The 115,343-nt window shown below is 49.7% G+C and carries 104 protein-coding genes, 2 pseudogenes and 1 CRISPR repeat array (2 of these 107 cut by a window edge); of the genes and pseudogenes, 60 read left to right on the top strand and 46 right to left on the bottom strand.

Annotation, left to right across the window (positions count from 1 at the left end; genetic code table 11):
* The 6 genes from R6H26_RS19655 to R6H26_RS19680 form a co-directional block, all read left to right on the top strand.
* On the top strand, positions 1-369 hold the 3' portion of the coding sequence (locus tag R6H26_RS19655) for a TIGR04283 family arsenosugar biosynthesis glycosyltransferase (RefSeq protein WP_404784842.1). Its footprint begins 366 nt before the window's first position; the window shows 369 of its 735 coding nt (coding positions 367-735); the start codon falls outside the window, past its left edge; it ends in the stop codon at positions 367-369.
* An 87-nt stretch (positions 370-456) separates the two neighbouring features.
* Complete coding sequence (locus tag R6H26_RS19660) at positions 457-1,101, top strand: type I restriction endonuclease (RefSeq protein WP_404784844.1); 645 nt, start codon at positions 457-459, stop codon at positions 1,099-1,101.
* Positions 1,102-1,354: 253 nt separating this feature from the next.
* The gene (locus R6H26_RS19665) at positions 1,355-2,779 is read left to right on the top strand and encodes a DICT sensory domain-containing protein (RefSeq protein WP_404784846.1); all 1,425 of its coding nucleotides are present in this window, start codon (positions 1,355-1,357) and stop codon (positions 2,777-2,779) included.
* Positions 2,769-3,404 (top strand): pentapeptide repeat-containing protein, encoded by a 636-nt coding sequence (locus R6H26_RS19670; RefSeq protein WP_404784847.1) that lies wholly within the window; start codon positions 2,769-2,771, stop codon positions 3,402-3,404. Before R6H26_RS19665 ends, R6H26_RS19670 begins: the two co-directional genes overlap by 11 nt.
* An 18-nt stretch (positions 3,405-3,422) precedes the next feature.
* A complete protein-coding gene (locus R6H26_RS19675) occupies positions 3,423-4,115 on the top strand; it encodes a TIGR02117 family protein (protein WP_404784849.1) in 693 nt (230 codons plus the stop codon).
* A 160-nt stretch (positions 4,116-4,275) separates the two neighbouring features.
* The gene (locus tag R6H26_RS19680; protein ID WP_404784850.1) at positions 4,276-4,836 is read left to right on the top strand and encodes a hypothetical protein; all 561 of its coding nucleotides are present in this window, start codon (positions 4,276-4,278) and stop codon (positions 4,834-4,836) included.
* A 142-nt stretch (positions 4,837-4,978) separates the two neighbouring features.
* Here the strand turns inward: R6H26_RS19680 and R6H26_RS19685 are convergent, their stop codons facing one another.
* From R6H26_RS19685 to R6H26_RS19700, 4 genes are all read right to left on the bottom strand, one after another.
* Positions 4,979-6,469 carry a glycoside hydrolase family 13 protein gene (locus R6H26_RS19685; RefSeq protein WP_404784852.1) on the bottom strand — a complete coding sequence of 497 codons (1,491 nt, stop codon included), beginning with the start codon at positions 6,467-6,469 and terminating at the stop codon, positions 4,979-4,981.
* A gap of 256 nt (positions 6,470-6,725) precedes the next feature.
* Positions 6,726-7,661, bottom strand: coding sequence for an NAD-dependent epimerase/dehydratase family protein (locus R6H26_RS19690; protein WP_404784854.1), 936 nt, complete (start codon positions 7,659-7,661; stop codon positions 6,726-6,728).
* Positions 7,662-7,744: 83 nt separating this feature from the next.
* Positions 7,745-8,794, bottom strand: coding sequence for a uroporphyrinogen decarboxylase (hemE, locus tag R6H26_RS19695; RefSeq protein ID WP_404784856.1), 1,050 nt, complete (start codon positions 8,792-8,794; stop codon positions 7,745-7,747).
* Between the two features lie 310 nt (positions 8,795-9,104).
* Positions 9,105-9,497, bottom strand: a complete 393-nt coding sequence (locus R6H26_RS19700) for a Fur family transcriptional regulator (protein ID WP_404791380.1) — start codon at positions 9,495-9,497, stop codon at positions 9,105-9,107.
* A 231-nt stretch (positions 9,498-9,728) separates the two neighbouring features.
* Here R6H26_RS19700 and R6H26_RS19705 point away from each other — a divergent pair, with 231 nt between their 5' ends.
* On the top strand, positions 9,729-10,217 hold the full coding sequence (locus R6H26_RS19705; protein ID WP_404784857.1) for a CRR6 family NdhI maturation factor: 489 nt from the start codon (positions 9,729-9,731) through the stop codon (positions 10,215-10,217).
* 2 nt (positions 10,218-10,219) lie between these two features.
* On the opposite strand, the gene R6H26_RS19710 is transcribed toward R6H26_RS19705, so the two are convergent.
* Complete coding sequence (locus tag R6H26_RS19710) at positions 10,220-10,468, bottom strand: MoaD/ThiS family protein (RefSeq protein WP_404784858.1); 249 nt, start codon at positions 10,466-10,468, stop codon at positions 10,220-10,222.
* Positions 10,469-10,482: 14 nt separating this feature from the next.
* Positions 10,483-10,995, bottom strand: coding sequence for an FxLYD domain-containing protein (locus R6H26_RS19715; protein ID WP_404784859.1), 513 nt, complete (start codon positions 10,993-10,995; stop codon positions 10,483-10,485).
* A gap of 274 nt (positions 10,996-11,269) precedes the next feature.
* Here R6H26_RS19715 and R6H26_RS19720 point away from each other — a divergent pair, with 274 nt between their 5' ends.
* The 8 genes from R6H26_RS19720 to R6H26_RS19755 all read left to right on the top strand — a co-directional run bounded on the left by R6H26_RS19720 (position 11,270) and on the right by R6H26_RS19755 (position 16,467).
* Complete coding sequence (locus R6H26_RS19720) at positions 11,270-11,542, top strand: glutaredoxin family protein (protein ID WP_404784861.1); 273 nt, start codon at positions 11,270-11,272, stop codon at positions 11,540-11,542.
* A 44-nt stretch (positions 11,543-11,586) separates the two neighbouring features.
* The gene (locus R6H26_RS19725; protein WP_404784863.1) at positions 11,587-11,832 is read left to right on the top strand and encodes a hypothetical protein; all 246 of its coding nucleotides are present in this window, start codon (positions 11,587-11,589) and stop codon (positions 11,830-11,832) included.
* 3 nt (positions 11,833-11,835) lie between these two features.
* Positions 11,836-12,396: a hypothetical protein gene (locus R6H26_RS19730; protein ID WP_404784864.1), complete on the top strand. Its 561-nt coding sequence runs from the start codon at positions 11,836-11,838 to the stop codon at positions 12,394-12,396.
* A 29-nt stretch (positions 12,397-12,425) separates the two neighbouring features.
* Positions 12,426-12,740, top strand: a complete 315-nt coding sequence (locus R6H26_RS19735; RefSeq protein ID WP_404784865.1) for a hypothetical protein — start codon at positions 12,426-12,428, stop codon at positions 12,738-12,740.
* A 248-nt stretch (positions 12,741-12,988) separates the two neighbouring features.
* Positions 12,989-13,186, top strand: coding sequence for a hypothetical protein (locus R6H26_RS19740; protein WP_404784867.1), 198 nt, complete (start codon positions 12,989-12,991; stop codon positions 13,184-13,186).
* Positions 13,187-13,475: 289 nt separating this feature from the next.
* Positions 13,476-15,542, top strand: a complete 2,067-nt coding sequence (locus R6H26_RS19745; protein ID WP_404784869.1) for an ATP-binding protein — start codon at positions 13,476-13,478, stop codon at positions 15,540-15,542.
* 91 nt (positions 15,543-15,633) lie between these two features.
* Complete coding sequence (locus R6H26_RS19750) at positions 15,634-16,035, top strand: hypothetical protein (protein WP_404784871.1); 402 nt, start codon at positions 15,634-15,636, stop codon at positions 16,033-16,035.
* A gap of 6 nt (positions 16,036-16,041) precedes the next feature.
* Positions 16,042-16,467, top strand: coding sequence for an HNH endonuclease (locus tag R6H26_RS19755; RefSeq protein ID WP_404784872.1), 426 nt, complete (start codon positions 16,042-16,044; stop codon positions 16,465-16,467).
* A gap of 50 nt (positions 16,468-16,517) precedes the next feature.
* On the opposite strand, the gene R6H26_RS19760 is transcribed toward R6H26_RS19755, so the two are convergent.
* The 4 genes from R6H26_RS19760 to R6H26_RS19775 all read right to left on the bottom strand — a co-directional run bounded on the left by R6H26_RS19760 (position 16,518) and on the right by R6H26_RS19775 (position 21,380).
* On the bottom strand, positions 16,518-16,703 hold the full coding sequence (locus tag R6H26_RS19760) for a hypothetical protein (protein WP_404784874.1): 186 nt from the start codon (positions 16,701-16,703) through the stop codon (positions 16,518-16,520).
* Positions 16,704-16,738: 35 nt separating this feature from the next.
* Complete coding sequence (gene metH, locus R6H26_RS19765; protein ID WP_404791382.1) at positions 16,739-20,365, bottom strand: methionine synthase; 3,627 nt, start codon at positions 20,363-20,365, stop codon at positions 16,739-16,741.
* A 287-nt stretch (positions 20,366-20,652) separates the two neighbouring features.
* On the bottom strand, positions 20,653-20,988 hold the full coding sequence (locus R6H26_RS19770; protein ID WP_404784875.1) for a hypothetical protein: 336 nt from the start codon (positions 20,986-20,988) through the stop codon (positions 20,653-20,655).
* A gap of 8 nt (positions 20,989-20,996) precedes the next feature.
* The gene (locus R6H26_RS19775; protein ID WP_404784877.1) at positions 20,997-21,380 is read right to left on the bottom strand and encodes a hypothetical protein; all 384 of its coding nucleotides are present in this window, start codon (positions 21,378-21,380) and stop codon (positions 20,997-20,999) included.
* A gap of 140 nt (positions 21,381-21,520) precedes the next feature.
* On the opposite strand from R6H26_RS19775, the gene R6H26_RS19780 reads away from it, so the two are divergent.
* From R6H26_RS19780 to R6H26_RS19795, 4 genes are all read left to right on the top strand, one after another.
* On the top strand, positions 21,521-23,656 hold the full coding sequence (locus R6H26_RS19780) for an NACHT domain-containing protein (protein WP_404784878.1): 2,136 nt from the start codon (positions 21,521-21,523) through the stop codon (positions 23,654-23,656).
* Positions 23,653-23,967: a nucleotidyltransferase family protein gene (locus tag R6H26_RS19785; RefSeq protein ID WP_404784880.1), complete on the top strand. Its 315-nt coding sequence runs from the start codon at positions 23,653-23,655 to the stop codon at positions 23,965-23,967. The genes R6H26_RS19780 and R6H26_RS19785 overlap by 4 nt, the downstream gene beginning before the upstream one ends.
* Positions 23,954-24,310: a DUF86 domain-containing protein gene (locus R6H26_RS19790; RefSeq protein ID WP_404784881.1), complete on the top strand. Its 357-nt coding sequence runs from the start codon at positions 23,954-23,956 to the stop codon at positions 24,308-24,310. The genes R6H26_RS19785 and R6H26_RS19790 overlap by 14 nt, the downstream gene beginning before the upstream one ends.
* A gap of 125 nt (positions 24,311-24,435) precedes the next feature.
* Positions 24,436-25,080, top strand: a complete 645-nt coding sequence (locus R6H26_RS19795) for a Uma2 family endonuclease (RefSeq protein WP_404784883.1) — start codon at positions 24,436-24,438, stop codon at positions 25,078-25,080.
* Positions 25,081-25,092: 12 nt separating this feature from the next.
* Here the strand turns inward: R6H26_RS19795 and R6H26_RS19800 are convergent, their stop codons facing one another.
* Positions 25,093-25,662, bottom strand: a complete 570-nt coding sequence (locus R6H26_RS19800; protein WP_404784885.1) for a Uma2 family endonuclease — start codon at positions 25,660-25,662, stop codon at positions 25,093-25,095.
* Between the two features lie 166 nt (positions 25,663-25,828).
* On the opposite strand from R6H26_RS19800, the gene pruA reads away from it, so the two are divergent.
* Positions 25,829-28,768: an L-glutamate gamma-semialdehyde dehydrogenase gene (gene pruA / locus R6H26_RS19805; protein WP_404784887.1), complete on the top strand. Its 2,940-nt coding sequence runs from the start codon at positions 25,829-25,831 to the stop codon at positions 28,766-28,768.
* 114 nt (positions 28,769-28,882) lie between these two features.
* Here pruA and R6H26_RS19810 read toward each other — a convergent pair whose 3' ends face one another.
* Positions 28,883-30,250: an IS4 family transposase gene (locus R6H26_RS19810; protein ID WP_404783463.1), complete on the bottom strand. Its 1,368-nt coding sequence runs from the start codon at positions 30,248-30,250 to the stop codon at positions 28,883-28,885.
* 123 nt (positions 30,251-30,373) lie between these two features.
* Positions 30,374-31,987: a phytoene desaturase family protein gene (locus tag R6H26_RS19815; protein ID WP_404784889.1), complete on the bottom strand. Its 1,614-nt coding sequence runs from the start codon at positions 31,985-31,987 to the stop codon at positions 30,374-30,376.
* A 119-nt stretch (positions 31,988-32,106) separates the two neighbouring features.
* On the opposite strand from R6H26_RS19815, the gene R6H26_RS19820 reads away from it, so the two are divergent.
* Positions 32,107-32,724, top strand: a complete 618-nt coding sequence (locus R6H26_RS19820; protein ID WP_404784890.1) for a TetR/AcrR family transcriptional regulator — start codon at positions 32,107-32,109, stop codon at positions 32,722-32,724.
* Here R6H26_RS19820 and menB read toward each other — a convergent pair.
* Positions 32,721-33,554, bottom strand: a complete 834-nt coding sequence (menB, locus tag R6H26_RS19825) for a 1,4-dihydroxy-2-naphthoyl-CoA synthase (RefSeq protein ID WP_404784892.1) — start codon at positions 33,552-33,554, stop codon at positions 32,721-32,723. The two genes, R6H26_RS19820 and menB, sit on opposite strands and share 4 nt — an antisense overlap.
* Before the next feature lie 66 nt (positions 33,555-33,620).
* Entirely contained in the window at positions 33,621-34,157 is a 537-nt protein-coding gene (locus R6H26_RS19830; protein ID WP_404791384.1) for a glyoxalase-like domain protein, read from the bottom strand.
* A 750-nt stretch (positions 34,158-34,907) separates the two neighbouring features.
* Between R6H26_RS19830 and R6H26_RS19835 the strand changes: the two genes are divergently transcribed.
* The 21 genes and pseudogenes from R6H26_RS19835 (at position 34,908) to ruvC (ending at position 59,127) form a co-directional block, all read left to right on the top strand.
* Complete coding sequence (locus R6H26_RS19835) at positions 34,908-36,821, top strand: response regulator (RefSeq protein WP_404784894.1); 1,914 nt, start codon at positions 34,908-34,910, stop codon at positions 36,819-36,821.
* A 264-nt stretch (positions 36,822-37,085) separates the two neighbouring features.
* Complete coding sequence (gene psbA, locus R6H26_RS19840) at positions 37,086-38,168, top strand: photosystem II q(b) protein (protein ID WP_404784896.1); 1,083 nt, start codon at positions 37,086-37,088, stop codon at positions 38,166-38,168.
* A 60-nt stretch (positions 38,169-38,228) separates the two neighbouring features.
* A complete protein-coding gene (gene apcD, locus R6H26_RS19845; protein ID WP_404784898.1) occupies positions 38,229-38,705 on the top strand; it encodes an allophycocyanin subunit alpha-B in 477 nt (158 codons plus the stop codon).
* A gap of 42 nt (positions 38,706-38,747) precedes the next feature.
* Positions 38,748-39,233 carry an allophycocyanin subunit beta gene (locus tag R6H26_RS19850; protein WP_404784900.1) on the top strand — a complete coding sequence of 162 codons (486 nt, stop codon included), beginning with the start codon at positions 38,748-38,750 and terminating at the stop codon, positions 39,231-39,233.
* Positions 39,234-39,331: 98 nt separating this feature from the next.
* Positions 39,332-39,814, top strand: a complete 483-nt coding sequence (gene apcD / locus R6H26_RS19855; protein ID WP_404784901.1) for an allophycocyanin subunit alpha-B — start codon at positions 39,332-39,334, stop codon at positions 39,812-39,814.
* Between the two features lie 68 nt (positions 39,815-39,882).
* Entirely contained in the window at positions 39,883-42,261 is a 2,379-nt protein-coding gene (locus tag R6H26_RS19860; protein WP_404784903.1) for a phycobilisome rod-core linker polypeptide, read from the top strand.
* Positions 42,262-42,478: 217 nt separating this feature from the next.
* A complete protein-coding gene (gene apcD / locus R6H26_RS19865) occupies positions 42,479-43,000 on the top strand; it encodes an allophycocyanin subunit alpha-B (protein ID WP_404784905.1) in 522 nt (173 codons plus the stop codon).
* Positions 43,001-43,051: 51 nt separating this feature from the next.
* Positions 43,052-44,113 carry a photosystem II D2 protein (photosystem q(a) protein) gene (gene psbD, locus R6H26_RS19870; RefSeq protein ID WP_404784907.1) on the top strand — a complete coding sequence of 354 codons (1,062 nt, stop codon included), beginning with the start codon at positions 43,052-43,054 and terminating at the stop codon, positions 44,111-44,113.
* A 37-nt stretch (positions 44,114-44,150) separates the two neighbouring features.
* The gene (gene psbC / locus R6H26_RS19875) at positions 44,151-45,515 is read left to right on the top strand and encodes a photosystem II reaction center protein CP43 (protein ID WP_404791386.1); all 1,365 of its coding nucleotides are present in this window, start codon (positions 44,151-44,153) and stop codon (positions 45,513-45,515) included.
* 125 nt (positions 45,516-45,640) lie between these two features.
* Entirely contained in the window at positions 45,641-47,215 is a 1,575-nt protein-coding gene (gene psbB / locus R6H26_RS19880; RefSeq protein WP_404784908.1) for a photosystem II chlorophyll-binding protein CP47, read from the top strand.
* Positions 47,216-47,494: 279 nt separating this feature from the next.
* Positions 47,495-47,710, top strand: a pseudogene (gene psbH / locus R6H26_RS19885) (photosystem II reaction center phosphoprotein PsbH); the annotation flags it as partial.
* A gap of 176 nt (positions 47,711-47,886) precedes the next feature.
* Positions 47,887-50,487, top strand: a complete 2,601-nt coding sequence (locus R6H26_RS19890) for an ATP-binding protein (protein ID WP_404784910.1) — start codon at positions 47,887-47,889, stop codon at positions 50,485-50,487.
* The gene (locus tag R6H26_RS19895) at positions 50,480-50,848 is read left to right on the top strand and encodes a response regulator (RefSeq protein ID WP_404784911.1); all 369 of its coding nucleotides are present in this window, start codon (positions 50,480-50,482) and stop codon (positions 50,846-50,848) included. Before R6H26_RS19890 ends, R6H26_RS19895 begins: the two co-directional genes overlap by 8 nt.
* Positions 50,849-51,093: 245 nt before the next feature.
* The gene (locus tag R6H26_RS19900) at positions 51,094-52,212 is read left to right on the top strand and encodes a photosystem II q(b) protein (RefSeq protein ID WP_404791388.1); all 1,119 of its coding nucleotides are present in this window, start codon (positions 51,094-51,096) and stop codon (positions 52,210-52,212) included.
* Between the two features lie 77 nt (positions 52,213-52,289).
* A complete protein-coding gene (gene psaA / locus R6H26_RS19905) occupies positions 52,290-54,635 on the top strand; it encodes a photosystem I core protein PsaA (RefSeq protein WP_404784912.1) in 2,346 nt (781 codons plus the stop codon).
* A gap of 71 nt (positions 54,636-54,706) precedes the next feature.
* Positions 54,707-56,941, top strand: coding sequence for a photosystem I core protein PsaB (gene psaB / locus R6H26_RS19910; RefSeq protein ID WP_404784914.1), 2,235 nt, complete (start codon positions 54,707-54,709; stop codon positions 56,939-56,941).
* 149 nt (positions 56,942-57,090) lie between these two features.
* On the top strand, positions 57,091-57,660 hold the full coding sequence (locus R6H26_RS19915; RefSeq protein ID WP_404784916.1) for a photosystem I reaction center subunit XI: 570 nt from the start codon (positions 57,091-57,093) through the stop codon (positions 57,658-57,660).
* A 50-nt stretch (positions 57,661-57,710) separates the two neighbouring features.
* Positions 57,711-57,863, top strand: a complete 153-nt coding sequence (gene psaI / locus R6H26_RS19920) for a photosystem I reaction center subunit VIII (protein WP_404784918.1) — start codon at positions 57,711-57,713, stop codon at positions 57,861-57,863.
* A gap of 34 nt (positions 57,864-57,897) precedes the next feature.
* The gene (locus tag R6H26_RS19925) at positions 57,898-58,392 is read left to right on the top strand and encodes a Photosystem I reaction center subunit III (RefSeq protein ID WP_404784920.1); all 495 of its coding nucleotides are present in this window, start codon (positions 57,898-57,900) and stop codon (positions 58,390-58,392) included.
* 39 nt (positions 58,393-58,431) lie between these two features.
* On the top strand, positions 58,432-58,572 hold the full coding sequence (locus tag R6H26_RS19930) for a photosystem I reaction center subunit IX (protein ID WP_404784922.1): 141 nt from the start codon (positions 58,432-58,434) through the stop codon (positions 58,570-58,572).
* A gap of 78 nt (positions 58,573-58,650) precedes the next feature.
* The gene (ruvC, locus tag R6H26_RS19935) at positions 58,651-59,127 is read left to right on the top strand and encodes a crossover junction endodeoxyribonuclease RuvC (RefSeq protein ID WP_404791390.1); all 477 of its coding nucleotides are present in this window, start codon (positions 58,651-58,653) and stop codon (positions 59,125-59,127) included.
* A gap of 162 nt (positions 59,128-59,289) precedes the next feature.
* On the opposite strand, the gene R6H26_RS19940 is transcribed toward ruvC, so the two are convergent.
* Complete coding sequence (locus tag R6H26_RS19940; RefSeq protein ID WP_404784924.1) at positions 59,290-60,234, bottom strand: FTR1 family protein; 945 nt, start codon at positions 60,232-60,234, stop codon at positions 59,290-59,292.
* Between the two features lie 95 nt (positions 60,235-60,329).
* On the opposite strand from R6H26_RS19940, the gene R6H26_RS19945 reads away from it, so the two are divergent.
* Positions 60,330-60,557, top strand: a complete 228-nt coding sequence (locus R6H26_RS19945) for a hypothetical protein (protein WP_404784926.1) — start codon at positions 60,330-60,332, stop codon at positions 60,555-60,557.
* Positions 60,536-61,048: a DUF4351 domain-containing protein gene (locus tag R6H26_RS19950; protein ID WP_404784927.1), complete on the top strand. Its 513-nt coding sequence runs from the start codon at positions 60,536-60,538 to the stop codon at positions 61,046-61,048. The genes R6H26_RS19945 and R6H26_RS19950 overlap by 22 nt, the downstream gene beginning before the upstream one ends.
* A gap of 129 nt (positions 61,049-61,177) precedes the next feature.
* Here R6H26_RS19950 and R6H26_RS19955 read toward each other — a convergent pair whose 3' ends face one another.
* The 4 genes from R6H26_RS19955 to R6H26_RS19970 all read right to left on the bottom strand — a co-directional run bounded on the left by R6H26_RS19955 (position 61,178) and on the right by R6H26_RS19970 (position 62,428).
* Positions 61,178-61,459 carry a DUF1778 domain-containing protein gene (locus tag R6H26_RS19955; protein WP_404784929.1) on the bottom strand — a complete coding sequence of 94 codons (282 nt, stop codon included), beginning with the start codon at positions 61,457-61,459 and terminating at the stop codon, positions 61,178-61,180.
* A gap of 73 nt (positions 61,460-61,532) precedes the next feature.
* Positions 61,533-61,859, bottom strand: coding sequence for an addiction module antidote protein (locus R6H26_RS19960; RefSeq protein WP_404784931.1), 327 nt, complete (start codon positions 61,857-61,859; stop codon positions 61,533-61,535).
* A complete protein-coding gene (locus R6H26_RS19965) occupies positions 61,846-62,187 on the bottom strand; it encodes a type II toxin-antitoxin system RelE/ParE family toxin (protein WP_404784933.1) in 342 nt (113 codons plus the stop codon). Before R6H26_RS19965 ends, R6H26_RS19960 begins: the two co-directional genes overlap by 14 nt.
* Before the next feature lie 43 nt (positions 62,188-62,230).
* Complete coding sequence (locus R6H26_RS19970) at positions 62,231-62,428, bottom strand: hypothetical protein (RefSeq protein ID WP_404784935.1); 198 nt, start codon at positions 62,426-62,428, stop codon at positions 62,231-62,233.
* A 209-nt stretch (positions 62,429-62,637) separates the two neighbouring features.
* Between R6H26_RS19970 and R6H26_RS19975 the strand changes: the two genes are divergently transcribed.
* The 3 genes from R6H26_RS19975 to R6H26_RS19985 all read left to right on the top strand — a co-directional run bounded on the left by R6H26_RS19975 (position 62,638) and on the right by R6H26_RS19985 (position 65,758).
* Complete coding sequence (locus R6H26_RS19975; RefSeq protein ID WP_404784937.1) at positions 62,638-63,654, top strand: permease; 1,017 nt, start codon at positions 62,638-62,640, stop codon at positions 63,652-63,654.
* A 57-nt stretch (positions 63,655-63,711) separates the two neighbouring features.
* Entirely contained in the window at positions 63,712-64,476 is a 765-nt protein-coding gene (locus R6H26_RS19980; protein ID WP_404784938.1) for a TIGR03943 family putative permease subunit, read from the top strand.
* Positions 64,477-64,636: 160 nt separating this feature from the next.
* Positions 64,637-65,758 carry a DUF3747 domain-containing protein gene (locus R6H26_RS19985; RefSeq protein WP_404784940.1) on the top strand — a complete coding sequence of 374 codons (1,122 nt, stop codon included), beginning with the start codon at positions 64,637-64,639 and terminating at the stop codon, positions 65,756-65,758.
* A gap of 240 nt (positions 65,759-65,998) precedes the next feature.
* Here the strand turns inward: R6H26_RS19985 and R6H26_RS19990 are convergent, their stop codons facing one another.
* Positions 65,999-67,249 (bottom strand): MFS transporter, encoded by a 1,251-nt coding sequence (locus R6H26_RS19990; protein ID WP_404784942.1) that lies wholly within the window; start codon positions 67,247-67,249, stop codon positions 65,999-66,001.
* Positions 67,250-67,534: 285 nt separating this feature from the next.
* Here R6H26_RS19990 and R6H26_RS19995 point away from each other — a divergent pair, with 285 nt between their 5' ends.
* A complete protein-coding gene (locus tag R6H26_RS19995) occupies positions 67,535-67,972 on the top strand; it encodes a DUF6918 family protein (protein ID WP_404784943.1) in 438 nt (145 codons plus the stop codon).
* A gap of 265 nt (positions 67,973-68,237) precedes the next feature.
* Here R6H26_RS19995 and R6H26_RS20000 read toward each other — a convergent pair whose 3' ends face one another.
* From R6H26_RS20000 to R6H26_RS20020, 5 genes are all read right to left on the bottom strand, one after another.
* The gene (locus R6H26_RS20000; RefSeq protein ID WP_404784945.1) at positions 68,238-70,856 is read right to left on the bottom strand and encodes an amino acid adenylation domain-containing protein; all 2,619 of its coding nucleotides are present in this window, start codon (positions 70,854-70,856) and stop codon (positions 68,238-68,240) included.
* Positions 70,857-71,260: 404 nt separating this feature from the next.
* Positions 71,261-71,422, bottom strand: a complete 162-nt coding sequence (locus tag R6H26_RS20005; protein WP_404784947.1) for a hypothetical protein — start codon at positions 71,420-71,422, stop codon at positions 71,261-71,263.
* A 58-nt stretch (positions 71,423-71,480) separates the two neighbouring features.
* A CRISPR array of direct repeats spans positions 71,481-73,160; the repeat unit is 36 nt; unit sequence GTGCTCAACGCCTTACGGCATCAAAGGTTTCGGCAC.
* A gap of 258 nt (positions 73,161-73,418) precedes the next feature.
* Entirely contained in the window at positions 73,419-73,712 is a 294-nt protein-coding gene (gene cas2, locus R6H26_RS20010) for a CRISPR-associated endonuclease Cas2 (protein ID WP_404784948.1), read from the bottom strand.
* 9 nt (positions 73,713-73,721) lie between these two features.
* Complete coding sequence (cas1, locus tag R6H26_RS20015) at positions 73,722-75,380, bottom strand: type I-MYXAN CRISPR-associated endonuclease Cas1 (protein ID WP_404784951.1); 1,659 nt, start codon at positions 75,378-75,380, stop codon at positions 73,722-73,724.
* Between the two features lie 89 nt (positions 75,381-75,469).
* The gene (locus tag R6H26_RS20020) at positions 75,470-76,012 is read right to left on the bottom strand and encodes a hypothetical protein (protein ID WP_404784953.1); all 543 of its coding nucleotides are present in this window, start codon (positions 76,010-76,012) and stop codon (positions 75,470-75,472) included.
* Between the two features lie 418 nt (positions 76,013-76,430).
* Between R6H26_RS20020 and R6H26_RS20025 the strand changes: the two are divergent.
* A pseudogene (locus R6H26_RS20025) lies at positions 76,431-77,320 on the top strand (ISAzo13 family transposase).
* A gap of 160 nt (positions 77,321-77,480) precedes the next feature.
* On the opposite strand, the gene cas5 reads toward R6H26_RS20025, so the two are convergent.
* The 9 genes from cas5 to R6H26_RS20070 form a co-directional block, all read right to left on the bottom strand.
* The gene (gene cas5, locus R6H26_RS20030; protein WP_404784955.1) at positions 77,481-78,194 is read right to left on the bottom strand and encodes a type I-MYXAN CRISPR-associated protein Cas5/Cmx5/DevS; all 714 of its coding nucleotides are present in this window, start codon (positions 78,192-78,194) and stop codon (positions 77,481-77,483) included.
* Positions 78,195-78,203: 9 nt separating this feature from the next.
* On the bottom strand, positions 78,204-79,085 hold the full coding sequence (locus R6H26_RS20035) for a hypothetical protein (protein WP_404784956.1): 882 nt from the start codon (positions 79,083-79,085) through the stop codon (positions 78,204-78,206).
* A 22-nt stretch (positions 79,086-79,107) separates the two neighbouring features.
* Entirely contained in the window at positions 79,108-79,758 is a 651-nt protein-coding gene (cmx8, locus tag R6H26_RS20040) for a type I-MYXAN CRISPR-associated protein Cmx8 (protein ID WP_404784958.1), read from the bottom strand.
* A gap of 11 nt (positions 79,759-79,769) precedes the next feature.
* Complete coding sequence (locus R6H26_RS20045) at positions 79,770-81,056, bottom strand: transposase (RefSeq protein WP_404783412.1); 1,287 nt, start codon at positions 81,054-81,056, stop codon at positions 79,770-79,772.
* 72 nt (positions 81,057-81,128) lie between these two features.
* The gene (cmx8, locus tag R6H26_RS20050) at positions 81,129-82,136 is read right to left on the bottom strand and encodes a type I-MYXAN CRISPR-associated protein Cmx8 (RefSeq protein ID WP_404784959.1); all 1,008 of its coding nucleotides are present in this window, start codon (positions 82,134-82,136) and stop codon (positions 81,129-81,131) included.
* On the bottom strand, positions 82,129-84,477 hold the full coding sequence (cas3, locus tag R6H26_RS20055; protein WP_404784961.1) for a CRISPR-associated helicase Cas3': 2,349 nt from the start codon (positions 84,475-84,477) through the stop codon (positions 82,129-82,131). Before cas3 ends, cmx8 (R6H26_RS20050) begins: the two co-directional genes overlap by 8 nt.
* Positions 84,478-84,480: 3 nt before the next feature.
* A complete protein-coding gene (gene cas6, locus R6H26_RS20060) occupies positions 84,481-85,131 on the bottom strand; it encodes a type I-MYXAN CRISPR-associated protein Cas6/Cmx6 (protein ID WP_404784963.1) in 651 nt (216 codons plus the stop codon).
* Complete coding sequence (locus tag R6H26_RS20065; RefSeq protein ID WP_404784964.1) at positions 85,118-86,101, bottom strand: helix-turn-helix transcriptional regulator; 984 nt, start codon at positions 86,099-86,101, stop codon at positions 85,118-85,120. The genes cas6 and R6H26_RS20065 overlap by 14 nt, the downstream gene beginning before the upstream one ends.
* A gap of 365 nt (positions 86,102-86,466) precedes the next feature.
* Positions 86,467-86,601 (bottom strand): hypothetical protein, encoded by a 135-nt coding sequence (locus R6H26_RS20070; protein ID WP_404784965.1) that lies wholly within the window; start codon positions 86,599-86,601, stop codon positions 86,467-86,469.
* Between the two features lie 40 nt (positions 86,602-86,641).
* Between R6H26_RS20070 and R6H26_RS20075 the strand changes: the two genes are divergently transcribed.
* The 4 genes from R6H26_RS20075 (at position 86,642) to R6H26_RS20090 (ending at position 91,537) form a co-directional block, all read left to right on the top strand.
* A complete protein-coding gene (locus tag R6H26_RS20075; protein ID WP_404784967.1) occupies positions 86,642-88,039 on the top strand; it encodes a cytochrome P450 in 1,398 nt (465 codons plus the stop codon).
* Positions 88,040-88,157: 118 nt separating this feature from the next.
* Positions 88,158-89,618: a uracil-xanthine permease family protein gene (locus R6H26_RS20080; protein ID WP_404784969.1), complete on the top strand. Its 1,461-nt coding sequence runs from the start codon at positions 88,158-88,160 to the stop codon at positions 89,616-89,618.
* Positions 89,619-89,831: 213 nt separating this feature from the next.
* A complete protein-coding gene (locus R6H26_RS20085) occupies positions 89,832-91,235 on the top strand; it encodes a cryptochrome/photolyase family protein (RefSeq protein ID WP_404784971.1) in 1,404 nt (467 codons plus the stop codon).
* A 110-nt stretch (positions 91,236-91,345) separates the two neighbouring features.
* Entirely contained in the window at positions 91,346-91,537 is a 192-nt protein-coding gene (locus R6H26_RS20090) for a hypothetical protein (RefSeq protein WP_404784973.1), read from the top strand.
* A gap of 1,085 nt (positions 91,538-92,622) precedes the next feature.
* Here R6H26_RS20090 and R6H26_RS20095 read toward each other — a convergent pair.
* Positions 92,623-93,396: a class I SAM-dependent methyltransferase gene (locus R6H26_RS20095; RefSeq protein ID WP_404784974.1), complete on the bottom strand. Its 774-nt coding sequence runs from the start codon at positions 93,394-93,396 to the stop codon at positions 92,623-92,625.
* Positions 93,397-93,528: 132 nt separating this feature from the next.
* On the opposite strand from R6H26_RS20095, the gene dinB reads away from it, so the two are divergent.
* Positions 93,529-94,656, top strand: coding sequence for a DNA polymerase IV (gene dinB, locus R6H26_RS20100; RefSeq protein ID WP_404784976.1), 1,128 nt, complete (start codon positions 93,529-93,531; stop codon positions 94,654-94,656).
* 34 nt (positions 94,657-94,690) lie between these two features.
* Here the strand turns inward: dinB and R6H26_RS20105 are convergent, their stop codons facing one another.
* Positions 94,691-95,107, bottom strand: a complete 417-nt coding sequence (locus R6H26_RS20105) for a hypothetical protein (RefSeq protein ID WP_404784978.1) — start codon at positions 95,105-95,107, stop codon at positions 94,691-94,693.
* A gap of 402 nt (positions 95,108-95,509) precedes the next feature.
* Between R6H26_RS20105 and R6H26_RS20110 the strand changes: the two genes are divergently transcribed.
* The 4 genes from R6H26_RS20110 to R6H26_RS20125 all read left to right on the top strand — a co-directional run bounded on the left by R6H26_RS20110 (position 95,510) and on the right by R6H26_RS20125 (position 100,402).
* Positions 95,510-97,159, top strand: coding sequence for a sensor histidine kinase (locus R6H26_RS20110; RefSeq protein ID WP_404784980.1), 1,650 nt, complete (start codon positions 95,510-95,512; stop codon positions 97,157-97,159).
* A 21-nt stretch (positions 97,160-97,180) separates the two neighbouring features.
* On the top strand, positions 97,181-97,573 hold the full coding sequence (locus R6H26_RS20115) for a response regulator (protein ID WP_404784982.1): 393 nt from the start codon (positions 97,181-97,183) through the stop codon (positions 97,571-97,573).
* Positions 97,574-97,576: 3 nt separating this feature from the next.
* Complete coding sequence (locus R6H26_RS20120; protein WP_404784984.1) at positions 97,577-98,920, top strand: diguanylate cyclase domain-containing protein; 1,344 nt, start codon at positions 97,577-97,579, stop codon at positions 98,918-98,920.
* Positions 98,921-99,373: 453 nt separating this feature from the next.
* On the top strand, positions 99,374-100,402 hold the full coding sequence (locus R6H26_RS20125) for an IS701 family transposase (protein ID WP_404791391.1): 1,029 nt from the start codon (positions 99,374-99,376) through the stop codon (positions 100,400-100,402).
* 80 nt (positions 100,403-100,482) lie between these two features.
* On the opposite strand, the gene R6H26_RS20130 is transcribed toward R6H26_RS20125, so the two are convergent.
* The 3 genes from R6H26_RS20130 to R6H26_RS20140 all read right to left on the bottom strand — a co-directional run bounded on the left by R6H26_RS20130 (position 100,483) and on the right by R6H26_RS20140 (position 103,511).
* A complete protein-coding gene (locus tag R6H26_RS20130) occupies positions 100,483-101,487 on the bottom strand; it encodes a transposase (protein ID WP_404784986.1) in 1,005 nt (334 codons plus the stop codon).
* Position 101,488: 1 nt separating this feature from the next.
* Positions 101,489-103,075, bottom strand: coding sequence for an IS5 family transposase (locus tag R6H26_RS20135; protein WP_404783413.1), 1,587 nt, complete (start codon positions 103,073-103,075; stop codon positions 101,489-101,491).
* Positions 103,076-103,190: 115 nt separating this feature from the next.
* Positions 103,191-103,511, bottom strand: a complete 321-nt coding sequence (locus tag R6H26_RS20140; RefSeq protein ID WP_404784987.1) for a hypothetical protein — start codon at positions 103,509-103,511, stop codon at positions 103,191-103,193.
* 336 nt (positions 103,512-103,847) lie between these two features.
* Here R6H26_RS20140 and R6H26_RS20145 point away from each other — a divergent pair, with 336 nt between their 5' ends.
* Positions 103,848-104,843 carry a helix-turn-helix domain-containing protein gene (locus R6H26_RS20145; protein ID WP_404784989.1) on the top strand — a complete coding sequence of 332 codons (996 nt, stop codon included), beginning with the start codon at positions 103,848-103,850 and terminating at the stop codon, positions 104,841-104,843.
* Between the two features lie 296 nt (positions 104,844-105,139).
* Here R6H26_RS20145 and R6H26_RS20150 read toward each other — a convergent pair whose 3' ends face one another.
* The 4 genes from R6H26_RS20150 to R6H26_RS20165 all read right to left on the bottom strand — a co-directional run bounded on the left by R6H26_RS20150 (position 105,140) and on the right by R6H26_RS20165 (position 110,126).
* Positions 105,140-106,255, bottom strand: coding sequence for a HupE/UreJ family protein (locus tag R6H26_RS20150; protein WP_404784991.1), 1,116 nt, complete (start codon positions 106,253-106,255; stop codon positions 105,140-105,142).
* 10 nt (positions 106,256-106,265) lie between these two features.
* Positions 106,266-107,699 carry a tetratricopeptide repeat protein gene (locus tag R6H26_RS20155; RefSeq protein ID WP_404784993.1) on the bottom strand — a complete coding sequence of 478 codons (1,434 nt, stop codon included), beginning with the start codon at positions 107,697-107,699 and terminating at the stop codon, positions 106,266-106,268.
* Positions 107,700-107,729: 30 nt separating this feature from the next.
* On the bottom strand, positions 107,730-108,974 hold the full coding sequence (locus tag R6H26_RS20160) for a DUF4331 domain-containing protein (protein WP_404784995.1): 1,245 nt from the start codon (positions 108,972-108,974) through the stop codon (positions 107,730-107,732).
* An 87-nt stretch (positions 108,975-109,061) separates the two neighbouring features.
* Positions 109,062-110,126: a DUF4394 domain-containing protein gene (locus R6H26_RS20165; protein WP_404784997.1), complete on the bottom strand. Its 1,065-nt coding sequence runs from the start codon at positions 110,124-110,126 to the stop codon at positions 109,062-109,064.
* Between the two features lie 206 nt (positions 110,127-110,332).
* Here R6H26_RS20165 and R6H26_RS20170 point away from each other — a divergent pair, with 206 nt between their 5' ends.
* A complete protein-coding gene (locus R6H26_RS20170; RefSeq protein WP_404784999.1) occupies positions 110,333-112,525 on the top strand; it encodes an ATP-binding protein in 2,193 nt (730 codons plus the stop codon).
* Here the strand turns inward: R6H26_RS20170 and R6H26_RS20175 are convergent.
* Together R6H26_RS20175 and ppsA are read right to left on the bottom strand one after the other, a co-directional pair.
* The gene (locus R6H26_RS20175; protein ID WP_404785000.1) at positions 112,522-113,058 is read right to left on the bottom strand and encodes a universal stress protein; all 537 of its coding nucleotides are present in this window, start codon (positions 113,056-113,058) and stop codon (positions 112,522-112,524) included. The two genes, R6H26_RS20170 and R6H26_RS20175, sit on opposite strands and share 4 nt — an antisense overlap.
* 43 nt (positions 113,059-113,101) lie before the next feature.
* On the bottom strand, positions 113,102-115,343 hold the 3' portion of the coding sequence (gene ppsA / locus R6H26_RS20180) for a phosphoenolpyruvate synthase (protein WP_404785001.1). The gene runs 218 nt beyond the window's last position; the window shows 2,242 of its 2,460 coding nt (coding positions 219-2,460); its start codon lies off the right edge, out of view; the stop codon is at positions 113,102-113,104.

A 115,343-nucleotide genomic window follows, 5' to 3' on the forward strand; every position in this document is an offset into this window, starting at 1 on the left:
TCGCTTAAAATCGACGGCGCGCCGCGATTGCTGCGATGGATAGAGCGCGGCGTCAATTGGCGATCTCGGTTGTTTCAACTGCCCTACGGCGACCAAGCCATTTTTCTGAGGGCGGACACCTTCGATAAAGCGGGCGGTTTCCCGGAACAACCCATCATGGAAGATTTCGAGCTGGTTCGCCGACTCCAGCGCTCGGGCAAGATCGCGATCGTACCGGAACCCGCTGTCACTTCGGCAAGGCGATGGCTGCAAAGCGGGGTGTTTGCTACGACGCTCGTCAACCAGTTGGTGATTCTGGGCTACCTCCTGGGATGCGATCGAGAGCGTCTGAGACAACTGTATCGTCGCAAAAAATACTGGAGATTTTAATGTCCCCACCTTGGAGCGCTTTCTCGAGAAAGTCGCGGGCTTGCCGCAATTTATGCTAGACCGAACATTATAAAGAGGAATTTAGCCATGGTTCAAACCATTCCAGCCACTGAGGTCACCCTGCGCGCGCTAAAACAGGAGTTGGGGTTGCATCAAAGTCCAAATCCAATTTTTTTCCAAGAATGGTCTGAGACCCATGGCGTTTTGAGCGAAGCCGAACAACAGTTGTTAGATCGGGTCAGGGCCAATTTTATGGAACTGATGGAAGACCCACCGATGCTGGAAAACAGCGTCAAAATGGTCGTCCTCGCACCCCTGCTAGACCTGGCTGGTTTTTATCGAAAGCCGTTTCGGGTTGAAACAGAAACCAGTACAGATATAGACATGGAGGATGAGGGGCTGGTCATTCGGGGGCGAATTGACGTACTCGTGCTGAAAGATCGCCTCTGGCTATTGGTAATCGAGTCGAAACGGAGCGATTTTGCGGTAACGCGGGCGCTTCCGCAAGCGCTGGCCTACATGTTGAGCAATCCAGAGCTGTCTCAACCCACGTTTGGCATGATTACAAATGGGAATGAGTTTTTGTTTCTAAAAGCAACTCGCCAAACGACCGCTGAATATGCTAACTCCAGACTATTTTCTCTAACAAATCCCAATAACGAACTCTATGAAGTGTTACAAATTCTGAGGCGACTGGGAGGAGAGGTTGCGACTTCACCCAGTCGAACGTGACACAGCAGCTCGAAGGTCGCCGATCGTGGGACCGCATGTAGCTCGCTTCAAGAGGGGATGCAGGATGACTTACAGAGGATTGAGAAAGCCAGCTCCTGACTGCATCGCGGCTAGCTCTTGCCAGCCGTGTGAAGGTTTTATTAGAATTTCTGGCAAAAATAAAAAAAATTGTAACAATGTAACAAGGCGTTGGCTGCAGCATTTGACCGATCGCGTTTCAGTTAAATTTTAAAACCTGGCTTTTAATCCCATTATGTTAGAAGGTTCCATCCTCCAGAAGCTTTCAACCGCCCACGATCCCAAGTTATCGACCAAGCGACCGCTTAGTTTTGGGGTCTACTATAAAAACACGCTGGTATCCCTATGCCACGCTCTGGAAGATTGCATTCTAGACAGCACGGATCGCCCCCTCGTCGTAACGGCTTTTCAGCGCGGCAAATGGTATCTGCAAGAAGCAGACCGTTATGCAGACTTGGCTAGAAAAGCCCGTCAGGTCGGCATTATGGCTGCCGACGACGCGGGATTTGCCGAGCATCCCACGAGCCAGCTGCCGAATGTAGACACGATCGCCATTGACCCGACCGATCCTGTTTCTGAGGAATGGCACCTGATTATTTTTGGCCCAGCCTATGCTGCAATGGTGCTGTGCCAAGAGCTATCTCCAGCAGACTACGGAGCATCCGGCGTGCCTGAGGACGATTTGGCGCGCAAGTTCTACGGCTTTTGGACGTTTGAATCTAACTTAGTCGAGGAAACGATCGAATTGGCGATCGCCCACATTGGCCGCTACAACCCATCTTTGCAGGCTAAACTCGCCCAGCAAATGCAGTCCGTTCTAGCAGAACGCGCGACGCTACCGCCCCAGCCGCTTGAAAGGGTGGTATCAAAGGTGGTGGCTTACCTTCAGAAAGGACAAGATGACCTGGGGATCGATCGCAGCGATACTTTCTTAGACGACAATTTGCTCTCCAACGAGCTTCAAGCCTTTTTGCGGATGGCCCAAATCATAGATGGCATGTCTCCCGAAAACCCCAAAGCGCCGGAGGAAGTGGCTGCATTGGCAGAAACGCTCGGCCAGTTGTTAGATTTACCGGGGTGGCAACTCAAGCGTTTGAGACTGGCTGGCATCCTCCACCGCTTGGGCCCCATGCAGGGTGCCGAGAGTCTGTTTTCGCCTTCTAAGCCAGTTCCGACTGATTATCCGGCTTGCCCGCTCACCTGCGCTCTAGAGCCAGGCGCCCAAGCCCTGCGCACGATGCCGCGCCTGAGAGCTGTAGCGCAGATCGTGACCCACCAAACAGAATGGTGGAACGGCCAAGGCGCTCCTGCGGGGCTTGCCGCTGACGATATCCCTCTAGAAGCTCGCATTCTAGGGATTTCAACTTACTTCCAAGGGCTGGTAGGCTCTTTGGAGGTGCCGCAAAAGCCGGAAGCAAGAACGGTTTGGTTTGCGCGGCTGCAAGCGGCACTGGCCCAGTGCCAGCAAGAATCGGGTCGCTACTGGGATCCGAAGCTCGTAGAGTTGCTCGCACTTTTGGTATCGGGATTGCATCAGGGGATGGCGCTCTCCATTCAGTCTCCTAAATTTACCAACGGTCTGTGGCTGCTGGACGCCTTGCCGACCGAAGCCGATCCTTCACCCCACCGCAAAGCAGTAGAGGTTGGCTATGGAAATTGAGGCTATTCGCAAGGGGGAGCTCAAAGCATTGGCAGGAGCTAACCTCGAAGATGAAGATCTAGCGGGTGCGAACCTAGCGGGTGCAAACCTAGCGGGCGCTAAACTGGTTGGCACTAATCTCAACGGTGCGAATTTAGAGAGAGCCTATCTAGAGGGCGCAAATCTGATGGGCGCGCAACTGAAGGGTGCCGATCTCCGGGCTAACCTCTGGGGGGCCAATCTCATGCAGGCGAACTTAGTCCAAGCCGATCTGCGGGGAGCCAGCCTGCGCGGTGCGAATCTGATGGGTGCCAATCCCCACCAGGCCGCTTTCACTGGGGCTTCCTTATGTGGCGCGAACCTGATGAGCGTCAACTTGCAGGGGGTGGATTTGCGGCAGGCCGACCTGCGCGGAGCCAATCTCAGCAATGCCAATCTTCACGGTGCTGACTTAAGAAATGCCAATCTCCAGGGCGCTTTACTGACGGAAACAAACTTGGAAGAAGCTGACTTGCGCGGTGCTAATTTAGCTGGAACAGCGCTGATCCGAGCAAATTTACTGTGTGCCGAATTGGAGGGCGCAAATCTGAGCGGGACGGATTTCACCGATGCGTGCTTGGTGGGGACGAGTCTTGCTGCGGATTGAACGGCTGATGTGCGGACAATGAGGGAGAGAAAGCACTCAAAAGCCTGTTGCTATGGCTTATTATCTTGTGTCTTTGTCTTGCTTGCTTTGCTACTGGGGTGTTTGCTGCCAACGCAATGGCACTACCGCGCTCAATCGGACTGCAGTTACTCGATTTATATCAGCAGCGTGAACCACTTCCACGCAGAGGCGATCGTACCCGTGACGACAGCAGCCTTCGATTGGCGATCGCGCCTCTCCCTCTCCCAACTCGGCCCTAATGCAGATAAGTATCGATACCTCAGCTTTGGCTGGGGCGATCGCCAGTTTTTCATGAATGCTTCTTTCCATCCGATCGCGATTTTCGACACGCTGTTTTTACCCGGCCCTACGGTCATGCACGTGTGGGGGCACGCCGAGAAACCCGATCGGTTACCGCCTGCCTTTGAAGTCAAACAAATCTGGCTGAGCCGCACTGAATATCTAAAACTGATGCAGTTTATCGATGCCAGCTTTAAGCGCGATACCCAGGGTAACCCTCGGTATATTCGTCAGGGATTGTATGCGGACAGCGGTTTTTACGAAGCAATTGGCTCCTACTCGATCGCGCGAACTTGCAATACTTGGACAGCCGACGCTCTAAGACGAGCAGGTGTAAATACGCCTGTATGGACTGCCTTGGCTCCGGCCATCATGCATCACTTACGCAGCAATTGCAACGTTGGGTATTAAGTAAAGGTCTGTTCGATCTGCGTTGTGCCATTTGAATTGCTGACACAGTTCAGTGGTTTCACAGAGGGCAATGCCTGCTTCCACTAATTACTCTAGGAAAAGAATAATTTGTCTTGAAGGTCTCTGAAGGCTCAGGGTATGCAGGGGGTCTAGTGTTTTCATGGCGACAGCACAAATATTAGAAAAGCAACTCTCGCAACCGATCGACTTCAGCAGGATCACGCCAGAGCAGGATATTGGCAAGCTGAATTTAAGGGAAGCCTGCCAAAGATTTGCGATTGACAAGCAAGGAGATATTCCGCTGTGGGTTTGGTTGTTAGAAAATCCAGACAGCCCGATTGCGCTTCCTGGCAGTATCGATCTCCACGGTCACGACTGCATTCACCTCTTATTAAATCGCGGGGTAACCGCCTACGACGAAGCATTCGTGATCGGTTTTACGATGGGCAATGCGGATAAAGTCGAACCGCGACACATTTCTATCATTAAAGTCTTTTCGAGATTTGTTTACCCAAAGCTATTTCGGTTTAACCCGCTGCACCTGCACGTATTCGATTGCGGCGTCAAGTACGGTCAACGCGTGAAGTACCGCAACATTCACAAGGAAGTCTTCGACCGATACGAAGATTGGACCATTGAGGAAATGAGGCAAAAATTTGGCATCTCTTTAAGAGACCTGCATATTACTTGGATGGCGGAGCAAATCCTGTTTGTTAACTGATTGACGTAGCTCCAAGGTTCTGCGGTTTCAAAGTTTCGCCGATGATGTGAAAGGTCGAGAGAGAATCACGGATATAGGCGATCGCAAACGTCAGCCTATACCCACGTCGCCTATTTGGAGATTTGGCCACTCGAGAGTCGGCTCAAGCGCTTAAAATAGAACCGCTCCGAGGGGGCAAAGTCACGATTAGTTGTTGGGTCGCATCCGTATCGACCCAACGAACCTGGGCTTCTCCAAAGCGTCGGACTTTCAGTGGCTGCTGGGTTATTTCGCGAGGAATGTCGCAAACCGCCTGTTCTGTGGAAATACCAACGTTTATAGCAATAACGAGCACTTCATTATGCAATACGCGGGCAAAAATATAGACGGTCCCCTGGGCGTATAAAGGAATGTAGGCACCAATTTGGAGCGCCGGAGATGAATTGCGCAGCGCAATGAGTTGGCGATGGTAACTCAAAAGGTCTCGGTCCCACTGCATTTCTGGAGGAAAGCCCCGCCTGGAATCTGGATCTATGCCGCCCAGCAGCCCAACTTCATCGCCATAATAAATGCAAGGAGCGCCTGGAAACGTAAAAAGCAAGAGGGTTGCTAGTTTGACGCAGGTTCGCGATTCTTCCATCCCAGCACTGTCTTCTGCCCCTGCAATGGTCGGCAATCGAGCTGTATCGTGGCTGGCTAAGAGATTGAGCTGGGTAAGCTGAATTTCCCAAGGATATAGATTCAAAAGATCCCGAATCTTGGATGCGTACTCTGGAGCGAGCAACGGCGGGTAAGGTTCGTAGCTCGGCCCCTCCACGTACTTCATTTGGATGCGATCGCCAGCGACAAATGCAAGCGTCGGCCCGGTGAATAGATAGTTCATCACTCCATCAAACTGCGTGCCGTCCAACCATTGCCGCGCATCTTGCCAAATTTCGCCGACGAGGTAGGCTTCCGGGTTAATGGCTTTGACGCGATCGCGAAATTCTTGCCAAAATCCCGGTACCGTTATTTCAAAGGGAACGTCCAACCGCCAGCCGTCAACTCCTTCTTTTATCCAATATTCGGCAACTTCCATGATGTACTCGCGGACATCAGGATTGTCGTGGTTAAAGACGGGTAGCGCTCGATTCCCGACCCATCCTTCATAATTTGCAGGCAGTTCGCCGTTGTAGGGAGACAAGGGCCAGCCTTGAATCTTAAACCAATCTAGCCAGGGGGAGTAAGGCCCGTTTTCTAGAATGTCATTAAAAAAGAAAAAGCCGCGGCTCGCATGGTTAAACACCCCATCTATCACGATCTTGATATCTTGTCGGTGCGCTCGATTTAAGAGTTCCTTAAAAGCTTGATTCCCTCCTAATAACGGATCGACTTGATAGTAATCGTGCGTGTGATAGCGATGGTTGCTTGTGGATTGAAAAATAGGCGTGAAGTAAATGGCTGTAATGCCTAGATCTTTTAGGTAGTCCAGTTGTTCGATAACACCCCAGAGATCCCCGCCCTTATAGCCTTGCAATGTCGGCGGTGCATCCCATTTTTCCCAGGTGGGAGATCTGAGAAGGCGCTTTCGCGTCTGTTGACCGGACGTAAACCGATCGGGGAATATTTGATAGAAAACTGCATGTTTGACCCAGGTTGGCGTTTGAATATTCATACTGTCTGCAAGGCTGTTGGTTGTATTTTCGGCGGTTAGCGCTGAAATCAGCCTCTACCAAATGAAAGAATAAGATATGCGAAATCTATGATGGAACTACCAATCGATCGAGTTTAGGTTTGTTGCCAGAGCGATCGCGAGGATTAGACAATAAACTAAGCCGTTCCCTTCAACGCGACGATCGAGCGACTGCTAAGTTCAAATAAATTGGCTTGAGTAAAACCTTTCATGAGTAAGCACTTCTAATTATATTTATTTACGATCGAAGGCTTTGGCTCAATACATCCTTAAAGGTGGAGCAGTAAGTGGGTTGGTTGAATGTTTTTGGGCTGATGGGGTTGGCGTACTGAAAATGTCGGTAGCTGAGGCAAAAGTAGTCCCACGCACCCATGCGAATGTTAAACAGTCGGATCAGCACGTTCACCAGCCAAGGGTTGAGATCGAGCTGGAAATAAATGCGCTTTTGGGCAAAAGCACAGAGCGCGGCGATCGCCTCATTGGCCATCACCACCTCATTCCCAAGCACCAATGTCTGGGATGGTGCTAATTCTGGATGCTGCACGATTTGGAGCGCGATGGTGGCAATATCTTGGGCGTGGATGAAGTGAAAACTCCCCTCCATCCTGAGAAACCGGATCGCTCCCGCCTGCTTCAGCGCTTCAGGCAACCCCGATGCAAAATGGGAATAGGGTTTGCGATCGTCGCCCCCCACCACCAGCGTGGGAAATACTGTAAATACTGGAAAAGCCAACTCCATGGCCATCAACTTTTCGTAACAGATTGCCTTGGCTTTAACGTATTCAGTGCCCAGACTTTTGGCCTCAGGTAAGACCCGTTCGTCTCGGCCCAGGATGCTGGCTGTCGAAAAATAAATGACCTGCTGGCAGACCTGCGGGTCGAGCGCCTCGATCAGCTCCAGCGTTTTATCGATGTCTAGTTCCGGGTCGCCCCACCCGGTCGCGACGAGGACCGCACAGTGAATGGTCGAGAGTAAATCGCGCAGGGGGTCGAGGTGGCGCAGATCGGCCTGCACGATATGGACGCCAGGACGGCTATCTACCGGAACGCGCAGCTTTTGAGGGTCGCGCATCACTAAAAACAGCTCGTCATCGGCGTGCTGGATGAAGGTTTCGCAGAGATAATGTCCGATACAGCCGCTCGCGCCCGTAATTAAAATTCGCCGTCCTGCCACGTCTCTTCCTGGTACTGGGATGGGTTAAAAAAATGGACGCCTGCCCGGTGGGGAGACATCCATTCTAGTCGCGCTATTTGCCGTTAATAGCGGTATTGCTTCACCGTTTCAAAGAAAAATGCAGCATTTTCTTCAGGCGTGGTGGGCAAGATGCCGTGCCCCAAGTTCATGATGTGCTTGTGGTTGCCAGCTTTGCGGATGGTGTCGTGGATGCGATCGCGGATAAAGTTTTGCGACCCAAACAGCACGCCCGGATCCATATTGCCCTGCACCCCGATATTGGGGCCTAAAATGGCGCGGGCTTCGGCCATATCCACGGTCCAGTCCACGCTGATCGTGTCCGCACCGGAAGATGCCATTTGCTTCATCACCCCGGCGCTGCCGCTGACCAGCAAAATGAACGGCGTATCGGGATGGGTTTCTTTGACCTGCTGGATTACCTGCTGCTGATAGGGCAGCGCGAAGGTTTCGTAATCCTGAGGGCAAAGCTGACCCGCCCAGGAATCGAACATCTGCACCACCTGCGCGCCGCAGTCGATCTGGTAGCGCACGTAGATGGCGATCGCATCGGCAAATTTAGACAGGAGCTGATGCAACAGCGTCGGGTCGGAAAAAGCCATACCCTTGATGACGGAATAAGTTTTGGAACCTTTCCCCTCAACCGCATAAGCCGCCAGCGTCCAGGGTGCGCCGACAAAACCCAACACCGTCGCCTGGTTGCCCACTTCCTGCCGGAGTGCCTTCAAAATAGTTTTGATAAACGGCAAAGATTCGTCGGGATTGAGGGGCGTCAGGTTGTCAATTTGTGCTTGAGTGCGGAGCGGCGCGTGGATGATCGGCCCTTTGCCTTCGGCAATATCCATGTCGATGCCCATCCCTGGCATAGGCGTGACAATATCCGAGAATAAGATAACACCATCCGGCCCAAAGGCCCGCCAAGGCTGAAGCGACACCTCGATGGCTACTTCAGGAATTTCAGACCGTTCCCGAAAGGACGGATACTTTTCGCGCAGATCTCGGTAGGCTTTCATATAGCGCCCTGCTTGGCGCATCATCCACACTGGCGGACGGTCTACCGATTCACCACGCGCCGCCCGCAGCAACAACGGCGCATCTTGGGTCGTACTAACCATGAATTTTAAATCTCCTTCTCAAACACAGCTCGGCGAATCCACCCTCTTAGAACTCATGCAGTCAGATTTCAAGCCCGTCTTCCCATAAGCTCAAAACACTACAGGCTGTAAAAGTTCGCAGCACAGACCCCGCATTGTTTAGAGCGTATAAGCGTAAAACAAGCCTTGTTTTCACAAGGCTGACTCGTCACTGAAAATATTCGCGCCAGATCCAGTTTAGAATCGATCGCCGATCTTTATGCGGAAGGTTAACAATCTCAAGCACTCTCCCGATGGTGCGCCGGAGCGACCTTGCTTGAGAGAAGCATCTCTAAGCAGACTGAGCGGCGCTTATCTCCGAAGCACTGTGACGATAACCGTAAAAATCGACTCGGTAGTCTGTAATTTTGACGCCCGTTCGCTGCTCGATTTCTGCTACAAGCGCGTCAGGAAGCTGAATGTGAATATCTAAGATCTGATCGGTATCCAGACAGTTGATGTGACTGTGGGAATCGCTAACGTGGCCGTAAAGCCTGCCGTCAGAGCGTTCTACGCACTCAATGATGCCTTGCTGAGAAAGGGCTTCTAGGTTTTGATAGACCGAGGTGTGTCCGATGTCTTTGCCGTCCTGATTCAGACGGTCGTAGATCTGTCGTGCCGATAGATGTTCCTGCGCCTGCCACAATAGCTCTAAAATAAAGCGGCGCTGTCGACTGAGACGCATGCCCAAGGTCTGACACTTACTCAATGCATCGTCTAGCGACTGAATCGACCGAACAACACCCTCTTTTTCACTCAGCACAGCACTTTCCCAAACTCTTTTCAATGTTGTTTTGTTTTAATCCCATCATAACTAAACTCGAACCGCTTTCGCTTTGAAAGCTTTCGTTTATATATTGTCTATCTGCTTCAAGATACTTTAAGTATGACCTAGAAGGATCTTACGTAATCCCCCATGCCCACCGTCATTACCGTTAACGCCCAACACTTTGAGACGCTGGACCTATCTCCTGTGAAGGTCGTCTTGGAAAACTGGCTCCAAACCAAGACGCTATTCGAGGGCGATCGATCTCTCCAGTTTCAGATTGACTATCCTCAAGATCCAGAACAGGTTTTAGAATTGCCAGATATTCCTGAAATACGGCTGTGGTTCGTACGGCTCGACAGCATTTACCCTTGGATTCCCTACTGGCTCGATTGGACGTCCGGGGAGTTAGCTCGCTACGCTGCGATGATGGTGCCCCACGAATTTAGCAAGCGGGAGGGGATTCAATTTAACCCGCAGGCGTTGGATTTATTTGTAATGCGCAAAATTTTTACGATCCACCACTGGTTTCAGCAGAATGGCGTATCGCGACCCAATCGGCTGAAGCAAATGGCAGATCTGTTTGGCTACGAGCTAGAGGACTCGTTGTTTCAACTTTTAGACAAGCATCCAGCCTAGCGCTATCCCCCGCTCACTGGCGGAATCAATACGATCTCATCGCCGTCTCGAACGAGGGTATTGGGTTCGACAAAGGCTAAATTGATCCCGTAGCGCGTGATGGCAGCGAGAGGATGGAGGGCAGGAAAAGGGGCTCGGATGCGATCGCCCACTTTTTCCACCGTCATGTCAGAGGGCACCTCTAGGATGACCTCTGGTTTACCGTAGGCTTCTTGATAGGCTGCAAACAGCTTGACCGTCACAGTTGCCATAATATTGCGATCGTTTAGATACCACCTTCAATCGTAAAGGGGGTTGACCTGGAAAGTCGCGCTTGAAAACCCGAATCGGCGGGAACGGTTAGGAGTTGTTCGCTAAATGTGACCGTTCCGCCGGGGGGGATTGTTGCGGGTTGGGGTCTAGCAGATGCGGTTTGGGCTAACTCGCCGTTAGATTTGAGAATATCGACGTTAACGCCGGAGACTGTTACAGCTTTAGCATTATTGTTGGTAATCTTGCCCATCAGCTGAGATGAGCCAGGAAGACCCAAAATGGGAGACAGCTGTAGATTGCTGACTCTAAGTTTGCGTGCGATCTGTTTCTCTAATACCTGCGGATCGGTTGCGGTGGCGGTCGCGTCAGTGCCGGATGCTTCGCTTTTAGTTTTGCTGGCTGCGCCTAGGTTAATGAGCTGGTTCCAGTAGGACTCGTACTGGCTCCATTGACCAGGCGTTCCAATGCGGATGATATCCCCAGGCGACTGCGCCCGACTGACTAACGGGAGACCTGTAGATGCCACGAGGAAAAGCGATCCAACGACCCATTTCCAATTCGATTTGCGAAACCCCATCAACATGACTGCTAACTCTTGGTAGATATTAGAACGTTAAAACTCTTCGGTAGCAGGCTAGGCGTTCGATATCGCTTCGACGATGCGATTCGCCCAACAGACTACGGGCACGCTACAGGTACCCTAGTCTTAGGCTACCCTCCCAGCGGACAATTTGTATCTTTGCCTGTCGATGATTCTTTAGGATGGGGAAAGTTGCAAACCGCTTTTTTTCAATAAACCGATGCAAACGCTCATTCTCTATAGCAAACCGGGCTGTCATCTCTGCGAGGGGCTACAGGAAAAACTGGAGCAGGTGCAGGGTCTAAATTTTCAATTGGAGATTCGAGATATTACAACCCAGGCGGATTGGTTTGCTGCCTATCAGTACGAGATCCCGGTTTTATTTTATCGGCTGGATGCTCCCGACTCTGAAGAGAAACCGATTCCTAGACCTTCGCCCAGGCTTTCTGTCGGACAGCTCCAAAAATTTTTACAGCCTTATTTGGGGGCTTGATGTCCAGTATTGCTTTACAGAATCGATTGATTCGCCTTTTTTCTATGGCATCCACGGATTCAGGCTGGCAAGGTCTGTTTTTCCACGATACGAGGACAGAATGGCGATCGCAGGCTTTTACTCAATCGCCTGATGGGCAAAGGGGCGAGGATTTAGGGGCGATCGCTGAGGGACGCAACACCAGATGTGTCTTGTTCTCCTTGAGTTGGGTAAATGGGGCGATCACGATGTATCGAGAGTCTGCCGATTTCGCGATAGGATTTTGGACGTGCAATCCGAAAGTACCCTAAACAATGACTGACAGCGCTCCAGGGAAAACTCTTTATCTCAACGACCTCTGCCAAAATAAACCTGAACGCCCTGGATGGTCACTGACCTTTGGAGCTACTTGTGCTGATGCCGCAGCGGTTTGCTTAGAGGCGCAATCTCATCCGGTACAGGTTACGCTTCAAGTTGATGGAATGCAAACGCTAACGGTGGAACTCCAACGAAATACGGTTGATGATACAGTCCGCCGATTCAATGCCGATTTAGAGGTTGCGACTGAGTATGGAGCTTATGGGATTGCAGCGCTGCTGATGCCTCATTTGACTCAACTTACGGTAATTGAGCGCTCTATCAAGGGCAGAGGCTTTGGCTTTGATTTTTGGCTTGGCTCTATTGATGACCCACAAACGGTTTTCCAACGCAAAGCTCGTTTGGAGGTTTCTGGCATCCGTCAGGGTTCGCAAAGCATTCTTCAATCTAGGGTTAACATGAAGCTAGAGCAGATTAGTCCTTCGGATGCTTTGTCTCCTGGCTATGTCTGTGTGGTTGAATTTGGTACTCCACGCGCACGGATCGTTCAAAAATGAAGGACGTAGAAAGGCTTCACAGAGAGGCTATGGAACTGGTTGACCAAGCGGTTGTGGCTCGCCAGCGTGGGGATGTATCGGCAATTTTGGGGTTGGCTAGGGCGGCTTTTGAGAAGGAACGGGCGGCGGCTGACCTTGTGGCGATGCAGTTTGATTTGGAACCGACGCGCTCAGTTTTGCATCGGAGTGCGGCTGTTTTAGCGCTGGAATGCTCTGAGTTACGGGAGGCGGAGCGATTGATTGGTCGGGCGCTGGCGGGGAATCCTCCGGCGGATATTGCGAATGAGCTGCGCGATTTATTGCTGGAAGAGGTTTATTCTCAACGTCAGGCGATCGGGTTGTAGCTTTGGCGCTAAAGAACTCAGGGCAGGATTCCAGCTTGGGAGTGGGGCATTAAAAAAGTTAAAATTGAGTGGAATATCGGCAACAATGAGCAAAACGGCGATCGCTGAGGGACACAACACCGAATATACCTTGTTCTCCAAACGTTTCAAGTGAAGGGTGATGGAATGGTCTATTTTTGGGGAAATCCAACTGTTGATATAATAAGCGAGTTGGAGTAATGGCTCTCGCACCACCTAGGGGAAACATCATGCCCTTTGCCAAGTTTGAAGAAATTAAAGCTCAGTTTGATATCCATGATGAGCAGCTTTATTTCTATGCCAAAGATACTGGTGGGACGTTAAAACTGCGACAGGTCAGTGAGTATGAGCTTTTGGCTGAAGAAGGTCTAAAAGCTGTGTACGATGAAGAACCGGATGGGCTATGGGAAAAGTGCCTTGAAGGTTAATCAAACAGATATTGTTTTAATCAAGTTCCCTTTTTTAGATCTGAGTGGTGAAAAGGTTAGACCTGCGCTGGTTATTTCTAATCAAGGATACAACATCAAAAGTTTCAAGCTAAAACCTAATGTAAATATGGTGATCACAGTATTCTTCAAAAATACTTCGTCATTGCTTGCGAGAGTTTCTACTGAACTAAAATAAAATATTCTAAGTGCTTTAGATATATTGTAAGCTGAAGCTACTAAATAAAAAAATAAATCAAATTTAAGAAACAGCTAAAATCAAGATCTAGAAATGACAAGAAAAAAAGTTGAAATTGGTGCGCTAGGAATAAAGAATGAGCTTCAAAATTTTAAAATTCAAAGTGCTATTGCAGAATTTATATGGAATGGCTTTGATGCAGGGGCAAGCGTTGTCGAAATTGAATATCAATATAATGAGATAGGTTGTATTAGTGAGTTAAAAATTATTGATAATGGTTCAGGTATTTCGCTAGACAAGTTGGATGAAAAATTTCAACCTTATCGATATTCCAACAAGGTAATTGATCCTGATGCTACACATGAAGGGCCATCTGCAATTCATGGAAAAAATGGAGTAGGTAGACTAACATTTTTTAAGTTCGCTGATATTGCAGAGTGGGACACTATTTATAAAAATACTGAAAATAAATATAAAAGATTCACTGTGTTAGTTGATGAATCTACACTTGATACATATACACCTCATGATGAGGTTTGTTCAGACGGGCCAACTCAGACAATAGTAAAGTTTTCATATATTTCCGAGAAATTAAGTCATTACAATTTCAAAAATATCGAAGACTATTTAGCTACTGAGTTTGCTTGGTTTCTTGAGCTAGGTTCTCCATTTCCTAGGCATATAAAAATTAACGGCAAAATTCTCGGACATTCTTATTTAATAGGCGAAAATAAAACAAAAGACTTTAAAATCAATGATCTTACATTCAAGATGAAGTATATTCGCTGGAATGAAAGCTTAAGACGTGAGTATTCTCGTTACTATTTCATTGACTCAAATAGGTTGGAACGAGGCAAGAAAACAACTACCTTTAACAATAAAGGTGATAACTTTTATCACAGCTTATATATAGAGAGTGATTATTTTGACAACCTTGAAGATCTATACTCCTCTAGTGATTCAGATTTACAAGAGGAATCGGAAAGTATTCAAACAAGCTTAAGCTTTTCAAGCATAGATAGTGATGAAGTGTTATTAAGTCTAATTGAAAATCTTGAAAAATATCTAAAGCAGAAGCGATCACCTTTTATTCGAAAACGTGCAAATCAGCTTGTGGAAGAGTCTGTGGCTGATGGGTCATACCCAGATTTTGGGAATGAACTTTGGGAACAACATAAAAAGCGAGAATTAACACAAATTGTTACTAGACTTTATGAGGCTGATCCTAAAATATTTAATGGACTTAAAAAAACACAAAAAAAGACAATGTTTGGCTTATTCGCCTTGATCATGAGTTCTTCTGAGCGAGAAGATTTATTGTTAATAATTGAGAAGATTGTCAATTTAAATTCTAAAGAAAGAACTGATTTAGCAAAAATACTTGAAGTCAGTAATCTCTCAAATATTATCAACACGATAAAATTAATTGAAGATCGCTACAAGACAATTGAAAACTTCAAAAAACTAGTATTTAATCCATTATTTGATGCCAATGAACGCGATCATCTTCAAACATTCATAGAGCATAATTTCTGGCTGTTTGGCGAGCAGTATCATTTGGTTGCCAAGGCTGAAGATGATTTTGAGAAAGCATTGAAAAATCATATTTATTTATTGCATGGTGAAAATAATACAGTATCTATCGATCATCCTGACAAAAATAGAGAGATGGATGTATTTGCAGTGCGTCGATTACCTGCAACAAAAGAAATTAATAATATTGTCATTGAGTTGAAACATCCTACCGATGTGGTTTTAGGAAAAAAAGAACTTGAACAGGTCAAAGACTACATGTCAGTCATTTTAGACCAACCAATGTTTAATGGTTCCAATATGACATGGGAATTTTATCTGGCTGGCAAAGAATATAATGAATATATTAAAGGTGAATTAGAAAATTCGAATATTCATGGAGAAAAACATCTCGTTTTCAAACGTCCTTCAATTAATTACAAAATATATGTATTGACTTGGAGTGAGATAATAGTGAATTTTGAAATTAGACATGACTTTCTTCTTAAAGCACTGAAAGTTGAGAGAGATAAATTATCTAAAGGAGGCGAGTCGGCAGATGAAATTTTAATTCAAAGTCATAAGAACACAGCTATAATTCGACCAGTCAACAAGATTCAGAAATTAAATAAAAAACAAGCATCTTGATTGCAAATGAACTAGTATATGCAGCTTACTCTGTTGAGGTCTTATCTAGAATTCAAGCATGAAATTCAAGTAAATAGGTAAATGTAACCTTATGTCTGAAGCAATTACTCTACAAATCCCAGATCCCCTCTACCAACGCTTAGCAAACACAGCCCAAGCAACCCATCGTCCGATTGAAGAGGTCGTCCTCCATTCCCTCAAAGTAGGCAGTCCCCCCACATGGGATAACGTCCCAGAAGAATTTCAATCTGACCTTGCCGCCCTAGATCGCCTCGAAGACGAAGCCCTCTGGAAAATTGCCCAAGCGCGTAAAACAACCTCAGACATGACCCGATACGAAGCACTCTTACAGCAAAACCAAGAACACACCCTATCCGCCACCGACCGCGCAGAATTGACGGATTTGCGGACAGAGGGCGATCGCTTCATGTTATGCAAAGCCCAAGCCGCAGCCATCCTTCGCTGGCGCGGTCACTCAGTCGTTCAGCCTTAAACCTTCGTGTCCACCTACATTCCTGAAAGTCTGAAAATTCAGGTTGAACAGACCGATCGTCAACGATGCTGCTATTGCCTAACCAGCCAAGCAAACAGCGGCATCCCCATGACCCACGACCACATCCTGCCACGCTCCAAAGGTGGAGACACATCCTTTCAAAATCTCTGCCTTGCCTGTCGTACCTGTAACGAATTCAAATCCGATACGACACAAGCCAACGATCCATTAACGGGAGTACCAGTCCAACTCTTTAACCCTCGCCTACAAAAATGGACAGAACACTTTACCTGGAGTTTTGACAGCACAAAAGTCGAAGGTTTAACAGCCACAGGCCGAGCCACAATAGTAGTTCTACGCATGAACAACGTCATCATTGTTTCCGCTCGCTGGCGGTGGGCTATCAGTGGATGGCATCCCCCCATTGAATAACTGCCTGCGTCTGCATGAGCGATCACCCCTAGCTACAACCGCATCTGCCGTTATGGCGATCGCCTGCTCTTATGCCTGCGATCGCTCTGGGGTGTGGAGGATGGAACTGCGATCGCATCAAGTATTAGGGTTTTAGAAGGGCGATCGCGCCGAGATAATGATGGTGTAGAGATGGCGATCGCCATTTTACTCAAGCAGGCTTTCGCGCCTTGATGTTGGCCTAAAGAAAACCTCAAAAGTTACTCAACTTCCTGCGTTCGGGATTTTTGGGCTAAGCACTAAAGTACTTCGCCACTGGATGATACACAATCAACGCCGTTGTCGATTGCTCAGGATGAAGCTGCTCGCTCTCATCCATCGTCATCCCAATCCGATCGCATCCCATCAACTCCAACTGCTTAAACTGATCCGCCACATTGGGACAAGCTGGGTAGCCAAAGCTATAGCGCGAACCCTGATATCGCTGCGCCAGCATATCGCGGATATTATCTGGCTCTAGGTCTCCGTAGCCTAACTCCTTACGGATGCGGGCGTGGGACTGCTCTGCAACAGCCTCTGCCACCTGTACCGCTAACCCATGAAAATAGAGGTAGTCCGTATAGGCATTTTCGGCGTAGAGTTTTGCAGCAAACTCCGTGGCGATTTGACCGACCGTCACCGCCTGCATCGGGAATACGTCGAACTGGTTTTCGGCGATCGGGCGGAAGAAGTCGGCAATGCACAGTCGTCGGAGAGATTTTTGGCGCGGGAACGTCCAAGTCACAAAGGGAGTTGCCGTTTGAGGCGTTAACCTTTGTTCGATGACTGCTGGATCGTAAACATGTACGGTATTGCCTTCGCCCACGCAGGGGAAGTATCCGTAGACGAGCTGCGGATGGAGTAGGTTTTCTTCCACCACCCGCTTCTTCCAAGTTTCTAGAACCGGATATACCTTTTCTGACAAGAACGCATCGTACTCCTCGCGGGATTGCTCCTTGGGTTTGCGGAACTGCCATTGTCCGGCAATCAGCGCCTGTAAATCCATGTGCCAGAACAATTCCTCAAAGGAGAAATCTTCTGGCTTTAGAATCTTTGTACCCCAGAACGGCGCAGTGGGACGGAGAATATCTATATCTACGGCTTCCGATCGCACCGTATCAATCACTTCTGGCTCAGTAGATTCCGTTTTTTCGGGTGCGCCCCCATTCAGTTCGCGCTCGGCTTGTTCGATCGCCTTGCGTCCCTTCTGGTTGAATTCAGCAAACTCGCCCAGAAAGCCTTCCTCATCCTTCCACTGGGTTTCGGCTTTAGCAGGCATGTAGCGATCCATAAAGGTGAGATCTGCAAAAGCGTCTTTGCCGTAGATGACTTGGCCTTGATAGGCATTCTGACAATCTTCGTAGACAAACTTAGGCGTTAACGCCGCACCGCCCAAAATCACAGGCACCGAAATACCGCGCTCGTTGAAGACAGTCAGGTTTTCTTTCATGAAGGCGGTGGATTTGACCAGCAAGCCGCTCATGGCAATGCAGTCAGGCTTGTGCTCGTTGTAGGCATCCACGATCGCATCCACGGTTTGCTTAATTCCCAAGTTAATGACCTTATAGCCATTATTGGTAAGGATGATATCCACCAAATTTTTACCAATGTCGTGGACATCGCCCTTGACCGTCGCGATCAGGAATTTACCCTTGCCGGAAGATTCATCCTGACCTTCTACTTTCTCCATAAACGGTTCTAAGAACGACACCGCAGACTTCATGGTTTCAGCAGATTGCAACACAAACGGAAGCTGCATTTGTCCAGAACCGAACAGTTCGCCTACTACTTTCATCCCGTCGAGGAGGAAAGTATTGATGATGTGGAGTGGGGCATAGTTTTCTAGGGCAATTTTGAGCGCATCTTCTAGCCCAATCCGTTCGCCATCGATGATGTGCTGTTTCAGACGTTCCTCAATGGGAAGATCGGCCAGGGAGCTTCCCGCGCGGGCATCCTTGGCGCTGACCCCGGCAAACAGTTCGGTCAGTTTGGTGAGGGGATCGTAGATGCAGATATTGTTCTCGTCAAAACGACGGCGATCGTAAATCAGATCGGTACAGACTTGCTGATGTTCGGGGTCGATTTTGGCCAAGGGCAAAATCTTGGCCGCCGAGACGATCGCCCCATCCATCCCCACCTGCATGGCCTCATTGAGGAACATGGAGTTGAGCGTAATCCGCGTGGCGGGACTGAGGCCAAAGGAAATATTCGACACGCCCAGCATAAAGTGACAACCCGGCAGATTTTCCCGAATCATCCGAATGGATTCGATGGTGGCTTTGCCGTTTTCGCGATCTTCTTCAATCCCCGTTGAAATGGGGAGTGCCAATGTGTCAAAGAAAATCTCATGGGCAGGGATGCCAAACTCGACCGCAGCCCGATAGGCCCGCTGAGCGATCTGGAATTTGCGTTCTGCCGTGCGCGCCATGCCTTCTTCATCAATGGTGCCGATCACCACGCCCGCGCCGTATTCTTTGGCGAGTTCCAGCACTTTCATGAAGCGCTCTTCGCCGTCTTCGTAGTTGGTGGAGTTGAGGATGCATTTACCGCCTGCAACTTTCAGCCCCGCTTCCATTTTTTGCCACTCGGTGGAGTCCAGCATCAGGGGCAGCGTGACGTTTGTGACCAAACGCGAGACCAGCTCGTGCATGTCCCGTTCGCCATCGCGACCGACGTAGTCTACGTTGACGTCGAGGACATGGGCACCTTCTTTGATTTGGGACTTGGCGATCGCCATCAGTCCATCCCAATCATCTTCGTTCAATAACTCCCGCACCTTCTTGGAACCACTGGCGTTTAAGCGCTCACCTACAATTAAGAATGAATTGTCTTGCTCGTAGGGTTGGGCCGTGTAGATGGAGGCCGAGGCAGGCGTGTAGCCGAAGAGATCGCGTCCGCTGTGACCGGGGGTGAGCGATCGCCGTACTTCCCGTTCCTTGGGTTGCAATACCGCTCCAATTTCTGCCAAGGCTTGGATATGCTCCGGTCGCGTGCCGCAGCAGCCGCCAATGACCTGAACGCCCCAATCCTCAATAAAGCGATGGAGGGCCATGCGGAGTTCCATGGGGGTCATTTTGTAGTGGGCGTGACCGCCAATATTTTCCGGCAAGCCTGCATTGGGCACGCAGGACACCACAAAGGGCGCGTTCTCCGTCAAATATTTGATGTGATCTGCCATTCGATCGGGGCCTGTGGCGCAGTTGAGTCCCAAAACGTCAATGGGGAACGGCTCCAAAATCGACAGCATCCCGCTGATATCGGTGCCCAGCAACATGGTGCCCTGCACTTCCATGGTGACAGAGACCATGAGGGGACGGCGATCGCCTTTCTTCGCAAACACTGCTTCGATGGCGTTGAGCGCGGCTTTAATTTGCAGGACGTCTTGGCAGGTTTCAACAATAAACAGATCGACGCCGCCGTCAAATAGCCCTTCGGCCTGGACTTCAAAGGAATCCTTAAGCGCGTCGTAGGAAATGTGGCCTAGGGTGGGTAACTTGGTTCCTGGCCCGATGGATCCGGCCACAAATCGGGGTTTCTCTGGGGTGGAAAACTCTGCCGCACATTTTTTCGCCAGTTCGGCGGCTGCTTTGCTGAGGTAATGCGCTTGGTCTGCTAGGTCAAACTCTGCCAGCGTGATGGGGCTGCTGCCAAAGGTATCGGTTTCGATGACGTCGGCTCCCGCTGCTAAGAAATCGCGGTGAACTTTGGCGATCGCCTCTGGCTTGGTATGCACTAAATATTCATTACAGCCCTCGTACTCCGGCCCACCAAAATCCGCCGCCGTGAGATTTTGGGACTGGATATTGGTCCCCATTGCCCCATCGAATACGATGACCGGACGATTGGGGCTATGGAGGCGCTCGAGAAAGGGGCTTTTCATCATTGTTTAGGCGACGCGACAATAAGATAAAAGAGAATATAGGCCGACTTAGGTGGTTAAGCCTGCTAGATCGGCAAGATCAATACGGTCGTAAGTTTAATTAGCTCTATTGTGCAAAATTTTCTGAGTTCGGTGTTGATGGGGGCAGATGGACGACCCTATCCTCATTAAATCTACCTGTTTTACCCGTTTCCTCCAAGCGTCTGGACGAATCTTGGCTTGGGGGTAGGGTTAACGGGGTGCTCTTGTCAGATTTGGGGCTGGTTGGGTTTGGGCGATCGCCAGATCTACTCGTATCTTGCCTTTTTCGATTTGATGACTTCGATTACGTCATCATGTTTTTGTCCTTCGATAATATCCTTGAGATGAATTTCTCGATTGACGTATTGAACGTGGATACGCCAGCCTGAAGTTTTATCAATGTCAGCCCGATAAATGGCTTGTTTGATGCCTTTGACTTTATGCAGCCTTGTTTTTGGAAATGTTCTTGTTCTGTGACACTCATTGTCTTCAAGTTCTGCCAAGGCTTCAAGAAAATTGATTTTAAATTCGTTAGTTGGCAAGATTTTCAGAGCTTCATAAATAATGCCATATTCATCGCAGAGAGAAAGAGTTTGCGCCATAGATAAGTTTAGGAAACCTTTGCCATCTCTTGATCTTGGCGCAGAAAGTCTTGATACAAAACCTCTGCAATGTTTTTGTAGGCTTTATCAAGATTGCTGTGTTGAATAACTCGAAAAAGAGTGAAAACAACTTGCTCAAATATTGGATCTTCGTCAACTGTTAAAATTACCCTTAATGTTTGAGGAACCCTTAATACATAAAGTGACGAATCATACCCATTTAGAACTGATGGCAAAGAGAGCTGATGCAGTTGATGATAAACATTTGCCTTCTGTGTTGGAAAAAGTTCAGTACAGTGATTGATTCCTTGAATTACTCTCTTCTTTTCATCCTCGGTCAGATTTGAAAAATCTTTCTCAAAATTATGGGTTGACTCAATTAAAATATCCACAGCGTTAACCGCCAATTTTTGCTTGAATGACTTGACTTCTAAGTCTTATCATAGCCGAATGGCTATCCTATGTTGGCATTGACGATCACCACCCAATGCTTCAAGGCGATCGCCAGACAAAAGCATCAGAGCTTCTTTAGATGGATCCATTTATGAGCGATATGGTAGGCCGAGCGGGGGGAAGTGCGATCTCAAAGGTCGGCACTTCAATTATTGAGAAGCTGGCGGGTCAGACAATTAAAGTCATCAAAGATCGGCTGACTGAGGTCGATTTATGGAGCGAGTACGAACGTAGGTACATCGACCGCTACGGCAAGGTCAAACTAACTTTATCTGGAATGCGGGAAGCGGTCCCCTTGGAGCAAATTTATACGGGTGTTCGCTTTTTGGATGGGTTGAGCATTGGTCGATTTGCATCGATAGAAGCCTTAGAGCAAGGATTTCGAGAAAAGCCACGTCAATTTAGGCAACAAGATTGCCTGCCGCAGGATGGGATGGTGGTTGCAAATAATCATCGGTTATTGATGGTGCTTGGTGGGCCGGGTGCAGGAAAGTCTACCTATCTGCGTTGGGTGGGGTTAGAAGCCTTAAGGGTTAAGGAAAGTCAGTTCCAGCATGAATGCATTCCTGTGATGCTCGAATTGAAGCGGTTCGATAGCGGACAGATCGATATTAAAGCAGTCATTGCCGAGGAATTTAGTCATGTGGGCTTCGACTTTTCAGCAGAATTTGTGGAGGAAGCGCTGAAACAAGGCAAGCTACTGGTTTTACTAGATGGTCTGGATGAGGTGCCCAAGGCCAATCAAGATCGGGTCTGTCAGGCAATCCAGGACTTTGTGAGTCGATACAACAACAAGTATCAGGGTAATCGATTTATTGCTTCTTGCCGCATCGCCGCGTTTCGGAGTGGATTTACTGGCTTCACGGATATTGAACTCGCCGACTTTGACGATGAGCAGATTCAGCAGTTTATCCACAACTGGTTTCAGGGTGCTCTTGATGTTTCTAGCAACACTGCTGAAAAATGCTGGAATTTATTAAACAATGCCAGTTATCAATCGGCTAAAGAGCTGGCTCAAACGCCATTATTGCTAACCTTCTTGTGTGTGGTCTATGACCGTACCCAGTCGTTCCCAGCCAACCGCGCTTCCCTGTACCGCAAAGCCCTGGATATCTTGCTGGAAGAATGGGCAGCGGAAAAACGGATTCGCCATGAACCCATCTATGAAGGACTGAATACAGAACTTGAAAAAGTCTTACTGGCTGAAATTGCCTATCAGGGCTTTATCGAGGATCGGTTATTTTTCACAAGGGAAGAATTAATCAGCCATATTCAGAATTTTTTGGAGGATTCCGCCGATAAGCCAAAATATTTAGATGGAAAAGCAGTGTTGACAGCCATTGCTGTACAGCAGGGTATCTTAACCGAACGCGCTGAAGACATTTATTCGTTTTCTCATCTAACCGTACAGGAATATTTAACAGCTCAATATCTTAGTCAAAATCCGACCGCCTTGACTGAGACGTTCTCTTCTTATCTGACTGCGCAACGCTGGCGAGAAGTATTTTTGCTGCTTCCAGGGCTACTACCCAATGCCAATAGTCTGCTAAAACAGATGATAAGAATAGCGCAACAGAAAATTTGTTCTTCCAAGTTGTCTGCGTTGTTGACTTGGGCCGATCTTATAACAGGTGGCTCCGCCAACCCAGCTCCCGCTAAAAGAGTACTAGCTATCATCTTTGCCCTCAAACTCAACCCCATCCGCATCGAAATCATCCGCGTCTTTGAACATAAAAGCGTTTACGCTGGCAGCAGACTCGACCTTGACATCGTCCGCGTTCTTGACCACGCTCGCAACCTCGGACACAATCTCATCCGCGTCCGTGCTCATAATCTTGACCACGCTCGTGAACTCACCCGCGCCCGGAAATTCGCTTGCGACCTCGTCTACGCAAATATATTTAATGATTTTGCTAATTTGCCCGTTTTGATTCAAGAGTTAGAGGTATTGCAATATCAAGTACCTAATACTGAACAACCTATAGAGGTTCATCGAGACTTTGCTAATCGCATGATGCAAGTCTGGCATGAGGGGCTTGGGCTAGATCCAGAACTAATCAATCTTTCTGAAAGTGAAATTCAAGCATTATCGGATTACTTCTACATCTGCGAACTTATCGTTCAATGTAAAGAATCTGCCGTGCGTGTCTCACGGGATATTTGGGAGTCAATCGAAAACGCTATGGTCATGCCTACCCCTGAAAACGAATTATGAAAACCGCAATTCCCCTTCCTCATAACCAAATCTCTGACTTTTGCACTCATTGGCAAGTTGCAGAACTTTCCCTATTCGGCTCCATCCTCCGCGAAGACTTCCATCCCCAAAGCGACATTGATATACTAATCGCCTTTACCCCAGAAGCCAACTGGGGACTATTAGAGCATGTCCAAATGCAGCAAGAACTCAAAGCAATCTTGGGCCGCGAAGTCGATCTCGTCAGCAAACGTGCCATTGAACGGAGTTCAAACTGGATTCGCCGCCAAGAGATTCTTTCCACCGCTCAACCCATCTATGCCCAACCGTAAAGACATCGCAACCCTGCTCGATATCCAACGCGCATCACAAAAAGTGATCCAATTTCAGCAGGGTATCAGCAAAACCGACTTTATGGAAGATGATAAAACGCAATCTGCCATTGTCTTTCAACTGATGATCGTCGGTGAAGCCGTCAAAAGACTCTCTCAAGAATTCCGTACCCTACATCCTGAAATTCCGTGGCAGCTTATTGCCGGAATGCGAGATAAACTCATCCACCACTATGACGATATCGATTGGGCTGAAGTTTGGAAAACCGCGACGACAGACATCCCAGTGCTGCTGTCTCAAATCAATCCCCTCATCCCCCAACCACCGCATAGCGAAGGTTAGCCAAATTGGAGTCAATGGTGTATGTGTGACAATGCGATCGCCCATCTCAAGTCTTGCCAAAGTAGGCGATCGCCACTTCCATAGAACTTTGCTAGCATGGCACCATCGGATGGTTTAGGTTAACGATGGCGACAGTGCTTGCCGCTCCTCTCAGCCAAATTCAGCTCTCCCCAGGCGGGTCGATGAGGGTGGAACTCACTTGGGCAGAGTATCAAACGCTACTGCAAGAATTGGGCGAAAATCGAGCGATTCGGCTAACGTATGTGCAAGGCTGGGTTGAAATCAGAATGCCATCAAAGCTACACGAACTGGTTAACCGATGGTTAGAACGCATTATTGTTACGTTGACTGAAGAGTTGGGGATGAGCGTCATTTCTCTAGGTTCTACCCGATTCGATCGAGACACCGTAGGACAGGGCGTTGAGCCAGACTCTTGTTTTTATATTCAGAATGCGGATCGGATTGATATTGAAGCACCCCTCCCGGTAGATTTACCGCCTGATTTAGTAGTGAAAGTGGATATCTCCAGTTCGTCAAAATCTCATTTGGAGATTTATGGCGCTATGGGTGTTCCTGAAATCTGGCGTTACAATCCTCAGGGTTTTGCAATTCTTCAGTTACAAGCTGGCGAGTACGTGGAGTGCGATCTCAGTTTAGCTTTTCCGCAAGTTTCAACAGATTTTCTACAGGCTCTAATTGAGCGCGGCAAACAAGTCAATAACCAAAATGTAGTGATTCGTGAGTTACGGCACAGCCTAAACCATCTTTAGTTATTTTGGAACTCAACCTGCCATCAAAGGCAACATTCCCCTAGTTTCCAACGTACAGTCTGGGAATGCAAGCGGGGCAATCTGCATTGTTTCTTCCAAAATAGCCTCGCTCTGATAACCCCGAACGGTTGGCGATCGCAACACGTAAAGTTTGCGGAACTGCACGTCCAGCACCCAATAGTCGGGAATACCCGAACAAGCGTAAGCCAATGCCTTGGCCCCGAGATCGAACGCTAAGCTCGTATCTGCCACTTCAATGAGTAAAAAAATCTCAGACGGTTTGGGATGGCGATCAGCATACTCCAGCGGCTCCAACGCCACAATTGCAATATCTGGTTCTGGTTCAGAATAATCGTCCAGCTGCACGGGATCTCGAACCCTGACTAAAACCCGTCCTCCCAATCCTGCTTCTACGATCCTCCGCGTTCGAGCGGTTGCCGAACAGCGAGCGGTTCCCTTCGCTGCCATACTGATGAGGTTTCCATCCAATAACTCGACGCGCTCATCGGCGCTGAAAATCCCGATCTCAGCCATTCGATGATAATCCCGAACCGTCAGGCGACGAACTGCAATGGATGTCATGCCTTGAGCCTCAACGCAACCTCAAACCCATTTTGACAGTTTTCTCAAGTGTTGGATGATTCCTAGGCCGCTCCGTTTTTAGGGGTTTCATGCCTTAGTAAATCTGCGGATGTCTGAATTCAAGACTATCGCGATAATGAGAGTAACGGCAACGAGCACCCCCGCGATGATAAGTACAGTCACACCCCAAACCTACGAACGCGATACCCAGGCGATCGCCCAGAAACTCATTGCTGCCATGCAAGGTGGCGGCTCTTGGCTGACGCAACTGCGAGATCGAGCGCAGCTGGAGGATAAGCTGCTGACTTGGACGATGAGCAATCCAGGGCTGCGGGTTCAGTTGTTTCGGCTGATTGACGTTTTACCCACCCTCTCCAGCAAAGCGGAAATTGCCCGCCATCTCCAAGAGTATTTAGCTGTTCCCGGCGTCGAACTACCGAGCACTCTCAAGCAACTCCTCAACTTTGCCGCGCCGGACTCCTTGCCGGGGCAAGTCGCTGCCACTACCTTTACGGCGGCAGTCTCGGCCCTCGCCCATCGATATATTGCGGGCGAAAGTTTGCCGCAGGTGCTCAAAACCATTGAGAAACTCAACCGCAACGGCATGGCCTTTACCGTCGATATGCTGGGGGAAGCGGTCATTACAGAAAAAGAAGCCCACGGCTATCTCCAGCAGTATTTAGATCTGATGACCCAGTTGGCCCAAAACGTGCCAACGGGAACCGCTGGCGCGAAGGTACAGGTTTCCGTCAAGCTCACGGCCTTTTACTCGCAGTTCGACCCGTTGGACGGACCGGGTAGCCAAGCCCAAGTGAGCGATCGCTTGCGGACGCTGCTGCGCCACGCTCAGACCCTTGGCGTTGCCGTCCATTTCGACATGGAGCAGTACACCTACAAAACCATCACGCTGGAGATTCTCAAGGCGCTGTTGATGGAGCCAGAGTTTCGCGATCGCACCGATATTGGCATCACGCTTCAAGCTTACCTGCGCGATAGCTACCAGGATCTGCACGGCACGATCGAATGGGCCAAGCTGCGGGGTGCGCCCCTCACGGTCCGGCTGGTCAAAGGCGCGTACTGGGACCAAGAAACCATTCAGGCCATTCAGAAAGGATGGCCCCAGCCCGTCTACAGCCATAAAGCCGCCACCGATGCCAACTTCGAGCGCATGACGCAGTTGTTGCTAGAGAATCATGGAGTCCTCCATGCCGCCATCGGGAGTCATAACGTGCGATCGCAAGCCAAGGCGATCGCCATGGCCAATGCCCTCCAGATCCCGTCCGGTCGCTTTGAGATGCAAGTGCTCTACGGCATGGCGGATAAGCTGGCGAAAGCGTTGCACGACCAGGGACACCGGGTCCGGGTTTATTGTCCCTACGGCAAACTCATCCCTGGCATGTCCTACCTGATTCGTCGTCTCTTGGAGAACACCGCCAACTCATCGTTCTTGAAGCAGAGCAGCGCTGAGGGGGCGGCGATGGAAGCGCTACTGGCCCCGCCGGAAGTGCCAGCGCAAGAATTGGTTCTGCCGCGATCGCACTTCCACGCCGCCGACCCGGACTACGCCCAAGAAAATTTACGGCACCAAGCCCATCAAGCCCTCGCAAGCGTTAAATCGCAGCTCGGACGGCAGTATTGGCCGTTTATCAATGGCGAGGCAACCCTCACGGCCTCCAGCGAACCCTCGGTCAACCCTTCCGAACCCGCAACGGCGATCGGGCAAGTGGGCCAAGCCACCCTGGAAATGGCAGAGCAGGCCATGGCTGCCGCAAAGACCGCATTCCCGATGTGGGCAAAAACCCCAGTTCGCGAGCGAGCCGATCTGCTGAGGCGGGTCGCCGATCTGATGGCCCAACGACGACAGGAACTGGCAGCTTGGATGGTTTTAGAAGTGGGTAAAGTTCAGCGGGAAGCCGATGGAGAAGTGTCGGAAGCGATCGATTTTTGTCGCTACTATGCCGATGAAATGGAGCGACTCGACGCGGGCTACGACCGCGATCTCGCCGGAGAAACCAATGCCTACCGCTATCATCCGCGCGGCGTTGCGGTGGTCATTTCCCCCTGGAATTTCCCGCTGGCGATTCCCACGGGGATGGTGGTTGCCGCCCTAGTGACGGGAAACTGCACGATTCTCAAACCCGCTGCGCCGTCGGCAGTCATTGCCGCCAAGCTGGCGGAAATTTTGATGGACGCTGGAGTCCCGGCAGGCGTATTTCAGTATCTCCCCGGCTCCGGTTCGCAACTGGGACCTTACCTGACAAAGCACCCCGACGTCCATATCATTGCGTTTACGGGATCTCAGTCCGTCGGCTGCCGCATTTATGCCGACGCCGCCATCTTGCAGCCCGGTCAGAAGCACCTCAAGCGAGTCATTGCGGAGATGGGGGGCAAAAATGGCATCATCGTGGACCAGAGCGCGGATCTAGACCAGGCGGTCGCGGGGGTGGTGAAGTCGGCCTTCGGTTACGGCGGGCAGAAATGTTCGGCCTGCTCGCGGGCGATCGTGTTGGATGCCGTTTACGATACGTTCGTGCAGCGGCTGATCGAGGCGACTCAATCTCTCAACGTCGGCATCGCTGAAAACCCCGGCACTGCGATCGGGCCTGTCATCAGTGCTGAAGCGCGCGATCACATTCTCGGCTACATTGCCCAAGGCAACGCCGAAGCAACTCTCGCCCTAGCGGAACCCGTCCCGGAATCGGGTTATTTTGTCAGCCCTACGATTTTTACGGATGTGCCATCCAACGGCGTTCTGGCCCAAGAGGAAATCTTCGGCCCCGTGCTGGCAGTGATTCGGGCGAAGTCCTTTGAAGAGGCATTGGCGATCGCCAACAATACCCAATACGCGCTCACGGGCGGACTCTACTCCCGCACGCCTTCCCACATCGAGCGCGCGAAAGCTGAGTTTGAAGTAGGGAATTTGTACATCAATCGAAATACTACAGGGGCGATCGTCGATCGACAGCCCTTCGGTGGATTTAAGCTCTCTGGCGTGGGGTCTAAGGCCGGCGGCAGAGATTACCTGCTGCAATTTCTAGAGCCGAAAGTGATTACAGAAAACGTCCAGCGGCAGGGATTTGCCCCCATTGAAGGGATCGATCTTTAAGGCGATTTCTAGAAAAGAGAATACCAAGTTGTAGGGGCGCAAGGTATGTGCGCGCCTACTGCCACTACCTTGCGATCGAAATCGATCGATTCAATGCCACTGAAATAAGCTAAATCAATTTACTAGAGCAGCTTTGAGAACAGCACGAGGTTTATTCATTCGCGCAAATGGCTTTGGCCTACGTTTTAGCACTCTGGGTTCAGACCGAAAAACTCTCAAAGGCAGCAAGTCCTTTGCTACAACCTCCATTAGAACTCGATACAAATTTTGCTGTATCTTTTGCGTTGTAATTGCCAACAACCCTATTGTTTGTAGGAACTGCTGTCGAGTTCCCTGCAACGACAGTCGAGATAGGGCTTGTTCTGAGGATTGCGCTGTCTGGAGCATGACGGTTCGCAAGAGATTGTAGGCCAATAGATGTGCCCAGAGGTCTTTGCGCACCATTTGCGGGGTTTTGGCGCTGAGCATCTCCATACCCAAGGTGGTTTTGAGATGTCGTAAATTAACCTCAGCCGCCTGCCATCTCAGACCGTAGAGTTGACCTAACTGCTTGGCACTATAGCGTTTGGCATCGAGTAAAGTCGTGACAATAATGATTCGTAGGTCTCGAAAACCTGGACGACGGATTAGGATAGACACCTCGCGAACATCTAAAAACTTTGGCAACTGGCTAAAGTCTTCCTCACTCATGTGTTGAGGAGGTTTGGAAGGTTTATGCCATCGAACAGCATGGTCTCCAATACCCAGCTTCTGACCTCGACGAAAATCGCTATGACGGGCATGATGCTTACGAAACACCCCATCAGCGCCCTGGGCTTGGACTAAGGCCAGATCTGTAAAAGTTCCATAAGCTCGGTCGCCGAGCCCTACATCCCCAGGCACTAAGTCCGCATACAGCAGACGACTCAATTCCAGCTCACTGGTCTTAAAACAGCTCACGCAAGCCGACACAACCGCACCTGTCATTAAGGAGAAGACCACCACAAGCTTGGCGATGGGAAATCCACACCCTGGCTTTTGGTTACTGTGTTGAGGATAATCGGCTTGGTTGGCAGGCGTATCGCTCATCAGCACTGTGGTACCGTCATAGACCCGCACCCGAAGTCCACACCATTGTTCGGTCGAGGGAATCGTTTGTTCTAACGACTCCGCCGTATCGGGAATCAGACGCTGCAAGACGCTTTCGCTCAATCGTTGACGGGCTTTACTATAGGCTCCAGTATCAGGGGAGGGGCTGTCTCCGCCTGCCGCTCCCACCCAAGCCGTAATCCGTTTGACGGCATTGCTGAGGCTTTTATCCGGGTCTAAAACTTGAGACAGGAGTGCCCATAGCGTCACAATCGGCGTATACACACAGTTTCGATACTGAATATTTTCTTCTACTAAAATTTCTTCAATCCGCGACGCTGGCAATATCTTCAACCAAGGTAATCCAATACTCTGATTGAACTGCTGCTTGAGAATTTCGGCACGATTCAGCATAAGATAAGGAGGTATTATTTTGGTCTGTAAGGCTATGATGCTTCTAAATCATGCCTTGCAGATTTTTTTGTCTCCTTATTTCAGTGGCATTGATCGATCGATTCGTCAGTCAGACCGCAAATCTCATGTTTTGCGAGTGCGACTGCGTGAAGTTGATGCTTGCATGATGGTTGACATAATCCTAAAAAAGCCGAACGGCCCATTCATAATGCCTGCTGTTTTCACGCCGCCCATCATCGCGCCCATAATGCCGAGCGAAAAGGCATCGGCTCCGGTCAGGTATAGATTTTCAATCGGCGTTCTAGCTCCGACCCAAGGTCGATCCAACCGTTCGGGAATGCAGGGAATACCGTAGATGGAACCGCGATCGCTGGCGTCAAAATGTTCCACTGTTAGCGGAGTCGAGAGTTCGGCATACTCGATCGAATCCTGAAACCCAGGGTAGTGACTGTCCACCAGTTGAATCAGAGACTGGGTGATTTGAGTTTTCAGTTCGGTGTAATCGCTGTCTCGATGGCGCCAGCGTTGTTCCCGCCATTGCGCAAAGAAGTCGTAGCCAACATGAGCGATAATTTCTGCTGTATGCCCCTCCGCCAAAGGATCTTTGAGTGATGGAAACGAGAGATAGCCAAATTTAGGCAAACGATCCGAGCGGACGGGTGAATCTTGGGCGACTTCATCGTGGTCGTAAGTTCCGTAAATCCAGTGATTCTCACCCTGAAACCCCAATCGTCGCGCGCTTTCCTTTAATCCTAAATATACGGTCACCATACTGCTGCCCTTCGGAAACGCTTGAATTTTCTCGCGCTCGGCCAGCGGGTAATGAGGCGGAATCAGCTTCAGATACGTATTGACTGCCCCCGCATCGGATACCACAATGGGCACGTAGTAGGATTCCAAGTCGGAATTGGGCGTTGCCGCATTTTGGACTTTCACGCCTACCGCCACCCCAGACTCCAGTAAAATTTCGGTGACGCGGCGCTGGGTGATGACGGCACCGCCCGCCTCTTCGATCGCGGGGATGATGGATTGCGCGATCGCCTTTGCTCCGCCTACGGGATACCAGCCCCCATGGAAATAGTGGGTCGCAATTACACTATGAATGCCAAAGCAACTTTGAGAAGGTGGCAAGCCATAATCTCCCCACTGGGAGGCCAGCAATGCTTTGAGATGGGCATCTTCAAAGTTTTGGTCTAAATAGTGCTGAGTGGTTTGTCTGGCGATCGCACCAAACGTGCGGAGGATTCGCCTGAGGAGGGGATGCAGCCATACCGGAAATAGCTCTAGCATCGCATGGGCCCCGTACCAAAATGCCGCTTTTTGAAGATCCTTAAAATACCGCTGGATAGCAGCCTGCTCCAAGGGAAAGCGCCGAACTAAATCGGATTGAAAGCGATTGGGGTCAGAATAGACCTCAAAGGTAAAGTCTGGATAGACAAATTTCTCAAATGGGTCGGGCATTTTCTGCCATTTCAAGCGGCCATTTGTCAGGTAATCGAACACGGCTCTCCCAGTGTCCCCTTCACCCATCTCCCCCACGTAGTGCAACCCCACATCCCAATGAAATTTTCCCTTGCGTTCGAAGGTATGGGTGAACCCTCCCGCAGTGAAATGCTGCTCTAGCACTAATACTCGCTTGCGCTGGAGCTTAGATAACAGGGCGGCCACGGTCAATCCGCCTATCCCAGAACCGATTACAATTGCATCGAACGAGCGAGATCGAGTTGTCGCGACCATAGATCCTCCTAACAATGTATTCGCATGTTGTCGCTGTCAACTTTCAGGATAGACCGTCATGTTGGCGATGTCAACATATTGCGCTAAGCTTTTGTAAAGGTCCTCGAGCAAAAGATTTCATGGCAGTAGCAGCAAAGAACGCTTATCACCACGGAGACTTACGACAAAGCCTCATTGATGCGGCGATCGCCCTGATTGGTGAAGAAGGGATCGGCGATTTATCGTTGCGTCAGGTAGCTCGTCAGGTTGGGGTCTCTCACAATGCCCCTTATCGCCACTTTGAAGATAAAGAAGCCCTGTTGGCGGCAGTTGCAGAACAAGGATTTCAATCTTTGCGAGTTGTGATGGAGGCTGCGCGACAGGGCCTTCCACCCAACTCGCCTCAAGGCTTGGAGGCAATCGGGGTTGCCTATGTCCAGTTTGCGTTAAGGCATCCTGCCTACTACCGTCTGATGTTTGGCGAGTACCGCTGCAATTTCAGCAAGTATTCTGCTCTTGCTGAGGCTGCCCGGCGATCGTTTATGGTACTGGTGAACGCGATCGAGGAAGGTCAGAGGACTGGGATTTTTCGGGCAGCCGATCCGGTTGATATGGCGCGAGTTGCTTGGTCGCTGGTCCACGGTCAATCCATGTTGGCACTAGATGACAAGTTACAAGTACAGCAGGGCGAAGAATTTGAAGCGTTTTTAAAATTCTCGTCGCAAATGCTCATTCAGGGATTGGCAGTACAAGCCTAAGGCAACCACGGAAACTGACGAAAATCAGGATCGCGCTTTTCTAGGAATGCGTTTTTGCCCTCGGCGCTCTCTTCTACCATGTAGTAGAGCATTGTGGCATTGCCCGCTAGCTCTTGAATCCCCGCCTGGCCGTCGCAATCCGCATTGAAGGCAGCCTTCAGACAGCGGATTGCGAGAGGACTCTTTTGCAAAATTTCTCCAGCCCACCGAACGCCCTCAGCTTCTAGTTCCGCTACGGGCACTACGGTATTGACCAACCCCATCTCCAACGCATCCTGAGCCGAATATTGTCGGCACAAAAACCAAATTTCCCGCGCTTTCTTTTGCCCGACGACTCGGGCAAGGTAACTCGCCCCAAAGCCCGCATCAAAACTGCCCACCTTTGGCCCAGTCTGCCCGAAGACTGCATTATCTGCCGCAATAGACAGATCGCAAATCAGGTGAAGTACGTGCCCGCCCCCGATTGCATAGCCTGCCACTAAAGCAATGACCACCTTGGGGATCGTGCGGATCAGTCGCTGAAGATCTAATACGTTGAGGCGCGGCACGCCATCCTCGCCCACGTAGCCCGCTTCGCCCCGAATGCTTTGGTCGCCGCCGGAGCAAAAGGCATATTTGCCATCGGTGTGCGGCCCTGCCCCGGTCAGCAGAATGACGCCGATAGACGGATCCTCTCTCGCATCGATAAATGCTTCGTACAGCTCAAAAATTGTCTTGGGCCGAAATGCATTGCGCTTGTGAGGGCGATTGATGACAATTTTGGCTATGCCATCGGCTTTGAAGTAGAGAATATCGTCGTAGACTTTAACGGGCTGCCAGGTCAAAGACATTGCGGATCTCGGGCAAAGGTTCGGGCTGTATTATACCTGCCAGCGCTTTGCACCCGATATAAAGCATCAATTAGAAACTTCTGACATCTCAATTACCAGACCTTCGTAGGTCTTGACTAAAAAGTTGAGCGGGTCTTCGCGCCGGACTTTAAACTTAACGTAGCGGCTCTGAACCCGAAGCAAAATCTGCTCCAAACAGTCGCGATCGAAGCAAACGTGGCGCTGCCGATCTTTTTCGCCCAGGCTCGCCCCTCCAATCACGTGGAGCTGTACGTTCTTTTTAAGCTGATACCACAGTCCGTCGGTGGCTCCAGATGCGCTGGTCTTGGTTGCCGCACTTGAAAAATTGGTGGGCATATAGATGGGATCGATCGTTGACAGCCCTAAAGTCTGCTCGTAGTTGTAGTAGTAATGCAAGGGGACCTCTGCGGCGAGGAGCTGAAGGTCTCCTTCATAAAACTGTCGGGCAATCTCTAGATCGGACACCATCAGGGTATGCACCTTGGGCGCGCTCGACAAAAACATCCACATCGCGCCTGCATAGGCGACCAAGAGCATCACCATCACGCCTTGGGTGGACATGAGGCTGTCAAGGGGCAGCATGGGCCAAAAGGCAGCAGGGAAAGTCCAAAAAAAGGCCATAAGTGTGTCAGCAACTAAAAGCATGGGCGCAACGGGTGAGGGTGAAGCTATTGCGTAAAGAAAATACAGTACTGAGTTGCCCTAAGGCAATCTGGGTGCGAATATTTTCCCATTATATTGGCTGTAACTAGGGCTTACTGAATCTGAATGGGTCGGCGATCGCTGAGGGATAGGATGATGGGAGGAGCACGCCAATGCTAGCGGTTCGGCGATCGCTTAGCGGTTCTGGGGTTTTCAGCTTTAGGCTCATGATGTCAACTGCGCTGACAGAATACATCGCGCTCCATCACACGCTTTAGAACTCAGCTTGGTTCGTGTTGCAGGCCATTGGCTTTGCTATGCGGCCAAATTTCTAGATTGCCTAAGACCGCTCCCAAGAGAAAGATCGCCCTGGCTCCTCCCGGCTCCTCGGGATATGGCGAGAGTTAGCTCGTCATTGCTTACCCCCCAACCAAACGCCCGATTCCTCGGTTGAAGCAAAAGAACTCGATTATAAACATTCATGAATGAATCTAAACTTAGCTAACGCAATATAACGTATAATTCTGTACTCAATGTCATATTAAATGCACTTTGAAGATTTCTTGACAGTTTGTCCATCGCCTGACTTTGTTGATGAAATAGCGATTACAAGACAAATCTTGGAGAATTTCTGCATATTCTCTTGAATAAACCCTCTTTTAAGTCCAGCATTGAGCAGGATTCTGGTTTATGAGAATTTTAGTGGTTGAAGATGATGAACTGATTGCCAATGTCTTAGAGAAAACCCTTGTAGGTCAAAATTATATCGTTGACCTTGCTGATGATGGACTGGCTGGCTGGGAATTTGTTGAAGCCTTTGTCTACGACTTAATTATCTTGGATATTGTCTTGCCAAAACTGGACGGCATTTGCTTTTGCCGAAAGTTGAGAGAAAGTAATTATCATATCCCTGTGTTACTGCTGACAGCCCAAGACTCCAGTAATGACAAGGTGATGGGTTTAGATGCAGGAGCCGACGATTATGTGGTCAAACCCTTCGATCTAACTGAGCTATTGGCAAGAATTCGAGTTTTGCTGCGTCGGAGCAGTGCTTGCATTCCTGTCGCCCTGAACTGGAGAAACTTATGTTTCGATCCCGCACTATGTAAGGTTACGTATGAGGGGCAAGTTTTATCATTGACTCCCAAAGAATATCGGCTGCTGGAACTCTTCCTGCGAAACCGTCATCGTGTCTTTAGTCGAGGGGAGATTTTAGATCACCTGTGGCCCAATGAGCAAGCCCCTAGCGAAGAGGCTGTTACGGTACACGTTAAGGACTTACGCCAAAAAATTAAGCGAGCCGGAGGACCTGGGGATTTTATCGAGACAGTATACGGCCAAGGGTATCGCCTAAAGCAGCAGGAGGAAGATATTGCTCAAATCGAAGCCTCATCTCAGGTTCAGCCCATTCCAACGAACGAACAGCTTAAGACTGAATTGAGCGTGGTCTGGGAAAAGTACAAAGGTCTCAATCAAAGTCGCTTAGAGCACTTAGAAAAGGCCACCGATGCACTTCTGAACAATTGTTTGACAGAAACACAGTGCAAAGTTGCTTGTCAAATGGCTCATAAGTTGGCTGGTGCGCTAGGCGTATTTGGATTTTTAGAGGGTTCTTGTCTTGCAAAAGAGATTGAAATAGTCTTTAAAGACTACAAGATCGTAGGTTCTCTCGAAGCAAGTCATCTTGCTGAATCTTTAGGGAGTTTGAGAGAAATTTTAGCTCGATCTCAAGAAAAACCATCATTGCCCGCCCTCGCTTATCCTAGGCTTCAAACGCTGGGAATGTTAGATACGTCTACTGAAAACCACCCGCTATTACTCATTGTCGATGACAATCTAGAATTAGCAAATCGCTTTGCCGCTCTGGCAGAGATGCAAAGTCTTTCTGTGGAAGTCATAACCTGTTTGAAAGATGTTTTAAATGGTCAGTATATCTATCTTTCTAATGAGTCGAAGATAGCCGATATTGTGATACTGAATCTCTCTTTTAGTGCTGTCGAAGAAGAAGATCTAGACCGTTTGGCAAAGTTGGTGAACCAGACGCCTCCCATCCCAGTGCTTTACATGACCGCTCGACACGATCTGACAAATCTAGTCAAGATGAACCGATTGGCGGCTCACATGTGTTTTCAAACACCTGTTTCTCCAGAGAAGGTTTTGGACGCAATTATGAAAAGGCGATCGCAGATCGTCTCAACAACGCCAAAAGTTATGCTTGTGGATGACGACGAGACGGTTTTAACGGGAATGCGGGCTTTATTAGAACCCCTAGGGCTAAAGCTGATAACCTTAAGCGACCCGCTCCAGTTTTTGCCCGCATTAGAGAAAAACTCTCCAGATTTATTGGTGTTAGACCTCAAGATGCCCCATTTCAGTGGCTTGGAGCTTTGCCAAATCCTACGAAGTACGCCGCAATGGAGCAGGATCGCCATTCTGTTTCTAACCGCTCATACCGATATCTACACCACCAACCAGATCTTCTCCGCTGGGGCGAATAGCTGCATTAGTAAAAATATTGGACGATCGGTACTTGCCACACACATCCTCACCTCTCTGGAACGGACGCGGTTACACCGAAGTTTTGCAAACTGCGTGGATGGCTAATAGATTTAATGTGAACTTTTGTAAAGTTCGTCAAGGTCTTTAGAAGTTCTTTAGAACTATTGCCTATTCTCCTTAACATCGTTAACCATTTGTGAGTTGCTGCTGCAGAATTAGGTTTGCCGTTTCTCAGCAATCTCGCGTCAGCAGCCATCGAAACTTAAAAATTTTGAGTTTGTTGAGTTCATCAATCAAGCGGCAGGGTGTCGCTAGCATTGAGCTGCAATTTTTATCTTCTCATTTATCTCAATCATTGGGTTAAGGACTATGACAACAACTCTCCGACAACGTGGACTTACGGGCGGATGGGAGCAGTTTTGTAATTGGGTCACGAGTACCGATAATCGACTTTACATTGGCTGGTTTGGAGTCTTAATGATTCCTTTGCTGGCACTCTCTGCATGCGTCTTTACCATTGCCTTTATTGCGGCTCCCCCCGTCGATATTGATGGGATTCGAGAGCCAGTATGCGGATCGCTATTGTGTGGAAATAATATTATTACGGGGGCAGTTGTACCCTCTTCTAACGCCATTGGACTTCATTTCTATCCTATTTGGGATGCAGCCAGCATGGATGAGTGGCTCTACAATGGCGGCCCTTACCAAATGATTGGTGCTCACTATATTCCGGCTCTAGCCTGCTATATGGGTCGAGAGTGGGAGTTAAGCTACCGTCTGGGAATGCGCCCCTGGATTGCGGTTGCTTATTCTGCACCCTTAGCAGCCACTACCTCTGTGTTTTGGATTTATCCCATTGGTCAGGGGAGCTTTTCCGATGGGCTACCGATGGGCATTAGCGGCACCTTTAACTTTATGTTTGTGTTCCAAGCTGAACACAACATTCTGATGCACCCACTGCATATGTTGGGAGTAGCTGGGGTCTTTGGGGGGTCGCTGTTTTGCGCCATGCACGGCAGTTTAGTCACCTCCAGTTTAGTGCGAGAAACCTCGGAAAACGAATCGCAAAATCTGGGCTACAAGTTTGGGCAAGATAGTGAAACTTACAATATTGTGGCGGCTCACGGCTATTTTGGTCGATTGATCTTTCAGTATGCCAGCTTCAACAACAGCCGTTCTTTGCACTTCTTTTTAGCCGCATTTCCAGTGGTGTGTATTTGGTGTACGGCACTAGGTATCTGCATTATGGGCTTCAACCTAAATGGGTTTAACTTTAATCATTCGGTCCTGGATTCTCAAGGCAATGTCATTAATACCTGGGCTGATGTCTTGAACCGTGCCAACTTGGGCTTTGAAGTGATGCACGAACGCAATGCCCATAACTTCCCGTTAGATCTGGCGGGCGGTCAAGCTGTTCCGGTGGCAATGGTAGCTCCGGTCATTGCGTCTTAGGGGCAGCATTATTGCTAGCACAGTCGTTTCAATCGTTTTTACTTCAGTTAGGAGACGAACATGAGTATTGTGACGGAATTGATTCTGAATGCAGATAGCGAAGCCCGCTATCCGGCACCCAAGGAACTTCGGGTCTTTCAAGATTTTCTAAATTCCGGCGAGCAGCGCATTCGAATTGCGTCAATTTTGGCCGAAAACGAGGAAAAGATCGTGCAGACGGCCTGTGTGAAGTTTTGGGAGCAGTGCCCCGTGACGCCGAGCAACAGCGGCAACCCTCGTAAAACGGCCTCTTGTCAACGCGATCAGGGATGGTATATCCGGCTAGTGGCCTACTGCATTTTGGCGGGGAGCGAAAAACCCCTTGAAGAAATCGGCACCATTGGCATTAAGGAGATGTACAACTCCCTGGAAATTCCCCTCCGTAACTGGATTGTGGCACTGCGCTGCATTAAGGCAGAGGCGATCGCACTCATGAGTCCTGAAGATGCGACGGAAGTAGGGCCGTATTTCGATCTGATTATTCACTCGGTTTCTTAGTTGCAGCAATTGTTTCTGAAACCTATTCGAGGAGACACTCTCATGCAAGATGCGATTACAGTTTTGATCAATTCCTCTGATGTCCAAGGTCGATTTTTGGATACTGCGGGGCTAGATAAGCTCAGAGGCTACTATAAAAGCGGCGAACTGCGTGCAAGGGCAGCCACCGCTATTAGCGGCAATGCAGCCTCCCTTGTGACGCAGGCCGTAGCTAAATCCTTGATGTATACCGATATCACGGCTCCCGGTGGCAATATGTACACTTGCCGTCGCTATGCAGCCTGCATCCGCGACTTGGAGTATTTTCTGCGCTATGCAACCTATGCCATGTTAGCAGGCGACCCTTCTATTTTGGACGAGCGTATTTTAAATGGGCTTCGAGAAACCTACAACGCTCTGGGTGTCCCCATTGGCGGAACGATTCGGGCAATCCAGGCCATGAAGGAGGTTACAGCCGAGCTGGTGGGTGCTGAAGCTGGAAAGGAAATGGGTGTCTGCTTTGACTATATGTGCGCTGGTCTGAGCTAAGCCCTTAGTCGAGGGGCATTGGTATGAAGCTAGATGCAAGCCCTAGCTAATACAAGTGCCCCATGACTCGCCGTTTTTAGTCCCATAACCTATCTAAAATGATGAGCATTATCACGCAGTCCATTGCGATCGCCGACCGTGAAGCCCGCTATCTCAATCCGGGGGAACTCAGCGCCATCCGCGACTTTTTAGAAGCAGGCCAGCATCGCATCGGCATCGCCGCCACCCTGATGGCGAATGAAGAAAGCATCGTGTACAAAGGCACCCAAAAATTCTGGGAGCGCTGCCCTGTAACGCCCAGCAACAGCGGTAATCCTGTGTTTCAGTCTTCCTGTATGCGCGATCAAAGCTGGTATTTGCGGCTCGTGACCTACGCGGTGATTGCCGATGATGTAGAGCCAATTGAAACGGTGGGACTTAAAGGAGCCAAAGAAATGTATGTCTCTTTGGGCGTTCCCCTCAATAACATCGTGGAATGTATGAAATGCCTAAAGGACGTAGCCCTAGACCGACTGCCTTTAGAAGATGCGGGGGAAGTTGCCCCCTATTTTGATTATCTGATTCAGGGACTAAAACCCTAGGCCAGCAGCCTCTTCTTGCTGCCGAGTCGACCGTCCCCATTCATCCTCAAGGGAGCGAGTGAAGTTCTATGAATTCTCACCCAAAATGTCATGCTAATGGCGGTAGCCCTGTGGTTCATCCGCAGCAATATAGCACAGTCCCCAAAGCAATTATTTCTCAGGCAGAGCAGCAAGACCGCAGCCTCCAAAAGAGCGAGTTGACTGCCTTAGCCAACTACTTTCGTTCGGGCTCAAAGCTAATCCAGATTGCGGCAACGCTAACCCAGCACTCGGAGGCGATTGTGGAAGCGGCAGCCCATCGGATCTTTTACGGCGGAGTGCCGATGGCCTACCTGGAACCTCCCGCCAATCGCAAAGATCTGCCGGGGTATTCCAAGCCCCTCCGACAAAGGTCAGTGACGTCTCAGGAAGCGCTCAAGGTTCAGGCTCCAAAGTTTGGCAACTCCCTAGGCAACTTCCTTGCATTTTGGAAGACGCAGTTCAGCGCCAATCGGGAACCCATACCGGAGGGATTCCGCACGATCGATATTGGACGTTACGGCCCCACTCGCATGAAACGCTCGATGCGTGACTTGAGCTGGTTTTTGCGCTACGTCACCTATGCGATCGTTGCTGGGGATTCTAGCATCTTAGTCGCGAACGCCCAGGGATTGCGGGGGGTTATTCCAGAAGATGTCACTGAGGCAACGGTGGTGGCGATTAAGGAAATGCGTTGGAGATCGCTAGGTTACTTCAAGACCGACCCAGAGGCTACGGCTATCATTCAGCAACACTTTGACGACCTGGTTGCAGCCTATATCGTCGAGAAACCGCCGACCCTTTTGCGGCAGGGGTTTTCTAACGACCAACAAGGGCTGCAACTGCCTGAAAGCTATGCACTCTCGTCCGCCTCCCAGTCCAAATTTGTAATGAAGTCAGGGCAAGCGGTTACGGAGCAAAATCGCGTAATTCAGGCGGCCTATCGGCAGGTCTTTGAGCGCGATATTACCCGCGAGTACGGCATATCCCTAACAGATTTGGAGTCTAAGCTCAAGGGCGGTGAAATTTCAATGAAGGAGTTTATCCGTCGTGTCGGAAAATCGCGACTGTATCGCAAGGAGTTTTACGAACCCTTTACGATTAGCCGCGTCATTGAGCTGGCAATTCGGCACTTTCTAGGGCGGGGATTGAGATCGCCAGAAGAGTTTCAGCAATATTTTGAGCTGATGGCTCAGACAGGACTGCCAGCCTTGGTAGACACGCTGGTAGACTCCCAAGAGTATGCCGATTACTTTGGCGAAGAAACAGTACCCTACCTGCGCGGGTTGGGTCAAGAAGCTCAAGAGTGCCGTAATTGGGGTCCGCAGGCAGCGTTGTTTAAGTACAGTACCCTAGCCCGTAAAGTGCCTCAGTTTATTACGCTCTTTGGCGACTATCGGAAACCGTTGCCAAACCAGCATCCCTACGGATTGGGCAACGATCCGCTTGAAATCCAGTTTGGGGCAATCTTTCCCCATCAAGATCGTAACTTTGAGGAGCATCCGGCCTTATTTGACCCAGACAGTCGCCGTATTTTGATTGGCTGTAACGTGTCTAGTCGCTCACCTCATGAGACGACTTTGGGACAAGTGCCAGGGTCTACCCAACGGGTGCTCAAGCTGAATTGGCCTATCCGCCTCCATGGTCGTGGCAATGGTAAAAGCGTCGCGCAAGGTGCCAGCATTAATCTGAACAATCAGTCTACCTCGGCGTTTATTGATGCAGCCTATCGCCAGATCTTTGGACGAGATATTCTCGTCAGCCAACGGGTACCTGCGACGGAACTGAAGCTGAAAAGCGGCGAAATCCCAGTGCGCGAATTTGTCCGCCAAGTGGCAAAATCTCGTCTGTTCCGCCATCTGTATTGGGATGCGCTGTACGTTACTAAGGCTATCGAATATATCCATCGACGGCTTCTGGGACGGCCCACCTACGGACGACAGGAAACGCGACGCTACTACGATATCTGCGCCAGGAAAGGGTTTTATGCGCTCATTGACGCTATTCTGGACAGCCCGGAATATCTGAATGCTTTTGGAGAAGATACGGTTCCCTACGAGCGTTACGTCACGCCGAGAGGGTATGAAATGCGATCGCACCATCGGGAGAGCAGCAGTAACAATAGCTCAGTTGGCCAACCTCGCGTTGCGGATGGGACTTGGGTTAAAGCGGCGCTTCAGAGAGCGGGGCATCTCAGGCAAGATGGGATTCTAGCATTGCTTCCAGGTGCGGAGCCAGCAATGCTTTTACCTGCTCGGGAACCTAATGCTTTGCCGGAGTCTGAGGGCGAACATTTGGTAACAGCTACATCAGCTTCTACACCAGCTTCGGTTGCCGAAGACCCTGCAACTTTGTCAACGGCTTCAGCGCAACCTTCTGCTGCAATTCAGTCTGATTCCTATGGTTCCTATGGATCGGTGGCACTATGACACAACTCAATCAATCGACTCAATTTGAGGTTACTCAATATGAATCGACTCAATTTTTAACTCGCCCGCTCCCCCAGACCTCACGCGCACTCAATCTTGAACCTGTAACGCGGAGTAACCTATGGCAACGGCTCTTTCGCTATTTCCCTAGACCCCAGCGCAGACTCTATCTGGGCTGGTTTGGAGGGATACAAATTTACTATAAAGGGAGGCGACCATGAGCTTAGTTCAGCAGGTGATTCAAACTGCTGCTGAGGAATTGCGCTACCCCACCCCAAGCGAGATTCGTACGATCCAAAACTTCTGCGAAACCGGAGAACGACGGATCCGCATTGCGCAGATTTTGGCTAGCCACGAGCGGGAGCTGGTGGAGCGCGGCAGCTACCAGTTTTGGAAGCAGTGTCCCGTGACGCCTAGTAACAGCGGCAGTCTTCGTAAAACGGCTTCCTGTCAGCGCGATCAGGGGTGGTATATCCGGTTGGTGGCCTACTGTATTTTGGCAGGAAATGAGAAGCCCATGGCCGATATTGGCACCATCGGCATGAAGGAAATGTACAAGTCTCTAGGTATTCCGCTGGCGAACTGGGTGGAGGCCGTTCGCTGTCTCAAGGCAGAGGCGATCGCCCTCCTCGGCGAAGAAGACGCAGTGGAAGTCACGCCCTACTTCGACCACATTATCCAAGCATTAGCCTATCCCGGTGCCCCCTACTTCATGAACGAAGGCGTTCTGACGTACTAGCAGCGTTCTGACGTAAAAACTCGCAACTCGTCCTAAAACAAGGAGGATTGAATGACTATTGCAATTGAGCGCCCCGAACCGGGGTGGGCAAGAGGGTTAAAGCTCTTTGACGATTGGCTAAAGCGCGATCGTTTTGTCTTTATTGGCTGGTCGGGGTTGCTGCTATTTCCCTGCTCCTTCTTGGCCCTAGGTGGCTGGTTTACGGGAACCACCTTTGTCAGTTCTTGGTACACCCACGGCCTTGCAAGTTCTTATCTAGAAGGCTGCAACTTTCTAACGGTAGCGGTTTCTACCCCCTCGAACAGCATGGCACACTCCCTGCTGTTATTGTGGGGGCCAGAAGCCCAGGGCGACTTTACCCGTTGGTGCCAGTTGGGCGGATTGTGGACCTTTGTCGCCTTTCACGGTGTATTTGGCTTGATTGGCTTTTGTCTGCGCCAGCTAGAAATTGCTCGCCTTGTGGGGGTTCGACCTTACAATGCCTTAGCCTTTTCAGCACCGATCGCCACTTACATTGCCACCTTCTTAATTTATCCCCTCGGGCAATCGGGCTGGTTTTTTGGGCCGAGTTTTGGGGTTGCCGCTATCTTTCGCTTTATTTTGTTTGTCCAAGGCTTTCATAACTTTACCCTCAACCCCTTTCACATGATGGGCGTAGGCGGCGTACTGGGTGGAGCGCTCCTCTGCGCCATTCACGGTGCCACGGTTGAAAATACACTCTACGAGGATACGCGCGGCTTCAATACCTTCAGCGGTTTTACGTCCACTCAAGCCGAAGAAACTTACTCTTTTGTAACGGCAAACCGTTTCTGGTCGCAGATTTTTGGCATTGCATTTTCCAATAAGCGATGGCTGCACTTTTTTATGTTGTTTGTCCCCGTCTTTGGACTGTGGATGAGTGCGATCGGCATGGTTGGATTGGCCTTTAATTTACGTGCCTACGATTTTATTTCCCAGGAACTCCGTGCCGCAGAGGATCCAGAATTTGAAACGTTTTATACCAAAAACATTTTGCTGAACGAAGGTCTGAGGGCTTGGATGGCTCCGGCAGACCAGCCCCACGAACATTTTGTATTCCCTGAGGAGGTCTTGCCCCGTGGAAACGCCCTTTGATCCTGCCACTATTACAACGGTTAAAACAGCCAAAGGTATTAAGATTGTCACCCCTAGTGAAGGACGCGATCAGGCTTCCACTGGCTATGCTTGGTGGGCTGGTAATATGCGCCTTGCTAACATGTCTGGTCGGTTTCTGGGCGCGCACTTGGCCCATGCCGGACTGATGGCGTTTTGGGCTGGAGCCATGCTGCTGTTTGAGGTGTCTCACTTTACGCCCGATAGACCCATGTACGAGCAGGGCTTAATTTTAATGCCCCATGTTGCCACCTTAGGATTTGGTGTGGGGGCTGGGGGGCAGGTCATTGATATCTTTCCCTTCTTTGCAATTGGGGTCATTCACCTCATCGGCTCGGGAGTATTGGGTATTGCGGGGACGTACCTTGCCATTCGCGGCCCCGCAAAGCTTCCCGGTTTTTTAGATTTTGACTATGGCGACAAGGACAAAATCACCCTAATTCTGGGATTCAACCTGATTTGGCTCGGCGTTTTTGCCCTGCTCTTTGTCTGTAAGGCCATGTTTTGGGGCGGGATCTACGACACTTGGGCACCAGGGGGCGGCAACGTGCGCCTGATTACCCATCCCACCCTCAATCCGCTGACGATTTTTGGTTACTTGGTTCGAACGCCCTACGGTCAGCAGGGATGGATTATCGGCGTCAACAATATGGAAGATCTGGTGGGCGGTCATATCTGGGTGGGTGTCCTGCTGATTGCAGGTGGCATCTGGCATGTTGTCACCACACCCTTTAAATGGACGCATAAGATTTTTACTTGGACAGGGGAAGCCTATTTAGCTCAGAGCTTAGGCAATATCTGCGGGCAAGCCTTTATTGCAACGGCGTTTATCTGGTTTAACACGACGGCCTATCCCAGCGAGTTTTATGGGCCAACTGCAGCGGAAGCTTCTCAGGCTCAGGCACTCACGTTTTTAGTGCGGGATCAAAATCTTGGTGCAAACGTGGTTTCTGCGCAAGGGCCTACGGGCCTCGGGAAATATTTGATGCGATCGCCCAGCGGAGAAATCATCTTTGGTGGAGAAACCATGCGCTTTTGGGATTTCCGAGGGCCTTGGCTAGAGCCGCTGCGCGGCCCTAACGGGTTAGACCTCGATAAAATTCGCCACGATGTCCAGCCCTGGCAAGTGCGACGCGCAGCGGAATACATGACCCATGCACCCCTCGGTGCCCTTAACTCAGTGGGCGGAGTGGCCACCGAAATTAACTCCGTCAACTTCATGGCAACCCGAACGTGGTTAGCAGGCTCTCACTTTATTCTGGCCTTCCTGTTTTTAGTGGGGCATCTCTGGCACGCCGGACGGGCCCGTGCGGAAGCAGCTGGATTTGTGCGGGGCATTAATCGCGATCGCGAACCGGTCAAGGCCATGGCTCCCCTAGATTAGTCCCTAGATTGATACAGAGGTGTTCGGGACGGAGGATGCTGCAATTCCCTTCAGGCATCCTTCGTCTTTTCCTAACTTACTTTCTCTTTCCATTGAAATTCTGTTCGTAAAAGGAGTAAAACCCAATGGGACTCCCTTGGTACCGCGTCCATACAACGCTCATTAACGATCCAGGACGGTTGCTGGCGGTGCATTTGATGCACAATGCCCTCTGTGCCGGATTTGCTGGTTCCATGCTTTGGTTTGAACTATTTTCCTATGACCCTAGCGACCCGATCCTCAACCCAATGTGGCGACAGGGCTGCTTTTTGATGCCGTTTGTGGCGCGTCTCGGCGTAACCCATTCTTGGCAGGGCTGGTCGATTACGGGCGAAAAGCTGGCAGATCCGGGGTTTTGGACCTTTGAAACGGTGGCGATCGCCCATATTATCTTTTCCGGCTTAGAGTTTCTAGCTGCCGTTTGGCATTGGAACTACTGGAATATTTCCACCTTCTTCGATCCGAAGACCAACAAACCCGCCCTCGATCTGCCCCGGATCTTTGGGATTCATTTGCTGCTGGCAGGACTGGCCTGCTTTGGATTTGGTGCATTCCACCTGACGGGGCTGTTTGGCCCAGGAATGTGGGTTTCCGACCCCTACGGCTTGACGGGGCACGTCCAGGGTGTCGCCCCTGTCTGGGGGCCAGAGGGCTTTAATCCGCAAAATCCAGGAGGAGTAGTGGCCCATCATATTGCCGCAGGCATTGTTGGAATTGTGGGCGGACTGTTTCATATCTTCGTTCGTCCCCCAGAGCCACTGTACAGAGGGCTGCGCATGGGTAACATCGAAGGAGCCCTGGCCAGCGGGTTAGCCACCTTCTTTTTTGCGGCCTTTATTGCTACGGGTAGTATGTGGTACGGCACAGCTACCACGCCCATTGAGCTCTGGGGGCCCACACGCTATCAGTGGGATCAAAACTACTTCAACAATGAAATCAATCGGCGCGTCCAGGGAAGTTTAGCCGCAGGGAAGAGCCTTTCAGAAGCCTGGTCTGCGATTCCAGAAAAGCTGGCCTTTTACGACTATGTGGGCAATAGTCCCGCAAAGGGCGGACTATTCCGAGTAGGCCGCATGGTCGATGGGGACGGTGTGGGTCAAGCATGGCTCGGTCATCCTGTCTTTAAGGACAATCAGGGTCGAGAGTTGTTTGTGCGGCGGATGCCCAACTTCTTTGAAAACTTCCCTGTCGTGATGTCCGATGAAGACAATATCGTTCGTGCAGATGTGCCGTTCTTCCGAGCCAAGGCCAAATATAGCGTCGAGCAGACGGGGGTAACGGTCAGCTTTTACGGCGGTCAGCTAGACGGTCAAACCTTCGACAATCCGCCTGTTGTCAAAAAGTACGCCCGTAAGGCCCAACTGGGCGAACCCTTTGAATTTAATACTACCATCCACAATTCCGATGGCATCTTCCGCACCAGTAATCGCGGCTGGTTTGCCTTTTTCCATGCCTGTCTTGCCATTCTTTGGTTCTTTGGACACCTCTGGCATGGAACCCGCGCCCTCTTCCAAGATGTCTTTGCTGGGATCGATCCAGATCTAGATGAGGAGCAAGTCGAGTGGGGCATTTACCAAAAACTGGGCGACAAAACCTCGCGCAAGAAGCCAGTGCTTCAACCCGCTTTGTCGGCGTTTCCATCTTCTCAAGAGGGTTCGTGAGATTTGTGGTAGCTAGGTTTTAGATTTAACCCTTCTCCCAACTACGGTGTACACACAAGAATTGGTTATGTCGTTTCACACTCTAGATCCCCCTAAATCCCCCTTAAAAAGGGGGACTTTGAATCCAGTCCCCCCCTTTTTAAGGGGGGCTAGGGGGGATCGAATGCAGGGTTTCAAGGTTCTTCAGACTTGTGTGTACACCGTAGCCCAACGGGGAGAAGGGTTGCGATCGAAGGAAGAAATTTATGCAAGAGATTGAATATTTCAATGGAGTAAGCGATGGAAACCACAAAATATCCTCCCAAAAAGATCGCTCCCATCCAGTATCTGCTGAGAAAACTAAATTCTAATACTGGCATGGTGGTTCGGGGTTGGGGTACAGCCCCCGTCATGGTTGTTTTAATGCTGCTATTTTTCTTGTTTTTACTCATTATTTTTGAAATTGCTAATTCATCCATTCTGCTGGAGGGCATTAACATCGATTGGTCAGTCCTCGATCGATACAGTGGCACACCCGCAACCCAAAACCCGTCTTTTGCGACGACGGGAATTGGAATCTTTTTGGGGCTACTGGCATTTGGACTATGTTGCGCTGCGTTCATCGTCTACGGATACCTAACCTATCCAGACGACGCCAAATAGTGCCATTATCATTCTATTAGGTGCAGGTCATGACGCAGCGCTTAATTAACATGCAGTCTGATGATGCTAGGCCAAAGCCGTTCGATTCCTTTGCACCTTTTCCCCAAGGGCAATTAGATTCGTTTGCGCTGTTGCTGCACCGAATGATCGATCGCATTCGGCAGTCTTTAGAACTTCCAGAAATTCTAACTGCCACGGCGGCAGAGGTACGAGATTTTCTGCAAACAGATCGCGTGATGGTGTATCAGTTTCATGCCGATGGGAGTGGGGAGGTGGTGGCGGAGTCTATTCAAGACCGGAAACTGCCTTCGCTCTTGAGGCACAATTTCCCCGCAGAAGATATTCCGGCTGAAGCGCGATCGCTATTTCTGAGCGCCCGTCAGCGATCGATTGTGGATGTTGAAGCGCAAGAAATCGGCGTGAGCCCCTTAGACAGTGGATCGGTTGGAAAAGCATTGAGGTGCGATATTCGGTTTCGTCCGGTCGATCCCTGTCACGTTGAATATTTAACGGCAATGGGAGTACGGTCATCCTTGGTCGTGCCAATTTTGGTCCAAAACCGCCTGTGGGGGCTGCTGGTATCTCACCACAGTAAACCGCTCCGCATTACAGAGCATTCACTTCAAGTAGTTCAGCTGGTTGCCGATCAGGTCTCTATTGCGATTTCCCAATCTGACCTCCTCCTCCAAACTCGCTTACGTGCCATTCAAGAAGCCACCGTCAATCGAGTTACGATGTTGCTCCACGCCACGCCAGAGATGCAATTTCAAGCTGCCTTAGAACAAACGATTGCGACCCTGCATGGGACGGGAGGCAGGCTTTATATTGCTGCGCCGAATGCCCATCAAGTACCGCAGCTCTTTACCTACGGCAGTCAGCCAGCAATGACAGATTGCAGCAACGGAGTTGAACGTATTGAGCAGCATCTCCACTGGCAAACATGGCTGGCGATGGAAGACGCCGTTGTTAAAGAGGCTGGGATTTGGGCGATTGCCGATCTATACCAATCTGTCATGCCCTCCGATCTCGCGATGGCTTTTCTAGAAACACCTGTAAGAGGGCTGCTAACGGTGCACCTCTGCTATCGCAAACTCACCTTAGGTTACCTCAGTATTTTTCGACGTGAAATCGACCTAGAACGCATTTGGGCCGGACAAATCGATCCAGACGATCCGCGTCAACAGCGGCCTCGTCTGTCATTTGAAACCTGGCGAGAGCAAAAAAAAGGTCAGGCACAGCCATGGACTGCCGCAGACATCGATCTAGCCAAGGAATTAGGAGAGCATTTCGCTGGTGCGATCTATCAAGGCGAGCTGTACAAGCAAGTTCACGCCCTCAATGCCAATCTCAAGCTAGATATTCAAAAGCGCAGGCAGGCAGAACAAGAGATTGTTGCCCTTAATACAGAACTTGAAAGCCGCGTACTAGAGCGTACCGCCCAGCTTCAGCAGGCCAATGAAGATCTTGTGAAAGAAATTAAGGAACGGGAGCGGATTTGGGTAGCGCACCAGCAAGCAGAAGCCTCCCTAGAGCGTCTCAGTCGTCACAATCAACTCATTTTAAATTCTGCAGGCGAAGGGATTTACGGTCTGAATCTCCAGGGCAAAATTACCTTTGCCAACCCCGCAGCGGCCAGAATTTTAGGCTACGAAGTCAATCAGCTGATCGGGCAGTGGATGCACACTCTGCTGCATCACTCCCAGCCCGATGGTAATCTGTATCTTCTCCCAGAAAACCCGATTTATGCCACCCTACGGGAGGGCAAACTTCAGCAAATAACAGGCGATCTATTTCGCTGTCGAGATGGATCGATGATTCCCGTAGAGTATGTTAGCAGCCCAATTCGGGAACGAAACAAAATTGCGGGAGCTGTCGTTTTGTTCAAAGACATCACAGAACGACAACTGATAGAAAAAATTAAAGATCAGTTTGTTTCCATTGTCAGTCACGAACTCCGTACCCCACTCACTTCCATCCGCAGTACCTTAGGGCTACTCTCTAGCGGCTGGCTCAAAAGCCACCCCGAAAAAAGCCAGCGCATGCTGGACATCGCGTTTTCCAATACCAATCGCCTGGTGCGACTCATTGGGGACATCCTGGATATTGAGCGCATGAAGTTTGGCAAGGTTGCGATGGAGAAAACGCACTGCAATGTTGCTGAGGTGATGATTCAGTCTGCAGATGCGATGCGGGCTATGGCCCATAAGGCTGACATTACGCTGCTGGTGGAGCCAGTAACGGCCAATCTCTGGGCTGACTCCGATCGCATTATTCAAACGCTGACGAATTTACTGAATAACGCCATCAAATTTTCGCCGCCCAATACCACCGTCCGGCTGAAAGCGGAATTGCAAACCCACTCCCAAAGGCCTCAGCGTTGCCGAACCCCCTACCTTTTGTTTCAAGTCATTGATGAGGGTATTGGCATCCCAGAAGACAAACTGGAATCCATTTTCGATCGATTTCAGCAGGTAGATGTCTCAAACGCCCGCAGCCAAGGCGGAACGGGACTAGGCTTAACCATTTGCCGAGAGATTGTGGAGCAACACGACGGTCAAATTTGGGTTGAAAGTCAGCTCGGTCGAGGCAGTACATTTTATTTCACACTACCGGTGAGCGATCGTGATTAAGCATATTCTCATCATTGACGATGAACCGGATATCCGAGAGGCAACCCAGGTTTGTCTGGAAGTTTCTAAGGGATGGAGTGTCACAACTGCCAATTCTAGCAAAGAAGGTCTGGCAATGGCAGCATCCGAACAGCCTGATGCAATTCTTTTGGATGTGATGATGCCGGACGTGGATGGATTGGCGACGTTTGAGCTGATGCGAGCCAATCCTGAAACGCAACATATTCCAGTCATTTTACTCACAGCAAAAGCTCAACCCGACGATCGTCGCCGCTTTATGGAGCTTGAAATTACGGCAGTGATCACTAAACCCTACGATCCGTTAACTTTAGCCGATCAAATCGAAAAAATCTTAAGTTAATCCCTAATGAATACCTAGGGGTGCAAGTGCATACGCAGTTTGTTTACCCAAGTGTGTACTTTTCTGAACGACGGCGGTGTCTTTAGAAGTTCTTTATTTTTTTTGTTTATTGTCCAGAGAATAGATAACTCAGTCTCTATAGCGATTAACCCGTCACAACCGATCTTGCAATCTCTGCGACGGGTTAATCTATACTTTGCAAGAAAGGAGCTATACCTTTTATGATGACCCAATTCGATCGGGCGATGTTCGATCAGGCGATCGCCAGCGATCAAATTTGCACCGATCGAGTCTCTACAAGGAATGCTTTAATTCAGCGTCAGAATCCCCTATCTTGGGAGCGATTTTGCCAATGGGTAACCAGTACCGAAAACCGCTTTTATCTAGGGTGGTTTGGGGTGCTGATGATACCCACACTCTCTACAGCAGCGATTGTTTTCGTCATTGCCTTTATTGCTGCCCCTGCGGTAGATATCAACGGCATTGGCACTCACCTGTCTGGATCTTTATGGGATGGAAATAGCCTTTTAACCGCTGCGGTGGTTCCCACATCGGCTGCAATTGGACTACATTTTTATCCCATTTGGGATGCGGGTTCTGTCCAAGAGTGGTTGATCAATGGCGGCCCTTATCAGCTCATCGTGCTGCACTTTGCAATTGGCATCATCTGCTACCAAGATCGAGAGTGGGAGCTGTCCTACCGTTTGGGCATGCGTCCTTGGATTTCCATGACCTTCACTGCGCCCGTTGCTGCAGCGTTATCCGTTTTAATTATTTACCCGATCGGTCAGGGTGGATTTGCGGAAGGGATGCCCCTCGGAATTTCCGGTACTTTCCACTTTATGTTTGTGTTTCAGGCAGAACACAACATTCTTATGAGTCCCTTTCACCAGTTGGGGGTTATAGGGGTCTTTGGGGGCGCTTTTCTTTGTTCTGTACATGGGTCTTTAGTGACTTCAACACTATTTAAAAAGACAAAGCCCCACGAACCGATTAATGCCGGATATAAACTGGGTCAAAAAGAAGAAACTTATAGTTTTAAGGCCACTCAGCGCTATCAACAGAAACTCTTTTGGAAAGGTCTGTTTTTTCCTAGCTCGCGCTCAGTTCATTTTCTGCTGGCGGCATTGCCCGTGGCAGGCATCTGGTCAGCAGCGCTAGGGGTTGATATTGCGGCCTTTAACTTTGAAAAACTGACCTTTGACCCGCCTGTCGTCATTGACAATCCATCAGGCACTATTCCCACGTGGGCCAATGCTGTCCGTAGCGCTAACGCAGGGCTGGCAATGGCGAGCGGACGGGATGGCAACCCCTTTCCGCAAATGTTGGAGTTCAGCGATGAACCCGTAAGGGTTACGCGCTAACCCAAAGATTTACCCAAAGATTTTTTATTCACCTAGACCGTATATCTCTCATACCTAAAAAAAGAGGAGAGTCTCCCATGACAAAAAGTCCTCCAGAGCAGAGGGCGAGGGTCACTGTCGATCGAAGTCCAGTCCCCACTTCTTTTGAGAAATGGGCATTGCCGGGACACTTTGACCGATTGCTGGCGAAGGGCCCTAAAACCACCACCTGGATTTGGAACCTCCACGCCAATGCCCACGATTTCGATACCCATACCAGCGATTTACAGGACATTTCTCGCAAGATTTTTTCAGCTCACTTTGGGCATCTTGCGGTAGTCTTTATTTGGCTGAGCGGCATGTACTTCCACGGCGCTCGCTTTTCGAATTATTCGTCTTGGATGGCGGATCCGATCCATATTAAGCCCAGCGCTCAGGTAGTTTGGCCCATTGTGGGGCAAGATATCCTGAATGGCGATATGGGCGGTGGTTTCCATGGCATTCAGATTACGTCTGGTTTATTCCAGATGTGGCGGGCCGCAGGTATAACCAATGAGTATCAGCTTTACTGCACGGCCATTGGTGGCTTGGTGATGGCAGCTTTGATGCTGTTTGCTGGCTGGTTTCACTACCATATCAGCGCGCCCAAGCTAGAGTGGTTCCGCAATTGGGAATCCATGATGAATCACCACCTGGCTGGGCTGCTAGGCTGCGGTTCCCTCGGCTGGGCGGGACACCAGATCCATGTGGCACTTCCCACCAACGAACTGTTGGATCGAGGGGTTGCCCTGAAGGATATTCCATTACCCCACGAGTTCATTCTGAATAAGGCGCTGATGCCGGAAATATATCCGAGCTTTGCGCAGGGATTAACGCCGTTCTTTACGCTGAATTGGGGCGCTTACGCCGATTTCTTGACCTTCAAGGGGGGATTGAACCCAGTCACGGGTGGGCTTTGGCTCACGGATACGGCCCACCATCACTTGGCGATCGCCGTAATTTTCATTATTGCGGGGCACTTCTACCGTACCAACTGGGGTATTGGTCACGACTTCAAGGAAATGCTGGAAGATGCCAGAGCACCCAAAATGCTCCCATTCCTGAACTTTATTGGCCCCGTAGGACATGGTGGTTTGGAGAAGATTTTTGAAACCTCCTGGCACGCCAATCTATCCATTCACTTGGTGCAGTTTGGCACGGCCAGTCTGCTGGTGGCCCACCATATGTATGCGATGCCACCCTATCCTTATCTGGCGACAGACTACGCCACAGTCACGTCCTTATTTACCCATCACGTCTGGATTGCAGGCTTCTGTATTGTGGGGGGTGCGGCCCACGCCGCTATCTTCATGGTGCGGGACTACAACCCAGCAGATCACGTCAACAATATTCTAGATCGCACCATTCGGCACCGAGATGCCATTATTTCCCACTTGGCTTGGGTCTGTCAGTTCTTGGGCTTCCATAGCTTTGCGATGTACTGCCACAACGACACCATGCGAGCTTTTGGGCGACCTCAGGATATGTTTTCCGATACGGGTATTCAGCTTCAGCCCATTTTCGCCCAGTGGATTCAGCATATTCAGACCGCTGCAGTGGGGGCGACTCAAGCGGCTCAACCCTTGGGCGATGTCTTTGGCGGGTTGCGCAATATCGAACTTGGGGGATTAGGGATGACGGCTCCGGGGCTGAGCGCGCCCGTCAGTTATGCCTGGGGGGGTGGTATTGTTGCTGTCGGTGGAAAGATTGCTATGATGCCCATTCCGTTGGGAACGGCGGACTTTCTGATTCACCATATTCATGCCTTTACCATCCACGTCACCGTTTTGGTGCTCCTGAAGGGAGTCTTGTACGCCCGCAGTTCTCGGTTAATTCCAGACAAGGGCAGTCTGGGTTTCCGATTCCCCTGCGATGGGCCGGGACGGGGCGGGACTTGCCAGGTATCCTCCTGGGATCATGTCTTCTTGGGGCTGTTCTGGATGTATAACTCCCTATCGATGGTAATCTTCCACTTCTTTTGGAAAATGCAGTCGGATGTGTGGGGCACGCTCAATCCAGATGGCACCATTACTCACATTACGGGCGGTAACTTTGCCCTGAGTTCAATTACCAATAACGGTTGGCTGCGAGACTTTTTGTGGGTGCAGTCAAGTCAGACGATCTTCTCCTACGGTTCTTCCGGTTCGGCCTACGGCCTGCTGTTCCTAGGCGGACACTTTGTGTTTGGATTCAGCCTGATGTTCTTATTTAGCGGTCGGGGCTATTGGCAAGAGCTGATCGAGTCCATTCTTTGGGCCCATAACAAGCTGGGCATTACGCCCGCAATTCAGCCCCGCGCCCTCAGCATCATTCAAGGTCGAGCAGTGGGAGTAGCGCACTACCTCCTCGGCGGAATTGTTACAACTTGGGCATTCTTCCTAGGACGCATGGCCTCCATTGGGTAGGGGGCGATAGGGAATCGTCTTGATTCTCCATCGCCCATTTTCACTAAGTTCACCACAACTGATTGAAAACTATGGCGACAACAAAATTTCCTAAGTTCAGCCAGGATTTGCAGCAAGACCCGACCACGCGGCGGCTCTTCTATGCGATCGCCACTGCCCACGACTTTGAAAGCCATGACGGCATGACCGAGGAAAACCTTTACCAAAAGATTTTTTCCTCTCACTTTGGTCATCTCGCCATTATCTTTCTGTGGGCATCGGGTTTGCTGTTCCACGTAGCCTGGCAAGGTAACTTCGAGCAATGGATTCAAGATCCGTTGAATATCCGTCCAATTGCCCATGCCGTCTGGGATGCCCAGTTCGGGCCAGGGGCAATTCAGGCTTATACCCAATCTACTGCCCATAACCCGGTAGATATCTGCTACTCCGGTGTCTATCACTGGTGGTACACCATTGGCTTGCGCACAAATAACGAACTGTTTGTCGGGGCGCTCTTTTTGCTCCTGCTCGCTTCGGTTTGTCTCTATGCAGGTCGGTTACACCTTCAGCCTAAATTTCGACCAACCCTAAGCTGGTTCAAAAACGCAGAATCGCGGCTGAACCATCACTTGGCTGGGCTGTTTGGCGTCAGCTCTCTGGCATGGGCAGGGCACCTCATCCACGTTGCGATTCCCGAATCTCGCGGGCGGCATGTGGGCTGGGATAACTTCCTGCAATCGCCCCCCCATCCTGCGGGTTTGGTGCCGTTTTTTACAGGCAACTGGGGCGTTTACGCTCAAAACCCTGATGCGCCAACGCATCTTTTTAACACTTCCCAAGGAGCAGGCACCTCAATTCTAACGTTTTTGGGGGGCTTCCACCCTCAAACGCAATCCCTGTGGCTGACGGACATGGCCCATCACCATCTGGCGATCGCCGTTCTGTTCATCGTAGCGGGACACATGTACCGTACCAACTGGGGGATTGGGCACAACATTAAAGAAATGCTGGAAGCCCTGCAAGGCCCAGGGCCTAAAGGGTTCTTCATTGCCCCCAACACCGGGCGCGGCCATCAGGGAATTTACGACACCTACAACGAGTCGCTGCACTTCCAGTTGGGCTGGCACCTTGCTGCTTTAGGCGTCATCACCTCTTTGGTGGCACAGCATATGTACGCGATGCCGCCCTATGCCTTTATCTCTAAAGACTTCACCACAATGTCGGCGCTGTATACCCACCACCAGTACATTGCGGGATTTTTGATGGTGGGAGCCTTTGCCCATGGTGCCATTTTTATGGTTCGAGACTACGATCCTGTGAGCAATCAGGACAACGTTCTCGCTAGGGTGCTGGCCCATAAAGAAGCGATTATTTCCCATCTGAGCTGGGTGTCGATGTTCTTGGGTTTCCATACTTTGGGGATCTACGTCCACAACGACTGTGAGGTCGCCTTTGGCGCGCCGGAAAAGCAAATCTTAATTGAGCCCGTGTTTGCTCAATGGATCCAAGCGACCCACGGCAAAGCGCTCTACGGCATCAGTACGCTGCTCTCCAATCCTGATAGTGTGGCCTCAACCGCATGGCCGAATCACGCCAATATCTGGTTGCCGGGCTGGCTGGATGCCATTAACTCCGGTACCAACTCGCTATTTCTGACCATTGGTCCAGGAGATCTACTGGTGCACCATGCGATCGCCCTCGGACTCCATGTCACCACCCTAATTCTGGTCAAAAGCGCCTTGGATGCCAGAGGTTCCAAGTTGATGCCCGACAAAAAGGACTTCGGCTATGCTTTCCCTTGCGATGGGCCGGGTCGAGGCGGCACCTGCGATATTTCCGCCTGGGATGGGTTCTATCTCGCCATGTTTTGGATGCTCAACACCCTAGGCTGGATTACCTTCTACTGGCACTGGAAACACCTTGCCGTCTGGTCTGGCAACGTTGCCTCGTTTAACCAGGGTTCCACTTACCTGATGGGCTGGTTCCGAGACTACCTCTGGCAGTATTCCGGCCCCTTAGTGAATGGGTACAACCCCAACGGCACCAGTGGCTTAGCGGTGTGGGCTTGGATGTTCCTGTTCGGGCATTTGGCTTGGGCAGTGAGCTTCATGTTCCTGATTACTTGGCGAGGCTACTGGCAAGAACTCATCGAGACGCTGATGTGGGCTCATGAAAACACGCCGCTCTCCTTCGGCTATCCCAAAGACAAGCCCGTAGCGCTCTCCATCGTTCAGGCGCGATTGGTAGGGCTAACCCATTTTACTGTGGGGTATGTCGCGACCTATGGAGCCTTCTTGATTGGGGCAACGGCCAGTAAGTTCGGTTGATTTTTGATAAGCAAAAGGAGCGTACTCTCCTACACTCCTTTTGCCATTACAAGCTTGAGACACTACTCTCCTCTCGTCTCATGAAGTCCTGGTCTCTGGGCTAAGTGACCAGGGCTTTTCCCATCATTTTAATTCAGCAAGGTAAAAAAATGACGGCAACTCACGAACTAGAACCGAGCGCGGTTGAGTACGAAGATACCTGGGTCAAGCCCTATCGGGGCGATCCGTGGCTCGGCAATCTCTCTACGCCGATTAATAACTCGCCGCTCGTCAGAGCCTACATCCAAAATCTGCCAGCCTACCGCAAAGGGCTACCCCCCTTTATGAGAGGTTTAGAAATTGGCATGGCCCACGGCTACTTTCTCGTTGGGCCAGAAGTCGTCGTCGGCCCGCTGCGAGAAACAGCCCACGGCGCTAACCTAAGCGGCCTCATCACGGCGATTTACATCACCGCCTCTGCCTGCTTAGGAATTTCTATTTTTGCTCTGGCAACCTTTCAGGGCAATCCCAGGGGTACCTATAACTCTCACTCCCAAGATGCCTTGAGGCCCCTCCGCAAAAAAGAAGACTGGTTTCAACTTTGTGGCGGTGTCTTTCTAGGATCGATGGGCGGGGCTATCTTTGCATTTTTGCTACTAGAAAACTTTAGCGATCTTGATGCCATTTTGCGTGGCGCAGTCAATATTAGCCAGAGCTTGCCAAGTTGGCTGTTTGGGTGATTCCCGCCAGCCGCCGCGACCCCATTCAAAATTTAATTGGAGTGTTCGTTATGGTAACAGACCTAACCCAGCTCACCGGAGAGTATGCAGCTTCCTGGCTCCCTTGGATCCTGATTCCTCTGGTATTTTACATTCTTCCGTTCCCTATCATTGCGCTTGTCTTTCTCTGGATAGAGAAAGAGGCGATGGAGGAAGAAAATTAGACCCGTAAAAATCCTATTTTGAGGAAAACATGCGATGCGACCATCTATCTCCCGCTTTTGGTTATTTGCGATAAGTTTGGCAATTGCCCTTTATCTTGCCCACCCTGCCCACGCAGCCAATCTAAATCTTGTTCCTTGCAGCGAATCAGCGGCATTTCAACAGCGTCAGAACAGCGCTCCAGAAGGCTACTACTACACCAAACCCTTTGAAGTTTATTCATCTGAACTGCTGTGTGGCGAAGATGGACTCCCGCACTTACCATTGGATCGTTTAGATCGAGCCGTGGATGTCGCGATCCCAATCGCATTATTTCTGTACGTTGCTGGATTTATTGGCTGGTCTGGTCGAGCTTACCTTCAGGCTGCCAGTAAATCAGAGAACCCAGCAGAAAAAGAGATTTTTATTGATTTGCCCTTAGCGCTTCAGTCTTTCATTCAAGGATTGCTCTGGCCTCTACTTGCACTACAACAACTCCTAAGCGGTAAGTTGACGGTTAAAGAAAGCGAAATTACTGTGTCGCCGCGCTAAGCTGCCTATTTTATTCAAAAAACTCCCGGAGTCTTACTCATGCAGTACTTTCTGAAATATCTGACCAGCGCTCCAATCATGGCGGCACTAACAATGGCCATCCTTGCGGGGGTCCTCATTGAGCTGAACCTCTTTTTCCCAGGGTTGCAGTACGGTACTTATTTTCACTCAGTTCCGTAATCTAATTTTAATCAGATGGGATAGTGGCACAATATTGGGGTCGAGTTCGAAGCATCCCTTTATGGTTCGGAGGTTCCCATCCGCATCCTTGGTTTAGACCCTGGCTTAGCTTCCCTGGGATATGGGGCGATCGCCCTTTCCCAATCCGCACCCGATCGAACGCCAGAGTTGATCGATTTTGGCATCATTCAAACGCCAGCCAAAACGCCCATCGGAGATCGGCTTTGCACGATTTGTGCGGACTTGGCTACCGTCATCGATCGAGTTCAGCCCGACCTCGTGGCGTTAGAAAAGCTGTTTTTTTACCGAATGGGTAACATTATTTTGGTTGCCCAAGCCCGTGGTGTCGTTGCCTTGGTGATTGCCCAGCACAAGCTGCCCCTGATAGAATTCACGCCCGCGCAGATCAAGCAGGCACTGACGGGCTATGGCAATGCTGACAAAACTGCCGTGCAAGAGGCGGTGGCAAGGGAACTAAACCTAAAGGCCATCCCAAAACCCGATGATGCTGCCGATGCTTTAGCCGTGGCTTTAACAGCGCGATTGCAGCTTTAACTGCGCTCGCAATATTTTTTTGCCAAAATAAAACCTAAAAAAGAACCAACGGCGTTCGAGATGGGCATCATGAGGTAGTTGATAAGCCATTTCACCCCTAGCTTTGATGCGACGCAGTGTTGGTTCGTTCGTTTGGCTATTGTCAGCCTAGCGAATTAATGACTAAGCGTCCATCGAGCTAGGGTTTTCTTGTGCGAAGGGAGCGATGGCGGGAGATTTGGGCGCGCTTAAACTGCGCCAGTAAAGGGTGCCAGCCACCGCCATGAAGACGAGATAGGCGATCGCTTGGCCTAGGAAAAGGCGATCGCGGTAACCCAAAAAGGTCTTCAGCAAAATACCGGGGAACTGACGATCTGGCAAAATCAGGTGTCCGTCCCACAATAACGGTCCCAAAATGCAGGAATCGGCGGATGGGATCGGACAAAGATTTGTGGAAACGAAGGGATTCAGGATCCCGAGGGCTGCATCGAGCTGTTTGGTCGCTCCTAAAACAAGGCCGCCGACAATCAGCAATAAGAAAATCCCCATGATCTGAAAAAACTGCTTGAGGTTGATGCGGATGCCGAGGGCAAAGAGCGCCCAACCGATTCCCGTTGCGCCTATGAGACCGGCGATCGCCCCCGCAACGGAAGACCACCCGCTCTGAAGTTGGGCCACGATAAACAGCGCGGTTTCGATGCCCTCTCGCAGTACCGCCACAAAAATGAGCGTCCAGATGCCCCATTCGGCTTTCCCGTCGGCGGCAATCATTTGCTTTACAGATCCTTCAATTTCGGCTTTGGCAGTGCGGGCTTGCCGAGTCATCCAGATCAGCATCCAGGTGAGCATGGCGATCGCCACTAGGCTAAAGCTCAATTTGAGAAACGGCAGCAGCACTGCTGCGTAGGGTTGCTCGGATGCTTGCAAGCTCTGGAGCAAGGCGCTGAGTCCTACACCCACGAGGACGCTCCCGACCAATCCTGAAGCTAAGCCAAAGTACACCCAATGCTTGAGTTGAGGCTGCTGTGCTTTCTGAAGCAGGGCTAGGACGATGCCGACCACGAGAGCTGCTTCGACGCCTTCTCGTAGGGTAATGACGAAGGTGGGAAGTGCGGCACTAATATCCACGGGTCTTTCTCAAGGGATGACGGCTGGAATCTCTTCTCTATTATGTCGAGTCTGAGATAGAGGGTGTATTTTTCGCTCGATAAATGGGTGTAGTAATGGTGCACGATCGTTACTTCGTCGCTTCAGATCGGGGTCGCATCGCGGTTGGCGAGGCAGTGGCGATCGCGGGTTCCAATCGCGACACGTTGAAACTGCATTTCAAGCATTTGATTGCAATGAAAGTTTGTCTTGGCGACCCCATCGATATGATGCCAATTACCCTGATACCTCGCTTAATTTTAGGTTTGGGACAGCGGAACTGTTGGATTGGCGCGATCGCCTAGACGAGCTGGAATCTAGCACTAATCCATTTGCGACGGTGGTAATGACGCATTTGAAGGTGGTTGAGACAAAACGCAATGTGGATCGGCGTAAGGCTTGGAAGTTTGCGTTAACTCGGGCGCTCTATGAGAAAAGCTACCAACGGCAAGAGATTCTGGATTTATACCGCTTTATCGATTGGGTTATGATTTTACCAGAGGCAGTAGAGCGTGAGTTTTGGCAGGAACTCCAAGTCTTTGAGGAGGAAAGAAAGGTGACTTATGTAACGAATGCGGAACGGTTCGGGTTTGAGCGAGGGATTCAGGAGGGGTTACAACATGAACGATCGCTTATCCTCCGCCTGCTTTCCCGACGTGTAGGGATTCTCTCTTCTGAGGTGCGATCGCAGGTTGAATCCTTACCCCTGGAACAACTGGAATCGCTGGGCGAGGCGTTACTGGATTTTTCTTCTGCGGCTGATTTGGATGAGTGGCTGCGGACTCTTGGTGCGTAGCTATCGCACTCGTAATACTGCGGCCTAAGGGGCGATCGCCTTGGATCGAGAACCGATTGAGAGCCTCCTCGCTGCAGTCGAATTGCTCTACCGCATGGCGACGTTCCAGCTTTTCAATACTCAGAACCGTCATGACGAAGCAGATTCATCAAAAATGCTCAGCTCGTTCAGCAGACGTTCCATGCGCTCATGACGACGGGGCGGCGCATCGAGCGCGGCCATAAAAGCAGTCCATTGTTCGGCATCCAGTCCAAAATGCTGCCGATCGGCCAGTGTTTCATCGGCTTGCGCCAAAGCACTTTCGAGCACGAAATCGCTGACAGAACGGTGGGCAGCGGCACGGTAGAGCTTTTGCTTGGCGGCAGGAGTCAGTCGCAAATCTAGTTTCTCAGAACGGGTTTTAGTTGTCACGGTATTACCCCGATTTGTAAGCTCATCCGAACATAAACGTCCGACAATGTCATAACATTCTTGTCGTTCAAAATTATTGCAATGTGGGTACAGAGGGCGTCAGCTTTTGCGGTGCAAGACGATAACCCATCGCCTTCAAAATTGCGTTCACGCTGCTGAATTGCGGATTGCCATTTTCCGAAAGGGCTTTCTGCAACCCTTTGCGGCTCAGGCCAGAGACCTCGGCAATCTGACTGACACCTTTGACACGGCTTACGATTCGCAGAGATGACAGCAGTGCAGCAGCATCGCCACTTTCCGCATACTCGTCGAACAGCACAGTAATGTAGTCATCAATTTCATCTGGATGCTTGCGAAGATATTCCTCTTCAACCTCGCCGATCGTTCTATGATTCCGCATCGCTCAGATACTCCCGCCAATAGACTTTAGCTCGTGTAATATCATCATCCTGACTGCTTTTATCCCCACCACATAGCAGAACAACTAGATCGTTGCCGTGTTCGCCGAAATAAACTCTATAGCCGGAACCGAAGAACATCCGTAATTCGCTTACCCCTTCTCCGACTGGCTTGCAATCACCATAATTGCCCTGCTGCATTCGTGACACACGGGCAAGGATACGCTTTCTTCCCATGACATCCCTCAGGCCATTCATCCATTCGCTGAAGGGTTCCTGTCCATCGGGTGTCGTGTAGACGATAACCCTTCTCGGTAATGCATTTGTCACGCTATTCTACTTTTCTTCCGACATTATAGCGAACTATAGTTCGCTATCGTTGCAAATGCAACAGGATCCCCTTCTGTAAGCACTTTGTGCAGACAGTATCCATCGCAAACAGTTCATCCGCATCATCCATGCTGAGGTCGGCAAAGACATTGCCACTACCTCGTTGAAAGGCAGGTTGTTCGTCAGGATGATGCATGGTTTGGGGTAAACGCTTGACAAAGCGATGGGCTAAGATCGCCACGCATCAAGAGTCCGCAAACACCTGACAGGGTATGAGTTGGAGCAGACGATCGCTGCTGTTAAGGGCAATCGAAAAGAGACACGCGGACGATTCAGGCGTAAAATTCTATGATTGATGGGGACTGCTGGAACTCAAGCTTTGGGGGGCAGGTCTATCCCAACAGTGCTTTAGCGTTCAATTCCCAACAGGTTTCACCATAAACGGGTCGCATGTCTCAATTTAATAGTGGTTTTACCCTGTTTCTCAGCCTAATCGTGGAGGCCATCCCCTTTTTGCTCCTAGGAGTGCTGGCCTCCAGCGTGCTGCTGCTGTTTGTCAACGAACAGCGTCTCATCGCGCTGATGCCCAAAAATCCGTTTCTAGGCGCATTGGCTGGGAGCCTATTGGGTTTCCTGTTTCCGGTGTGTGAGTGCGGGAATGTGCCCGTGGCCCGGCGTCTGCTTCTCCAGGGGGTATCGGTTCCGGTTGCGATCGGTTTTTTGTTGGCCGCACCCACCATCAACCCCGTCGTGATCTGGGCCACCTGGACAGCCTTTCGGGACCAGCCTGAAATTGTGGTGCTCCGGGTCGTGTTTTCCCTGATTATTTCGACGACCGTGGCCTGCGTCTTCAGCGTTCAAAAGGATATGCGTCCGTTTTTGCAGCCCGCCCTAGCCCGATGGATGCCGGATGTCCTCGTGCAGCCCAGCCTGTCCGACACGCCTGCACTGCTGCAAACGGGCACGTTTTTGCTGGGTCAGCCCAGCGGACAGCCCGTGGCCTTCGATGCAGTTGCCGCCGCCGCGCTCCGCCCCAATCCTAAAGCCAAGATTCCTTGGCAAGATCGACTCCCCCTCCTCCTGGAAAATATGGTGCAGGAATTGCGGGAACTGGGCGGCATTCTGGTGCTGGGCAGCCTTTTGGCCGCCGTAATTCAGGTGGCCGTGCCCCGCGAGTGGGTATTGAGTATCGGCCAAGGTCCCGTCACGTCCGTCATTGCTATGCTGATTTTAGGCGGCGTGATTTCCATTTGTTCGACGGTGGATGCGTTTTTTGCCCTATCCTTTGCCACGACCTTTACCAGCGGCGCAATCTTAGCCTTTCTAGTCTTTGGCCCCATGTTCGACCTGAAAAGTTTGGGGCTGCTGCTCACCATTTTTCGGCCCCGCGCCATGATTTATTTGGTTGTTTTGATCGTTCAGCTCACGCTGATCTTGACGCTTTTTATGAATTTACATGTCAGCTAACCTCCCAACCCTCGCTAAGCTTCGATATCGGTACGCAATGCCAAGGACTGAGATGCCATGAACCCAACACCTCCTCTCCCGCGCCAGCAATGGTCAAAGCTATCGGAGTGGATTCATACGTTTGCTCTGGGTTTGTGGGGCGCGCTGTTTCTGTTCTACTGGCACTCCGGTAAGTTGGGGCTGCTGATCCATCCCAATTACTTCGCCCTCAGTATTGGAGCGGGATTTGTGCTGTTGGCGATCGCCAGTCTCAACCTCCTGCGCATGATTCGCCGTCAGATGGGGTGGCGAGAATCGCACCAAACTCTCTTTTCACCGCTGCTCATGAGCTGCATTTTATTGGTTGCGGCCATCATGGGCTTTTTGATCGCGCCCAGACCCTTCGTGAGCGATACGGCCATTCAGCGAGGGCTTCAGGACAGCGCTATCGTGACGCGGGTGCGGCCTCAGTCGTTTCGCGTCAATCGCTCTTCGGAGTCGCGATCGCTTATTGACTGGATTCGGACCATCGATGTATACCCAGAACCGGATGCCTACGCAGGGCAAAAAGTCAGCGTGGATGGCTTTGTCGTGCGCGACCCTAATTTACCGGCAGGCTACTTTACCCTAACGCGGTTTGTGATCACTTGCTGTGCAGCGGACGTTTACCCCGTGGGACTTCCCGTGAGATTTACGCAGTCCAAAAGCGAAATTCCAGCCGACCGCTGGTTTAAAGTTCGGGGCAAAATGGCGACAGAAACGCTGAAGGGCAAACGTCAAGTCGCGATCCAGGCCAGTACGGTTCAGCCCATTCCAGAACCCAAAAACCCTTACGCCTATTAACTTTTTTTACCACTAAAACAACAATCTGAAGCCGCCGTCACAGCCCTCGGACAAACTGTGGAAATGGCTCTTGACAATCAAATGTATGGGCTTATAGTCTATGCAGACAAGTAACTCTTTAGCCTGGGTTTTTGAGTTGCGCTAAGGGTGTGAGGAACGAATGATGAGTCAATCTGGACTGCGGGTCTGGAGCCTTTGTGCTGGAGCTATAGCACTTTGGCTGTGGTCGAGCGGCAGACCATCCCAAGCCGTAACATTTAGTCAAGTTGAGGTGGACCAAAGCAAGTTTGTGGCCGTTGCAGTCCCTCGCGCTTCGGGCTATTACACCCTACTGGTTTTGGAACAGCGCTCTAATAAAAAGCCATGCTGGCGAGAGAGCAGTTCTAGCCCAACCCGCATCGATCCGTTGCTGCTGAATTTTAACTTTACGGGTATTTGCGGGCGCAGTACCGATAGCAATGGGTATTCCATCCGCGCTGCGGGCCGAGATTTGGGAATGAGTTACCAGCTCAGCCTGCAAAAACAGAAAAACGATCTGCTGTTACTGGGCGTTCCTTCTCGCTCTGGTAAAGGAAAAGGAAAAGTCATCGAGCTGGGCCGCACCCATGGAATTCGCTCCGGTTTTCTGAAAATTAAATTGAAGGATGGTTGGCGATTTGCAAAACGCACCTATGGGGGTAAAACCCTCGGTCATATCTATTTCAGTCGGGATACCGCACCCGCCGCTCGGGTGGCTTCTCGTCCAGAACAGAAACCTTCAAAGACTCCCAAACAGCCTTCAACGAGTCCCAAACAGGTCGTCTACAAACCCGCTCCTCCTTCCGCTCCTGCCTCCGATGTTTCTGGACGACATTCCTATTTGGTGATGGTGCTTGCCCCCACTCCAACTCAGCAAGCTAAAGTTCGCGCTCATCAGCCCGGTGCTTTTAGAACTTCCCATCGGGGTCAGTCGGTAATGCAGGTGGGTATTTTTAGCAATCGCACCAAGGCAGAATCGCTCAAGACGGCACTAACCCGTCAAGGGTTCAAGGTACTCATGGTGACCAAGACCGCTAGGGCGCTTTCAAGCCAGAGCGATGCGATCGCCGCGCGCCAAGAGCTTACCCCAGTCGAAGGATCGGCATCCGAGCTGACTCGAATTGCAGTACCGAAGCAAAAGTTGCCAATCGGTTATATTCGCGGAGCGCGAGGCGTCTACACGTCAGGATATCGCTTCCCCAAACGGTCGAAACTGCCCCCACCCCCACCATCCAGCGAGCTGAGAACTGAGATACCGCAGTGACTCCAACACGAGGCCGCACAGCTAGGGCAGTCGTCGGGCTGAGGTGAGGCGATCGCCCTTCCCTATCCCGGCTATTGCACGAGGGCGATCGCAGTCTGTCGCATAACCTCGACAGGGCGATCGCTCAATAGCCGATGTTGCTGGGGTTGAAGCTAGAGCGTAGCTAGAGCTTGATGGGCGATCTCGCTTTGGGGCTGGCTTTCCTCAAAGTCATTGGAGGGGCGATCGACCAGCGTGTGCTCAATATCGGAGGCTTTTTGCCAACACGAACATCACACCGGATGCCAACCAAGCGCCCACAACAATGCTGAGAATGCCAGCATCAAAGCTTCCTGTCATAGCCACAATCGTTCCTGGAATCAGAGAACCGCCAACACCACCCAACAAGACCGCTAACCCGTTGTAAAGCCCAGTCCCAGCACCAACGCGATCGACGGGTAAGATGCGCTGAACAATCGCGTATTCCTGAGCACCATAGGCACTTTGACAGAACACCGCGCCCGCGAAAAATAACACCAAAGGCACCGCCTGAGTTGTCGTGGAAGCAATGTAGACCATACCGCCTGCCATCAGGAAACCCATCCCTGCGAGCTGTATTCTCCCTTGGAGCTTGTCTCCTAAATATGCCATTAAGGCAATACCGAACATTCCTGCGGTATAGACCAGCGCAAGGGGCCATCCCAATTGTTCGAAATCGATCCCTTTGGCACGATTAAAGTAGGTTGGCAGCCAATTCAATAAACCAAAGGAACAAAATGCATTGAGGCTTCCTCCAGTCACCATGAGCCAAAACAAAGGATTTTGACGATAGGCAATCTGCTGTATTTTCTGCTGTTGTTTCTGCTGTTGAAAGTCGGTTGCGGTGACAACAGCATCTGGGCTAGCGATATGGGACGGCTCATCTGGTATGAGAAAGTAAATCAATGGAAGCGACAGCAGCATTCCGCCAATCCCTAGCCCAGCAAAGGTCGATCGCCAGCCCCACAGATGAATCAAAGGAACAATAATAATGGGCGCAATAGAGGTAGACAATAAAATGCCGCTTACCCAAATCGCATTGGCTCGCGATCGCTCGTCGGACAGAAACCAACGGCTGGTAATCGCACTGGCCATGGGGATATGGACGCCTTCGCCGAGTCCTAGGAGCAGACGCAAAACAATCAAGGCGGACAAGGAATAGCCCAATGGGGCGCTCAAAATCGTAACGAGAGAGAACGCACAAATGGTCATCATGACACTGCGTTTTGGCCCGAATCGCTCAGCAGCAGGACTCATTAGCATGTTAGAGAGGGCATAGGAAACATAGAAGGCAGCAAGTAACAATTCGCCCTTTGAGCCGACTTCGCGATCGCTCCAACCAAAATCTTGAGCCAGTCGAGGGAGCGCCAGAGAGAGGTTATTGCGGTTAAAATAATTAATCACAATAGTTACGGCGAGAACGGCAGGAATTTGCCATCGGGGTTGGAATATTTTGGGTTTAAGGGTCGGCATCAAAAATCTCTCCATCTGAAGCCCAGTTTTCCAAGAATACCTAGAGTTGAGCCATTGTGTGTAATAGGAAGCTAAATTCGATCTACCCCTAGGAGAAGACAGGGGTACGAAAGGCTTTGAAGCCGATAAGTTAGAAGGATGTTTGTCTTGCGAGCAAACCCCCGCCATACCCAAACCTCCCAAAAGCCGCTATAGTCATTGAAAACAGATAGTTGCCATTCCTTAGAAACGTCTTGTGAGGAAGGAAGCTGTCTGTCAAACGAAAATCAAATAGGAAGATGACTTATGGGATTGAGCGAGCAATTAGCGGATGAAGGAATCGCGTCGAGGATTGCGGAAGACTGCGCCAAATTAATGGACGAACAGGTGTCATGTAAGAGCGGAGTTTCTGGAATGGCATTTAAGGCTACTTATAAAGTTGTCAAGGGATTGAGTGCAGATTATATTCCTGGCGCAATACAGCGTCTGTTGCCGGAGGCGATTAGCGCGCTAGAACCGATGTGGGAAAAAGGGATAGAGTTAGGCGACCCAGTGTCATATCTGACACAAAACTGCGAACTGACCGCTGATACGATCCTAAGTGTTACGGATGCAAAAATTCAGCGTGCCAGAAATAAGCTGATCTGTACTTCATACAATCAACTACGCAAGTCTGTAAAAAGTGACATATCGGCAGCGGTTCCAGGCTTTGCTGAAATTTTAAGCAAACACGCCCATTATTGAGTGCTGCTAATCCGGCCATTCATCGAGCTGTGGGAACCGGCAATTAGAAGAGGGCACCCGTTGCACTGCTGCTGAACTGCCGCTACTGACTTTGGCGATCGCCTTCTCAGCTACCCGCTACTCAAACCAGCATCCGAGTAGCTGTAGCAGCGATCGCCCCTTCCCCTCAAGATCGAGCCAAACCCGATCGCTCAGCTCTAGCCAACCGAGGGCGTTTAGGCGAAAGCAAAGGCGAAAGCGGGGCTTCCGCTCTCGCTGAAGAAGACTATGGCAACAGGTTATCTTGGTGAGCCTTATCCAGTAGGTGTTTCAGATGTTGACCGATAATACCGACATTGGGTTCCAGTAAGATACCCAGATGATCTCCCGGCACATCGTAAACGGCCATGCTGTCGTTGAGATAGGGTTTCCAGCCCAAATTGGGATCGAGGGACATACTTTCGTCCGCTTGAGCATCGAGCGCTCGAAACATAACCGCCTGACCCCTGTAAGGTTTTGGCGTATAAATGCGTTCTGCTCGGTCAATGATCTCGCCTATGCTCAAGTAGTCAGTAGTATGAGAGGCTGGTTGTTTGCGTGTTTTCGCTGTGCGGTACTTTACCCACAGGTTGTCGCTTAGGGCGATTGTCCTATCAGTCAATGCTGTTGCTCGATCGATAATGCGATCGGCAACATGGCGCACGCCATGCTTGAGGATTTTTTGGACGTGGAATTGCAATCGCCGATATAGGGAGACTGGTTTGAAGGCAGAGGGCAACATGGCATCAAACAGGATTAACAATTCGGTTTCTTGTCCTTGAGCTACTAATTGTTGCGCCACTTCAAAGGCGACGATGCCGCCAAAGGAAAACCCGCCTAAATAATAGGGACCCGTTGGCTGTACTTTCATGATTTCACTCAAGTAGTAGGCTGCGATCGCCTCCACTTGGTTCGTAGGACCATTCACGCCATCCTTAAAAAGAGCGATTAAGCCATAAATCGGCTGGTCTAACCCCAAATATGGAATTAACGGATAGTAAATGGATGCACCTTCAAACAAAAATAGGGGTGGCTTAGAACCCTGCGTTTGAAGCTCGACTAGAGAAAAGTTCAGATTTGCGACATTGCCCTGGCGGATAACCTTGGCAAGTTGCTCGATCGTCGGAGCGTTAAAGATGACGGATAGCGGTAAGCTCTGGTTTAAGTGTCGCTCGATTTCGTCAGCCAACCGAGCCACGAGCAAAGAAGTTCCACCTAAATCCATAAAATTATCGGTGGTGCCGATCGGCTTAACATTCAGCAGTCGTTCCCAGATCTTTACGAGTTTCGCTTCTAGCCCATCAATGGGCAAAACGGCTCCACTATGTGGAATCATATCGGCAATTTGCGGTGCTGGAAACGCATGCCGATCGACCTTGCCATTAGGCATCATCGGGAAACGTTCCATTGCCACAACTGCCGCTGGAATCATATATTCCGGAAGTTTTCTTTGCAGAAATGAGCGCAATGCAGGCAACTCAATGCGCTGTTGATGCTTCGGAACGATGTAGGCCACGAGGCGCTTTTCGCCAGGTACATCCTCTCGGGCCAACACGATGCCTTGCTGCACGGATGGGTACTGTTCTAGATAGGTTTCAATCTCTGGTAGCTCAATCCGAAAACCTCGAATTTTTACCTGAAAATCGATGCGACCTATGAATTCCAATGTGCCATTCGGTAAATAGCGGGCAATGTCGCCAGTTCGATAGAGCCTCGCGCCAGGGCGATCGCTAAATGGGTTAGCAATAAACCGACTGGCAGTATGCTCCGCTAAGTTGAGATATCCCCTCGCAAGGCCTGGACCGCCAATATACATTTCGCCCATCTCACCGTCGGGTAGTGGGTTCAAGTCCTTATCTAGGATGTAAATCTGGCTATTGGGTAGGGGGCGACCGATTGGAATTTCTGCCTCACTGGGGTTATAGCCTTCCGCCGTCGGGTCAAAAATGGTTGTTGTAACAGTAGCTTCTGTGGGTCCATAGGCATTGAGCCAGCGAGGATATTGCCCTACTAATTGCAGCCACTCTGCATAAACTGCACGAGATGCTTTTTCTCCGCCCACAATGACTAACCTCACCGCTGGCGGTAGGCGAGCATTGAGCAATCCCAGACCGCTGACGAGTCCATGCCAAAAAGCAGTTGGGATGTTCAGCACTGTAATTCGTTCTTGCTCGATAAACTCTAGAAAGCGGCGTGTAGAGCTGATACTTTCCTCCGTTCTGAGTACGATCGTCGCACCGCTGACTAAGGTGGGAAATACTTCTTCAACGAAGATATCGAAGCTGATGCTAGAGAATTGCAGGACTCGATCGCCAGCCTGAAGGGCAAATATCTGGACGATCGCCTGACTGTGGTGAATCATGCCTTGGTGAGCGATCGTGACCCCTTTTGGTTTGCCCGTCGAGCCTGAGGTATAGATCGCGTAAGCCAACTGCTGCGGCGTGGTCAGCATCGGCGGATTTTCAGTGCTGTAGGGTGCGATGTCATGCCAGTCAGTATCGGGGCAGATCGCGCAAGCCTCATGGTCTGGCAAAAGTTCGACTAAACGCTTCTGAGTCAAGATGAATCGCACCTTGGCATCTCGCAACTTATAGGCGCGACGTTCGTGGGGATAGGCTGGATCGATCGGCACATAGGCTCCCCCTGCCTTCAGTACCCCTAACAGGCAAATTACCATTTCTATGCAGCGGTTCATAGAGATGGCAATCAATTCATCGGGTTGCACGCCTCGTGCTTTGAGATAATGAGCGAGTTGGTTTGCCCGTTGATTCAGAGCATGATAGGTAATCATTTGCCCTTGAAAGGATACGGCGATCGCATCGGGGTTTTGGGCAACTTGCGCTTCAAACCACTGATGGATACTCACGTACTCAGATTTAGGAGGTAAAGTTTGAGGCTTATGGATGCAGGAGTCACTGTGGCTGGATATTAGACCAGCAATGCAGAAATCGTAAGTACGATCGTGTAACGTAGCCTGCTGGCAAAGTAGATCTGCATTCCTACCCTTTAAAGAATTCTCAGGGGTCTTCATTGATTAAAACTGAATTTAGCTAGGTATGAACATCATTAGCAACCAACATAAGCGTTGTATCCCCTCAATAAAATGCTGGCTCCCTTTACTTATGAGGGAAAGCCAATCATAGTCACAATGCCGTCAACTCACAGTGTCACTTAAATTAAGGTACCCAATTTTAATTTAAGGTAAAGCTGTGAGGACAAAAAAGGCTGGGATTGATGCTGCTCAAAGGTAAGAAAATCAATGTCAAAGCGTTAACGCAACGGAATCCGTAACGTGCGACTCACCATTTTGGCGGGAATATGGACGCGCAGACTATCAACTTCTTCCCTCAGCAATCGCTCCAAATTTCGCCCTGTATTTTGCATCTCATTAATCACCACTTCAAATTGGGCGGTTGGCGGGTGTTGAGGCAAATTATTGCCAGTCTCAGTAGATTGAAAATTACGGCTTTCCCAAGCGCCCTAAGGTAATGTGCTCAACGCCCTACGGCATCAAAGGTTTCGGCACGCAGGTTGAATTGCGTGCGGTGGAAGGGGCAGCAGTCTGTGTGCTCAACGCCTTACAGCATCAAAGGTTTCGGCACATATAGATTTTCTTTATCCTTGGACTTGGGCGCATGTGCTCAACGCCTTACGGCATCAAAGGTTTCGGCACCGGCACAAACCCCGCCAGCAGATCGACAACCCGTTCGTGCTCAACGCCTTACGGCATCAAAGGTTTCGGCACATTCATACGCCGTCTGTAGCTCCAAAAATGCATCTTGTGCTCAACGCCTTACGGCATCAAAGGTTTCGGCACAGAAAGCTTGACAAAATGTTCCGCTTTCTTCTAAAAGTGCTCAACGCCTTACGGCATCAAAGGTTTCGGCACGTCAGGCTGACCTGAAGGGATACCCTCTATTTCTGCCGTGCTCAACGCCTTACGGCATCAAAGGTTTCGGCACAACCCGCCCTCCTCTAAGTCTGCGATTGCTTCGTCGTGCTCAACGCCTTACGGCATCAAAGGTTTCGGCACACTGACCGAGAGGATTTACCATTGCCAACACTAACGTGCTCAACGCCTTACGGCATCAAAGGTTTCGGCACACCACGTTTTTAGCCGACAATCCCGGCTATAGCATGTGCTCAACGCCTTACGGCATCAAAGGTTTCGGCACCCCAAAAACTTTCACATTCAAGTCAAACCCAAAGAGTGCTCAACGCCTTACGGCATCAAAGGTTTCGGCACGTATCGCCATAGTTGCCAGCATCAAACCGTCGAAGTGCTCAACGCCTTACGGCATCAAAGGTTTCGGCACGACGAAAGAGGTGAAGACATGATGCAAGCAAAAGGGTGCTCAACGCCTTACGGCATCAAAGGTTTCGGCACCAATGATTCCTGAATTAGAAAGAATGATCGCCGATGTGCTCAACGCCTTACGGCATCAAAGGTTTCGGCACTCCCAGCCCGACGCTATGACCTGCCAAGCGGCCTGGTGCTCAACGCCTTACGGCATCAAAGGTTTCGGCACGTCAAGTATCACGTCGCCAGTATTAAGCAGAATGCCGTGCTCAACGCCTTACGGCATCAAAGGTTTCGGCACGCCCACCCTGCGGAATCACCCACCAATTCCTTCTCGTGCTCAACGCCTTACGGCATCAAAGGTTTCGGCACGAGTGGATAGTATAGTGTCATCGTCAGTAGACATAGTGCTCAACGCCTTACGGCATCAAAGGTTTCGGCACAAAATCTCACCTATTTTTGCGGTAAGACAAATATGTGCTCAACGCCTTACGGCATCAAAGGTTTCGGCACGAATTAGGGTTCCCGAGTCTGTCGTAATGGAGCCTGTGCTCAACGCCTTACGGCATCAAAGGTTTCGGCACATATTGCCCCGCTGCCAGTCCACCGGAGCCAGCGCTCGTGCTCAACGCCTTACGGCATCAAAGGTTTCGGCACTTTTCCTCAATGGATAATGGGCGGTCTCCAAATGGTGCTCAACGCCTTACGGCATCAAAGGTTTCGGCACGACTGCTTCCTCTACAGCATTCCCGGTTGCTTTTGCGTGCTCAACGCCTTACGGCATCAAAGGTTTCGGCACATGGTAAATTACAAAACGAATATCTTCAATACCTAGTGCTCAACGCCTTACGGCATCAAAGGTTTCGGCACGGCAGTCGCTAGGACCCTTGCGGGGCAAGGCTCCAGAAACAACCTTGCAAGCAGGATAGAAAAAAACTTCTGCAACAGGAAAACAGTTATAAAGTTGTATGACACATTATCCTGAAACATAAGCACCATAGGCATTTTAACATCTTGCGAGCACCTTTCTACCCCTGCAAAAGCTAGAATCGCTTACACCATAAAGCTTATAGCCTGCTAGTGCTAGTCCTTCCCGCTCACAACCAGCCCACCCTGCAACACCAGCTCTCAGAGAATCCTGAAAGACTCCAGCTCAGTCGGCCACGTTTCAGGACGGTTGCAAGCCACCACCCTTTGCACACAGCGATCGCATATTCCCGCAATCAACAAACTATCCTCCTGCGTCAAAATCTTCTCCAACTCCCAGCGCAAGCGTTCCCGCTCCCGTTGAGACAACACGCATCTAAAAATCGACAACTGCAAAGACTCCCCATAGCCCTGCAAAAACTTATACGCCTTCCGCCAGCGCTTTGGTTCGCGGATATCGTAACAAATCAGATACCAATTTTTTGCCTGAGCCATAAATTCCCCCTACCGTACAACCAACTTCGCAAACAACCCACCTTCCCCCATCCATTCCTTCTCCAAAAGCCGCACCTCCAGCTCAAACAACCTGCGGTAAGACAGCGAATAGCCCAAAATCGGATGCTTCCAACTTTCATCCTTACGGCGCTCGTAAAGCCCAATAAACTTACGAATTCCCTCATTGCTCAGCCATACCTGCTGCCCCCGCACCTCAAAATCCTCATCCGCATCCCACTGCCCGCGATTAATCGAAGCCACAATCGTCATATCCACCAACGGCACCCTAAAAATTTCCATCAAATCCAACGCCAGCGGCGACGCTTGAGTCCTCGGCTGATGGTAAAACCCCAAAGCAGGCTCCAACCCCACCGTCAAAATCGCATTCATCACATCCTTCAACAGCAGCGCATAACCAAACCCCAACAACGCATTAAACCGATCCTTCGGCGGACGACGATTGCGATCGTTAAAATGCAGCAACACAGGCGCATCCTTAGAAACTAGATGAGATAACACCCCAAAATAAATCGCCGCCAACTTCCCCTCCACCCCCAGAAGCGAAGGCAGAGAATCCGCATACTTCACCTGCTTCAAAAGCGCCTGCATTTGGGCGATCGCCTCCACCAATTCCTCGCAGCGATTGCCCCGCTGCCCCCGCATCAAAAACTTCCGCTGACTTTGCCCGCGACACTGCACCAACTGTTTCGCCATCGTCAAGCAAAACGCCGGGTCGCTCAAAGCCCCATACTGCCTAATCCGGCGCTGAATGCTGCCCTGGCGTTGGTCAAAACTGCCAATATAGCGCCCACCCCCAGACACCAGATGCACCCCCACCTCATACTCCTTACAGAAATACAGCGCCTGGGTTGAAATCTGAGAATAGCTGTGCAGTACCACCTGAGACACCTGCCGAATTGCCATCTTCTCCACAGGCTTACCCTTCCGACCCACCTTCAATTGGTCGCCCGATCGTCCCACACAACTCCCAGGCTCCAAAACATGCAACACCTCCCGCTCATCGTCCGCCGGAAACAATCGAATCGGCTGCCACTCGCGATCGTGGGCCAGCCGCGCCTCCTCCGGCAAACAAACCGGAGCCAAAGAGCATCGCGCACACAGGCGTTCGTTTTCCGTCACCGGAGGCCGGAAATTGGAAGTTCTTAGCTCCCTAGCACGGGCAATTGCATCCTGTACCGCCTGTCGCCCTGCATCATCTAACGGCACATGCACCAAAACATTATCGGCATGGTAGCGAATGCGGCCTTCACCGATCTGGATACCCAGCGCAGATTCCAACAGACATGCATAGGAAAGGATTTGGAGGCGATCGCTTTCCCAAGCCTGCGGTTGATTTTGCTCGTCCCGATGGCAGCGTCCCCGCTTATGCTCGTAGGGAATCGTCTGTCCATCGCGGGTACGCAGCGCATCTACCCGACCGCGCAGACCCAGTTCGGGGCTTTCTAGAAAGAGTTCTTCCCAATCTTCCTCTTCTTGTTTTTCTAGCTCCGCATGGAGCCTACGCCCTGCGAAGACAGCAGCATCTTGGGTATAAAGTTCTTCAACTTCTTCGAGGTAGAACAATCTCTCACAATAGGCCAGTGCGTGGAGCGCAGACACTCGAATCGTATTTTGCGTTTGGGCAGGGGATTGTAGAAGGGTAGACATTTTGCTTTATGCTGATTGACTTCTGCATCAATCTGGCATGGGTACCCTGCAAAAACGCTTCCGGGTTGGAGGGAGTCTTCAGAATTTTTTTATCGTTCGTATCGTCGAAGAAAATCGGCTTGTAGCTCGCGTAATTCTACGATTCCAGTCGTGTTTGCAGCCACTTGCTCGGCGTTTGCGGCAATCTGCCTCCCATTAGCAGCGATCATCTCAGAGATTTCAGTGAACCGTTCAGTATTAGCGGCAATCTGCTTGCCATTAGCAGCAACTATCTCAGAGATTTCAGCAATCCGTCCGGCGTTAGCGGCAGCTATCTCGGAGATTTCAGCAATCCGTCCGGCGTTTGTGGCAGCTATCTCAGAGACTTCAGCAATCCGTCCGGCATTAGCGGCAGCTATCTCAGAGATTTCAGCAATCCGTCCGGCGTTTGTGGCAGCTATCTCAGAGATTTCAGTAATCCGTTCGGCGTTAGCGGCAATTTGTTGAGAGTTTACAACTTGTTGCTGAGCGGTTGCTGCTTGCTGCTGAGCGGTTGCTGCTTGCTGCTGAGCAACCATTCGTAATATTGCACGAATTTCGTTAAACTCTTCTGCATGCTGAGCCACTGATGCTTCGAGTTCTGCCTGAGTCATGATTGTCTATAGGGGAAAAATGATACTTAGGATCGAGGATTAAATAACCTCCAGAATATAGGAAGCGTGATAGCTTGAAGATCCTTTCCTTATCTGTTTTTAGATGAATCCCTACCCCTTCGCTATTGAGCAGCAAATGCAACGGCTTTACAAGTCCTTAAATCAAAAGGATCGTCGTCGTTATGGGGCCATCGAAGCTGCGAAACTGGGATGGGGTGGAATATCGTACATTAGCGCTCTGTTTGGGTGTGATTATTACACGATTCGATTGGGGCTATCAGAGTTAGATGATTTAGTGGCCATGAATCAGGCGGGGATTCGGGCAAAAGGCGGGGGACGCAAATCAGCCTTTGAGACCGTCGAGGGACTGGATGAAGTCTTTATTGAGGGGCTAGAGGCGCACACCGCAGGGTCGCCGATGGATGAGGGGCAGAAATGGACAAATCTCAAGCGTCAAGAGATTGCTCAGTTGATCGAAGTTGACGGAAAAGCCATCAGCGTTACCCTCGTTGACCAATTGCTTAAAAAGCATCATTATCGCAAACGCAAAGCTCAGAAACGACTGTCTACAGGAGAAACCGCCCATCGTAACGAACAGTTTGAAAACATCAGGAATCTTAGAAAAACCTATCAAGACTCAGGTCATCCGGTTTTAAGCATGGACACTAAAAAAAAGAGTTGATTGGACTCCTGTATCGAGAGGGTCGTTTGTATACCCAACAAGAGATTCAGGTGCTTGACCATGATTGGCCATCCCTGGCAGAGGGGGTTGCCATTCCCCATGGACTATACGACTTAGACCTGAACATCGGCTATGTGCAGATTGGGGTCAGTCATGACACGGGAGAGTTTGCCTGTGACTCGATTCGCTACTGGTGGAATCATTACGGTTCCATGGAGTATCCGAAGGCCAGTTCTATTTTGATCCTCTGTGATGGAGGCGGGTCTAACAGTTCACGCCACTATCTGTTTAAGCAAGATTTACAGACATTGGTCAATGAATTGGGGATTGAGATTCGCATTGCCCACTATCCACCGTATACCTCAAAACACAATCCCATTGAGCATCGTCTGTTCCCTCATCTGACACGGGTGTGTGAAGGTGTCATTTTTGAGTCGGTGGAAACTGTTAAAGATTTGATGGGTAAAGCCAAGACGAAAACGGGTCTGAAGGTCTTGGCGACGGTATTAGATAAGGTGTATCAAACGGGGCGAAAAGTCACCCAGGCGTTTAAGGAATCAATGGAAATCGTTTTTGATGCTTACCTGCCAAAATGGAATTACACCGCCAAGCCTCAAAAAGCTTAATTCTGGAGGTTATTTAATCCACGATCCTAAGCTCTGATAGATTATAGAGCGGTCGATGCATCGCATCAAGGCAAATGAGATCTAGAGAAGATGCGATCGCCCTTGGGTGGGGGAATGGTGGGGCGATCGCTCTCCAATTAGGACTTCAAATCATGAGGATCTATGCAGAGATTGGCTCAGGCTCTTTGGGAGACCACGTCCAAGCTAGGATTGGTGGCTCAATAGATGGTGAGGCGATCGGGGCAAATAGATAGCTCGTGGTTTTGCTGTTATCAAGGCGATCGATGCCGACTGTCAAGCGTTGCGATCTCTTACGGGGTGCTGAATCAATTTCCATCTTTTCATACCAGTGAGTTAACGGCGGGCTGTCGATAATATCAATGCGATCGAAGAGAAAATTGTTATCCCCAGCAAAGGGTAGACCATAGCGGCGATCATTTAGCTCACCTCGCAAACCCTGCCGGATGCGATCGAATAAGCCCTCAAATTCTTGAATACCGATAATCATATCCAGTCCAACCAGTAACTCTCTTCGCACGGGAACAATCCAAAATTTTGCACCTTTGGTTAGAGGCTTCAAGGTCTCTTTACCAGAATTGCCAACTGGATAACTATGAAGCTGCTGATAAAGAGTACATACTTCAATTTCTGAGCCATCAACTGCACCGATCGCTAGCTGCAAATGGGGAATATCTTCACGAATCTGGGTTGTTGGTTTATCCAGCCCAGTACGCATTTCAATTCCTGCAAGATTTAGAACCAAGCCCAAAGCAGCAGATGGTGGCATAATCGGCATCGTCGAGCGATACACGCCAGCCTGAAAACCGCGATAGGCAGCAAAGGGCGCACGAATACGCAACCACATACAATTCATGATGCTCTCCTAATCTAAAAAGTCGTTTGCAAGGTCAGCAAGCAACTTTTGCGGATTTTCATACAGCTTAGCGCCAGCATCTTGGAAGCGTTTGCGTTCCTCTACTTTCATATTACGAACAATCTCACCACCTACCCAAAACTCACCAGCAGGCAAATCGTCAGATTTCAACCGTGACAATTCGGGGAAATCCCCATTTTCATCAAATCCGTAGGTATTAAACCCTGCGACAAGACAAGGGGTAAGTCGCGCAACAATGCTCTTGGGAGCCATTTCGTAATAGCTTCGTGCATGACCACCTGCTACATCTGAAAGCTCACTAATTGCTTTGAGTAAAGCTTTCACCCAATCAGGCTGACTCTTGCAGTCATTATAAGCGAGTGCAAAAGGATATTGATAAGCCGTGTGGGAAATCTCACGGTGTAGCAGCGCAGAGTTAGCCGAGTTTTTCCAAGGACTAACTCCTGCATTTTGGGGAGATTGGTGAAAAGTCGCATCAAATCTATAGGGATTTAAAGCTAATGCAATATTCATTCGCAGAATACTATCGCGCTTAGGTGGCATTCCTTTATTCTTTTTAATGGCATCATTATCGGCAACCATGAAGCCAAACAAGAAATCATCAGCATACTTTGCAGCATTTGGAAATTCTTGGAACTCAACGGCAAGTTGATCTTGATCGTGTAAACGTTTTCGATTAGATGGTACGCCTGCGGCGATCAGCATTTCGCGCAACGCATTTCGCATCGATTCTGGGCTAATCACCGTATATTCTTTTTTGTCTTTGGCAATTTTCTGGAGAACTGTACGATTCTCTTCGCTTTCACCACGATAGTTAGAGCTTGGTGCAGCATAAGTGAGAACGGTTGCAAATAAATTCTTGTTAGTCATTGATTTTTCCTGTGATCAAAAATTAGCTGTTAGCAGAGAGAGCAAGCATAGTCAAAGTACGCACTTTGTCCGTGTCTTCATAGAGATCGCGAGTTAGTTTCTCAAAACTTTCCTCGTTCATTCGCTGTGATACAGAGCAAATCGTAGAGGCAAAGTAATTGATAAAGTCAGATTTTTCAGTACGGCTGCGAACATCTAGAAAAGCAGACTTAGCAATTTTAGCCTTCTTCTCGCGATACTCCTTCTCTTTCAGCGATCCTTGTACCTCTTTCCACTTGAGTTGATATTTGCCATCCAATTTACTTAGGACATAGGACTTAACCAAGCGTAAAACAAGTTTTTCGCAAGAGTATTCAACAACTTCAACATCAGAATTTTGTTCTGTTTCATCGGTCATATTTTCTACCTCATATTTAAATGATTCGCGAACATCATGACAGAAATATTCATTTTCCATCGTTTGCTCCGAGGCAATGGTGCATAGGAGCGAATCAAATCCCATGTACCAAGCTTTGTTACTCACCAGATTGAGTAATCTTTGGCGGCGAAATGTAGCGTGCCACAAGTGTTCTCGAATTTCGCGATACTTATCAATCCATTCTCGTTCGGGTGGATCGAGCCGAGTGGTACCGAGAAGCCGAACATTATTGCCTTGCTTTTCGGTGTGAATCACAGTTAGTGTCCCTAGTTTTTCGCCACAGATTTGAGACGGTCATGCTTGGTATGGTCACGCTGTAAGACCAAGAAGAAAATGGTCAAACAACTGTCTTCATTGGGGAACGCACCAATTTCATCGGACTTGTTCCTAAACTCTCGAAACAATCGTTCGAGCGCATTAGTGGTTCGGACGAGTGGATATAAGGATGGGTTCAAATCATAGAAATTAAAGGTCAAAACAATATCTCTCAAAAAGGAGCGGATGGCATTAGGTTCAACAGACTGCCAAGTCTCGACAAAGACCACCAATCGCTCAATGGCTTCCATCCAATCATCGGTTTTATAGATGTCATAGGCGTCAGTCTTAATCTGGGTATAGCGAAGCTTCTTTGCTTCTGGAAGGTCTAGGGTCTGACCTTGCGCATCTTGGATGGATAAATTCTCATAGCCCAGATGACGCAGCATTGCCCTGATTTTATGAGTGATGCACAGTTGATGCTGGGCCTGAGGTACCCAGGCTTTGAGCACAGCGGGCAATCCATTGGTCCCATCACTGACGACAACCTCAACCCCATCAAGCTTCAATCCACGCTCCTGTAAACCCTTGAAAAAAGACTCCCAGGCGAATTGAGATTCACTCTCGGCAATCTCATAGTGCAAGATTTCACGAGTGCCATCTGGATAAATGGCCATTGCCACTAAAACAACCCGTTCTTCGGCTTGACGCAAGGCGCGCACATGTCCAGCTTGGTCTTCAAAGGTTTCCCCGCTTGCATATTGAATTCTCACCCAAACACCATCGACAAGCAAAATGGGTACAGCAGTGGTAATTTTTGCCGTGCGCCGTTGATTCATCTGCTGTTGAGCGGCTTCTGTGATTCGGTTGATGGCATTGACCGATAATACAGCCCCGAGTAATGGATAGAGCGCTTCTTGCAAGTCTCGCAAGGACAGGCCCATGACATACAGACTTAGACAAAAGTTTAATAGACTGCCAAGGCCCCGTTGATAGCGCCCCAAGATTTGCCAGTCTCGGTCTCTGTTCCCATGGCGCAGCTTGGGTACCGACAAGGATTCGATGCGCCCGTATTCGCTATCAAGGACTCGCTTGAAGTAGCCAGACCGACGAGGTCGTTCTCCCGCAAGCTGATTGAGATGCTCTTGTAATTCTTCGCACAGAGCTGCTTCTAAGACGCTTTGCGTAACCCCCAGAACCTCTGTATTCAGTTTTTCCTGTAGGACTTCGTTCAACTCTGGATATGGATTTTGGGTTTGAACCCGCAGTATTTGGGCTTTGCGTGTGACGATATCCATTCTCTGTTGGCCTGAATCTCTTATCCTCAGACCTTTTCACGCTTTGGCCTCTATGGCGAAAAACTCAGGACACTAACGAATCACATCTACGCCCATTACCAAATCGCCAATGCTAGTTTCTGATCTGGAAACGCGATCGCGCAATCTAGCCATCAGGTCTAGCGCCCCTTCCACTGCCAAATCGACTACAGCATCACGGGGACGATAGCCTGTGACTTCATTACCACGTTCTTTCAATAATTCTAGAAATTCATCACAGAATAGTTCTAACTGGGCGATATCAGGAATAGCAATCGCATAGCCCACAAAATCGCGCTTTCCTTCGTTATTGATGACGGCTGGTACATAAACAGCAGCAGCAAACACCCAAAAATGCAGAAGAAATTGATACCTTGCGCGATCCTTAAAAGGCACATTTTCAGGATTGCTGGCTTGTGCTCCAATGTAATAGGTACTGGGCAGATCGACTCTAAATCCAGCAGGTTGTAACAGCTCTTTCCATACCTTATCGGCATCATCAGTATAGTTACCATTCGCTCTTGACTCGTAGGGCGATCGCGTAGCTGGGACACCACGCAAAATGCTCCAAAGCAGATCTCGCCACAGTTTAATCCATCGACCGCGATCGCCATCAGGATCGATATCAGCAATAAATGCACCCTTAGGAACGACGACCTGATAGATATAAACTTTTTTCTTGATGGGCTTACCTTTTTTATCTATCTCATCTTTTTCCTCTTCGCGTAAGTAAGGAATAACTTCTTTAGTACGAGCATTTTTGAGAACCTGAGTTCGCTCTTGTTCTTCCCAGCTAGCATCATAAACCTGATTGAATAATGCTTGCAAACCTAACTGATTAACTCGTAGGGTGACTGAGCGATCGCTTAAATTCTCGATCTCGCAAATAGCAGAACCATCTTGTTTCCATGCATCAAAACGATGCAACCATCGAACCATCAAAACCAGTCCAGCCAAACCAGATCGATGCTGTGAAGATGGCAACTCAGCTAACGTATAGTCCAGTGTCAATACATCATTCTCTAATAGAAGAGATGTCTGTTTAGAACTTTTCTTAACCAAGATTAATCTCCTCTATTTTTTTTGTTGAAAATCCCGATCTCTCATCATAGTTACCTTCCCACTGAGCCACACCTAAATATTTTGGCAACCAACTCGGCTTATCATCAGATGAATTTATTCCCTTGCGCGGGACATTAATAATAAATCCGTCGTATGGTTTCTTAGGTCTAGATTCCGCAAGTGTCTTAACTTTTTCTAGGTCGCGATCTAGCACGCAAGGAACGGCATACTCATCGGTATCACGAAAACTGCCCATTGTAGCAAAATAACCACTCGTAAAAAATGATGGTAGTCCATCTGCCTTTCTCTCCTCATTGGCAAACTTTTCTAAAGCAACTGCTAAACGCTTTTGGCTGATGTCACCGATGCCTAGCTCGTCAAGAAATCTTTTGGCGATTTCAAGCTCTTTATGCTCGTAGGGTAAATCCTTCGGTGGCTTGTAAATATGCAGCGTAGCCCGAAAATTATCGCCTCTAGCCAGATGACGGTTAGCTCGTCCAAAACGCTGAACCAGCGAAGAAATTGGGGCAAATTCGGTAATCAAAACATCGGCATCTAAATCGAGAGACATTTCACAAACTTGAGTCGTTACCGCAATCGCGGGTTTGCGATCTCGACCTTTTTGAAAAGCAAAAGTCTTAACAGTATCGGCATGAACTTTCTGGCGATCCATCAATCTAAAACGACTGTGATAAGTCAACACGTCCACATTAAGTTTATTCGCAAGCCTCTTAGAAATTTCCAAACAACGATCAACCGTATTCACAACCCATAAAACTCTTTCACCTTGTCTATAAGCAGCTACAGCTTTTGCAAAGGCTTCATCAAAACCCTCCACAGGTTGGATTTGATAGCGTGGATGATTTTCTTTGATTTGGAGGTCTTTGAGGCTTTGGTAATCGCTTTCAGTCGGGTAAACCTGTAACCCCAAATCCACAAGCTGTTTGCGCCTTGATGGGGGCAAAGTCGCAGTCATACAAAGCACTGGGATATGAAAATATTTCAGGAAGGCAATCAAGCTATCAAACATCTTCAAATCGAAACTATGAATCTCATCGATGATTACGACGCTATCAGCTAAAGCAGGTAAGAGGCAGATGCCACCATAGCTATGTTCCATAAAGCCCAAAAATTGATCGACCGTCGCACTAAAATATCGCCGCGACCAAAAGCCCAGAGAGAATAAGTGATCGTCAGTTGTAAAATCTTTTTCTTGCATCGAATCTGGCGGATTATCTGCCATTGCCTCCAGTTCATAGCGTGCTGTTCCTGTTACCAATGCTGCATCAGCTTCAGGTGCCCAACTCACATAATCTTTAAAACCCTCTGTAGCTGTACCGCGTGTAGGATAAAGAAAAATAACTTTCCCAACCTTGTAATGTTTAACCTGCTCCTCAGCCCATTTCCAAGCTGCCAGAGTTTTACCTGCACCACAAGCCGCCAAAAGCAAAACCCGCGATCCCTGCTGCGCCGCTAGTTTTTGAAAGTTATGCAATTCAAAAGGTGTTTTAGTGATGGCAAAGATTTGGGCTGCACGTTTGTCCAAAATGTTTTCAGTAATGTCTACGCTAGCGATCGCATCGCCATGCACAACATCTTCAATCCACTCATCAATATTTTTATCCTCTCTCACTAGCCCTGAAGCCGCTGCATCAGAAATAATCAGCCCTGCTTTAACTGCTAAAAGAAGACTTCTTCTTTCTTCAGTAATGTCACGCATCAGTTTCTTTGCAGTATCGATTCCCTCCTTCCATGCTTTGCCCCACATCGCATCTTGAGAGAATGTAGAAAGATTTAGTTCAGGTGGCACATCAAGAACTGCAATATTAGCGATTTCCAGCAAGATACTTTTAACTTCATCATGGAGTAAATAAAGCTGAACAGCTTTGCCACGAGTTCCTTTACGCGGACTTGCCCATTGGCGATCGCCTTTCTCAGAAGCTTTCAAATGATGAGATAAAACGGCTGCTGTAATGACTTCAACATCTAAAGGTGTTCTATTTAGCCAAGAGCGCACCTGAGACAGATGCAGTATCAAAGCGCTGATATGTTCGTGCCGAAAAGTCTGATCGCATTTTCCTGTAACCGCTTGATAAAATTCTTCATTCGCCTTGCCAATGTCATGAAACAATGCCGCAACGCGCAAATTCAAAAGAAATTTCTGTTGTTCCTCCTCGGTTATCAACTTGAAGAAACGACACCAATTCTTTCCCCAACGTCCATCTAAGCGAAAAATTTGGCGAGCAGATTTTTCGGTGTCTGACAGATGCTCTTGCAAGGTGACTGGTGAACGATCTTTAAGTCTACTTTTTGCTAATAGTTGCTTTGGTAAGATTGTCATTCTTTAAAGCTCCTTCATTGGTACAAATACGCCACACCCCATGCGGTGCTTACCACCCAATCCAGAAATCTGTAACTTGATCGAGTCCTCTTCACTCAAACCAGATACCTCCAACCCAAAACCCACCACTGAATAAGTTTTGATTTTGATAGTTTTTCGAGTAGGATTACCCTCCATATCCAAAGGGACGATCGCATCCCCTACAACGCCCAAAGCAGCTAATTGCCCCCTTGCTGCTTCTAAAAAACTCTCAGTCTCCTGATGGTTTTTAATCGTTACAATCCGAGCACGTAATCTCGACCCAGGACGTAACATAAAAATCTGCGGAATTGCCAACCGAATTGAGTGTGACCCAATACTGAGCTGTTTTCCTGCAAGGTGATAGACCATGGGCATACAGTCATAGGGCAAGCGAATGCGTAAGTGCGATCGCTCCGTCAAAACAATCTTGCCTTTTCTATCAGGAATTCCTGCGATCGTTAGAATGCTCAAACCTTCTTGTTCGTGGACTTGAGGACAAAGATGGGCGATCGCACTGTACAACCCATACCCATGATCCGCTGGTAGCGTTTCGCCAATCACCCCAAAACTCAGCTCCACATAGGGCAAATTCAAAAGCTCTTGTGTATTTGGCTTGTGTTCAATCAGAACCATGACTTGCTCCTTCATAAAGAACCTTCATTTGCGTAACCTCCTCCCGCACCAACTCCACTAATTCTGGTGGCTCCAGCGCGATCGCCCCCTTCCCATAAAACAAAACCCAACGCTTCAGCTCATTCAACCCCCGCACCGTCATCCGTAAAACCAACGCACCATCTACCTCCTCCTCGATCGACTGCGTCGGATGCCAGCGCCGCTCTCGGATATAGGGAGCCGTCTGCGCGTCAAACCAAATCGCCACCTCATGAGCCTGCTCCCCCACCTCATGTTGAAACACATCCTCAAAATGTTTTTGCCGATCAAACATCGGGTCAACCTCAAACCGCTCCTTCAGTAGTTGGATCGATCGCACCCGATCCACCCGAAACCACAAAATGGCTTGCCGCCGATGACAAAAGCCCGTCACATAAGGGTTATTGCGCGTAAAGTGTAGCAAATAGGGGTCGAGCTTGCGTTCCGTCTCCTCATTGCGCCCCGCCGTGTAATAGCGCATCAACACCCGTTGCCTCAGTTGACAAGCCGTTTCCAACACCTGCCATACCTCAGGATCCAGATCTAGCTGCGCTCCCACTCGAAACAACACATTTTCATTTGCCAACTGCTGTAAATCCACCCAGCTTTGCTCAGGCAAGCGTTCGGCTAGACGGGCGATCGCCCCCCGCAACTCCTCCGCATAGGCAGACCCCGCATAGCTCTCCAACATACGCGCCCCCAACGTCAGTGCAAACAGCTCACCTTGGCTCAGCGTAATGCTTGGCAACCGCCAGTCTGGGTCAGTATAGTGATACCCTTTAGCTTTTTTGTAGAGCAGAGGTGCACCCAAGCGATCGCGCAGAAATGCCAAATCATTTCGCACTGTGCGATCGCTTCTCTCCACAGCTTTAGCCAAGCTCTCCACCGTATAGCGGTAGTTTGAGCGAATGAGAGTATCCAGTTGGAGTAGTCTTTCTAGATGCCGCGACATGTAATTTTCCTTTAATCTCTACAAGACTAATCACTCAACCCTGCAAAAAAGCTGCCGAGTTGAAAGAATTGAAGAGAAAATTTGAAATTTTAAAGTTGGTGGGTCACTACATCAACGGTTCTGTTTTAGATGCTTCAAGTAGCGATTCCTAAATGGATGTATGGATTCTCGCCCTTCTCTAAGGGCAAAATAACCGTGTAATTACTGAATTTTTGAAAATAAATTCAAGGAAACCTCCAAGAGGTTGCACACTATTTATGCAAGCAAATCCGTCCCACTCAACTCAAGCATCGCCACAGCAATCGAGGGCGATCGCGCAATGTGCTGTCGCTGAACTTTAGCCGCGATGTTGAGGGGGCGATCGCCTACACACCTATTTGAGCGGGAGCAAACTCCTGCTGGGCCGTGGTACTGGCAATCATAGGCTTGGGAGACTTTGTCGCAGTCTCCACCGTCCGGTCTAAAGCTGAGGTCAAGCGCTCGTTACCATGTAGGAGCATCTGTCTGCCGAACATCCAATTCGACACCGTTAACCAACTTATGGCAAACCCTTTAAACCGCACGCTGAACGGACCTCCAGAAACTCCATTCTGGCTCCGTCAACTCTGGGGGCTGCGGTTCATCTTTCGCCCGCTTGAGACGCTGGAAGCCCGCACTCAAGCCTATGGCGACAATTATCGAATCACTTCGCGTACTTCCAAATCTGCCTTAGTCTATTTCAGCAGTCCAGAAGCCCTTGAAGCCATTTTCACGGCAAAACCGGAACAACTGAGTGCGGGTCAGGGGAATCAAATTCTCAAATTCCTCTTGGGCGAGCATGGCATTGTCCTGCTCGAAGGCGAAGCCCATCAGCGGCAGCGGCAGCTTTTGATGCCTCCTTTTCACGGCGATCGGATGCGCTCTTATGCCCAAATCATTTTGGATATCTGCGATCGGGAAATAGGGCAGATTGCGCTCGGTACTACGTTTGCAGTGCGTCCGGTCATGCAGTCAATTTCCTTACAGGTCATACTCAAGGCAGTATTTGGCGTCAATAGCGGACAACGCTACGATCGGTTGCAGCAGGCGCTCAGTCAGATGGTAGAAGGCTTCGGTTCGCCCTTCGGTGCGATGTTGCTGTTCTATCCGTTCTTGCAGAAGGACTGGGGAGCTTGGAGTCCCTGGGGGCGGTTTCTTCGGCTGCGGCAGCAGGTTGACGAATTGCTCTATGCCGAGATTGACCAACGCCGCAGTCAACCCGATGCCAGCAGAACCGATATTTTGGCTTTGCTGATGTCGGCTTGCGACCCGGAAGGACAACCGCTGAGTAATGTCGAATTGCGCGATGAATTGATCACCCTGCTATTTGCCGGGCACGAAACGACAGCGTCCGCATTATCCTGGGCACTGTATTGGATTGCCTATTTGCCAGACGTGCGCGCGAAACTGCTGGCAGAACTAGACACATTGAAACCCAGTGTCGAACTCGATCCAGCGACGATCGCCCGGCTTCCTTACCTCAGCGCCGTTTGCCAGGAAACTCTACGCCTTTATCCGATCGCAATTAACGCTTTCCCGCGTGTGGTGAAGCAGTCGATGGTGGTAGCGGGCTATGCTCTGGAACCAGGAACGGTAATTATGCCCTCGATTTATCTGGCGCACCACCGCGAAGAAACCTACCCCGAACCGAAGCAATTTAGACCGGAGCGGTTTTTAGAGCGACAGTTTTCGCCCTATGAATATTTGCCCTTTGGTGGGGGCGATCGGCGATGCATTGGTTCTGCTTTTGCGTTGTTTGAGATGAAATTGGTTTTATTTCAGCTATTGTCAAACCGCGATTTGGCTCTAGTCAATGCCAGGCCAATCCGACCGATTCGTCGTGGCCTGACCGTGGCACCGTCGAATCAACTCAGGATGCAAGTTACTGGCATTCGGTGTGAAAAGGGTGCTGAAAGTTAAGTTCTTTGTTATGTATTTATGTAACTTGAGCTACTTCTTAAAGTCATTGCCGCTGCCTACAATACGGCGACCGAGGCTTTAAAGTAGTTGTAAAAAATTGGGAGGAGATCGCACCACAATGACGCAGCAAGATAATATTGGCACCTCACAGTCATTGGAATTACCTGAAGCTCAGGCGCTTCCATCGCTATCGACATCAAGCTCGGAACTAATTTACAAACTTTATGACCGACCACCTGTACTTGAGTCGATTTTTGTGGCGGTACAGCACGTTCTCGCTGCGTTTGTTGGTATTGTGACTCCTCCACTCATTATCAGCACTAGTTTAGGGCTGGATCCAACCAATACCAGTTTTATCATCAGCATGTCACTGCTGGCTTCCGGCATTTGCACTTTTATTCAGTGCAAAACTTTTGGTCCCGTCGGTTCCGGCTTACTCAGTTTACAGGGGACTAGCTTTGCGTTTCTGGGTGCTATTGTGGGCGTCGCGGGGACGGCCATTCAATCTGGAAGGACACCGGAACAGGCACTGGCGTTGATCTTTGGTGTTTGCTTCTTTGGTGCCTTTGCCAATGTCATCTTGAGTCGCTTTTTACATTTGCTGAGCAAAATTGTGACGCCGATCGTGTCTGGAACCCTGGTGATGCTGATTGGGTTGAGTCTGCTCAAAACTGGCATTACCAGTATGGGCGGGGGGACGGCTGCCCTAAAGAACAATACCTTTGCCAGTCCTCAAAATATGCTGCTGGGTTTTGGTGTATTTCTCATCGTGATTGTGTTGACCCTGGCTAAGAATCAATACATTCGCATGGGGGCGATCGCGATTGGTCTGCTGGCTGGCTACATTGTCTCTGCCTTCATGGGCATGGTGGATTTTAGTATATTCAGCAAGTTGCCATTGGTCAGTCTGCCGATACCATTTCGCTACGGCATGAGTTTTGATTTCAGTGCCTTGATTCCATTCTTGATTCTGTACCCATTGACCGCGATCGAATCGGTGGGCGACATGACCGCCACTTCCGCCGTTTCCAAAGAGCCGATTTCAGGTCCGGTTTACGTTCGTCGCATCAAAGCCGGAGTGTTGGCTGATGGTTTGAATTCTTCCTTAGCTGCGCTGCTCAATACCTTTCCCATCACAACTTTTAGCCAAAATACCGGTGTCATTCAGATGACGGGTGTTGGCAGTCGTTATGTTGGCTTCTTCGTGGCTGGTATTCTCGCCCTGCTAGGACTGCTGCCCATCGTCAGTGGAGCCTTCCAATCGATTCCGCAGCCCGTTCTGGGTGGAGCCACGACGGTGATGTTTGGGGCGATCGCCGTAGCAGGAGTCAAAATAGTGGCCTCTGAGAATTTGGATCGTCGCGCCACCATCATCATTGCCGTTTCGTTAGCACTGGGGCTAGGAGTGGTGTTTGTACCGGAGTTGTTTAACAATCAACCTGCTTTGATTAAAAATATGTTTGCCTCTGCAACCTCGACGGGTGGTCTGACGGCTATCCTGCTTAGTTGGTTGCTGCCCCAAACTCCCACATCGAATGAGCCAGTAGTGTCAGACGATGGGGAATTGGTAGATATTTGAATGGTGACGATAGAAAGCCGAACAATTCTATTAACCAATCATCCCATTGGTAGACCGATATTGTAGGGAATACAGAGACCTATTGCAGAGCGAAGGCCGCAGAGCCAGGGCATTCGTTGGGCTAAAGTGAGGCGATCGCTCTTTCCCTGTCCGGCTATGGCGCAAAGGCGAAAGGACAACAGTGCGTGCGTACCCGCCAAGTAGAATAGGAATATGACTCATCCCTCTAAGATCGTTGTTTGGTTTCGGCGGGATCTACGTCTTAGCGATAATCCTGCTTTGGCCCAAGCTGTCGCTGAGAAAGCTGAAATTGTCCCCCTCTTTATCTTCGATCCCTACTTGCTACATCATCCAGAAACTGGCTCTGGAAGAGTACAGTTTTTGCTGGGTTGCTTAGATAGCCTGCAAAAGAATTTAGAATATTTAGGCTCCACCCTTGTTCGGCGATATGGGGAACAACCTCAAGTCTTAGTTCAGGTCGCAACCGAACTGGGTGCTGATGCAGTGTACTGGAATGAAGACAGTGAGAGGGAATGGCGCACAAAAACTGACTGTTGTGCGATTGAGACATTGAAAGAAGCCGGCATTAAGGTTCGATGCTTTCAATCCGAGGCAGTGTTACCGGCGGGCGGGAAAGAATCCTACGACCTCAAATTTTTTACGCCTCAGTGGTATAAGTTTTTACAAGGACCTATTGCCTTGAGGCCCACCCACCTCCCATTCCTGCAATTAAGCGAAAGCACTAGCTCGCTAAAATCATTGCAGGATTTAGACTTGCCCATGACTGCTCAAACCGTACCCGTTGCAGGAGAGCGAGAAGCGCATCGGTTATTGCACGAGTTTCTGGATCGTAAGGTATCTCGATACCTCAAAAGCCTGAGTGTGGCTACACAAGCGAGTCAGTACACCAGTCGATTGGGTGCCCATATCAAATTCGGAACGATTTCTGTTCGCACTATCTACAGACAAGTTTTGCTGAAGCGACAGTCCGCAACCGCTTGGGAGAAAAAAAATCTGGACGGTTTTATCAGTCGGTTATTCTGGCGAGATCATTTTGCACAGAAACTGCGAAATTTACCGCGCTGCGAAACCGAGTCATACCTTGAGGCGTTCGATTCAGTGCCTTGGAGTCAAAACGATCGGCACTATCGAGCTTGGTGCGAGGGAAAAACAGGGTACCCCCTCGTCGATGCTGCAATGCGCTGCCTGAATGCAACCGGATGGCTGCCGTTTCGGCTGCGAGCATTGTGTGCCACTTTTTTCTGTATTGACTTGTTCTTGCCCTGGCAGTGGGGAGCCAAACATTACATGCAGCAGCTCATCGATGGAGATGTTGCCATTGACCATTGGCAGTGGCAAAGTCATGCAGGGGTAAGCAATAGGGGTCGTTCCTGGTTTAGAGTTTACAATCCCGTCAAGAGTATTGATAAGATCGATCCTGATGGCAACTTTATCCATCAGTGGGTTCCTGAATTAGCCAACACATCTGTCGAGGCATTGAGTCTGACTGGTCGTATGAATTTAGATTACTATTCTCCTATTGTTAACCATCAGGAAGCTCGTCGTCGAGCGTTAGCACTTCTAGAGCCAATTAAACGTAAATATCAGCAGCTTTAGCTGTGTTTTGTGTAGACTCAGGGTGCTAAGCGATCGCCCTTCTCCAACCCTAGCCACAGCAAAACCAAGAGGGTACCGGAGTCACTGCCATTTCCGGCGAATCTACTGCCATGCGAACTCTTGAAGCGCTAGCATCGCCCATCCAGGCAAGAGCGATCGCCCTTCTTCAGCCGCCCTGCGATCGCCCCTGCACCCGCTTGCACCCGCAGCAAGAGGATCCCATCAAGAGCCAAATCTTTCCTCGCAATACAGAGTTGCATTTGTCTAGTTGGATTGGGCTTGGCAGGGCGATCGCTCCGTAAACCATTACGCGGCAGAGTCATACCGCGTTTCTCTATTGTGTCGGCCAATCCTGCCTAGCTCCGTAATGAGCCGACACCTTGACTGCGGGCGAAGAAGTTTCGTATAACTAAATACAAGCAAGACAAAGTATTGTTACGATATCGCATTTCTTTTTTTACATTCTGTATATTTTGATACTGTTTGCAGTAGGATGGAGTTTGAACTCTAGAGTTATAGATGTAAGTAATTCTAGGCGTAAATCATTTTTGGATTTCTGTTAACTATCAAAAAGGACGAAAAATGAAAGTAGATCTCGAGTACTGGCAAGAAGATTCTGAAACCATTACCGTTGAGCCAAAGAATTTTGAGGCAAACTCGATAATGATGAATCAATTTCCTGTTTGTAGAAAAACCAAACTATATACTTCTTATGTATCTTTTGGTTCTCTACGTTGGATCTTCCCCTGTGATTCTTCGGTATTACATGAATTCTTGAAAAATACTGAGTTAAACTCACAAAAGATTAGTCAAGAGCTTAGTCTCAGCGCTAGTTATTGATCGTGAGTTCGATTCCATAACTGCCGATCTATTTTTAGACATGAATTTATTCTTTTGATTAAGATGATGATTCATGATAAAAATTACAGTAAAATAGGAAAATCCTCTGAAATAATTTTTATAATTTATTTCAGAGGATTTCTAATAGGAATGATGAGACGTTTTGTGCGATCGCCTTCTTCAAGCTGCAGCTCGGGCAAAACCCAGTAAGGTGCTGGAATCACAGTCATTTCTAGCAAAACTACCGCAGAGCGATCGCCACCCCTCATAAAATCACATATATCCTGCATCGGAGGACGCCGATGTAGATGACGTTAGCCAAATCTGGTCTTTGACAGCAAAGACTATCGAAGCAATATATTAGCGTTACTCATGGGTGTGAGATCGTCTGACAAAAGCGGTAAGGACGATCGGCTACAGAGTTAGATGTATTGCTGGTAGCAGTTTTCCACTACAGCAAGCCTAAAAAGAAGGAGTGCTATGGCAGAAGATAAGAGTATCCAAGAACGAGACTGCATTTTGGGTGTTAGTAAAGTGCAAGGTGCGTCTAGGTAAAAAGGTTACGCTCTGTTTTTTTGCCAACCCGCATAAAAATAGGCCATTGAACTGTTCGCCGAAGGCTGTCCTGCGCGTTCCAATGGGTTGAAATCTGCTCAAAGACTTGTTGAATATAGCCTATCCCTTCAGATACTATGAATCGCTGGGTTGCAGACCAAGTTTGTAAATACCCCGTCAATTCACTAGCATCCCACTCAACGGTCATGAAGAACGCTGGCGCATTGAGCTCAGCGAAAGGAAAAGAAAGCGTTGCATAGCGATCCTCAACCAGTTGCCGTTCGGGAGGCCAATAAGTCTCGACGCGCTGGTAGAAATCTTGCAGGACCTGCTCTAGTTGTGGTGAAGCAGTCGGAATATCAAACCGTCCGTAGCACCAGAGCGCTAGAATGCCGTCTGGCTTTAGCACCCGTTTTGCTTCCTTGTAAAAGCGATCGGCATCAAACCAATGAAAAGCTTGAGCGACTGTAATCAAATCCACTGAAGCCGAAGGCAGAGATGTAGATTCTGAAGAGGAAATAAAGTATTCAATGCGTTCATGCCCCATAGCCTGCTCAATTTGCTGTGGGCTGGCATCTGAGGCATAAACTCGGTCAAAAAAATCGACCAGACTCAAGGCAACTTGTCCGTTGCCTGTACCGCAGTCCCAAGCGGCATGATGATTCTTTGCCAGACTGCTTAAGAACTCAAGAAGCAGGCTTGGGTAAGAGGGACGGTAACGCGCATAATCGCTAGCATGATTCGAGAAGTGGTCTTTGAAACGCATACTAAAACAGCTCGCTTCTCTCAAAGTTTAATCGATGCAGTCTCTGGTTCAGTTTGTTGGCCTCCCATCTAGAGCGTTTTGGCTGATGCAGGCGATTGGCAATTATAAAAAGATATCGGAGCGAGTCAGACGATGAACTCGCAGCGCAAAATCATTCACGTCGATATGGATGCCTTCTACGCCTCTGTAGAACAACGCGATAATCCCAAATATCGAGGAAAGCCTTTGGTCGTAGGCGGCAGTCCCGATAAGCGAGGGGCAGTCGCTGCTGCCAGCTACGAAGCCCGTAAGTTCGGCATTCATTCTGCCATGCCATCGCGCGCTGCAGTTCAACGCTGCCCGCACCTCATCTTTGCCCCGCCACGGTTTGAGGTCTATCGAGAAATATCAGAGCAGATCCGGTCGATCTTCTTGAACTACACCGACCTGGTTGAACCGCTAGCCCTAGATGAAGCCTACTTGGACGTGACTGAGAACAAAAAGGAGAACCCTTCAGCCACGGCGATCGCCCGCGAAATCAAGCAAACCATTCTGCAAAAGACGCAGCTCACATCATCGGCAGGCGTGTCGTTCAACAAGTTCCTGGCAAAGATTGCATCCGGGATGAATAAGCCCGATGGCCTGACAGTCATTCAGCCCGACGAAGCAGAGGCATTCATCGAGGCATTGCCGATTGAGGCGTTCTACGGCGTGGGTCGTGCCACAGCAGCCAAGATGCAGGAGTTAGGCATCCGCACCGGGGTCGATCTGAAGCAGCGCAGCGAACGCGAACTGATGCATCACTTTGGCAAAGTCGGATTGTTCTACTACCAAATTGCCAGAGGGATTGACGATCGCCCGGTCAATCCGAATCGAATTCGTAAGTCCATCGGTGCGGAAACGAGCTTTGACCCGGACCTTCAGGGCCGAGCGTTAATTGAGGAAAAATTGGAGGCAATCGCCCAGGAAGTGCAGGAGCGTCTAAAGCGCAACGGAGCTAGAGGACGAACGGTCACGCTGAAAGTGAAGTTTGCAGACTACCGCCAAATCACGCGCAGCCGGACAATGCTCGAATACGTGTCGAACGAGAGTCAGATATTGGGGAGAGCAAAAGAATTACTGAGGGGTGTTGAAGTGGAAGCACAAAAAGTCAGGTTGCTAGGGATAACCCTGTCAAACCTAGACACCGAGACGGATGAGCCGATTTACAGGCAGATGGAGCTAGAATTGCAGTTGGCACTGTCGCCGACAACGTTGGAGGAAGGTGTTGATTGGAGCTGAAGATAACTCCCTCAGTTGAAAGCTCAACAATACTTCAGGGGGTCACAACCTTGCGCTGACGTTGAAGCATCGTTCCGAGCAATTCCACGAGAACCGCGAATCCATTTTTGAGGAGGAGGAACAACCCTGTAAAGATGCAACTGGTAAAGAGCAGCCCTACGGTCTCTAACCCTTTAGACTTAAAGCCGACCACCTGCCGAGGCATGAGCGACATGACGCTCAAGATCAGGGTGTTTGCAATCAACGCACCCATCAATACATAGCCGATCCCCATCGCAACCCAAGACCCCTTCAAGACAAAGGGATGAATGAATAACAAACAGGCGATGACCCAACCTAAACTAAACGGCGACAGCCATCGACAGAGGGATAGGTCTTTTGTGGAACTCTGAAGCATGTAGACGCTGGCGACGACGACAGCAATCCAAGTGGGGCTATCGGCTTCAAACATGGTTGTCTTACTCCTCAGCACTGTCGATAGCCTACCTGTCTATCCATACACGTCAAGCCTATTCAATTAATATTTACAATTTTTAATCTTGAATACAAGAGCAATGATTGTAGACGAAAGCGCTAAACCTAAATCTTCTATATGTAAATATTTGTATACTTTTGATGTCGTAACATTACAGAGGTTTTCTCCGTAGTTGGGATGTAAATTCTTGTTCGCTGAATCATAAACTATTAGATTTCTAGATTTTTATGTTGATTGAGATTGATTCGAGGGAATACTAACGATGAGGAGTCTAACTTTTCTAGAATTCATATCCACTCTGCCTCTATCCGATCGGCAATTAAATGCACTGCAATAAGCCGCGTATCAGCTATCAGTACCTATATATTAGTATGCTCTATGCTGAATCTCTTTAATCTTCCATTCAATAGCTTGTCTGCTAAGGCTCCAACAAAACTGCAGTCTACAGTATCAGCATGGCCCACATTGTTGGCTGCAACTACAGTTGCGATCGCGAGTACTACTGCGATTTATCAACTGAACGAGGTAGCTGAGCGCAATAGCCAGACAAGAATTCTCTTGACCCAAGTAAAAGAACAAGTGAGCAGACTTAATGCTTTGGAATGGGAAGGAATTTCCAAAGGTAAAATTGATGAGAATTTAACTGAGGAACTTACCGAACATCAGCAAAGAACTGATAAGATTCTGGATGAGCTTCGACAAATCGATCGACTTGAGCAACAAAATGACCTAGAGAAAATTTTTAGTTTCTATACACGCTACCAAGCTGCAATCGACGATATACTTACATTGGTCAAACAAAGTAAAATCAAAGAAGCGATAGAATTTGATGCAGATGGTATTGATAAAATTTATGATGCGCTATATGCTGAAGTCGCAACTTTAGAAGAAAGCTACATACAACAACAAAAACAAACCAGGAGATTTGCAGATATTGGAACTGCTATTTCTTTAATATTAAGTGCTGCTGTCATTAGTGTTTTGTCCCATCAGTATAGCAAAAAACTATGGAATAAAAATCAAGATCTAGAGGCTACTCTTAAAGAGCTTCAACAAACACAGAATCAATTAGTTCAACAAGAAAAAATGGCCGCTCTTGGGCAACTCACTTCTGGAGTAGCTCATGAAATCAATAATCCCCTAGGTATTATTAAAGCATCAGCAAGCAACACTAACCAAGCACTGCAAGAAGCTCTTTCTGAACTTCCTTACCTATATCAACATTTGAATTCTGAGGAGCGAGAGAGTTTTTTTGAACTTATTGCTCGAGTGCAGAAAGATCGACCTTTCGTTACCTCTCAACAAAACCGCAAGCTGAAGCGCGAACTTACTGCGCAGCTTAAAGAGCATGACATAAAAAATGCTAGAGACATAGCCGATCTCATGATGGATATAGGTATTTGTAGAGATCTGGAGTTTTTATTGCCTCTCTTAAAGGGTGATTATGGTGAATGGGCTGTTCAGCTTGCATACAACCTGACTTCCTGCATCAACAACAATCAAATGATTTTAAATGCAGTCGATCGCTCATCTAAAATTGTTTTTGCGCTCAAAAGCTATTCTCATTTCGATCATAGTAGCAAAAAGCAGTTGATGAAGGTGACTGAAGGGCTAGAGACCACGATCGCACTCTATCAAAATCAACTTAAACGAAACATTAATTTGCTCCGAGATTATCAGGATGTACCCGACATTTTGGGATATCCCGATGAATTGATTCAGATTTGGACTAACTTAATTCACAATGCCATTCAAGCAATGCCATCAGGGGGAGAGCTAACCATTAAAACCTGTCAACGCGAACAGGGAATTGAGGTAAGCATCACGGATACTGGATCTGGTATTTCTTTAAAGATACAACAAAAAGTTTTTGATGCCTTTTTTACCACTAAACCTGCTGGGGAGGGAAGCGGTTTGGGGCTGTACATTAGCCAGAAAATTATTGAAAAACACCAGGGACACATACAAGTAGAGAGTCAACCCGGGCATACCCAATTCCGAGTTTGGTTGCCCATAAAGTCTGTTTAAAGAATTGGAGGAAGTTTAACCATGTCTGATGCTGCAATTCTTTGTGTCGATGATGAGGCTTCAATTTTGAAGGTGCTCAAGGAACAATTGAAACGGCACTTCGGCAATCAGTATGTCTATGAGGTAGCCCAAAGTGCTGAAGAAGCCTGGATTGTGATTGATGAGTTAGAACAGGAGGGAATCAAAATTCTCACGATTGTCTCCGATTGGCTGATGCCAAATATCAGAGGAGATGAGTTCTTGGCTGAGGTGCATCGACGATTTCCTGATGTGGTTACTGTGATGCTGACTGGACAAGCGGATGAAGCGGCAATTGAGAGAGCTAGACAAAATGCCAATCTTTTTGCCTGCATCTACAAACCCTGGACTGAAGAAGAGTTGTATCAGGTTGTTTGTACAGCGTTAGGTGAATAGGTAATGCGATCGGTAATTGTTTGTGTTGATGATGAGTGGGATATTCTTAGGAGCTTGGGTAATCAACTCAAGCGCTGCTTTGGCAAAGATTATGACATTGAACTTGCCAATGGAGGAGAAGATGCCCTTTTGCTCTGTGCAGAATTGACTACAGGAGGAAAAGACATTGCTCTAATCATTTCCGATCAGAAAATGCAGGGTATAGAAGGGGATGTTTTATTGATTAAACTCCATGCTCATTATCCCAAAGCGCTAAAAATCATGCTGACTGGGAATGCTGATGCTAATTCTGTTGTAAAGGTGGTGAATGGAGCTGCCCTATACCGATATATTTCTAAACCCTGGGATGCAACCGACCTGATTTTAACCGTTTCGGAAGCCTTACGACGTTTTCAGCAAGAGCAGCAATTAGCCGAGCAAAATGAATTGCTCAAGAAAACCAATAACAAGCTGAACAGTTCTTTGGCATTGCTGTTAGCGACCTTAGAGGCCACAGCCGATGGCATTCTGGTGCTTGATGATGCTGGAAAGGTTGTCAGCTTTAATCAAATGTTTGCTAGCATGTGGAACCTTTCAGACTCAGATTCAACTGCTCATGAAGACGATCTGCAAGATATCATCTTAGACCAGTTAATTGAGCCCGATGCCATTATATTTCAAGCATTGTTCGCCCAAGCTAACACGGAAAAGCGCGATGTTTTGAGATTAAAAGATGGAAACATTATTGAGTTTTTTTTGCGACCTCAACAGCTTATGGGTGAAACTGTCGGTAGGGTCTGGAGTTTTCGGAATGTGACTCGGGAAAAACAAACAGAAGCAATAATGAAGCATCAGGCATTGTATGATGCTCTCACTAACATCCCGAATCGGATCTTGTTTAATCAAAAATTTGCTGCTGCATTGAGCGATATTACGGACGGTTCAAGCCTCTTTGCTATTATGTTTTTGGATTTAGATCTGTTTAAAGAAGTGAATGATACGTTAGGTCACTCAATAGGCGATTTCTTGTTACAGGAAGTTGTCAAGCGTTTTAATGGTTGCCTCAGACCAACAGATGTGCTGGCTCGTTGGGGAGGGGATGAGTTTGTACTACTCCTACCTCAAATCCACTGTCGGGAAAATGCCAGTGAAATTGCGCACAGATTCATTGAAGTACTTCAGCCTGAATTTCTTCTAGAAGGACATAGTGTACATGTAACGGCTAGTATGGGAATTGCTGTGTATCCTCACGATGGTTTAGATAGTAGCACATTACTCCGAAATGCTGATGTGGCATTGTACCAAGCAAAAAAAAGTGGACGAAATAACTATCACTACTATTGTGCTGACTCTACAGTCTCAAATTAAGTCTTGCGCGTTTTGCGCGATCCAAGACTGGATTGCAAAACCCTGTTGCCAATTGATTTGCTAGTGCAATACGTTTATGCAACATACAAAGCCCATCTTTCTGGTTGGATTTGGATCGTTGTATAAACGCTCGTTTGTGCAACGATGGAGACCTCGATAGGAATGGGGCCATTTCCATTGTTTCAGGGAGCAAAGAAAAAGGCTGTGATGCCATTCGCAGTACTTTAGATTATTGTCAGAGGTAAAATTAGGGCGTTCTGGGGAGTATTATCTCTCTTTTATCACTTTCGCCGGAGTAAAATAGGAATAAAGGCTGAAACTAAGGAGGGGGCTATGACAGCGCCTAGAGACCCCAAACCAACAGTTAACTTTATCGACGTTTATTGTGCGTACTACCAAGACCTATTTCCAGAAGTAAGAAGTTTTGAAAATTTTAAGGCTCTGCATTTGGGAATGCTTTCAGAGCTAAAGCGCAAAACACTGCCTGAAATTGCAAAAGTTGCTGGATTAGATAATTCTCAGTCATTACATCATTTTTTAACTGAATCTCCTTGGGATGTTGAAGACTTAAGACATCGGAGATTAAATCGAATCTTACAAGTTTTAGAAGGTCGTTCAATCATTAAAATGATTGAAGAAACTGGCGGCCCGAAGGCAGGGACATCCACAGACTATGTCAAACGTCGATACCTAGGAAATTTAGGCAAAATTGATAACGGGATAGTTGCCGTAACAGCATATGGCATAATCGAAGAGATGACTGTTCCTCTGACATTTGAAATCTATAAGCCACACGAGAGACTAAAACCAGGGGATCGATATAAGACGAAACCTCAGATAGCATCAGAGATGATTCGAGAGTTGCAAAAGATAGGGTTTAAGATTGAATTAGTCCTTGCTGATAGCCTGTATGGAGAGAGTAATAGTAGTTTCATCCGTGTTTTAGACGAATTCAATCTAAACTATAGCGTAGCGATTCGAAGTAATCACGCAGTCTGGATGCCATTGGGAAAGGGAGTCAGATCTAATAAGTGGAGAAAGTTTGACCGAATTTTCTCAAACGGGAGAACGGAGCTTCGTTATATTCGAGAGATCGTCTTTGGCACTCGTAGCACAAAATGTTACTGGCAAATAGCAAGCGATTCTCTAACTTTGCCTGAGGGTTCAACCTGGTGGGCGATGACAAAAATTCCAGGGATAAAATACAAAGAAATTGGTAATATTTTCGGCTTAAGGACATGGATTGAGTACGGACTGAGGCAAAGTAAAAATGAGTTGGGGTGGGCAGATTTTCGTCTGACTGAATATCCACACATTCAAAAATGGTGGAAAATCGTATGCAGCGCTTATCTTCTAGTAAGTTTGTACTCAGAGCACTTAAATCAAGGTCAAAGAATTATACAGAGGGTATTTTCAGAACACCCCTGGTGGAATGAGAAAAAAGGGTGGAAGAATCTACTTAATAATTGGAGTTTAGACTAAACAGGAAGTACGTTCACGAGAAAGTAACTCGAAAGCATTCAGCATTCGAGACCGAGAATCAAAGGGAAGAAGTTTAAGGTTTAGGCTGCTGTATCAGCCGTTTCCTTGGGCTTGGCAAACCTTTTTTTGACCGTTGGACAGAAAGGACGACGGCTCCTAGGTTTACCTGTAGGCCAACCAAGAGACTTTCCACGAGGTTTCGGGTCAGAGGCAGGAGAGCCAATCCTAGCTAAAAGTGAAGCAAATGAATTTGCAATGCGTCCTGGGGTCAATTTGGTCATGGGTTTGTGCCAGGGCAAAGGGGAATCTTCCACGACCTCACGAGCGAGCCATAATTGCCAAGTGAGCAACGGCATTAGGTCAGACCAAGTTTCCATCTGTTTTGGGGTAGACAGTTGAGGCACCGTCCAATGGAACCGTTGTCGAACAAATCGATACCAATGCTCAATGGCAAAGCGACGCAGGTACTTTTGCCAGATTTGACCCAGCACAGCCTTCTGTTGTCCCATCCAAATCAGCCACAACGGTTTTGAGTCAGGGGCATCAAGTCGTTGAACCAGAATCAGGTCAAAGGGAGCGTCGGCAGCTTGTCTTAAATGAAGTGCTTCCCATCGACGCACTTTCACTCGTCCCAATTTGGGGTCGTGGGTCGTCATCTCTTCTTGAGCGACTGTCCAAGTATCGGGCGCTTGGAGGCTAAATTTTGGGCCATGTCGATGGGGTCTGCCCTTCCCCTGATAGGGCTGTGGGGCATGATAGAGCACTCGATTCGGTCGTAACCTCAGCAGCTTGTCGCAGGGGATGTCTGCGGTCTGTTTGAGAAAGGGGGCACACCCATACTCTCCATCTCCTAAGAACAGGACATGTCCTGGAATTTGAGCGCAGACTTGGCGTAACTGAGTTGCGGCTTTGCCAAGGGGGGTATCAAAGCTGGTGATCCGTTCATGGCGCAGGGGTAAAGCCCAACTGCCTTGCTCCTGGGGTATCCAGGCGATCGTGCTATACCCCTGACCGACGGCAACGGGTTTGCCTCCAGACAGCACCGATGGTTGGTGTTCATAGGTAGGGCTTGCTGAAAAAGTCATTTCAGACTGAGATTGGCAACGCGATCGCCAATTCAGACATAGCTGGATATGAATGCTCAGTAATGGACACAAAGGACATCGATTCTCCCATCGTCAGCTGAGCGGCTTCGTCACGCTCCATCCCGCCATGAAGGACTTGCAGACACAGATCGAAAAGCCAAAAAAGCAAGGCTAAGAGCCCAGCGAGCCAACGCTCCAAATTGAGCACGAGAAACGTAATCGCAATGGCACTTTGAGCCGTGTGGGCCAATTTCGCCATCACCCGTGCCAGAGAAAAGCGTCGCTTGGCCTGACCAAACTTACCTTCAATCCAGACCCGGACTTTCTCATCTTGACGCGCCTGTCGCTTGAGTTGAGCCTGCACCGATGGGTCTTGCTTCGGCCTGCCCAAAGGCGGGCCACTCAATCGGATACCACGCGCCTTACACCAACTGCGATTGGCGCGAGTGCGATAAATCTGGTCGGCATGAACCGACTCGGGATAGCAGCCAAACCGAGCCCGATAAGCTTCCACCTGGTCTTGGAGATGGGTCGACTCATTGAAATTGTCCCAACTGAGCCGGTCTAGAAACACACAGCCGTTGATACAACTGACCGATAGCTTTGCACCAAACTCCACGGGCACGCCTGCTTTGCCACGCACAATGGGCCTCACATGGGGCTGGGCGATGCTCACAATCCGGTCATCGATGCGACGGATGTTGGCGTCAAACATGGCTCGTTGTTGCCTGACGACTTCAGTGATGACCAACAGCAGGCGATACTGACGCCGACTCAGTTGTGCCAAGGATGCCCCAGCTGTTATGAGGATATCAATATGCTTGAGATTGCGACCCAGATAGTTGAGTTGCTGACGAATCCCTTTTCTCCTGAGTTGACGGCTGGGTTTTCGTTGCTTCGAGATGGATAGATACGCTTTGCGCGCGAGCTTTCGGTAGGTGCGAGGCTTGGTCTTAAATTGGTCGCTCACTTGGACGTAGAGGGCATCTAGGATGGCTTCGCTCTGCTCTCTAGCCTCATTCAATAAGCTCAAGTCGCTCGGGTAGCGAATATCCGCAGGGGCACAGGTCGCATCTAAGATGAGCTGCCCTTGATTGGGGGAGGGTGGCTCATCGTCATCACGGTCTGATTCAGATGCTGCTTCACTCGATACCGCCATCTGTGATTCAGTAGCTTCTGCCACTCCTTGCATCTTCTGCACGACGGCTTCGTTGACCTGACCCACTAGCTCCAGACTCAGGCGTTTGCGAAAGTGAACCAACAGGGATGAGTCAAATGGCGCTTCATCCCGATACTCGCTAAATCCCAAGAAGTACTGCAAGTATGGGTTCTCGCGGATCTGCTCCACGGTCTCTTCATCGCTGGTGCCGAGCTTCTCTTTGATGATGAGGGTTCCCAATGCGACTCGAAACGGTTTGGCTGGTGCGCCCATCGTGGCACTAAACTGGTCGGCATAACTCGCTTCTACTGTTTCCCACGGGATGAGTTTAGCCAGCTTTACCCAGCGATTGTCACGGGACAATTTGCCGCCGAAGGGCAGGTAGAAGTTCTCAAAGGACAGTTGGCCTGGGGGTGAAGTCCGATACATGCCGACTCAAGTGCAAGGGGTTTGACTATTTTTCGCCTTTTTTCTTGCACTTTTCAACCCCCTTGTTCGGACAGATGAACTGTAATCCCTACGTTCTATACTTTTTCAGCAAGCCCTAGGTACGGTCTTGGAGCGTTTTTGCATAGGGCCGTGACCACGCCGTATGGTCTCCTGCCAGAACCACCACTTCTGATGTAGGGATGTGCCGCACACATTCTTTCATCAAGGCTTGACGCGAGGGCCGACCATCTTGGAGCGCTTCATAGATGCTCGGCCATTCTCGACGAAAGACGGGACTTAATGACAGCTCTACGAAGGATGCAACGCTCCGGGTTGTCAACACTGCGTCCATCAAATCGAACAGCGCATCCCTCCCGTTTCCCAATAACAGATAGGTGCGATGGCGAAATATCTCAAGATTCTGCAAACTGGTCATGATGAAGCCGATATGTTTTCCAACTTTCAGCTTCTATCATCGAGTGGTCAGTCTTCTTCGGCTGACCGCTTTTCCTTCCTGTTTAGTCTAAAGTCCAATAATAATTTACGACTGATTATTCAGCCTTTTGTCTATTTTAATCTGATGAAGCCCTGGCAAGAAGTATTTCCAATTCCTCACTTGAAAAGTGTTTTTTTCTCGACTCACTTCTCTGATGAATCGTTTTGCTAACCGTATTGTGCCTCTCCTTTTTGTGCCAGAATTCGTATTTTCCTCTGCCTAGAGTGATAAAAGAGAGATTATGAAGAGCAGTTGTATTCAACATCAATTCAAAGAATGCCAGTAACTGATAACAACCTCACCCAATCCCTCATCACCCTGAAATCCCAGTACGAGCGATCGCTCGTGGAAGCAATCACGAATGCCAGCCACCTCCGAGAACAGCTTTCGCACGTCAACGCCCTGCTGCTGAATCAGCTATTGTCCAGCAAGGGAGCGTTGCCCCAACTGACTCAAATTGAAGCAGGTGTTTCGGTCGCTCAAGCGATCGCCCTAGCCCCTGCCCAATCCCTAGCTCCATCCCCAGCGATCGCAGAGGTATCCACCCCCGCTAGAAATAGCCCGAAGGCTAAAGCCCATCCTCTCCCGTCCAAAGCAGGTCCAGAATCAGTAGGCAAACGCAGCCCTCGCCCGCTGCTGCCTGCCTATCGGGGGCTGACGCGATTGCAGGCGATCGCCCGGCTATTGCAGACCACCCCCGGTCGAGATATGACGGCAGATCGAGTCAGCGAAGGACTGTTTGGTCCGTTGAGCGCAGCAGAACGTAAAGTCGAACGCAAAAGCTTGAATACCCAACTGTACAAAGGTCAAAGTCTGAACCTCTGGCAAAAGGGGACCGTTCCTGGCACCTTCACGATCGGCGCTCCGAACCCTCGCGACAGCGTCCAACCCGCTCCCAACTCCAAAGCGCCCGCCGCAAAAGCCAAGGCTCCACCAAAGACAATCACTAAGCGAACGTCGCTACCACTATTGCCCGCCTATGCCGAGCTGACGAAACGAGAGGCGATCGCCCAGATACTGGGTCAACATCCAGGCGAAGTGTTGCACCACGACACGATTATCCAGTCGCTGTACGGAGATCTCAGTCCTGAAGACCTCAAAGAGGAGCGAATTAGAATTAAGTCGGTCTTATTTGCCGGAGTGAAAGATGGGAAATGGCAAAAGGCTTCCGCACCATCCAGCTATTTTCTAGGAGAACCAGCCGCCGCTGAGTCCAAGCGTCCGGGGCGAACACCGAAGGAGCCAATACCCCCAGCCTGGACCAGTGGCTGAAGTGGCGAAAGCTCCAGCCTCTGCTAAAGCCAAGGTGGCAAAGCTGAAGCCAGGGCGTAAACCTGCGATCTCAAAAGCGAAGACATCGCAGAAGGCGGCGCGACCCAAACGACGTGAATTGGAGTTAGTCGCACTGTTGAGGAAGGCGGATATTCAGGTTTAATTTGTCTGATTAAGTCGCAATGAAACTTGACATCTCTCCAACCCTAAAGGGACGGGAAATGTCAAATTTAAGGAACTACCGTCGTCTGCTGGTTCTCAATATCGCTTTGGGGAGACAGTTATTCTTACCAGGACTAAGCGAATGTACGTTGTACAAACCACAGCAACCCGATTAGGACGATACCAGCAGAAATCCAGCGTCGGAAATATGGTTCCCACGGCATTTTTCGAAGCTGGCGCAATCCCAAAAACGCGATCGTAACGATCGCGACTTGACCTATCTCTACTCCTAAGTTGAAACTCGCTAACGATAAGGCGAGGTGGACGCGCGGGATATTTATCTCCTGCAAAATTCCAGCAAACCCGAGTCCGTGAATCAGTCCGAAGCCGAAGGCGAGTTGCCAGCGTCCCTTCACACTTTTACGCCAGAAGTTCTCGGCGGCAACATAGACGATCGTCAATGCGATCGCGCTTTCAACCCATTGCGGCGGAAGACTGACTAAATCTAGAACCGCTAACGATAGGGTCGCAGAATGGGCCACTGTGAAGGCTGTCACCATCTTGAGCAGAGACTTCAACCCTCCCCCCAGCAGAAGTAAGCTGACGAGAAACAAGATGTGGTCGTACCCAGTAAGGATATGTTCGATTCCTAGCCCTAGAAAGCTCCAAATCTGCTGCCAAGCCGAGGGCTGCAATGAAAACTCGCGATTGTCGGGAGAGAACACAAACGTTTGGATTCGCTGGTCTTGCCGAATTGTCGCTAAGCAACTAGCGGTCGAAACCCCTGGTAGAAATAGATTGTAGTTGACGGTTAGTGCTTGAATCGGCTGAGTCCAGGTATAGGTGAGCCGCAAGGTACTATGAGTGTCTGGGGCTATCGGTAGGTTCGTCGGCAGAGTCGCCTGAGCGGATGGCTGAGCATCGAATGGTTGAACGCTCGTTAAAGTGCCGTCTCGATCGTTGCGACTGACGAGACGGATTTGCTCGCTCAGGAACTTCTGGAGCTGGGACTGATGGGTACGAACCTCACTTGCCGATAATTTTCCATTGCGATCGTCGTCTGCGAAGGCAGTCAATCCAGTCGGAAACGTGAGTGTGAGGTCAGATTTTGTTTGACCCACCACAATTTCAGCTACAGAAAGGTCTGCCCAGTGGGACTGGCTGGGCGTTGCTGAGGCTATCCAGAGCAACAACGCACCCAGAAATGAGAGAAGACCTAGCTTTAAATATTGCAACCATTGTGCCTTCATTAGATTCGCCTCACAGTTGAGCATTCGGAGCGGATTCCAGTCCCAATCCCGCGATTCGTCGCGCTCGATCGTCGAACGTGGGATCGGTCTGGAGAGCAGCTTGGAAAAAGGTATTTGCTCGATCGACGTTGCCTAATTTCCGTTCGATTGCCGCCGCTCGATAGAACAGTGCCGCATCGCGAGTTCCCCACCGGAGCGCCTCTCCCATGGCTTGTTGAGCCTCGCGCCCGCGATCGAGCCGCAACAATGCCCAAGCGAACGTACCTAGCGTTTCAGGATCTTTCCGCAGCCGGACTTCTGCCTGCATCAGGGAGAGAGCTTCAGCCGCATCTCCGGGGAGATCGCGCTCTAGCAATAAATGCGCGAGTTCTCGCCTGTGTCCGAAGTTGCTTCGATCGAGATCTTGCCGCAGTTGGGCTTCCGCCTGATTTTGGAGTTCTCTCGCGCCAGAGCGATCGCCCTGTAACTCTCGTAATTGCGCTCGACCTCGCAGGACGATGCGATCGAACACTCGAGCCGTCGAGTCCTGGGACGTTGCCAAAACTTCCGAGTAGTGGCGCTCTGCCGCTGAATAGTTCCCCAGCCGAGTTTCGAGTTGCGCCAGATGCACCAATGCCAGCGGGTAGTGCGGCAGAATCCGCAAAGCTTCTCGATACAACTGAGCCGCCTTGCGAGAATCTCCTCGCTGAAAGTAAAGCCGACCGAGTAGCGTTCGCGTATGAGCCGAACTGGGTGCATCTCCGGCTTCTTCCGCCGCTAGCGCCTGCCGGAAATCCTGAATCGCGTCTCGATCCTTCCCCTGTGTCGTTTTGACTAAGGCTTGCAGCGTCAGCGTCCCTGTCGTCGGAATGCGATTGACTAAAGCCTCTGCAATCTGACTGGCTTCTTTCACGTTGCCCATCGCCAGATTTGCAGTTACTTTCTGCGCCAAAGCCTCCTCATGATTGGGCTGCGATCGCAAAACGCCATCCGCCAGCCGAATTGCTCCGGCAAAGTCGTGTTTTGCTTCGGCGATCCGCGCGAGTGCTAAAGCAGCTCCTGGGTTGTTAAAGGGTAAGTTGGTCAGAGAGCGACGGGCAGATTGTTCTGCCAGCAGATACCAACTACTTATTCCAGTCAAGCGAGCCATTTTTAGATAAGCGCTTGCAAGAGAAGCAAGATCCAACCCATCGGTCGGATTGCGGGCAACCCGCTTTTGATAGAATGCAATTTCTTGCTCAACTGCCGCAGATCCGGTTGCGCTATCCAGAGAAGTCCGAGCAAAACGGTAGCGATACGGGGCTTCAAGTTGTGCTTGTCCTAAACTACCGATCCACGAGCGCATCTCTGACGGATTTACCGCGAGCGCTATGCCTGTCAAGGGTAATGCGATCGCGATCGGCAACCAAAATCGGCTCTGAAACTTCAGCTTGCGCTTCAAATCGCAGCTTCTAATTGATTTCATGTGATGTCCTCCAGAAAGAAAGTCGCGATGCTAGTTCGGTAACGCTAGGTAGGGGAAATCTGCGGCCAGCGGATCGTGTCCTTGGGAAGGATTGCCCGGAGTGCCCTCGTAGGAAACGTTATCGGAAGCCTGGGGATTGTTGGTCAGAACTTGCAGCGTCGTATCCACTACATCGTCTTTTAACATCCGGCCCGTAATCGGGCTGAGCTTAGCGTTTACAGAGTTTGCGTCGGCCCTGTAGCCGCTGGGCTTTGCGGTATCGATCCGCATGACATCGGGCAAAAACGCACCCGCTAATGCTGCTACTCGATCGTCGTTATTTCCCAGTGCCTTTAGCGTTCTGACTGCTTCAGCCCGCACGGGAGCTGCCGCATTACTCAAATCTGCGCTAGGCGGAATTTGATTGAACGCATTCAGAAAATCATTCGTGAAAATCAAGCCTTCATTGATTGCTGGACGCGCTAAGCGCTCGAATTGCTGAAACCTGCCGATCGAGGCAAGCTTGCCGAGCTTTCCGGGAATAGAAATGCCGGGGACGGAAATGGTTTGCCAAACATCGAAGGTTTGAGCAGACGTGTCTCCCTGCAAGAACTTAATCGGCACTCGAACTGCGATCGCATTCACGTTGTATCCCGTGGCAAAATCGACTGCTTTGTCTGGGGGACGGAAACCGACCTGGGGACCGATGTTCAGAAGTCCTGCTCGAACTCGGAAAAATTGCTCCACATCGAAGAAGAACGGATCTTCCCGCAGACCCGCAAACACTGCCAGGTTTGCATCTCCCAAAGTCAACTGATTGACGATCGGTGCAGCACCAGGATCGGTATTCAGCGGCGTAGTGCGAAGGGTATTCCGACTTTCGATCGCACGACCGTCTCGAATGGCAGTGACTTTAATCGCTTGCTGTCGATCGGGGCTAGGCGGGCTAAATTCGAATCGCAGCACCACATCTGCTTTTCCGGTCGGGGTTTCGTCATTGTTCGCAACGCGCGCGACATTGAACTCATAGCGGGCATTGTTACTGAAATAGTATTGCTGCCGAGCTACCGAGCGCGGGTTTGTATTCATCACGAAGACCAGATCGGTGTCGGCAGCATTCGGATTTTGGTCTTTTTCTCGAAAGACGTATAGGTCAGTCAAGTTGAGGTTTCGACCTTTGGTATCGACCTCGCCGTCATCGTGGTCCGATGCTCTGAGCGATGTCGCCGTTATGCCCATTGCCCCAAGCAAACCAATCGCAAGAATGCTCAATCGTGCAATATGTTTTACGTTCATGGCTGTCATTTTCCACATCAGTAAGCAAGCAATTCAATTGCAGGTAGGACGGCAAAGAAAAACCGTCCTACCCTTTCTCAACAACTCCTAGCGAGTTGAATTCGCGATCGCTAAGCCAATAAGATCGTTTCTAGGAATGGTTCCAATCTGCTTAGCGGTTCCTGCATTTAAGTCGATGGCGTATAGCGTCGATCCAGAGACGGCAAAGGCATTATTCGTGCCCTTCGCATCCGTGAAGACATCGAATCCACCTTTTGGGCCGAAATCGACACCGAGTCCATTGCCAATGGTTTTCAGTTGTCCTGTCGCGGGCGGATCTTGCAGCGCTAGGACATCCAGAGCTGAATCGATGCCGTACAGTTTCGTCGCAGGCGCTTTGGCAATGTTGTTGTCGTAAGCGGCGGCTGTGATGTTGGGATCTTTGCCAGCATTGGGATCGCCAGCAATGTAAGCCAAGTTGGTCTGGCGAGTTGCGGTCCCAGCATCCACATCGATCGAGAAGTTTTGGTCGTCGCTGCCATTAAACCGCAGACGGTCGAGTTGCGGATTGAAGTCCAATCCCGACTTTTGCCCTTTGTTTGCACTGCTGGAAAGGGTTACAGGCTTGCTGGCTACGCCTGTATTCGGGTCGATAATGTAAACCATGTCCGTATCCGTCACACCATAAAGCTGACCGTTCGCGGGACGAAAATCGATTCCAACCAAATTGCCATCGACTCTTTTGACCTTTATCGGTTTACCAATATTCAGCCTGCGGCTCTCAAAACGAACGAGGGTGTTATTCGGAGCCAAGCCAATAAAGCTAAAGCGGTCGATCCTTGATTCTCCTGATAATTGAGGCTGAGATTCAGGTTGTTCGGCAGGTTGGGGTTGCGGAGCTTCAGCAGGTTGCTCGGCAGGTTGCTCGACAGGTTGTTCGGCAGGTTGTTCGGCAGGTTGGGGTTGCGGAGCTTCAGCAGGCTGCTCGACAGGTTGCTCGACAGGTTGCTCGGCAGGTTGCTCGACAGGTTGTTCGGCAGATTGCGGCATAGGGGTTTCTTGAGCAACAGTTACGGTGGCGGCAAGACTTGCAACACCGACCAAGACAGTAGCCGCGATCGCCGAGAATCGAATCTTCATGGGAGAGAGTTCCTTAATAGAATCAACAGACATAATCTGTATGAATTCATTGCTCACTTTCCAGACCGAAACCTGCCCAAACGGCGATCGCTCTTTGCCCACTTTTGAATGGGTCGCTTTTTGTAAAGAGATCTAAACGTTTTTAAATCCAAACCTCATGCATGCATCCACATTGGAAAAGCTGTCGTAGATCCTTTTATCGGACTGGCGCACATTTTGAATATGAGGTAGGTAATGCGATGCCGTTTTCTCTGTCAGAACGACTTCAAATCGAGCGCGATCGCTGGTTTACCGGACGCACTCAGGAATATGCCCTATTTCAGTCTGCCGTACGCACTCTATTGGATAGCGATGACAAGCAAAAATGCGAACTCCCCTTTCATCTGCTGTATGTATTCGGGGTTGGCGGTATCGGTAAAACCACCCTGCTGCGGCAATTTATTCGCTTCTGCGATACCGTTTCCATCCCATCGATTTATTTGGATGCTCGCAATCTAGAGCCTTCGCCCCAAGCATTCATGGATGTATTGCACGATGCGCTAGGCCGATCTTCATCCGAAGGCTCTCTTGAGTCATTAGCCGCTCAACTGAGTCGAACTGTTCTCCTCATCGACACGTACGAAACGCTAGAACCAATTGACGAATGGTTCCGCGAAACGTTTTTGCCTTGCCTGCCCATGAATACCCCGATCGTTCTTGCAAGTCGGCTGTCTCCGGGAGCAGCTTGGCGAACGGATGCAGGGTGGCGATCGCTCATTAAAATCGTGCCGCTCCGTAATTTGAGTCCGAGCGAAAGCGAAAGCTATCTGGCGCGCCGACAAGTTCCGATCGCAGATCGTCAAGCGATCCTAAACTTTACCCACGGACATCCGCTCGCCCTTTCTCTGATCGTAGAGGTGTCCGTCCAGACCGAAGATTCTTTCAGTTTCCAGACCGAACCCGAAATCGATATCGTCAAAACATTGCTGAAACGTTTCATCGAGGCAGTCCCCACTCCCACCCATCGTCTGGCATTGGAAGCCTGCGCCCTAGTCCGAATTTTAACGGAAGCGCTTTTGCAGGAAATGTTGCAACTCCCCGATGCGCACGACTTATTCGAATGGTTGTGCGGCTTGTCGTTTATCGAATCGAGTCCGATGGGGCTTTTTCCTCACGATCTCGCCAGAGAAGTGTTGATGGCAGATCTGCGCTGGCGCAATTTAGGATGGTATACCGAACTCCACGATCGCGCTCGCGCGTTCTATATTTTTCACTTAGGGCAAACGCAAGGGCAAACGCAGCACCATCGCGTTTTGTTCGACTATATTTTCTTGCATTGGAATAATCCGTGTGTGCGGCAGCGCTTCAGTTGGCATGAAAACACGCGTCTCATTTCAGATACAGTCCGAAAAGCCGACCGAGAAATCCTGACTCGAATGGTGATGGAGCATGAGGGAGAAACCTCTGCTCGGATTTTGGCGCATTGGTTGAATCGTCAACCGCAAGGGGCGATTGCGATTCGGAACGATCGACGACAGATTACAGGATTTGTCATGTTGGTCTCGCTGGATCGAGCAATGCCAGAGGATATCGAAGTAGACCCAGGTGCGAAGGCGTGTTGGCAATATCTAAAACAGTACGCGCTTTTACGCCCCGGCGAAGGCGCAACCCTCTTTCGGTTCTGGATGGCTGACGAAACGTATCAAGGTGTTTCTCCTACTCAAAGCCTCATTTTCATCAACCTAGTTCAGTACTATCGCAACACGCTAGGACTGGCGTTTACCTTTATCCCCTTTGCACAACCCGACTTCTGGCACGAGATGTTCGCCTATGCAGATTTCACTCGTCTATTGAAAGCAGATTTCGAGGTTGAGGGAAAAAGCTATGGGGTCTACGGACACGATTGGCGAGTGACGCCACCTGCCGCATGGCAAGCTCTGTTAGCCCGTCGAGAGATTGCAGCAATCAGCGAGGAAATCTCAGTCGCTGCATCGTCTCGGTTGACTGAACCCCGCGAATCTCTTTTAGTTCTGAGTCAATCCGAATTTACCGAAGCCGTGCAGTCTGCATTTCGTCAGTTTTCATCTCCCGTAGAATTGAGCAAAAATCTGCTGTTGCGATCGCGTCTCGTCGTTGAAGCAGCATCCATTCAAACCCATCCTGCCCCTACCCCCGTTTCAGTGCTGCAAATGCTCCTTCGGGAAGCCGCAGAATCGCTCCAGTCTTCTCCCCGCAAAAGCAAGCTCTACAGCGTGCTGCACCGTACTTATATACAGCCAGCCGCAACTCAAGAAGCCGCCGCCGAAGCATTAGATATTCCGTTTAGTACCTATCGCCGCTACCTCAAAGCTGGCGTCGATCGAGTCGCAGAATTATTATGGATCCGCGAAATCGGTTTTAAGACGTCCTTTCCGCCCTTGAACTACTGTGGCGGAAGTCCCCCGGAGATTTAGGACGGGGCTGTCGTCGTTCTCAGAGACGCTGCTCGGTTTGTTGCTTCGCGCGGTTGCAGCGCAGTATTCAGCACGAGTACGGCACAGCACGCGTGGTGGAGTACGTAATTGCTCGCACTTCCCAAGAGCAGTTCGCTAATTCCCGTCCGCCCGCGGCGGCCCATGAGAATTAAGTCTGCACTCCAATTTTGGGCAAACTCGCAGATTCTTTTGCCAGGATTTCCATAGAGCTGACAGAGTTCGGCACTCACGCCAGCCGCCTTTGCCGTTTCAATATCGGCTTCGAGTTGCCGCAGGCTCCGGTTTTTGAATTCAGCCCATTCTTCACGATATAGATTGAGCTGCGGTTCCGTTAGAGCTGCATAGAAACCGCCAGGATAGGCGGGGAGCTGATAGCCAACGCTATCCTCAAATGACAGCACGTTGAGCAATCTCAGTTGAGCGCCCATCATTTTTGCTAGGGAAAGCGCTTCGTCAAAAACGGGGCTAGAAGGTTCGGCATAGTCTAGTGCAACTACAATTTTGTGAAACATATCATTTGCCTCAATGTGGATTGTTTCGCGCAAACGATTCTAGTCAGGAAGTCTTTTGACCTTCTGCTTTTTCGATTTCTAGTAGCGTTTTGAGGACTGAGTCTGGATTTAAGCTGATCGAATCGATCCCTTGTTCCACTAAGAAATGGGCGAATTCTGGATAGTCGCTGGGGGCTTGCCCGCACAGTCCGATCTTGCGCCCGTGTTGTTTGGCCGCAGCGATCGCCATCCGAATCATGTGCTTGACGGCATCATTGCGCTCGTCGAACAACTCGGATACCAAAGCAGAATCGCGATCGAGCCCGAGGGTAAGCTGGGTCAGATCGTTGGACCCAATCGAAAATCCATCGAAGACTTGGCAAAACTCCTCCGCCAAGATCGCGTTGCTCGGTAGCTCGCACATTACGTAGAGTTGAAGGCCATTTTGCCCGCGAACCAACCCATGTTTCTCCATTTCAACCAGAACGCGTTTGCCTTCTGCCGGGGTACGGCAAAACGGAATCATCAAAATGACATTCGTCAAGCCCATCTCCTCCCGCACGCGCTTCATGGCCTGACATTCTAGGGCAAAGCCCTCCCGATAGCGATCGCTGTAGTAACGAGACGCGCCGCGCCAGCCGAGCATCGGGTTTTCTTCCTGCGGCTCGAATTGCGCGCCGCCGATGAGATTGGCATACTCGTTGCTCTTAAAGTCCGACATGCGTACGATGACGGGTTTTGGATAAAAGGCAGCGGCAATCGTGCCAATTCCGTAGGTCAGTTTGTCGAGGAAGTAATCTATTTTTTGCGAGTAGGATGCGGTTAGTTGTTCGATGGTCTGTTGGGCGATCGGATCTTCCAACTCGTCGAAGCGGGTCAGGGCCAGGGGATGCACCCGAATCTGGTTCGCAATAATAAACTCCATCCGCGCCAGCCCGACCCCATCGTTGGGTAAATTGCAAACCCGAAAGGCTTCCTGAGGGTTGCCAATATTCATGAAAATCTGAGTGCGGGTTCGCGGGAGTTCGTCCAACGTCACGTCTTCGACTTCAAAGGGAAGCAGATCGGCGTAGACCTTACCTTCTTCGCCCTCAGCACAGGAAACGGTGACATCTTGTCCGGGTTGGAGCAAAGTTGTGGCTTGCTCGCACCCCACAATGGCCGGAATGCCCATCTCCCTGGCGATGATTGCGGCATGGCAGGTGCGTCCGCCCCGATCGGTCACGATCGCGCTGGCCTTTTTCATGATGGGTTCCCAATCGGGGTCCGTCCGCGACGCGACCAATACGTCGCCCGCCTGAAAGGTCTGCATTTGGCTGACGTTTAAAATTTTTCGCACCTTCCCCTGCCCGATCGCCGAGCCGACAGCGCGTCCCGTCACGATCGGTGCGGGTAATTTTGACTGGGCAGGTACCGTCAAGCGGTAGGTTTTGAAACTATTTTCTATTTTTTGAGATTGAACGGTTTCGGGTCTAGCTTGCACGATGAAAAGTTCCCCGGTCTGCCCGTCCTTTGCCCATTCGATATCCATGGGCGTCGGGATGCCGCGAACTCGGGAGTAGTGTTCTTCGATCGAGCAGGCCCAAGACGCAAGCTGGAGGATATCCTCGTCGCCGAGGGCAAATTTTTGACGATCGCCCAGTTCGACGGAAATATTTTTCGTGAGCTTCGAGCCGCCCGCGTCGTAGACCATCGCGATCTCTTTACTGCCGAGCCGCTTGTCCAAGATAGAGCGGAAGCCTTGTTTGAGCGTCGGTTTAAAGACCAAGTATTCATCCGGATTGACAGCCCCCTGCACCACATTCTCGCCCAGACCGTAAGCTGCCGTGACCAGGACGGCATCCTTAAATCCGGTTTCGGTATCGATGGAAAACATCACGCCTGAGGTTGCCAGATCGGAGCGCACCATTTTCTGAACGCCGACGGATAGAGCGATCTCGAAGTGGTCGAAGCCCCGCATCTGACGGTAGGAAATGGCGCGATCTGTAAATAAAGAGGCAAAGCACTTATGGCAGGCTTGGAGGACCCCAATTTCGCCGTGTACGTTCAGATAGGTTTCCTGCTGCCCCGCGAAGCTCGCGTCCGGCAAATCTTCTGCCGTCGCGCTAGAGCGAACTGCTACATCGGCATTTTCTCCGTACCGCTGACACAGGTCTTGGTAAGCAGCGGCGATCGCTCCTTGAAGGTCTTCTGGGAATGGGGTGTTGAGGATTAAGTCTCGCGCTTGTTGGCCCACTTGGCTCAAGCTCTGGACATTTTCAGTATTGAGATTCTCAAACAAGAGACGCAGCGGTCGTTCGAGTCCC

It is taken from the genome of Altericista sp. CCNU0014, assembly GCF_044923475.1.
In the GTDB taxonomy this organism is placed as follows: Bacteria; Cyanobacteriota; Cyanobacteriia; order Thermosynechococcales; family Thermosynechococcaceae; genus JAAURS01.

Excerpts from the sequence above, each read along its gene's own strand:
- R6H26_RS19660 (WP_404784844.1), top strand. The coding sequence starts at position 457 with ATGGTTCAAACCATTCCAGCCACTGAGGTCACCCTGCGCGCGCTAAAA.
- R6H26_RS19665 (WP_404784846.1), top strand. The coding sequence starts at position 1,355 with ATGTTAGAAGGTTCCATCCTCCAGAAGCTTTCAACCGCCCACGATCCC.
- R6H26_RS19670 (WP_404784847.1), top strand. The coding sequence starts at position 2,769 with ATGGAAATTGAGGCTATTCGCAAGGGGGAGCTCAAAGCATTGGCAGGA.
- R6H26_RS19675 (WP_404784849.1), top strand. The coding sequence starts at position 3,423 with ATGAGGGAGAGAAAGCACTCAAAAGCCTGTTGCTATGGCTTATTATCT.
- R6H26_RS19680 (WP_404784850.1), top strand. The coding sequence starts at position 4,276 with ATGGCGACAGCACAAATATTAGAAAAGCAACTCTCGCAACCGATCGAC.
- R6H26_RS19685 (WP_404784852.1), bottom strand. The coding sequence starts at position 6,469 with ATGAATATTCAAACGCCAACCTGGGTCAAACATGCAGTTTTCTATCAA.
- hemE (WP_404784856.1), bottom strand. The coding sequence starts at position 8,794 with ATGGTTAGTACGACCCAAGATGCGCCGTTGTTGCTGCGGGCGGCGCGT.
- R6H26_RS19700 (WP_404791380.1), bottom strand. The coding sequence starts at position 9,497 with ATGCGTCTCAGTCGACAGCGCCGCTTTATTTTAGAGCTATTGTGGCAG.
- R6H26_RS19705 (WP_404784857.1), top strand. The coding sequence starts at position 9,729 with ATGCCCACCGTCATTACCGTTAACGCCCAACACTTTGAGACGCTGGAC.
- R6H26_RS19710 (WP_404784858.1), bottom strand. The coding sequence starts at position 10,468 with ATGGCAACTGTGACGGTCAAGCTGTTTGCAGCCTATCAAGAAGCCTAC.
- R6H26_RS19720 (WP_404784861.1), top strand. The coding sequence starts at position 11,270 with ATGCAAACGCTCATTCTCTATAGCAAACCGGGCTGTCATCTCTGCGAG.
- R6H26_RS19725 (WP_404784863.1), top strand. The coding sequence starts at position 11,587 with ATGGCATCCACGGATTCAGGCTGGCAAGGTCTGTTTTTCCACGATACG.
- R6H26_RS19730 (WP_404784864.1), top strand. The coding sequence starts at position 11,836 with ATGACTGACAGCGCTCCAGGGAAAACTCTTTATCTCAACGACCTCTGC.
- R6H26_RS19735 (WP_404784865.1), top strand. The coding sequence starts at position 12,426 with ATGGAACTGGTTGACCAAGCGGTTGTGGCTCGCCAGCGTGGGGATGTA.
- R6H26_RS19740 (WP_404784867.1), top strand. The coding sequence starts at position 12,989 with ATGCCCTTTGCCAAGTTTGAAGAAATTAAAGCTCAGTTTGATATCCAT.
- R6H26_RS19745 (WP_404784869.1), top strand. The coding sequence starts at position 13,476 with ATGACAAGAAAAAAAGTTGAAATTGGTGCGCTAGGAATAAAGAATGAG.
- R6H26_RS19750 (WP_404784871.1), top strand. The coding sequence starts at position 15,634 with ATGTCTGAAGCAATTACTCTACAAATCCCAGATCCCCTCTACCAACGC.
- metH (WP_404791382.1), bottom strand. The coding sequence starts at position 20,365 with ATGAAAAGCCCCTTTCTCGAGCGCCTCCATAGCCCCAATCGTCCGGTC.
- R6H26_RS19770 (WP_404784875.1), bottom strand. The coding sequence starts at position 20,988 with ATGGCGCAAACTCTTTCTCTCTGCGATGAATATGGCATTATTTATGAA.
- R6H26_RS19780 (WP_404784878.1), top strand. The coding sequence starts at position 21,521 with ATGGATCCATTTATGAGCGATATGGTAGGCCGAGCGGGGGGAAGTGCG.
- R6H26_RS19785 (WP_404784880.1), top strand. The coding sequence starts at position 23,653 with ATGAAAACCGCAATTCCCCTTCCTCATAACCAAATCTCTGACTTTTGC.
- R6H26_RS19790 (WP_404784881.1), top strand. The coding sequence starts at position 23,954 with ATGCCCAACCGTAAAGACATCGCAACCCTGCTCGATATCCAACGCGCA.
- R6H26_RS19795 (WP_404784883.1), top strand. The coding sequence starts at position 24,436 with ATGGCGACAGTGCTTGCCGCTCCTCTCAGCCAAATTCAGCTCTCCCCA.
- R6H26_RS19800 (WP_404784885.1), bottom strand. The coding sequence starts at position 25,662 with ATGACATCCATTGCAGTTCGTCGCCTGACGGTTCGGGATTATCATCGA.
- pruA (WP_404784887.1), top strand. The coding sequence starts at position 25,829 with ATGATAAGTACAGTCACACCCCAAACCTACGAACGCGATACCCAGGCG.
- R6H26_RS19810 (WP_404783463.1), bottom strand. The coding sequence starts at position 30,250 with ATGCTGAATCGTGCCGAAATTCTCAAGCAGCAGTTCAATCAGAGTATT.
- R6H26_RS19815 (WP_404784889.1), bottom strand. The coding sequence starts at position 31,987 with ATGGTCGCGACAACTCGATCTCGCTCGTTCGATGCAATTGTAATCGGT.
- R6H26_RS19820 (WP_404784890.1), top strand. The coding sequence starts at position 32,107 with ATGGCAGTAGCAGCAAAGAACGCTTATCACCACGGAGACTTACGACAA.
- menB (WP_404784892.1), bottom strand. The coding sequence starts at position 33,554 with ATGTCTTTGACCTGGCAGCCCGTTAAAGTCTACGACGATATTCTCTAC.
- R6H26_RS19830 (WP_404791384.1), bottom strand. The coding sequence starts at position 34,157 with ATGCTGCCCCTTGACAGCCTCATGTCCACCCAAGGCGTGATGGTGATG.
- R6H26_RS19835 (WP_404784894.1), top strand. The coding sequence starts at position 34,908 with ATGAGAATTTTAGTGGTTGAAGATGATGAACTGATTGCCAATGTCTTA.
- psbA (WP_404784896.1), top strand. The coding sequence starts at position 37,086 with ATGACAACAACTCTCCGACAACGTGGACTTACGGGCGGATGGGAGCAG.
- apcD (WP_404784898.1), top strand. The coding sequence starts at position 38,229 with ATGAGTATTGTGACGGAATTGATTCTGAATGCAGATAGCGAAGCCCGC.
- R6H26_RS19850 (WP_404784900.1), top strand. The coding sequence starts at position 38,748 with ATGCAAGATGCGATTACAGTTTTGATCAATTCCTCTGATGTCCAAGGT.
- apcD (WP_404784901.1), top strand. The coding sequence starts at position 39,332 with ATGATGAGCATTATCACGCAGTCCATTGCGATCGCCGACCGTGAAGCC.
- R6H26_RS19860 (WP_404784903.1), top strand. The coding sequence starts at position 39,883 with ATGAATTCTCACCCAAAATGTCATGCTAATGGCGGTAGCCCTGTGGTT.
- apcD (WP_404784905.1), top strand. The coding sequence starts at position 42,479 with ATGAGCTTAGTTCAGCAGGTGATTCAAACTGCTGCTGAGGAATTGCGC.
- psbD (WP_404784907.1), top strand. The coding sequence starts at position 43,052 with ATGACTATTGCAATTGAGCGCCCCGAACCGGGGTGGGCAAGAGGGTTA.
- psbB (WP_404784908.1), top strand. The coding sequence starts at position 45,641 with ATGGGACTCCCTTGGTACCGCGTCCATACAACGCTCATTAACGATCCA.
- R6H26_RS19890 (WP_404784910.1), top strand. The coding sequence starts at position 47,887 with ATGACGCAGCGCTTAATTAACATGCAGTCTGATGATGCTAGGCCAAAG.
- R6H26_RS19900 (WP_404791388.1), top strand. The coding sequence starts at position 51,094 with ATGTTCGATCAGGCGATCGCCAGCGATCAAATTTGCACCGATCGAGTC.
- psaA (WP_404784912.1), top strand. The coding sequence starts at position 52,290 with ATGACAAAAAGTCCTCCAGAGCAGAGGGCGAGGGTCACTGTCGATCGA.
- psaB (WP_404784914.1), top strand. The coding sequence starts at position 54,707 with ATGGCGACAACAAAATTTCCTAAGTTCAGCCAGGATTTGCAGCAAGAC.
- R6H26_RS19915 (WP_404784916.1), top strand. The coding sequence starts at position 57,091 with ATGACGGCAACTCACGAACTAGAACCGAGCGCGGTTGAGTACGAAGAT.
- psaI (WP_404784918.1), top strand. The coding sequence starts at position 57,711 with ATGGTAACAGACCTAACCCAGCTCACCGGAGAGTATGCAGCTTCCTGG.
- R6H26_RS19925 (WP_404784920.1), top strand. The coding sequence starts at position 57,898 with ATGCGACCATCTATCTCCCGCTTTTGGTTATTTGCGATAAGTTTGGCA.
- R6H26_RS19930 (WP_404784922.1), top strand. The coding sequence starts at position 58,432 with ATGCAGTACTTTCTGAAATATCTGACCAGCGCTCCAATCATGGCGGCA.
- R6H26_RS19945 (WP_404784926.1), top strand. The coding sequence starts at position 60,330 with ATGGTGCACGATCGTTACTTCGTCGCTTCAGATCGGGGTCGCATCGCG.
- R6H26_RS19960 (WP_404784931.1), bottom strand. The coding sequence starts at position 61,859 with ATGCGGAATCATAGAACGATCGGCGAGGTTGAAGAGGAATATCTTCGC.
- R6H26_RS19975 (WP_404784937.1), top strand. The coding sequence starts at position 62,638 with ATGTCTCAATTTAATAGTGGTTTTACCCTGTTTCTCAGCCTAATCGTG.
- R6H26_RS19980 (WP_404784938.1), top strand. The coding sequence starts at position 63,712 with ATGAACCCAACACCTCCTCTCCCGCGCCAGCAATGGTCAAAGCTATCG.
- R6H26_RS19985 (WP_404784940.1), top strand. The coding sequence starts at position 64,637 with ATGATGAGTCAATCTGGACTGCGGGTCTGGAGCCTTTGTGCTGGAGCT.
- R6H26_RS19990 (WP_404784942.1), bottom strand. The coding sequence starts at position 67,249 with ATGCCGACCCTTAAACCCAAAATATTCCAACCCCGATGGCAAATTCCT.
- R6H26_RS19995 (WP_404784943.1), top strand. The coding sequence starts at position 67,535 with ATGGGATTGAGCGAGCAATTAGCGGATGAAGGAATCGCGTCGAGGATT.
- cas2 (WP_404784948.1), bottom strand. The coding sequence starts at position 73,712 with ATGGCTCAGGCAAAAAATTGGTATCTGATTTGTTACGATATCCGCGAA.
- cas1 (WP_404784951.1), bottom strand. The coding sequence starts at position 75,380 with ATGTCTACCCTTCTACAATCCCCTGCCCAAACGCAAAATACGATTCGA.
- R6H26_RS20020 (WP_404784953.1), bottom strand. The coding sequence starts at position 76,012 with ATGACTCAGGCAGAACTCGAAGCATCAGTGGCTCAGCATGCAGAAGAG.
- cas5 (WP_404784955.1), bottom strand. The coding sequence starts at position 78,194 with ATGAATTGTATGTGGTTGCGTATTCGTGCGCCCTTTGCTGCCTATCGC.
- R6H26_RS20035 (WP_404784956.1), bottom strand. The coding sequence starts at position 79,085 with ATGACTAACAAGAATTTATTTGCAACCGTTCTCACTTATGCTGCACCA.
- R6H26_RS20045 (WP_404783412.1), bottom strand. The coding sequence starts at position 81,056 with ATGGATATCGTCACACGCAAAGCCCAAATACTGCGGGTTCAAACCCAA.
- cas3 (WP_404784961.1), bottom strand. The coding sequence starts at position 84,477 with ATGACAATCTTACCAAAGCAACTATTAGCAAAAAGTAGACTTAAAGAT.
- cas6 (WP_404784963.1), bottom strand. The coding sequence starts at position 85,131 with ATGGTTCTGATTGAACACAAGCCAAATACACAAGAGCTTTTGAATTTG.
- R6H26_RS20065 (WP_404784964.1), bottom strand. The coding sequence starts at position 86,101 with ATGTCGCGGCATCTAGAAAGACTACTCCAACTGGATACTCTCATTCGC.
- R6H26_RS20070 (WP_404784965.1), bottom strand. The coding sequence starts at position 86,601 with ATGCTCCTACATGGTAACGAGCGCTTGACCTCAGCTTTAGACCGGACG.
- R6H26_RS20075 (WP_404784967.1), top strand. The coding sequence starts at position 86,642 with ATGGCAAACCCTTTAAACCGCACGCTGAACGGACCTCCAGAAACTCCA.
- R6H26_RS20080 (WP_404784969.1), top strand. The coding sequence starts at position 88,158 with ATGACGCAGCAAGATAATATTGGCACCTCACAGTCATTGGAATTACCT.
- R6H26_RS20085 (WP_404784971.1), top strand. The coding sequence starts at position 89,832 with ATGACTCATCCCTCTAAGATCGTTGTTTGGTTTCGGCGGGATCTACGT.
- R6H26_RS20090 (WP_404784973.1), top strand. The coding sequence starts at position 91,346 with ATGCGAACTCTTGAAGCGCTAGCATCGCCCATCCAGGCAAGAGCGATC.
- R6H26_RS20095 (WP_404784974.1), bottom strand. The coding sequence starts at position 93,396 with ATGCGTTTCAAAGACCACTTCTCGAATCATGCTAGCGATTATGCGCGT.
- dinB (WP_404784976.1), top strand. The coding sequence starts at position 93,529 with ATGAACTCGCAGCGCAAAATCATTCACGTCGATATGGATGCCTTCTAC.
- R6H26_RS20105 (WP_404784978.1), bottom strand. The coding sequence starts at position 95,107 with ATGTTTGAAGCCGATAGCCCCACTTGGATTGCTGTCGTCGTCGCCAGC.
- R6H26_RS20110 (WP_404784980.1), top strand. The coding sequence starts at position 95,510 with ATGCTGAATCTCTTTAATCTTCCATTCAATAGCTTGTCTGCTAAGGCT.
- R6H26_RS20115 (WP_404784982.1), top strand. The coding sequence starts at position 97,181 with ATGTCTGATGCTGCAATTCTTTGTGTCGATGATGAGGCTTCAATTTTG.
- R6H26_RS20120 (WP_404784984.1), top strand. The coding sequence starts at position 97,577 with ATGCGATCGGTAATTGTTTGTGTTGATGATGAGTGGGATATTCTTAGG.
- R6H26_RS20125 (WP_404791391.1), top strand. The coding sequence starts at position 99,374 with ATGCTTTCAGAGCTAAAGCGCAAAACACTGCCTGAAATTGCAAAAGTT.
- R6H26_RS20130 (WP_404784986.1), bottom strand. The coding sequence starts at position 101,487 with ATGACTTTTTCAGCAAGCCCTACCTATGAACACCAACCATCGGTGCTG.
- R6H26_RS20135 (WP_404783413.1), bottom strand. The coding sequence starts at position 103,075 with ATGTATCGGACTTCACCCCCAGGCCAACTGTCCTTTGAGAACTTCTAC.
- R6H26_RS20140 (WP_404784987.1), bottom strand. The coding sequence starts at position 103,511 with ATGACCAGTTTGCAGAATCTTGAGATATTTCGCCATCGCACCTATCTG.
- R6H26_RS20145 (WP_404784989.1), top strand. The coding sequence starts at position 103,848 with ATGCCAGTAACTGATAACAACCTCACCCAATCCCTCATCACCCTGAAA.
- R6H26_RS20150 (WP_404784991.1), bottom strand. The coding sequence starts at position 106,255 with ATGAAGGCACAATGGTTGCAATATTTAAAGCTAGGTCTTCTCTCATTT.
- R6H26_RS20155 (WP_404784993.1), bottom strand. The coding sequence starts at position 107,699 with ATGAAATCAATTAGAAGCTGCGATTTGAAGCGCAAGCTGAAGTTTCAG.
- R6H26_RS20160 (WP_404784995.1), bottom strand. The coding sequence starts at position 108,974 with ATGAACGTAAAACATATTGCACGATTGAGCATTCTTGCGATTGGTTTG.
- R6H26_RS20165 (WP_404784997.1), bottom strand. The coding sequence starts at position 110,126 with ATGTCTGTTGATTCTATTAAGGAACTCTCTCCCATGAAGATTCGATTC.
- R6H26_RS20170 (WP_404784999.1), top strand. The coding sequence starts at position 110,333 with ATGCCGTTTTCTCTGTCAGAACGACTTCAAATCGAGCGCGATCGCTGG.
- R6H26_RS20175 (WP_404785000.1), bottom strand. The coding sequence starts at position 113,058 with ATGTTTCACAAAATTGTAGTTGCACTAGACTATGCCGAACCTTCTAGC.